Consider the following 111135-nt stretch of genomic DNA (forward strand, 5'->3'; position numbering starts at 1 on the left):
CGCCCGGCCCTCGTGATCACGCAGGGCGTCGGCGTACCGTCGGCGCGCCCGGTCCCGCTCGGCATCCAGCCTGGCGTACAGACCCGCCACGTACTCGCGCTCCGATGTCAGTTCGTTCTCGTACTCGGACATGCACCCACCTCGTCGAAATCGGATCCGGCCAGCGAGTATGCGCGCCCACCGGGGCCTTGCGGCAAGGCCCCGGGTGCGTTATAAGTTGAAGAGGGAAAGAGAAGCGGCGGTGCCGCCTGCCCGCATCCGGGGCCCTCCCCCTCCACGATTTGCGATCACTCTGGCGTGAACCGCGCGCGAAAGCCCTACTGTCTGTAGGTTCTGACGGGTGGACCTCCGAAGATTCCTCGACGGTCGTGGGGGTCAGCTCGGCTTCCTCACCTACCAACACGCCTCGTTGGTGATCCAGTGCGTGGTGATCGGGGTGGTGATCGCGCTGGCGATCGCGGCCCTCGTCTACCGTTCGCGCGCGGGTGCCGCGTTCGCCACCGCCGTCGCCTCCGTCGGTATGACGGTGCCGTCCCTCGCGCTGCTCGCCCTGCTGCTCATCGTCTTCGGACTGGGCGTCACCCCGTCGGTCACGATGCTCGCCTTCTACGCCACGCTCCCGATCCTGACCAGCGCGATCGTGGGGCTGCAGGCCGTGCCGCCGGCGCTGGTCGAAGCGGCCCGCGGGCTCGGCATGCCCCGCTGGCGGGTGCTGGCCACCGTCGAGCTGCCGAACGCCTGGCCCGTGATCCTCACCGGCATCCGGGTGAGCACGCAGCTCGTGGTCGGTGTCGCGACGGTGGTCGCCTACGTGCTCGGCCCCGGCCTGGGCTCTCTGATCTTCTCCGGTCTCGCCCGCCTGGGCGGCGCCGGAGCACTCGAATCCGCGCTGGTGGGCACCGTTCTCGTGGTGGCCGTCGCGCTCGTACTCGACGGACTGCTGGTGCTCCTGGGCCGCTTCACCGTCTTTAAGGGACTGCGATGAGTCGAACCACGGGCGTATCGATCGAGCTGGAGAAGGTGATCAAGCGCTATCGCGGGCAGGAGCAGCCGGCGGTCAAGGAGCTGACCATCGCCATCGATGCGGGCGAGACGGTCGCCATCGTCGGGCCCTCGGGCTGCGGCAAGACCACCACGCTGAAGATGATCAACCGACTGATCGAGCCCAGCGGGGGCCGGATACTCATCGGCGGGACCGACGTCACCAAGGCCGACCCCGACGACCTGCGGCAGGGCATCGGCTACGTGGTCCAGGCGGGTGGGCTCTTCCCGCACTGGACCGTGGAGAAGAACGTGGGCGCCGTGCCCGGCCTCCTGGGCTGGGACAAGGCGCGCACCCGGGCCCGCGTCACCGAGCTGCTCGAGCTCGTGGGGCTGGACCCGGACGTCTTCCGCACCAGGTTCCCCAAGGAGATGTCCGGCGGACAGCAGCAGCGCGTCGGCGTGGCCCGCGCCCTCGCGGCCGACCCGCCGATCCTGCTCATGGACGAGCCCTTCGGCGCCGTGGACCCCATCACCCGCGTGCGGTTGCAGGACCAGCTCCTCACCATCCAGGAGGAGCTGCACAAGACCATCGTGATCGTCACGCACGACGTCGACGAGGCGATCAAGCTCGGCGATCGCGTGCTGATCCTCTCCGAGGGCGGCCAGATCGAGCAGTTCGGCACGCCCGAGGAGATCCTGACCGCGCCCGCCAACGACTTCGTGGAGGAGTTCGTCGGCTCGGGCGCCACCCTCAAGCACCTCTCGCTCAGCTCCGTCGGCGAGATCCCCAGCGCCCCGGTGGTGCTCGCCCGCCCCGGCGACTCGTCGGAGGAGGTCGCCGCGCGGGCCAGGGAGGCGAAGCTCAGCTGGGTGGTGGTCGTCGACGAGAACGACCGGCCGCGCGCCTGGCCCTCGGTGTCCGAGGTGCTCAGCAAGCCCGTCATCTCGACCTACGTCGATCAGCGACTGCCCGTCGCGGAACGCACCGCGACGCTCGCCGACGCGCTCGATGTGATGCTGGCCGCCAGTCAGGGCGGCGTGCTGGTGACGCAGCGCGGCAAGGTGATCGGCGCGCTCACCATCGAACAGGTGGCGCAGCGGATCCGCGAGCGGCAGGCCATCGCCAACCCGGAACAGGCCGCCGACACCTACCGGGCGGCGCCGTCGTGACCGCCGCGGCCAAGGCGCCGAAGGAGGCGCGCATCGGGCCCACGCCGCGGTTCGCCGGCGGCGTGCCCATCGACCTCGTCCTCGAGCCGCTACTCGTGGTCGTCGGCTTCGTCGGATATCTGATCTGGCACGCCGCCCAGGACTTCTCGGAGACCGAGGCCGTGCAGCTGCAGTGGTCGGCTCTGGGCGAATCGGTGTGGCAGCACATCCAGCTCACCGTGGTCTCCGCGGTGCTCGTCGTGCTCATCGCCATCCCGCTGGGGATCCTGGTCACGCGCAAGCGATTCGCGCGCGTCGCGCCGGTGATCGTGGCCCTCGCCAACGTCGGGCAGGCCGCGCCCGTGCTGGGCATGGTCGTGCTGTTCGCCATGTGGTTCGGCACGGGCTTCCGCACCGCCGTCGCGGCGCTCGTGGTCTACGCGGTGCTGCCCATCCTGCAGAACACCGTCACCGGTCTGCGGCAGGTGGACGACCGCGTCATCGAAGCCGCGCGCGGGCAGGGCTTCTCCGCCTTCGCCACGCTCATCCGCGTCGAGCTGCCGCTCTCGGTGCCGGTGATCCTGCACGGCGTGCGCACCGCGCTCGTCATCCTGGTCGGCACCGCCACCCTCGGCACGTTCATCGGCGCCGGCGGACTGGGCGTGCTCATCACCACCGGCGTCACCCTGTACCTGCCGCCGCTGTTGTTCTCCGGCGCGCTGCTGGTGGCGCTGCTCGCCCTCGCCATCGACTGGGTGGCCCGGCTCGCCGAGTACCTCCTGGCGCCGCGCGGCCTGCGCGGGGTGACCGCGTGACGCGGGCGGCGGGCGGAACCGGGCGGGCGCGTGTGCGGCGCGCGCTGCTGCCCGTGGCGGCGGCCCTGGCGCTGGTGCTCGCAGGGTGCGGGCTGGAGAGCTCGTCGGGCCACTTCGTGCACGCCGCGTCCGCGGACGGGCAGACCCCGCTGGCGGGCGCGAAGATCTCGGTCACGTCGAAGTCCTTCTCCGAGGGCATCCTGCTCGGCAAGATCAGCACCACGATCCTGCAGGCGGCGGGCGCGGAGATCACCGACCTCACCAACGCGCCCGGGTCGATGTCGTCCCGGGGTGCGATGACCAGCGGCGCCGCCGACGTCTCCTGGGAGTACACCGGCACCATCTGGGTCAGTTACCTCAAGCAGACCGAGACGATCAGTGACTCCACCGCGCTGTGGACCCGCGTGCGCGATGCGGAGCGGGCGAACGGGATCGAAGTGCTCGAGCCCGCGCCCTTCAACAACACCTACGCCTTCGCGGTGACCCCCGCGCAGAAGGCGCAGCGGAACCTGAACACCCTCAGCGACCTGTTCCGGCTGCCGCCGGCGCAGCGCTCGCTGTGCGTGGACCCCGAGTTCCAGTCCCGGCCCGACGGCCTCGGGCGCTTGCTCGAGAAGTACGAGGTGCCGCTCGGCGGCGCGACCCCGGCGAACACCGTCACCACGATGGACGCGGGCGTCATCTACTCGGCGATCTCGAGCAGCACCTGCCTCGCCGGCGACGTGTACGCCACCGACGGCCGGATCCGGAAGCTCGGCCTGCAACTGCTCGAGGACGACCGGAAGTTCTTCCTGCCCTACGACGGCGTCCCCGAGGTGCGTTCCGACGCGCTCGCGAAGTACCCGGCGATCAAGGACGTCCTCGCGAAGGTCAGCCGCCTGCTGACGAACGAGACCATGCAGGAGCTGAACGGGCAGATCGACATCGAGGGTCGCGACCCCGCCGACGTGGCTGCCGCCTGGCTCAAGAAGGTCGGTCTGGTCCGCTGAGTCTCGGACCGCACCGCGGTTCGGCGCTTTCGGTCGCGGTGAGCGGAAGGGTTCACCGGGCGCTCGCACCGTCCGACACTGAATCGCATGACCGATACCGCTCCGGACCTGCTGGCGCTCACCGCGACCGAGGCTGCCAGGGTGTGTGCCGGCGACTACGACCGGGTGATCCCCACCGACTGGCCGGTGGGGGAGCGGTGGTCGACCCGGTTGTGGGGCGACGACGATGTGGACGTCTGGCTGATCAGCTGGGTGCCCGAGCGCTCGACGGAGCTGCACGACCACGCCGGCTCGCTGGGAGCCCTCACCGTGGTCTCGGGGTCGCTGGCCGAGCGCAGCTGGGACGGGGAGGCCCTGCGGGAGCGCCGGATCGACGCCGGCGGGCAGGCCTCCTTCGACCGCGGCTGGGTGCACGACGTGACCCGGCACTCGGACGCGCACGATGCGGCCACCGGCGAGGCGGCCACCCCCACCCTCTCGGTGCACGCCTACTCGCCGCCGCTGACCGCGATGTCGTACTACGAGGTGACGCCCGGCGGTAGGCTCCGCAGGGTGCGCAGCGAACTGACCGACGAACCCGAGGGCCCCACCGGCGGCCGCGGTATCGACGAGCTCCTGGCGGGCGCGCGGGACCGCATCGACCGCGTCGAGGCCGCGGACCTGCGCGCCGAGCTCGACGGCGGCGCGATCCTCGTCGACACCCGTCCCGCGGCCCNGCGGGCCGCGGAGGGCGAGATCGACGGTGCCCTGGTGATCGAGCGGAACGTGCTCGAGTGGCGGCTCGACCCGTCCTCCGACGCCCGCATCCCCGAGGCCACCGGCTGGGACGTGCGGTGGATCGTGATGTGCCAGGAGGGCTACTCCAGCTCCCTGGCCGCCGCCGCCCTGCGCGACATCGGGCTGCACCGCGCCGCGGACCTCGCGGGCGGCTACAAGGCGCTCGCCGGCACACCCATCCGCTGACCGGATTCGGCTAGATTGGCGGCATGCAGGTACAGCTCCGTCACAACCCGTCGTTCACCATGGCCCGGTGCCAGCTGGCGCCGAACGAGCCGATGACCGTCGAGTCGGGCGCGATGGTCGCCCACTCCGCCGGGATGAACCTGCAGTCGCAGGCGCAGGGCGGCATCATGCAGGGTCTCAAGCGCAGCCTGCTCTCGGGGGAGTCGTTCTTCGTCTCCACCTTCACCGCGCCCCAGCAGGGCGGCTGGGTGGACATCGCCGGCACCCTGCCCGGCGATGTCGCGGTGCTGCAGATCCAGCCCGACCGGCCCTACTACGTGACCCGCGGCGGCTGGCTCGCCAGCTCGCACGGCGTGCAGACCACCACCCAGTTCGGTGGTGCCAAGACCTTCTTCGGCGGCGAGGGCGCGTTCGGCCTGCAGGCCGCCGGCCAGGGCGAGGTGCTCGTCGCCTGCTACGGCGCGATCGACGTCATCGACCTGCGCCCCGGCGAGCAGGTGGTCATCGACACCGGGCACGTGGTGGCCTACGACTTGAACATGCAGTTCTCCATGCGTCGCGCCGTGCAGGGGAAGTGGATCCAGTCGATGAAGTCCGGCGAGGGCATGGTCTTCGAATTCACCGGCCCGGGCCGGGTGCTGCTGCAGACCCGCAATCCGCGCGGCCTGGAGAGCTGGATCCGTTCGGTGGCTCCCTCGGCCTGACCGTCGGGAGCGCGTCGCGCCGGAGGATCGTTTCCGCAGCGCACGAACGCGCAGGTCGTGCAGTGTAGTTCGCGGGGACAGGGCCCGGAGAAGTTCGCCGGAGATTTGACCAGTGCCATAGCCACTGTGATCTAGTGGGATCATGGCTACTGTAACTAATAAGACAGGAGACCATCGCCGGACGACCGACTGGGTCGTTTTCGGTGTGACGGCCGCCGTGGTCCTGGCGTTCGTCCTCTGGGGTTTCCTGGATTCGGACGGGTTGAAGCAAACGACCTCCGATGTCCTCAATTGGATCATCACTGATCTGGGTTGGCTGTTCCTCATTTCAGCCAGCTTCTTCGTCCTCTTCGCCGTCTTCCTGGCGTTCTCCCGTTTCGGTCGCATCCCGCTGGGGCGCGACGGGGAACGCCCCGAATTCAAGACCGTCTCGTGGATCGCGATGATGTTCAGCGCCGGCATGGGCATCGGCCTGATGTTCTACGGTGCCGCCGAGCCGATCTACCACTTCGTGGGCGCGCCCCCCGGCATGAACGCCCATGACGTGGCGGTCGCCATGGCGACCACCATGTTCCACTGGGGATTCCATCCCTGGGCCATCTACGCGGTGGTCGGCCTCGCGATCGCCTACAGCACCTACCGGTGCGGGCGCAGCCAGCTCATCAGCTCGGTGTTCGCGCCGATCTTCAACCGCACGGGCGGGCACGGCGTGGGCGGCCGGGTCATCGACATCCTCGCCATCTTCGCCACGCTCTTCGGCACCACCGCCTCGCTGGGCCTGGGTGCCGCGCAGGTCGGCGCGGGACTGGAGCGGCTCGGCTGGGCCGAGGACGGCTCCAGCAAGCTGCTGCTCGTCGCCATCATCGCGATCCTGACACTGGCCTTCGTGGCGTCCGCGGTCTCGGGTGTGGCCAAGGGCATCCAGTGGCTGTCGAACACCAACATGGTGCTCGCGCTGGTGCTCGCGGTCTTCGTCTTCGTCGTCGGACCCACCGTGTTCATCCTGAACCTGCTGCCCACATCGATGGGCGCGTACGCGGCGGACTTCATGGACATGTCGGCCCGGTCGGCCGCGAACGAGCCGGAGGCGGGCAAGTGGCTCGCCTCGTGGACGATCTTCTACTGGGCGTGGTGGGTCAGCTGGACCCCGTTCGTGGGCCTGTTCCTCGCGAAGATCTCCCGCGGCCGCACCATCCGCGAGTTCGTGATCGGCGTCATGGCCGTGCCCACCCTGGTCTCGCTGGTCTGGTTCGCGATCTTCGGCGGCACCGCGATCAACCAGGAGCAGGCGGGCCTCGGCATCAGCAAGGCCGAGAACGAGGAGGTCCTCCTCTTCGACGTCCTCGGCAACCTGCCGTGGCCCACGATCACCGCCTTCCTGGTGGTGCTGCTCGTCGGCATCTTCTTCGTCTCCGGCGCGGACTCCGCATCCATCGTGATGGGCACGCTGTCCCAGCGCGGCGCGGAGGAGCCGAACCGGCTGATCACCATCTTCTGGGGTGTGCTCACCGGTACGGTTGCGGCGCTGCTGCTCTGGGTGAGCGGCGACGACGCCCTGACCGGCATCAAACAGATGGCGATCATCGCGGCGGCCCCGTTCCTCGTGGTCATGATCGGCATGTGCGTCTCGCTGATGATGGACCTGTGGCACGACCCGCTCATCGTGGCGGAGCGCGCGCACCGCGAGGAGCTCGGCGAGCGCATGCGGTGGCACGCCAACACACTCGCGGTGACCGACGACAGCACCGACGTGCTCCCCTCGGAGGACCTGCCGGTCTATTCCGACGGCGAGGTCCCGGAGGACCTGTACCACCCGCAGCACACCGGTGAACTGGTCACGATCGAGGTCTACGACGCCGATCACTCCGGGCCGATCGAGGTCGATATCGAGACCAGGGTCGACGACTCCCGGTAGACAGGAGGGTATGACCTCCTCCGTCTCCGCCGAGACCCGTTCCGGCCGCGTCCGCGGCACCGTCGAGCAGGGTGTGTCCCGCTTCCTGGGACTGCCTTACGCCGCCCCGCTCGACGGTGCCGGCTGGTTCCTGCCCGCCGCCCCGCCCGCGCCGTGGCAGGGCGAGCGCGACGCCTCGGCCTTCGGTCCGACGGTGCCCAAGCCGGGCTACCAGGGGCCCGTCGCGGAGATCCTCACGGCGGAGCCTGACTTCCCCGGCGCGGAGTGCCTCAACCTCAACGTGTGGGCGCCCGTGGGCGCCGGGGACGTCGCGGCGCCCGAGGGCGCCGGCGGGCTGCCGGTGTTCGTGTGGATCCACGGCGGAGCCTTCCGCAACGGCAGCGGCCGCAGCGGCTACTACGACGGCGCCGCCTTCGCCCGCGACGGCGTCGTGTGCGTCACGATCAACTACCGGCTCGGCGCGCTGGGCTTCCTCGACACGGGCGACGAGCACACCAATCTCGGTCTGCGCGACCAGATCATGGCGCTCGAGTGGGTGCGCGACAACATCGCTGCCTTCGGTGGCGACCCGTCGCGCGTGACCGTCGCCGGGGAGTCCGCGGGCGGGATGAGCGTCGGATCGCTGCTCGGATCGCCGCGCGCGCAGGGCCTCTTCGCGCAGGCCGTGCTGCAGAGCGGTGCGGGGCATCACGCCATCACCCGCGACACCGCCCAGAAGGTCACCCGTGCGCTCGCCGAGCGCCTCGGCGTGGCCCCGACGCGCGAGGGCTTCGCGACGGTCGACCCCGCCGCGCTCGTGGACGCCACCACGGCTCTCGATGCGGAGATCCAGGCGAACCCGGACCCCGCGGCGTGGGGCGAGCTCTCGCGCAACGTGATGATCTTCGAGCCCGTGATCGACGGCGACGTCCTGCCGCAGCTGCCGATCGACGCGATCCGCGCCGGTGCCGGCGCCGACGTCCGAGTCCTCGTGGGCGCCAACGCCGACGAGGCCCGCTTCTTCATCGTCCCCGGCGGCCTGATCGACCTGCTGCCGGAGGCGGCGCTGGCCCCCACCGCCGCGAAGTACGGCCTGCCCGACCCGGCGGCCGCGGTCGCCGCCTACCGCGCGGCCGAGCCCGCCGCATCGCCCGGGGACGTGTTCTGCCGCATCATGGCCGATTGGTTCTTCGGCATCCCCGCGGTGCGGATCGCCGAGGCGCGCGCGGAGGCGCCCGCCGCGACCTTCTTCTACCGCTTCGACGAGCCGTCCACCGCGCTCAGCGGCCGCCTCGGCGCGTGCCACGCCGTCGAGCTGGCCTTCGCCTTCGACAACCTGCACGCCGACGGCGTCACTGACCTGACGGGGCCCGCGCCCTCGCAGGCCGTCGCCGACGAGACGCACGGCGCCTGGGTGCGTTTCACCCGCGGCGAGGACCCCGGCTGGGCGCCCTATCTTCCCGCCCGCACCGTGCGGGTGTTCGGCGGCGAGGGCGGCACCGTCGTCGATCCCGCGCCCGAACTGCGGGCGCTCTGGGACGGGGTGCGCTGAGCGACGGCTAGCGCGCGGGGCGCAGCATCGGGATGAGCTCGGGGCCGCCCGGCAGGCGGATCGGGGCCAGCGGCTCGAACCCGAACCGCTGGTAGAGGGGCACGTTCCGGGGGTTGCTCGACTCGAGGTAAGCCGTGCCCGTGACCCGCTCGAGGCCGTGCCGGAGCAGCTGCGAGCCGAAACCGCGGCCGGGGATCGCCGCCCCGAGGGTGGCGAGGTACCAGTGCGGCTCCGTCGGCCTGCGCTCCTCCAGGGCGGTCACCAGCGCGGCGCCGCGCCCGAACCCGGTGCTGATCCCCGCGGCCAACAGAGGCAGGGACGCGACCTGCCGCAGCGGGTGCGGCTCATGGCCGGGCGGGTCCCAGGACGCCGCGGCGGCGGGCCGGTCACCGTCGAACAGCAGGTGACTCGTCCCGGGCGCACCGTGCGAGGCCAGGTGGATGCCGGCGAAGGTGACCCGGTCCAGGCGCGCAGACGGCTGGATCCACCGGATCACCGGATCGTCGGCGAAGGCGCGGGCGAGCACCCCGAACGACGCCCACAGCGTGCGCGGGGTGACGTCCTCGATGCGGTGCCGGGTGAGCGGTTCCATGCTTCGACGGTACGCCCGCGACGGGCTCGGCGGGGCCGCCGAGCCCGCCGGGGTCAGTAGGGCGCGGAGCGCATCGGGCCCGGCGTGTACCAGCCCGTCCGGGTGGTCGTCCCGAGCTCGAGCTGCGCCGGCTCGGCGGCCGTCCACGGCGTGAACCGGATCAGGGTGCCCCAGTCGATCGCCCACTTGCCCTTGAGATACGTGGGCACGATCTGCTCGTGGTACAGCGCGTCGGTCACCCCCAGCGGACCGCCCGTCTTCCAGCCCTGCCAGGTGGCAGAGGTCGTCGACGTTGCGCCGAAGTCCGGCGTGATGCGGTACTGCGGCCGTTCGAAGACACCATTGACGGCCCGCACCTGGTGCTGGCACGGGAAGGCGAAGGCCACCATGAAGTCCAGCGCGACGGGGGTATCCCGGCCCAGGAACTCCTGCAGGGTCTTCATCTCCGTCATCCGCGGCGGGGTCAGCACCACGGGGTCGGACGAGGGGACCTTGTCGTCGATCACCACGCGGATCGCGTTCGTGCCGCGGGGCAGGTCCGCCGTCGGGAAACGCAGGTTCCGCCAGTTGTTGTTGGTCCACGCGTCGAGCGGGACCATGCGGCCCAGCGGCTGCACCGTGCCGTTCTCGGACCGGCGACCGGCCTCGAGGAACAACGTGCGGCCGTCGCGCGCCACGTCGTTGTTTCCCTTGGCGGCAATGGGGCCCGCGACCGAGAGGGTCACCAGGGGGGTCCGATCGGTGATCGCGCCGAGGGTGTACCAGTCGGTGGTGACGTTCGCCAGCCCGGTGGCGCCCGAGGAGCCCAGCACGGGGGTGGTGGCCGGATCGAGGCCGAACGGCAGTGGCACACCGTCCTTCTTCGGATCCGGATTGCGCTTGCCGCCCACGACCTCCGGCTGAGCGACGTTGGTGACGTCGTTGTTGTGGCCCGGATTGGACTTCGTCGGCGAGAGCCAACCGGGGATTCCGGTGGGGGAGAAGCCTGTCGACCTCCCGGCGAGGGCCTGCGCCGCGCTCGGCACGGAGCCGTCGGGACGCGGGGCCGGCTTCAGCTGTCCGGCGTTCGGGTCGGTCTCCATCATCGCGTAGTCCGCCATCGAGCAGGTATCGCCCTGGAGCGCACGAGTATTCGACGCGGTCCAGGAGAAGCTGCCGCGCTGGACGTACGCGCCCTTGGCCATGGTCGCGACGTCGAACAGCGATAGGATCACGGTGATGATCGCGAGCGTCGGAAGGGTCCGGGATCCGGGCTTCGTCGGTTCGGGAGCGTAGTCCCGGCGGTAGTGCAGCCACAGGCCGTAGAGCGTCGTGAGCACCGCGGCGCCGAAGAACACCCAGGACAGCTCCACGCCGAACAGCTGCGGCGGCATGGTGTTCCAGGGGATTCCGTAGGTGCCCACCCAGTAGTACCCGACTCGGGCCGCGAACGAGATCGCGACGACGAAGAGCGCCGCGGCGGCGAAGAACACCCGATTGCGTTTCGAGCGCATCATGGGCGCCATCGTCAACGTCGCTGCGACGGCGGCGATGCCGGCGGCGTAGCCGGCGAAGAGGCTGAGATGGTGGGTCCACTTGGTGGGCGTCCACGCCAGGAGAACGATGGTGGCGAAGAAGACCGCCATGAGCCGCCACACCGGGCCCGCCGAGATGCCCGCCGGGCGGCGCCGCCGCAGCATGATCATGAGCACCGTGAGAACGCAGAGGAACGAGGTGAGGATGCCGATGCGGCGCACGAAGGAGCCGTCCTCGGTCTCGAGCATGAGGTAGTAGTACCGAACGCTCTCCTCGTACCACTCCAGCGTCGGGCCGGTGACGGTCTTGACCGCGATCGCCTCGCGGAGCGACGCGAAGGTAGGCGTGTAGAAGGCGTAGAACAGGTACGCCATGCCCGAGGCCAGGATCGGGGCGATCATAGGCAGCAGCCCGTCGCGCTCGCGCCGCTTGACGATGCGCGTGATGATCTGGCGCGACGCGGCGAGCAGGGCGGCGACGGCGACGAGGCCGCCGGGTGCCGCGCCCACGCAGAGCGCGGCGCACGGCACGGCGATGGCCAGCGGCAACATCCGGCCCGTGGCGATGGTGCGCTCCACCGAGACCCAGGTGAGCAGCGAGAAGAACACCACCGCGGGCTCGGGGCGCAGGCCGTTGTTGAGCGGCAGCCAGAGCAGCAGGAAGCCGCCCGCCCCGGCCCACAGCGCGGCGGGGTTGTTGCGGACCGCGCGGCCCAGCCGCGGGATCATCTCGCGGGAGATCACGAGCCAGGTCAGCAGACCGAAGACGAGCGCCGGGAGGCGCATCGCCGGTGCCGCTGTGGTGACGTGCGAGATGGCGGTGAAAATGTAGTCGTTCCAGCCGACCGGGTTCTCCGGCACGCCGAAGCTGCGGAAGTAGTTGATCAGGTAGCCGCTGTACTTCGTCTGCGTGGCCATCGTGAGCTGGTAGCCGTCGTCGGACGTGTTCGGCCCGATCAGCCACCAGAGCCCCAGCACGCCGATCACGGTGAAGTCCACGGGGCGCGGGCGCAGCCAGCCCCGCGGCATGAAGCGGATGTGGCCGCGGCCGTCGCGCAGGTCCAGGAAGCCGAGCGCCACCAGCGAGAGGAGCATCGAGGCGATGCCCACGACGATCGCGATCAGCTTGATCGTCGACGGCGACGTGACGAACCGGGTGTCCACCTGCGTCGAGACGTCGATGCCGGCGACCGGCGTCGACGCGGGGAGATCGGTGTAGAAGCCGGCGATCTGCGGGCGCAGGTTGGGATCGTTGACCTTGACCGACAGCTGGTTCGCCCCCGGGTCGGACGCGGTGACGCCGGTGAACTCGGCCGTCGTCGACTCCGGGGTGGAGACGAAGCGGATGGCGCAGCCCGCGCCCGCCCGCGCCACATCGGCGCGGCTCGCGGTCGCCAGCGCCACGTCGCGGTCGGCGATGATGACGTTCTTCGCGTCGGCGCGGATCACCAGGCCCTGCAGGCCCGGCCGCGGCCCGTCCTCGGGCAGCGTGCGCAGCAGGGTGCCGCCGGCCGCGGGCAGCTCGTCGACCACCGAGCACGGCAGCGAGACGTCCAGCCGCACCGGGGTGTACGAGACGAGCGGCGCCTCCACGTTCGAGATCCGGCCGTTCTGCGGCCAGTGCAGCGCGGTGGTGGTCTCCTTGACGGGCAGGAAGGGCGTGAGGATCGCCAGGACGAAGCCCAGCAGGCCCGCCACGGCGGCGACGATCCGCCACTTCCCGTAGCGCTGCTCCGGCGGCACCGTCGCGGGTGCGGTCGAGTTCTCGCTGCTCATCATCGATTCCTACTTCTGCACGGTCTGGTTGGTCAGCGCGCGGATCGGGCCCTGTCGCCACCACCCCGACCGCGTCTGGGCACCGACCGTCAGGTCCGCCGCGGGGGCGTCGTCGGCGAGGGGTGTGTACTGCTGCAGCTCGCCCCAGTCGCGGGTGAGGTCCCCGGTCATGTACGTGGGCAGCGTCGTGGTCCGCAGCAGCGTGTCCGGCACCGTCAGTGGGCCGCCGGCCTCGCGGGCCTGCCAGGTCCCGGAGGTCGACAGCGCGTCCTTGCGGGTGGGCAGGATGCGCCACTTCGGGACCTCGTAGGTGCCGTTGCGGATGGCCAGCGGACGCTGGCACGGGAACTGCTGGCCCACGAGCAGGTCGAGCAGCACGGGGTCCGTCTCTCCCACCACGTCCTGCAGGGACCGCAGGCGCGGGACGCGGGGCGGCGTCACGCCGACCCACTGCTGATCGCCCAGGTTCGGGTCGCGGACGTGGATGCGGACGACGTTCGCCGCCGGCGGGATCGCCTCCATCGGCACCCGCAGGTTGCGCCACGGCTTGTTCGGACCCGGGTCGATCGGGTCGATGACGCCGCGGGCGCCGATCGAGCCGTCGGCGCGGCGCTCGGCCCACTCCAGCGTCACGGGCTGGCCGTACTCCTTCTTGCCGGTCGGGCCGACGGAGGAGATCGCGCCGGAGGCCGCGAACGCGACCAGCGGGCGGTCGGCGGACCGCTCCGGAAGGCCGTACCAGTCGCTGAACAGCTCCGCGGGCACGGTGTTCTGGCCGTACGAGCCGACCACCGGCGTGCGCGCCGGATCCAGCCCGAAGGGCAGGGCCGCGGTGCTGCCGTTGATCGTGCGCGGCCCGGTGCCGCCGCCGGTGCCGGCCGTCGCCGCGGTCGAGGTGAACGGCGAGGTGATCGGCGAGGCCATGTTGATCTGGCCGGGCGCCGAGCTGATCGCCAGGGGCTTGAGCTCGCCCGCGATGCCGTCGGGCGTGAAGCCGTGGGTGCCGGGCCCCGTCAGTGCCTGTGCGGCCGGGCGGCCCTCGGCCGAGGTCAGCATGTCGGCGTTCGGGTCGGTCTCCACGAGCACCGAGCGCGCCATGCCGCAGCTGTGGCCGCGCAGCGCATCCAGATTGCCCTTGGCGACCGTGTAGGAGGCGGGGTTGGAGACGTAGGCCTTGGCGAAGATCGCGCCCTCGCCGAGCACCAGCATGCCCAGGACCGCGACGAGCGGCAGCGAGGCGAGCTGCAGCCGGCGTCGGCTGCGCAGCGCCTGGTCCCGGGCCGCCCGCGTGTGGGTGGCCAGCTCGGTGTCCTCCAGCGCCGTGTCGTCGACAGTGCCGTCCTCGACCAGGCCGCCCTCCCCGCGCCCGCGGAAGTCGATCCGGAAGTGCTGCCACGCGGCCAGCGCGCCCGCCAGCCCGGCCAGGATCAGGAAGGCCTTGCTGAACGTGATGCCCGCGACCTCGGGCTGCCGGTCGAACCACGGCACGCCCCACAGGTAGGGCCACGACCACAGGTTGAAGCCCGCGAACGCCGCGGCGAGCGCGAAGAGCATCCCGCACAGGAAGAAGGTGAAGTTCCGGACGGAGGTGCGTGCGGCCTCCACCACCGCCACCGTCGTCACCGCGGCCAGGGCGGCGGCGAGGCCGGCGTACACCCCGAAGTGCACGGTCCACTTGGTGGGCGTGAGCGCCAGGAGGGCCGCCGCGATGAAGACGGCGCCCACCAGGCGCCACACCGGCCCGGGCGCGATGCGGGGGATGCGCCGGCTGCGGAGCATGACGAACAGCGCCACGAACAGGCACAGCATGAACAGGTAGACCGGCACCCGGCGGACCAGCGTGCCATCGGTCGTCTCGTTGGTGAGGAAGAAGAAGCGCAGGTACTCCTGCGTCCACGGCGCGGCCGGGCCCACCTCGAGCCGGATCCGGATGGCCTCCGCCACCGACGCCAGCGACTGGTCGCGGAAGGCGATCGGCACGATCACCGCGGCCGCCGCCAGCACGGGCAGCACGAGCGCGGCCAGCCCCGCCTCGCGCCGTCGCGCGACGAGCACGCGCAGCACCGCGGCCGACGAGGCCAGCAGCAGCGCCGCGGCGATGACGCCCTGCGGCGCAAGGCCCAGCGTCAGGCCCGCGGCCATCGCCGCGACCGCCGCGGGCAGCGCGCGGTGCGTCGCCACGGCGCGCTCGACGGCGGCCCACGTGACGATGGTGCCGAGCACGATGATCGGCTCCGAGCGCAGCCCCGAGGCGAGCGGGAACCAGAACGCCAGCAGCATCGCGCCCGCGGCCCACACCGCGAGGGGGTACCGGCGGACGCCGGGCCCGAGGCGGGGCAGCAGCACGCGGCTGAGCAGCAGCCAGACCCCCGCGCCCGCGGCCAGCATGGGCAGCCGCATCCAGATCGCGTTCGCGCTGATCGCGCCCCAGTGCGAGAGGAAGGTGTAGTACCAGTCGAAGGGCGCCTCGGGGGCGCCGAAGAAGCGGAAGTAGTTCGCCGTGTAGCCGGCCTCGGGCGCGACCTTGCCCATCGACAGGATGTAGCCGTCGTCGGAGCTGCCGGCGCCGAGCACGGTCCACAGGGCCAGTCCGCCGAGCACGGCCACGTCGACGGGGCGGGGACGCAGGAGCTGCCCGAGGCCGCGGTGCGGCGCGCGGCGGTGATGGCCGAAGTTCCGGTCCAGCAGCCACAGGGCGACGAGCGAGGCGAGCACACTGAGCAGGCCGATGCCGATCGCGAGGGCCTTGAGCGGCGACGGGGAGAGCTCGAAGCGGGTGTCGAGGTCGGCGTGCAGGCGCAGGCCCGGGCCGGCGGCCGCCACGTCGGCGGCCGTGAGCGAGGTGAACACGCCGCCCATCACGGGCCGGTTCTCCGTGGGGATCGAGCCCGCCACGTCGATGCCCTCGAACCGCGCGCCCACCTCGGCGGCGTTGGACCACAGCCGCAGCTGCGTGCAGCCGCGGAGCCGGTCCAGCGGCGCCGCGGCGATGACGGTGTTGCGGGAGGAGACGGTGACCGCCTGGCCGGGGCCCGGCGCCCCGACCGTGACGTTCAGGCCGAGTTCCCGGGCCGCGCCCGAGCCCACGGGCAGCGTCGAGAGGACCGTGCCGCCCGAGCTCGCGGCGCGGGTGATCGCCGAGCACGGCACCGTCGCCGTGAGGTCGGCGGGCGACTGCGTGACGAGGGAGGCCGTGACCTCCGCGCTCTCGGCCCCCGGCCGCAGCTGCGGCCAGTCGAGCGCGGCGGTGGCCTGCTGGACGGGCAGCAGGGGGGTCAGCAGGCAGAGCAGGAGGCCGACGGCGCCGGCGACCACCGCGGCGAGGCGGGCGACCCCGGCGGTGCGCGACGGAGCTGCAGCGGCTCGCCGCTGCGGGCCGGGATCCGACTCGGAGCGGGACGTAGGCACGGACACGGATGCTCATGGTATGCGAGAGAGCTGCGAGAACCGATTCGCCGTCCGGGGAAGGCCGGATCGCTTAAGCGATTCTCAGTCCGTGCGATGCCGCAGGTCAGGAAACCCGGTCAGGAATCGGTCCGGTCCTTGCGGATCGGCGCCTCGACGTGCGTGCCCCAGACGGTGCGCGTGCCGAGTGTGAGATCGGCCGCACGCGCCGGGGAGTACGGCACGAGCCGCATCACCTCGCCGAAGTCCTGCCCCAGATCGCCCTGGAGGTAGCCGGGGATCTTCTCCTGCTGGAGCAGCATCTGCGTCCAGCCCAGCGGGCCCCCGCCGAGGGTGCCCTCCCACTCCGTGGTCACCGGTGACAGGTTCTGGTCCGGCGTGATCCGCCACTGCGGGACCTCGGCGACGCCCTTGCTATGGCTGAACGGGCGCTGGCACGGGAAGGCCAGGCCCGAGGTCCAGTCGAGCAGCGCGGGCTCGGTGGAGCCGATCAGCTCCTGCGCCGTGACCAGCTTCGACACCCGCGGCGGGGTCACCGCCAGCCAGTGGTCGATCGCCAGGTCGTCGTCGATCGCGACCACCCGGACGGCCGTGGCGTCGGCGGGCAGGTCGGTGCGCGGCAGGCGCAGGTTCCGCCACGCCGGCTTGGGCCCGATGTCGATGAAGGACTTCTTGCCGGCGACCTTCGGCTCGGCGCCGGCGGCCGGGGCGTCCGTCGAGTACTCCAGGTACAGCTCGTCGTCGGTGAACTTGCCGGCGGCCGAGAGCGTGATGAGCGAACGGTCCGCCGCCCGCTCCGGCAGGGGGTACCACTTCGAGACCACCTGCGCCTTGATCTGCGCCTCCTGGGAGTACGAGCCGAGAACCGGGGTGCGGGTCGGGTCCAGGCCGTAGGGCAGGCGCATGTGCGAGCCGTTGATCCCGGCCGTCGACGTGCGGCCCGACGTCGTGTCCTGCGGCAGCCGCGCCATCGCGTCCAGCGAGGTGCTCGAATCGTCCGTGTTCGAGCTGGTGGTGGCGTTGATGATGGTCGGCACCCCGTCGGGCGAGACCCCGGTGGTCCCCGGGCCCGCGAGCCCGTCGCGGACGTTCCCGTCGAGCGGCAGCAGCAGGCCCGACGTGGGGTCCGGCTCGGTGAGCACGTAGTCCGCGAGGTTGCAGCCGTGGCCGCCGAGCGCGCGCAGGTTCGCCTTGCCGTTGGAGAAGGAGGAGAACTGGGTGATCCCGGTGGTCGCGAGCATCGAACCGATGCACAGCACCACGACGGTCCACGCGGCCCACGTGATCGACGACTGCCGGCCGAAGAAGTCGACGATTCGCTTCGCCCGGGGGGAGACGGGGGCGGGATCGGGCTCGTGGAAGTGCAGCCACCCCGCCACCAGCAGCGCGACGCCGGCCCCGGCGAAGAAGACCGTGCCCAGCGCCAGCACCGTCGACTCGCCCCAGGGCACGCCGTAGTTGCTCGCGTACCACCAGCCGTTGGGGCCGCTGAAGGACAGCCCGAGCACGAGCAGGACCACCGCGGCGCTCAGCGCGCGATTGCGGGCGCCGCGCAGCGCGGCGGGGGCCAGGGCGATCGCCGCGAGTGCGGCCAGGGCGCCGGCGAGGCCCGCGAAGGCGCCGAACTGGTGCGTCCACTTGGTGGGGGTGAACATGAGCAGCAGCAGACCGCCGAGGGTGACCACGACGAGGCGTCGGCCGGGGCCGAGGCTCGCGCCGGGGATCCGGCCCTTGCGCAGCAGCACGGCGCCCGTGAGCAGCAGGCAGGCGATCGTGATGATGACCGCGAACCGTCGGGCGACGCCGCCGTCGGCGGTGAACGTGAAGAGGGCGGAGTACCGGTCGATCTCGTTGTACCACTTCTTGGTGTCCACGACCGTGCCCACGTCGGACTGCATGAGCGTCTTCTGGACGAACGCCGACGCGGTGAGCTTGGAGAAGATGATCGGTACCAGCAGTACTCCGGCGGCCAGCACCGGAGCGACGTACGCCGTGACGGTGAGCCGGAAGCCCGCCGGACCGGTGCGGGCGCGCGCGAGGATCCGCCGGCCCACCGGGCGCACCCCGGCGAGGAGCGCGGCCACCGTCATGATGCCCGTCGGGCCGGCGGCCACCGTCCACCCCGCGAAGACCGCGGCGGCCGCGAAGGGCAGGACGCGGCCCGTCGCGATGGCGCGCTCCACCGAACACCAGGTGAGCAGCGCGCCCAGCGCGATCACGGGCTCGGGGCGCAGGCCGTTGTTGAAGGCGAACCAGTAGACCAGGAAGACCCCGGCCGCGGCCCAGAGCGCGAACCGCGACCGCGCGGCGCGGCCCAGGCGCGGGACCACCTCCCGGCTGATGATGAGCCAGGTGGCGATGCCGCAGATCAGGGCCGGCAGCCGCACCCACGGGCTGGCCGTGGAGAGGTGGGAGAGCCACGCGAAGGCCTGGTAGTACCAGCCGAACGGGGTCTCGGGCGCACCGTACCAGCGGTAGTAGTTCGCGGTGTAGCCCGCGGCCTCCGCGGTGCGGGCCATCGTGAGGATATAGCCGTCGTCGGAGGTGTTCGCCCCGATCACGTGCCAGGTCGCCAGCAGGGCGATGACGGTGCTGTCGAGCTTGGTCGGGCGCCACCAGCCCGCGGGCATGATCCGACGGTGCCGCCGGCCGTCGGCCGCGGCGTCGAGCCGGTGCAGCGCGGCGAGGCTCGCGAGGATCATGACGATCGCCAGGACGATGACCACCCACCGGGCGGCCGCCGGCACGGTCGAGTAGCGCGTGTCGATATCCGCACGGAACTGAATCCTCGTGCTGTCCGTGACTGTGCCATGCAGGTCTGTGAAGACCCCGACGATCTGCGGTCGATAGTCGAAGCCGTTGTCCTTGCCGCCGGCGATCGGCCGGCCGTCGGGTCCGGCGACTCCCGTGACCTCGGCCCGCACCGTCTTGCTGTCGCCCGAGAAGGTGATCGCGCCGCATCCGGGGCGGTTCAGGGCCGCGACGTCGACGCTGAGCAGCGGCGTGTTGCGGACGACCACCTCCAGCACGCGGCGCTGGTCGGGGAGGGTGGTGACGCCGATGGTCACGCCCCGTCGGACGGTGTCGGGCGAGTCCACGGGGCCCGTGGCGACCAGCGTCCCCGAGCCACCGGGGAGTGCGCCGACGGCGGAACAGGGGATGGTGACGTCGATCCGATCGGGCACGTAGGACAGCAGTGGCGCCGTGACGGCCTCGAGCGAGCCGCGCTGCGGCCAGTCCAGTGCCGCGGTCGACTGCTGGACCGGCATGAAGGGCGTGAGCAGCGCGAACAGTACCCCGAGCACGCCGGTCAGAGCGGCGGTCCGGGCCGTGGTGCGGAGGGTGCGGGCAGCGTCGGACGGTTCGGGCACCCCGCGAGTCTAGACGCCGCGACCTGGTGGAATCCGGGCGAACCGGTTCTATGGGCGGAGTGGTGTACAACGAACCGGCGAACCGACGTATCGTTTCGTGCATGAGGGGATCCGACCGGCCGACACGCGCAGTGCGCGCCGTCGTGCGTGCCGTGACCCCGAAGGACGGATCGGGTCCGGAGACCATCGCCGAAGTGGTCGCCGCGTACGCCGATCATCTGGGCCGCCGGATCGATGTGCAGCGCATGAACCTGCCCGTCGGCGTGTTCGGTATGTGGCTGCGCTCCGACGAGCGGGACCTCCTCGTGGTCTCCAACGGGGTCGCCACCTTCGAGCAGACGGTCGCGCACGAGCTGGGGCATCTGGTCCTCGGTCACGAACAGGGGTGCTCCTCCGACCCCGACAGCGGCCGGGCCGCGCGCTGCGAGGAGGAGGCGGAGTCCTTCGCCACGCTCCTGGTGCGCCGCGTCAAGGCCGGCCACACGATCACCCGCGTCGACTCGGTGGTCGACGAACTGCTCGGATGATCGCGTCGCTCGTCGCACCGATCCTCTGGCTCGGTGCCCTGGAGAGATTCAGCCGGTGGCAGACCAATCGGAACGCCCCGGCCGGCGGCGCCCTGCTCACCGCCGTCGCGCTGGCGGTGATGGTCACGATCGACACCCCGGTGTCCATCGAGGCGCTCGGACGGCTGGGCCTCACGGAGTACGAGGTCGTGACCGTCGAGCGGGTGCTGCTCCTGGTGGCCTGCTTCGGCGCCCTCGTCTTCGCCTTCGCGCTCGGCGGGCGGCTCACGCCGGCTCGGCTCATGGCGTGGGCGCTGCCGCTCGCCGCGGTCGGCGTGGTGATCGTGGCCGGGTCGGTCCTCGGTCGTTTCGGCGACCCGACGGGCCTGGGCTTCGGCGGCGACTTCGGGCTCGCGGTCGAGACGGCCCTGGTCTACACGTGCCTCGGCACCACCGCGCTCGTCGTGGCGGTGTCCACGTGGCGGGTCTCCAAACGCAGCCGGGTGCACCGCGCGCATCTGCGCCTCCTGTCGCTCGGCGGCGTCCTGCTCGCGATCGTCGCGGTCGCGAACGTCATCGCGGGCGGCGTCCTGATGCAGCAGCTGCAGGTGGGGGTGTGGGTGCTGCGGCTCAACCGGTTGATGCTGGACGCCGCGTTCGCCAGCTGGACGCTGGTGCTGATGGCCTCGTGGCTCACGTCGATCTTGATCTCCGCGCGCGAGTGGCTCCACTTCCGTCCCGCGTACGAGCAGGTCAGGGAGCTGTTCCCCGATCTCGAGGCCGTGGTGCGGCAGGGCGGCGGCTGGGTCGAGACGGCGGAGGCGCGCGCCGTCGTGGTGCTCGACGGCTGGGCGCTGCTCGCCAGCCCCGGCGATGGAAGGCTCGCCGACGCGTCGCCGATGGATCGCGCGGAGGCGGTGGCGCGCTGGCTCGACCGCGACGCGCCCTACGGATCCGTGCACGCCGGCGACCTGGAGCCCCCGTCGGGTTGGCGGACCTCGCGCTGGACGGCCGCAGTCACGAAAAGGGCCCAGCACACCCCGTCGCCCCTGTTGGAGCGGGTGCGCTGAGCCCCGGTGGGCCGCTGCCGGCCCGGCGGGCCGGAGGCCCGGAGAGGTGCACGACCTAGGCCGTGCCCTCCTTGCCGTCCTCCGCCTCGAGCTCGGCGAGCAGACCCGCGAGGGCCGCGCGTCGATCCGCCGAGAGCTTCGTGGAGCGGCGTGCCATCTCGAGCATGCCCGACTCGCGCAGCTCGCGGGTCAGTTCGAGGTCGCCCAGGACCTCACGCTCGTAGAGCGGGTCCGAGAAGTACTCGGCGCGGACGCCGAACGTCTGGGCGATGGATGCCACCATGTCGTACGCGGGGCGCGAGCTCCGGCCCGACCGCAGCTGCGACAGATAGGGAACGGACAGCTTGCCGCCGCTCTCTTCGACCATCCTGCAGAACTCCGACGAGGTGTAGGGCCCCCGGTCTGCGGGATGCACGACCTCGAAAAGTCGGTTCAACTTGGCCGCGAACGTAGTCATGAGGCCCTCCCTTCCAGATTGCGAATACTGGGAGATTACATGATCCGCGAGTCAGATGCGCACGGCGTGGGACAAGTATCCCAATTCCGCGGATCTCCGGACGGCTATTGTGACCGTATGGGAGCCCGCATTCTGGTGCTGAACGGACCGAATCTGAACATGCTGGGCGTGCGGCAACCGCAGGTCTACGGGGAGAATTCGTACGCCGACGTCGTCGACGTCTGCCGGCGCGCGGCCGCCGCCCGGGGCGCCGAGGTGGAGGTCCGCCAGACCAATGACGAGGCCGAGTTGCTGGGCTGGATCCACGATGTCGCACGCGCGCGGAATTTCTCCGCGATCGTCATCAATCCGGCAGCGTGGACCCATACTTCAGTGGCGGTAGCGGACGCCCTGGTGATTCCTGAGGTGCCCGTCGTCGAGGTTCACATCTCCAACGTGCACGCGCGCGAGCCGTTCCGGCACCACTCCTACGTCTCGCCCGTCGCCTCCGGCGTGATCGCCGGATTCGGAATCGCCGGGTACGGCTACGCCGTGGATCGGGCCGTCGAGCTGTCGGAGTAGCCGCCGCGCGCGAAGTGCGGTGGTGCCGTCGTCCCCCGCGCGGCGTCGATTCCCCCGCCGGACGCCGGCTACGCGGACGCGGCCGTGCGCGCCCGCAGCCCGTCGACGATGAGGTCGACGCCGCCGGCGAAGGCCCGGTCGGTCGCGGTCTGGTCGAGGTCGCCGGCGGCGGCGCCGGCGCGGGCCATCGCCTCGCGGGTCTGCTCCTCGAAGGTGAAGCCGACCACGAAGTGCGTCAGCGTGAGCGCGACGGCGTTCGCGTCGGCGGGCCCGGCGCCGGCGGCGGCCGCGATCTCGGCGATCTGCGATTGCAGGTTGCTGGTGCCGAGCTGCGAGGCGAGCGACGCGGAGACCACCTCCGCGCCGTCGCGGTGCTTGCGGAGCACCGCGCGGAGGGCGTGCGCGTAGCCCGTGAGCTGCCGGTCCCAGCGCATGCGCGACTTCGAGGCCGCCGCGGCGAGCGAGGGGTCGGCGAGGATGGTGTCGGCGATCGCGGCGAGCAGCGACTGCTTGTTGGGGATGTGCCAGTACAGGGCCCCCGGCGCGACGCCCAGATCGGCGGCGACGCGGCGCATCGTCAGGTCCGGGAGGCCCGACCGGTCGAGTACCCCGATCGCAGAGGTCAGCACGTCGGAGCGGTTGATGGCCACGGACTTGACTCTAGCCGAGCGCCCCGTTACTTCTTGAACCGTGTTCAACGCTGCCACGTATCGCGCCACACCGCGCGATCTCGCCCTCGTCGCCGTCTTCACCGCCCTCACGGCGGTGCTGGCGATGCCCACCATCACGATCAGCGGTATCGCGCCCATCACCCTGCAGACCCTGGGGTTCATGCTCGCGGCGTCGCTGCTCGGTTTCCCGTGGGGCGGGGCGTCGGTGGCGCTGTACGTGCTGCTCATCGTCGTGGGACTGCCGATCGGCGCGGGCGGTCGCGGGGGCCTCGCGGTGCTCACCGGCCCGACGGGCGGCTTCCTCCTCGGCGGCATCGTCGGCGCGCTGGTCACCGGCTGGCTCGTCGACAAGTGGGGTCGCACCAACCCGTTCACGGTGGGCCTGGCCAACATCATCGGGCTCGTGCTCATCGTCTACGCCATCGGCCTGCCGTGGCTGGGCTGGCGCACCGGCTCGGGTCTGTTCGCCAAGCTCACGCTGGGTTTCCAGTTCGTCCCGGGCGACCTGATCAAGGTGGTCATCACGTCGCTCGTGGTGGTGACGGTGGCGCGGGCGTACCCGGCCATCGCGAAGAAGCGAGCATGATCCGGCTCGACGACGTCCATCACGCCTACGACGAGCGCCCCGTCCTGCGCGGCATCACGGCGGAACTGACGGAGCGGCGGATCGGGATCATCGGCGCCAACGGGTCGGGTAAGTCGACGCTCGCGCGCACCTTCAACGGTCTCGTCGTGCCCGACTCCGGCAGCGTCGAGACCCTGGGCCTCGACGTGCGGAAGAAGGTGTCCGAGGTGCGCCGCCGGGTGGGCTTCATGTTCGCCGACGCCTCCGCGCAGATCGTCATGCCGACGCCGGCCGAGGACGTCGCGCTGTCGCTCCGCCCGCCGGGCCGGGGCCGTCGGGCGCCCGTCGACACGGAGCGGGTGGCCGCGGTGCTCGCGGAGTTCGGCCTGGCAGAGCACGCCGACGCCCCCGCGCAGCTGCTGAGCTCGGGGCAGAAGCAGATGCTCGCCTTCGCCTCGGTGCTGGTCACGGACCCGGAGATCCTGGTCTGCGACGAGCCCACGACGCTGCTCGACCTGCGCAACGTGCTCAAGGTGCGGGACCGGCTCGCCGCGCTCGAGCAGCAGGTCATCCTGCTCACCCACCACCTCGACATGCTCGACGACTTCGACCGGGTGCTGGTCATGGACGACGGTGCCCTCGTCCACGACGGCCCGCCGGCCGAGTCGATCGCGTTCTACCGCGAGCTGGCGGCCCGCTGATGCTGGGCCGCTACGTCCCGCGGGAGTCGCCGCTGCACCGTGCCCCCGCCGCGGCGAAGCTGCTGGCGATGCTGGCGCTGGTCACGTTCCTCGCGATCGTTCCCCGCCCGGTGCCGCTCGCGATCGCGGCGGTCGCCGTGGCCGCGCTCTTCCCGGTGGCGCGGTTGCGCCCGGTGCACCTGTGGCGGGCGTTGCGCCCGGCGCTGCTCTTCTCGGTGGTCCTCACCGCGTTCTACCTGCTCAGCCAGGGGCTGTCCGACGGTGCGCGCGCGGCCGTCGGGCCCGTCGGGCAGCTCGTCGTGGGCGTCCTCGCCGGCAACCTCCTGGTCTTCACCACCCGTGCGACCGACCTCGCGGCGCTCGCGGGGCGGGTCCTCGGCTGGCGCGTGGAGCTGCTCGTCGCGCTGACGATCCGCTCCATCCCGACGGTGATCGCCGTCGTCCGGCAGACCCGCGAGGCGGCGTGGGCGCGGGGGCAGCGCGCGTCCCTGATCCGCGTCCTCCCGACGGTGCTGGTCCGCCTGATCCGCGACGCGGACCTGCTCGGCGAGGCCCTCGCCGCCCGCGGCCTCTAGCCCGTCCCGCCGTCCCCGTCGTCCGGCGCACCCGCGTCAGCGCAGCGGGTGGGTGAGGAGCAGCTCGCAGTTGCGGTCGGCGGCGGCGCCGAGGAGCTCGTCGTCGCGGTGGATGTCGTTGTAGGCCAGCTCGCGGTACAGGCTGGCGAGGCCCGTCGCGCTGAGGTCCGACGGGTTCGCCGTCGCGGGACTCGCGGCCTCGATGAGCGGCGTGAACAGGCTCAGCGTGCCGTCGCGGTTGTCGGCGACCTCGATGATGCGGGCCAGCTGCGGGAAGTCGACGTGGCTGGCGGTGTTGATCTCCCAGAAGCTCTGCTTCGGGGTGGGGCCGGCGTGGGGGATCATCTCGTTCTTGTGGGTGTGTCCGTTCACCCAGGCGATCACGTTCGGGTGGTCGGTGAGCGTCGTCACGACGACCCCGCCGTCGAACTGCTTCTCGCCGGGCTCCTCGGGGTCGGGGAGCTTGGCGGTCATCGACTTCGACGTGTGGTGGCTGAAGACGATCACCAGCTGGTCCGGATGGGCCTTCAGCTGCGCGACGAGCCAGGCGAGCTGCTTCTCGCCGATGGTGCCCTCGGCGATGCCCAGGTTGTTGGTGGTGTCGAGGGCGATGCCGAGTACACCCGGGGCGATCTGGAAGGTGTACCAGGTGGGGCCGTCCGGGCTGGAGAAGCCGTGCCCGACGGGGCCGGGTCCCGTCACCGCCGGGTCGAAGTGGCGGCGCACGAAGTCGCGCGGGCTGAACGGGGCCCGCTTCGGGTCGACGGTGACCGGGATGACCGGCCCGGAGAGCTTGAGCTTGGTGAGCATCGGACCGACCTGCGACGGGTCCGTCGTGAGCGCGCGGGCGATGGCGAGCGCCGCGGGATCGGTGTGCGGGATGTCGAGCTTCACGGGCGAGAGGTAGAGCCAGTCGGCGATGCCGTTGGGCAGGGTGCCCAGCAGGCTGTCGTCGTGGTTGCCCACCACGGCGTACCAGGGCATCCGCAGGCCGGGGCTGGTGTGGGCGCCGATCGCGGCCCGGAGGAAGCCGGGGATCTGCTGGAAGCCCTTGTCCTTGTACATGTCCCAGTACGGGGACTCGGGCTGCCAGTAGAGGGCGGCGCCGTGTGCCTGCAGGCCCTCGAAGCGGTCGGGGGCGCCGGTGTTGGGCACCACGGTGCCGCCCGAGAGCACCGTCTGGAACCAGCCCAGCTCCGCGAACTCCCGGTTGTCGGTGTTGTCGCCGGTGGTGATGACGCAGTCGAAGGCGCGGCCGGTGAACGGGCCGGCCGCGATCGCGTTGATCCGCTCGACGAGGGAGACCGCGCCCTGCGTGGTCAGCGTCTCCTGGGGGCGGAAGGCCGGCGCCTGGAACGGGTGGACGAACTCGAACCGGGCGGGGCTCTGCGCGTCGACGATGTGCATGTCGGTGAGCTGCACGAACGAGGCGAGCGGTGCGCGGACGGCCTCGCGGGTGCCACCCGCGGTCGCGAGCTCCTGCCGCACGTACAGCGGCCAGCCGGCACCGTCGACCAGCGGGCGGTAGCCGCCGGCGCGGGCCTGTCCCGGCACGCTGACCCGCTCAAGGGTGGTGCCGGCGATGGTCCCGGAGACCGTGGCCCCGGGCAGCGCGTGGGCGATGCGGCCGGTGGCGGCCGCGCTGGCGGTGGCGAGCGCGGCGACGGCGCCCGCGCGCAGGAATCCCCGGCGTGTGGTCATGAGTAGAGACCCTAACCACAAGTCCCATGAGACACATGAACAACACGCGTAACATCGTTAACAGAAGGGTGACGCCCGGGTGGAGGCCACCCGGGCGCCCGTGGAGCGCGGCTATCGCGCCAGGTACTCGCCCAACTGCTTGACGATGAGGTTCGCGCCCGTGGGGCCGAGGCCCAGGTACCAGACGTCGTCGTCCACGCGGAAGGCCTTGCCCTTCTGCACGCCGCTGAGCTGCGACCATGCGGGGTTCGCCAGCGCCGCGGTCTCGCCCGTGTTCTCGGGCTTGCCGTAGCTGGAGTAGAAGATGTAGTCGCCGTCCGCCTGCGAGAGGTTCTCCAGCGAGATCTCGGTGGCCAGTTCGTCCACGCCCTGGTTGCCGGCGCGCGGGAGGCCCGCGTCCTGCAGGATCACGCCGATCAGCGACTTGTTGCCGTAGAGGCGCAGCCGGTTCGGCATGAACCGGACGAGCGAGATGGCCGGCTTCTGGCCCGTGAACTTCGCGCTGAGCGCCTTCGCGTTGTCCGCGTAGGAGTTCAGGGCGTCCTTCGCCTTCGTCTCCTCGCCGACGGCGGCGCCGATCAGGCGGAAGTTCTCCTTCCACGGGAAGCCGGGGCGGATGGAGAAGACGGTGGGCGCGATCGCGGAGAGCTGGTCGTACTGCTTGTCCACGCGCAGCTGGCTGCCGAGGATGAGGTCGGGCTTGAGCGCGGCGATCTTCTCGAGGTCCAGGCTCGTGTTCTTGCCGACGGTCTCGACGCCCTGCACCTTGTCGGCGAGGTACGTCGGGATCGGGCTGGCGCCGTCGGTGACCACCAGGCCGACGGGCTTGATGCCCAGCGTGAGCACGGAGTCCAGCTCGCCGCTGTCGAGCACGACGACGCGCTCGGGCTTCTTCGGGATCTCGGTCGCGCCGCGCGCGTGCTTGATCGTGCGCGGGAAGACGCCGGGCGCCGCGTCGGTGCCGAGCTTGGCCGTCTCGGCGTCGGCGGTGCCGAACCGCTCGCCGCCGGTGGCGACCTGGGTATTGCCCGGGGTCTTGGCGCCGTCGGTCGAGTCGGAGCAGGCGCTGAGGCCGACGGTGGCGGCCAGCAGGACGACCGCGGGCGCGAGCCGGCGGGCGAAGGATCGTTTCATCACGCGCCGAAGCGTACCGCGCACGTTAGGTGAGGCAAATCAAAGTTACGTCGGGTAAAGGGTGCGATCTCGACGCCCCGCCCCGGTGCGGCGGCTCAGGTCAGCGACGAGATCGTCCGGTCGGTGGTCCCCGGCGACAGCAGGTCCATCACCGGCAGCACCGCGCGCAGCGCCGCGGGCGAGACCTCGACGGGCTGGTGGGTGATCGCCCGGACGATCCACCGGCCGGCCTCGTCGGGCTCCAGCGCGGACGCGTCGGAGTACTCGGCCGTGGGCGCGATCATCTCGGTGCGGACCAGCGGGAAGTAGACGTTGGTCGCGTGCACGCCGGGGTGCGGGCGCTCGGCGTTCAGGCTGCGGCCGAAGATCGCGAGCGCGTTCTTCGACGCCGCGTACGCGGAGAACTTGGGAAAGGTGTTCGCGAGCAGGCCCCAGGTGCAGACGTTGACGATCTGCCCGCGCCCGCGCTCGATCATCCCCGGCAGGACGCCCAGCGAGAGCTGCACGGCCGAGAAGTAGTTGAGGTTCATCGTGCGCTGGTAGTCGTGGAAGCGCTCGGTGGAGTCGGCGATGGTCCGCCGGATGGAGTGGCCGGCGTTGTTGACCAGCACGTCGACCTCGCCCAGGCTCGTGATCAGCCCGTCGATGGCGTCGGTGTCGGTCAGGTCGCAGACCCGGTACTCGCCACCGGTGAGGGTGCACAGCTCCTCGAGCTCGTTCTCGCGCCGCGCCACGGCGATCACGTGCGCGCCGCGCTCTGCGAGCTGGAGCGCGGCCTCGCGGCCGATGCCCGCCGAGGCCCCGGTCACCACGATCCGCAGGCCGCGCAGCGTCCGCCCCTTGCCGGAGAGCGCGGCGTCGAGGGAGTCGGGCAGCAGGCTGCGGCGCTGCATCAGGTCGCGCACGGAACGGGACAGGGACATGGTCACTTCCTCACGATCACGACGAACGGGCCCGTCTCGGTGACGGCGAATCTCGGGTCCTCGAAGAGCTTCTCGGGGAAGACCACGGTGTACCGGCGCACGTTCGGGTCGTTGGGGTACACGTCCTCGGCGAGGCGCAGCGAGAGGCCGTCGGCGGACCGTCGGAAGACGAAGGCGTCCGGAGCGCGCCACGGCGCGTCGTCGAGGGCCGCGATCAGCTCGTCGGGCGTCTCCAGCTTCGCCCAGGATTCGATCGCAGCGGACCGAGCGGTGAAGTGCGCCAGGGGGTTCGCGTAGTTCGAGGTGAGGTTCTGGAAGCCCCAGTACGGGTAGATCGCGAGGAAGCCGTAGTCGGCGGTGAGCACGACGGTGTCGGTGCGCGGCTTGCCCGTGGCGGCGAGGATGGCGGCGTCCACGTCCTTGTACGACGATTCCGCACCCGCGGGCCGGCGGTCGCCGCGCTCGCCGTGGCCGTCGGTGTCGGAGTAGGCGACGGCGATCTCGCCGGCCAGCTGCGCGGGGATCGTCTGTGCCACACCGATCGCGGCGAGTACGCCGAGCACGACGCCGGCGTCGCGGTAGCGCGGATAGCCGTCGCCGAGCGCGCCGACCATGGTCACGGCGCCGAGCGCGCCGGCCGCGGCGAGCAGGATGTGCAGCACCGGTTCGGTGCGGAAGCCGAGCAGCGTGGTGCCCGCGGGCGAGGCGACCATCGACAGCAGCGCCCACAGGTACGAGCCCGCGATCGCGAGGCCGAGCGCCTGTGCGGGCAGGCAGGTGCGGGCCTTCACCAGGATCCACACGATGCCGATCATGCCGAGCGCGCCGAGCAGCGTGAAGTGCAGCATCGGTAGCGACAGCACGGAGCCCTGCTCGGGCAGGTAGTGCAGTGCCGACCCCTTGGAGTCCGTGCCGTCGCGGTAGGCCCGCCAGAGGTACGGGCCGTACGCGGGGAGGCCGATCGCGACGGCGACGACGCCCATCACCGCGACCCGGACGGGGTAGCGCCACTCGAGCCGATGTTCGCGGAACCAGGTGGCGCCCAGGGCGACCACGCCCATGAGCACGACCGCGAACGCCGCGACGCCGAGGTAGAGGGTGTAGAACCAGACCGCGACGCCGAGGTAGACGCCCACCAGCGCGAGCGCGCCGCGGTGGCCCCGGAGGATGGCGAACCAGGCGACGATGAGGACCGGCGGCATGAGGATCGCGACGGCGGCGCCGTAGGGCTCGGCGGAGCCGTAGAGCAGCATCGCCACGGTGGTGGCGAGCGTCGCGGCGAGGGCCCGGGCGGGGCTGACGACGACGAGCCACAGCGCCAGCGCGACCGCCGCCGCGACGGCGAGGGAGATGATCGACCAGGGCTGGAAGGCCTCCCATCCCTCGAGGCCGAAGATCTGCGCGAACCGCCCGCCCAACCAGAACCAGCCGGGGGAGTACAGCGGCGGCATGTCGATGTAGGTCATGTCCGCGAGGCGCGGCGAGGACGTGAACCGCGTGAGGAACTCGGTGCGGAACTGCTGGTCGACGGAGATGCCGCCCAGGTACAGCGTGGTGCCGCCGAGCGGCAGCGCCAGGGTGACGGTGACGAAGCCCGCCACCGTCGCGTAGGAGAGCAGCCGCCCGAGGCGTGCCGACCAGCCCCGGGCGCCCCGGGAGAGGAGGACGGCGCAGCCGGCGAGCACGGCGATCGCGATCACCTGGAAGACGGTCGCGAAGGCGCGGGTCACGTTGGAGCTGCTGTATGCGGGCCAGTCGACGGTGCTGATGGCGAACCACNCGACGACGCCGACCGCCNNCGCGNNGATCGCGGCGGCGGCGAGGTCGAGGGCCAGGTCCCGGGCCCGCGCCGGTGCTGGAGGGGCGACGGTGCCGGGGCCGGAGCGCGTATCAGTCACGCGGGCCAGACTAGATCGGGAGCTTCTTGAAGATCGGCTGGGGGATGTTCTTCAGGCCGAAGCTGACGAAGCCCCACGGCGCGGGTGCGTAGACCAACGACTTGCCCTTGATCGCGGCGTCGACGGCGAGCCTGCCGATGACGTCCTTGTCGATCGTCAGCGGCGCCTCCTTGACGTGCGCGGAGAACTTGGTGCGCACCATGCCCGGGCGGACCACGAGGACGGAGCCGCCGAAGGGTTCCAGCGCCTGGCCCAGGTTGAGGTAGAAGCCGTCGAATCCGGCCTTGGACGAGCCGTAGACGAAGTTGCTGCGGCGCGGGCGCAGGCCGGCGACCGAGCTCATCGCGATGATCTGGCCGTGGCCCTGTTCCTTGATCTTCTGGCCCAGCAGCACGCCGACGGACACGGCGCCGGTGTAGTTGACCTGCGCGAGGAGCACGGCCTTGCGCTGGTTCTGCCACAGCTCCTCGGCGTCGAAGTCGAGCGCGAAGGCGACGATGGCGACGTCGATGTCACCTCCGGAGAACGCGGCGTCGATGGTCTTCTGGTGACCGTCGAAATCGGTCGCGTCGAAGTCGATGACCTCGACCGACGTGGCGCCGGCGGCCTCGACCTGGGCGACGGCCTGCTCGCGCAGCGGATCGTTCGGCAGCGCGGCGAGCACGACGCGCATCGGGCCCTTGGCGAGGTACTCCTCGACGATCGACAGGCCGATCTCGGAGGTGCCGCCGAGCAGCAGCAGGGACTGGGGGACGCCTACGGCGTTCTTCATATGTCGTGGTTCCTTGCGGTCGTGAGGCTTAGGCGAGCTCGAGGCGGCGGCCCATGTCGGACATGAAGACGCCCGTCGGGTCGATCCGGCGACGGGTGGCGATCCACTCCTCGACCCGCGGGTACATGGCGTGGAACATCTCCGCGGTGGTGCGCGAGTCCTTCGCGGTGTAGAGGCGGCCGCCCATCGCGAAGACGCGGCGATCCAGCTCGGTCACGAACTCGTGCAGTCCCTTCTTGATGGGGAAGTCGACGCAGACGTTCCAGCCGCGCATCGGGAAGCTCAGCGGCGCGTCGTTGCCGTCGCCGAACAGCTTGATCACGTTGAGGAAGCTGACATGGCCCGAGGCCTGGATGTCGACGATGATCTGCTTGAACTCGTCCTCGTTCCCGGGCGGCACCACGAACTGGTACTGCAGGAAGCCCTTGGGGCCGTACGCGCGGTTCCAGTCGCCGAACAGGTCGAGCGGGTGGTAGAACTTCGTCAGGTTCTGGATCTTGCCCTGATAGGTGGCACCCGTGCGGTAGTACACCTCGCTGAGCAGGGAGAAATCGAACTTGTTCGCCAGTCCGTGCGGGAAGATGTCGGGCAGCGTCACGAGCGACGGTGCGTCGAACTTCAGCGGGTCCTTGGCCAAGTTGTCGGGCAGGTCCTCGAGCTTGGCGAGGTTTCCCTTGGAGAAGCTGCCGCGGCCCAGCTTCTTTTTGGAGATCGAGTCGAACCAGCCGGAGGCGTACTCGGCGCCTTCCTCCCAGCCGTTCAGGTGCAGCTCGATCGTCTCGTCGAGATTGGCGGTCGTGCAGCCGTCGGCCTTGAAGTAGGCGGTCTCGGTGCGCTGCATGTTCAGCTTGGCGCGCAGAACGATGCCGGTGAGGCCGATGCCACCGACGGTGGCCCAGAACAGCTCGCCCTTCGGGTCGTCCGGCGTGCCCTTCGGAGCCAGCGTCAGGACGCGGCCGTCGGCCACGAGCAGGGTGATCTCGGCGACCTGGTTGCCGAAGCTGCCGGTCGAGTGGTGGCTCTTGCCGTGGATGTCGTGCGCGATGGCGCCACCGATCGTCACCTGGCGCGTGCCGGGGAGGACGGGCACCCACAGGCCGTAGGGCAGGGCCGCCTTCATCAGGGTGTCGAGGTCGACACCGGCGTCGACATCGACGATGGCGTTCTCGGCGTCGATCGCGTGGATCGCGCTGAGCGGCGTCATGTCGATGGTGAGGCCGCCGGAGTTCTGCGCCGACTCGTTGTACGAGCGGCCCAGCCCGCGCGCGATCACGCCGCGTCGCAGGTAGGCGGGCTTGTCGGCCTCGGCGTCGGCCACAATGGCGACCGCCCGGGCGATCTGGTCCACGTCGGGGGTGGACAGCACGTGCCCCTCGATCGGGGTGGTGCGCGACCACCCCATCAGCTTGCGCGTCGAGATGGGCAGATAGGGAAGAGTTGTCTCGGACATCGCCCATCAGATTACCGCGCCCAACCTGAGTCGATGCTGAGGTTGAAGCCGCTGTGACCTCGTTCTGGTCACACCGGAGCGGCGTCCGGCCCGCCCGGCTCGGTGCTCACTGACAGCACCGGCTTGGTCTCCGACGGTGCGCCGGGCTCGCGCAGGTGCTCCCACATCGCGTCGACGAGGGGCTGCAGGAACAGCGTGCCCAGCTGCCGCACCATCAGGCCGATCACCTGGTCCGATTCGGGCCGATCAGTGGACGCGAGGTGCGCGGCGCGCAGCCGCACCACCTCGCTGCGGCCCAGTTCGGTGAGCCGGATCAGGAGCTGCGAGCCCGTCGGGTCGAGGAAGGAACGGCGCAGGTAGTCGACGACGGCGGGGTGCCGGGCGAGCATCGCGCGCACCGAGGCGTCGCGAGCCGCGGCGACGTCGGCGGGCGGCCCCTCGTCGGGCACGCGGGCGATGGCGCGGGCGTGGTACTCGACGATCTGTTCCTCGACGGCGCTGCGGAGGCCGTCCTTCGTCGTGAAGTGGTGCTGCACCAGGCCGACGGTGACTCCGGCCCGCGCGGCGACGGCGCGCAGCGAGACGGCGCTCGCGCCGTGCGCGGCGAAGAGCTCGAGCGCGGCGTTGCGGATCCTGGCCTTCGCGGTCAGGTCGTCGTTCGTCGCGGGAAGGCCGGTCTCGGGGGTCCCATCCACCTGCGTGATCCTAGCGGCGGAGCCTTGCGCTGTACATGTGCATCGTGGACTATACGAATGTATTGCCCGCTCGATCGCGCGAGAGAAGAGACCGCCCATGACCGCACTGTTCCCCGATTACCGACCCGCCTGGGAGACCCCCGAGCACACGGAGCTCCGCAAGCACGCCGCCGAGTTCTTCCGCCGCGAGGCCACCCCGAACCAGGAGCGGTGGGCCGAGCAGCACCAGGTGGACCGCGAGTTCTGGAACAAGGCGGGCGCCGCGGGACTGCTGTGCACGGAGCTCCCCGAGGCCCTCGGCGGCGCCGGCGGCGACTTCGGGCACGACACCGTCGTGCTGGAGGAGCTCGTCTTCTCCGGCGACGGTGCCTTCGGCTACGGCGTGCACTCCACCATCTGCGCGCACTACATCGACGACTGCGGCACCGAGGAGCAGAAGGCGCGGTGGCTGCCGGGGGCCGCGTCCGGTGAGGCCGTGCTGGCCATCGCGATGACGGAGCCCGGCACCGGGTCCGACCTGCAGGCCGTGCGCACCACCGCGGTCCGCGAGGGCGACGAGTACGTCATCAACGGCTCGAAGACCTTCATCTCCAACGGCAGCCACTGCGACCTGCTCATCATCGTGGCGAAGACCGATCCGTCCCAGGGCGCCAAGGGCATCTCCCTCATCGTCGCGGAGACGAAGGACCTCCCCGGCTTCGAGCGCGGGCGCGTGCTCCAGAAGATCGGGCAGCACGGCCAGGACACCCGCGAGCTCTCCTTCACCGACATGCGCGTCCCGGCGGAGAACCTGCTCGGCGGCGTCGAGGGCCAGGGCTTCTACCAGCTGATGCGCCAGCTCCCCCGCGAGCGGCTGAGCATCGCCGTCGGCGGTGTGGACGCGGCCGAGAAGGCGGTGCTGGAGGCCATCGCGTACACCAAGGAGCGCAAGGCCTTCGGCCGCCCGATCGCCGACTTCCAGAACACCAGGTTCGTGCTCGCCGAGGCGAAGACCGAGGTCTTCGCGGGCCGGACTCTGATCGACCACTGCATCGGGCGCGCCATCGACGGCACCCTCGACGCCGCGACCGCGTCGATGGCGAAGCTGTGGGCGACGGACATGCAGTGCCGGGTCGTGGACAGCGTGTTGCAGCTGTTCGGCGGCTACGGCTACATGATGGAGTACCCCATCGCGCAGCTGTACGCGGGCGCCCGGGTGCAGAAGATCTACGGCGGCACCAACGAGATCATGAAGGAGCTGATCGCCCGCAGCCTCTGAGCGGGTCCTTAACCGGCCTCCGCGCCGGAACGCGTAATGCCGCAGCGGATCCGCTCCAGCGCGTGGTGCTGCCGCAGCCGCACCGCCTGGGGCGTGATCCGCAGCGCGGCGGCCGTCTCGTCGACGGTCCGCCCCTGGACCACGCGCAGTTGCAGCACTGTGTAGAGCTCGGGCGGCAGCGCCGCGCGCAGCCGCGCGTCGGTCGTCCGTGTCCTTCGCCCCATGGGGATTCACGGTAGGGAGCTGTTCGCTCGTGCACATCCGCCGTTCGGGTGATGTCCGCGCGCCTTCCGGCGGATCGCGGTACGTTGAAAGGGACCGAAACGGACACCCATCCGAGGAGGTCCGATGAACGCTTCTTGGGTCGAGACCGTTGCCCGGGCCACTGAACTCCGACGCGAACTTCATCGCCGCCCCGAGCTCGCCTGGGCGGAGCACGCCACCGCCGCGGCCGTGCGCGCCGAACTCGACGCGATCGGCCTCGCGTGGCGGCCCTGCGCGGACACGGGCACCGTCGTCCGCCTCGCCCCGCACGCGCCCGGCCGGCACGTGGCGCTGCGCGCCGACCTCGACGCCATGCCGATCGAGGAGGCCACCGGCCTCCCGTACGCCTCCGCGACCGAGGGCGTCATGCACGCCTGCGGGCACGACGGCCACACCGCCGCCCTGCTCGCGGCCGCGCGCTGGCTCCGCGCCCACGAGGCCGACCTCCCGGGCCCGGTCACGCTGCTGTTCCAGCCCGCCGAGGAGGGCGGGCACGGTGCGCGCGGCATGATCGCCGACGGTGCGCTCGACGGTGTGGACGCCGTCTTCGGCTGGCACAACTGGCCCGGTCTGCCGTTCGGCCGAGCGCTCTGTCCGGATGGACCGGTGATGTCCGCGAACGGCACCTTCGAGGTCGAGCTGCTCGGCCGCGGCGGTCACGCGTCGCAGCCGGAGGCCACCCGCGACCCGGTGCTCGCCGCGGCCGCGGTGGTGGTCGCGCTGCAGCAGATCGTCGCGCGCCGCACGTCGCCGCAGCAGGCCGCCGTCGTGGCGGTGACCTCGCTGCGCGCCGAGAGCGCCGCCACCGTCACCCCGGAGTCGGCGCTGATCGCGGGAAGCGTGCGCGCCGCGGACGACGACGCCCGGACCCGGGTCTTCGCCCTCATCGACGAGATCGCCGGCGCCACCGCCGCCGCCCACGGGGTGCGCGCCGACGTCCGGACCACCGTGCGTTACGGCGCCACCGTCAACCATCCCGGCCCGGCGGCCGAGCTGCGCGAGCGCCTGTCGACGGTGCTCGGCCCGCGCTGGGCCGAGCCCTCCGCCGCGGCGCCCGTGCTCGCATCCGAGGACTTCAGCTACTACCTGCAACGGATTCCGGGGGCCTTCGCGCTCCTCGGCTCCGGCACCGCGGCGCCCCTGCACAGCGCCGATTACGACTTCGACGATGCCCTGCTCGATCCCGCCGCACGCCTGCTGGTGGGTCTCGCGGGGGCGCCGGAGCCGACCTGATCAGAAGAGAGTCGCACGCAACGAAAGGGATTCGCATGGATACTGCTGCCTTCGAGGACTGGGAATCGGAAGTCCGCGGGTACTGCCGGAACTTCCCCACCGTCTTCGCGTCCGCGTCCAACGCTCGGCAGGTGGACGAGGCCGGGAAGAGCTACATCGACTTCTTCGCGGGCGCCGGGGTCCTCAACTTCGGGCACAACAACCCGAACATGAAGCGCGCCATGATCGATTTCCTCGAGGCCGACGGCGTGGCCCACAGCCTCGACACCTACACCACCACCAAACGCGACTTCCTCACCCGCTTCCACGACGTGATCCTCGCGCCGCGCGGCATGGACCATCGCATGCAGTTCACCGGCCCGACCGGCACGAACGCGGTCGAGGCGGCGCTCAAGCTGGCCCGCCTCGCCACCGGTCGCCGAGAGGTCGTGGCCTTCAGTCACGGCTTCCACGGCATGACCCTCGGCGCGCTCGCCGCCACCGCCAATCATGCTTTCCGGCAGTGGGCCGGCGTGCCCCTGCGCGACGTGGTCCGGCTGCCCTTCGAGACGGCTCCCGGCGGCAAGACCGCGCTCTCGGACTACGCCGCCGCCCTGGCGGATCCGTCCAGCGGCCATACCGCGCCGGCGGCCTTCCTCGTGGAGGCGGTGCAGGCCGAGGGCGGCGTCAACGTCGCGAGCGCCGAGTGGCTGCACGCGGTGCAGGACCTCGCGCGGGAGACCGGGGCGCTGTTCATCGTCGACGACATCCAGGCCGGATGCGGACGCACCGGAAGCTATTTCAGCTTCGACGGCTACGGTCTCGACCCCGACGTCATCACCCTCGCCAAGGGTCTCGGTGGCTACGGCACCCCGATCGCCATGAACCTCAACAAGCCCGCCGTCGACGCGCACTGGTCGCCCGGCGCGCACACCGGCACGTTCCGTGGTCAGGGCCTGTCGATGGTGGCCGGCACCGTGGCCCTGGACTACTTCGCCGACGACGAGCTGATGACGGCCGTCGCCGCGAAGGGCGAGACCATGCGCGAGCGTCTCGCCACGCTGGCGGCCGCCCATCCCGATCGCGACTGGGAGGTGCGCGGCAAGGGCATGATGCAGGCCCTGGACACGGGCGACGGCGCCTTCGCCAAGGCCGTGCAGGCCGCCTGTTTCGATGCCGGGCTCCTCATCGGCCCCTGCGGCAGCGGCGGCCGCGTGCTGAAACTGATCCCCCCGCTGACCATTCCCGACGAGGACCTCGCCGCGGGCCTGGACATCCTGGAGCGGGCCGTGACGGAGGTGGCGCGATGAGGCGGCGCGACGACATGACCTTCCCGCCCGAGGAGTACGAGCGGCGGCTGGCGGAGCTGCGGGAGCGGATGGACAAGCGGGGACTCGACGCCGTGGTGATCACCGATCCCGAGAACCTGATGTACCTCACCGACTACCAGACCACCGGCTACTCCTTCTTCCAGGCGCTGGTGGTGCCGCTCGACGACGAGCCGGTGATGATCACCCGCGCGATGGAGGAGTCCAACGTGATCGCGCGGACGTGGGTGGAGCGCACGCGGCCCTATCCCGACACCGGTGACGCCATCCAGGAGCTGGTGCTCACCCTCAAGGAGGGCGGGCTCGGGACCAAACGCGTGGGCTACGAGCGCAACAGCTACTTCTTCCCGGCCTACCAGCAGGACCGCGTGCACACCTCCTTCCAGCAGGGCGTGCTGATGGACTGCTTCGGCATCGTCGAGGCGGGCCGGGCGACCAAGTCGGATGCGGAGATCGCCGTGATGCGCAAGGCCGCCCGCGCCGCGGAGGCGGGCATGGCCGCCGGGCTGGAGGCCGCGGTCCCCGGCAACACGGAGAACGACGTGGCGGCGGCGATCAGCTCGGCGATGTTCCGCGCCGGTGGCGAGTTCCCCTCCGTCATGCCCTACGTCGCCTCGGGACCGCGGTCGATGATCGGTCACGCGACGTGGGAGGGGCGCACGATCGAACCCGGCGAGCACGTCTTCCTCGAGGTCGGCGGCTGCTACCGCCGGTATCACGCAGCGCTCATGCGCACCGCGGTCAACGGCGAGCTCTCGCCCACGATGTACGAGGCGCAGGAGCGGATGAAACTGGCGCTCGCCGAGCTGAAGTCCCTGATGCGGCCGGGGATGACGGTCTCCGACGCGGACTCGTTGGTGCGTCGGATCATCTCCGACAACACCGTCGGCGCGCGCCTGGTCACCCGGTCGGGCTATTCGATCGGCATCGCCTTCCCGCCGTCGTGGGACGAGGGCTACATCCTGAGCCTCAACCCCGGTGACTTCACCGCGCTGGAGCCGGGCATGACCTTCCACGTGATCCCGTGGATGTGGGGCGTCGACGGCGACAAGACCGTCGGCATCTCGGACACCATCCGGATCACCGCGGACGGGTGCGAGTCCTTCTTCACCCTCGACGAGGACTTCACCGTGCACGACACGGAGAGCGCTGCGCCGCAGCAGGAGACGACCGATCTGGAGGTGTTGCCATGACCACGATGCTGACCGCGATCGACCCGTCGACCGGGCGACCGGTGCGGGAGGTGCCCGCCGCGGGCCCCGTCGAGATCGAGACGACGCTCGAGCACGCGGAGACGGCGTATCACGACTGGCGGCGGGCGGGCTTCGCCGAGCGCGCGCAGCTGCTGCGCGCGGTGGGCGCCGAACTGCGCCGCGGCGTCGAGGATTACGCCTACGTGATGACCGAGGAGATGGGCAAGCCCATCACCGAGGCGCGCGGCGAGGTCGTCAAGGCGGCGTGGGCCGCCGAACACTACGCCGACCACGGCGAGCAATACCTCGCGGCGGAGACCGTCGAGTCCGACGCCACCTCCAGCTACGTGCAGTACCTGCCGCTCGGCCCGGTGCTCGGCGTGCTGCCGTGGAACGCGCCCTTCTGGCTCGCCTTCCGGTTCTGCGCGCCCGCCCTCATGGCGGGCAACACCGCCGTCATGAAGCACGACCCGCACGTCCCCGGGTGCGCCGCCGCGATCGCCGGGGCGTTTCGCGCCGTGGGGGCGCCCGACGGGGTGTTCGCCTCCTTGCCGGTCGCGACGCCCGACGTGGCGGGGGTGATCCGCGACGGCCGGATCCGCGCCGTCTCCTTCACCGGCTCGGACCGCGCGGGGGCCGCGGTGGCGTCGGTCGCGGCCTCGGAGATCAAGCCCGCGGTGCTGGAGCTGGGCGGCTCGGACCCGTCGATCGTGTTGGCGGACGCCGACATCGAGGCCGCAGCGGAGGTGCTGGCCCTGTCCCGGATCATCAACGCCGGCCAGTCCTGCATCGCCGCGAAGCGGATCATCGTCGAGCGGTCGGTGCACGACGAGCTCGTCGAGGCGCTGCGCACCCGGCTGGGCGCGCTGCGGATGGGCGATCCCCGGGAGGACGACACGCAGGTCGGCCCGATCGCCCGCGCCGACCTGCGGGACAACCTGCATCGCCAGGTCACGGAGACCGTGACCGCCGGCGCCACCTGCCTGCTCGGCGGGACGGTGCCCGACGGACCGGGGTTCTTCTACCCGCCCACGCTGCTGACCGGGGTGCGGCCCGGCATGGCGGCGTGCGCCGAGGAGACCTTCGGCCCCGTCGCCGCGGTGATGACGGCCGTCGACGCCGACCACGCCGTCGATCTCGCGAACGCGACCCCGTACGGCCTCGCCGCGAGCGTGTGGACCGACGCCGCCCGCGGCGAGGCCATCGCGCGGGAGCTCGAGGCCGGGCAGGTGAGCGTCAACGGCATCGTCAAGACCGACCCGCGGCTGCCGAGCGGTGGCATCAAGCGGTCCGGCTACGGCCGCGAGCTGGGCCGGGCCGGCATCCACGAGTTCGTCAACGCCCAGCAGGTCTGGGTGGGGCCGAAGCGGGACTGACTACTCGACGGTGACCGACTTCGCCAGGTTGCGGGGGCGGTCGATGTTGAGGCCCAGGCTGAGCGCGGCGTAGTAGGCCAGCAGCTGCGTCGGGATCATCAGCAGGATCGGGTCCAGCTCGGGCTCGTTCTTCGGCACCGTGAGCGTCACCTTGGCCTCGGGCAGCTCGACGCCCGGGTTGGTGATCGCCACGATGTCGCCGCCGCGGGCCGCGATCTCGTGCAGCGCACCGATGTTGCGGTCGAGCAGCTCGTCGTCGGGCACGATGGCGACGGTCGGCATCTCCGGGCTGATCAGCGCGAGCGGGCCGTGCTTGAGCTCGGAGGCCTGGTAGGCCTCGGCGTGGCGGTAGCTGATCTCCTTGAACTTCTGCGCGCCCTCGCGCGCCGTCGGGTAGCCCCGCACGCGGCCGATGTAGAACAGGCTCGGCGCCTCGGCCAGCAGCTTGGCCGCGTCCTCGACGTCGCCGGGGGAGTCGATGATCTCGCCGATCTGGGCGGGCAGGGCCTTGAGGCCCTTGACGATCCGCGTCCCGTCGGTGATGGAGAGGTCGCGCACCCGGCCCAGGGCGAGCGCGAGCAGCGCGAACCCCACCGCCATGTGCGTGTTCGCCTTGGTGGAGGCGACGGAGACCTCGGGGCCCGCGTGCAGGTAGATGCCGCCGGAGACCTCGCGCGCGATGGTCGAGCCGACCACGTTCACCAGGCCGACGATGGTGCCGCCCTTGCGCTTGACCTCCTGCACGGCGAACGCGGTGTCGGCGGTCTCGCCCGACTGGCTCACCGCGACGTACAGCGTGTCGGGCTCCACGATCGGGTTGCGGTAACGGAACTCGCTGGCCGGCTCGGCGTCCGCGGGGATGCGGGCGAGCTCCTCGATGACGGAGGCGCCCAGCTGGCCCATGTAGTAGGCGCTGCCGCAGCCGAGGATCTTGACGCGCTTGAACCGGCGCATGGCCTGCGCGTCCAGGTTCAGCCCGTCGAGGCGGGCGGTGGCGAAGCGCTCGTCGAGCCGGCCGGAGAGCATGCGCTCGAGCGAGCTCGGCTGCTCCGCGATCTCCTTGAGCATGAAGTGGCTGTGGTTACCCAGCTCCAGGTCGTCCGGCGAGATGTCCACGGTGGTGGCGGACTTCGCGACGGCGCGATTGTCGTCGGCGCTGAACATGCGGAAACCCGAGGCGGTGACGGTGGCGCACTCGCCGTCGTCGAGGTGGACGACCTGGCTGGTGTGCCGCACGACGGCGGAGATGTCGGAGGCGACGAACATCTCCTTGTCGCCGACGCCGATGATGAGCGGGGAGCCGTTGCGGGCCACGACGATCCGATCAGGGTGCTCGGTGTCGATCACGGCCAGGGCGTAGGTGCCGCTGAGCCGGTGCAGGGTCTGGCGGACCGCGTCCTCGAGGGTCTCGGCGCCGCTGCGCGCGATGAGGTGCGCGACGGCCTCGGTGTCGGTGTCGGAGGTGAGCTCCACGCCGTCGGCCTCGAGCTCGAGCCGCAGGTCGCGCGCGTTGTCGATGATGCCGTTGTGCACCACGAAGATCCGCTCGTGGCCGTCGGCGTCGGGGGCGGAGGTGTGCGGGTGGGCGTTCGCCTCGGACGGGGCGCCGTGCGTGGCCCACCGGGTGTGGCCGATGCCGGTCTTCCCGGCGAGCCGCTTCGGCAGCGCGGCCTCCAGGTCGCGTACCCGGCCCACGCTGCGGACGCGCTTCGCGCCGGACGGGCCGAGCACGGCGATACCCGCGGAGTCGTATCCGCGGTACTCGAGCTGGGTGAGCCCGTCGACGAGGATGTCCACGGCCGTCTGGCCACCGATGTATCCGACGATTCCGCACATGCTGGGGCGTGCTCCTAGCTGTAGATGAGACGGCGCAGCTGCCGCTCGGTGAGGTCGGGGGCGGCGACGAGCCGGCTGCTCAACTCGTCGGCGAGGGTCGCGAAGATCTCCGCGTTCTTGGCGCCGCGACCCTGCAGATCGCGATGGCGGCGGCGGACGAACTCCTCGACCGGTTCCCGGTAATAGGCCGTCACGTCGTCGATGACACGCACGGCCTCGGTGGCGGAGAGCCCCGTGGTCCGCGCGATGTGATCCACGAGATCGCTGTCCGGCACGGCTTCGATCTTCCGGCCCCGACGGTGCCCTGTCAATTTTCTGCCCGCATTCGGGCAGGAATGAGACCGAATCGGACGTAGTGCGCGGCGGACGAACGTCGATGACAAGAATGCTTGACACAAAATGTCAAGGCTGCTTGACTCGAGTGCGTGGAGGGCGACGACAACCCGGTGCGGGCGCGGCGACGCGACCGGCGCATCACCCAGGCCGAACTGGCCGCCGCCGTCGGTGTGAGCCGGCAGACGGTGGTCTCGGTCGAGAAGGGCGATTACGCCCCGAGCGTGTACCTCGCGCTGAAGGTGGCGCGGGCCCTCGGTTCCACCGTCGAGGAGCTGTTTCCCCTGAAGGAGGACGATCATGTCGGCTGAGAGTCGCGTCGAGGACTTCATCCTCGCCCCGTCGGACCCCGCCTGGGGGGACGAGCGCAATCGCGAGGAGTACTACCGGGCGATGTCGGTGGGCTACTACTGGGCGGCGCCGGCCGCGCTCGTGGCCTCCCTGATCGCGGCGGCGGAGGGCGCCCGGATCACGTCGATGGCGGTGCTGCTCCTGCTGCTCGCGACGCAACTCGCCGCGTACCGGTACTGCAGCAGGCACGACGTGCCGCTGGCGTCCATCACCCGCGCCTTCCTCACTCCGGCGCGCAAGGCCGTGATGGCGGCGATCCTGATCCCCTACCTGGCGGTCTGGTGCGCCCTCCAACTCGACCGCGACCCGAGCACGCTCGCGGGCGCCGTGGTCGGCGGACTCGTGGGTGCCGGGATCGCCGTCGTCGCCGTCCTCCTCGCGGCGCGGGCGGAGCGTCGCCGAGAGGCCGAGGCCGCCTCCGGCGACGACGTATTCGAATGACGAGGGATCTCTGAAGTACGCTGTGACCTCGTGACAGCCTCTGAAGCCGCAGATCGGGAACACCTCGATCTCAAGACCCAGCTGATCCGGTTCGTGCTGACCGGCGCGTTCTCGGCGGTCGTCGACTTCGGCATCACGCTGATCCTGACCATGGGTTTCGGCACCAGCGACTTCACCGCGAAGACCGTCGGCTTCATCTGCGGCACCACCACGGCGTACCTGCTCAACCGCCGGTGGACGTTCAAGGCCGAGCCCAGCACGAAGCGCCTCATCGCGGTGTGGGCCCTGTACCTGACCATGTACGGCGTGCAGACGGGTCTCTACCTGGGGATCCTCGCGCTGTTCCCGGCTTCGGGGGACGGTGCCTCCGACTACGTCGTCCGCGCGATCGCCTTCGTGATCGCCCAGGGCACCGCGACCGTCGTCAACTTCATCGTCCAGCGCACGGTGATCTTCCGGCTGATGTGAGACGGCTCGTTCCCTGGGCGCTCGCGCTCGTCGGCATCCTGCTGTCGCTCTGGCACGGCGGGCGACCGTCCGTCTGGTTCGACGAGCTCGCCACCGGGTCCGCCATCGACCGATCGCCGGGCGAGTTGTGGCACCTGCTCACCACCATCGATGCCGTGCACGGCCTCTACTACTGGGGCGTGCGCACCTTCTCGCTCGTCTTCGGGCTCGACGAGGCGGCGTTGCGGGCGTTCTCCGCGCTGGGCGTCGGCGCGGCGGTCGCGGCCTGCTACTGCCTCGCCCGCCGATTCGGCGACGAGACCTTCGCGCTGGTCGCCGGGGTGATCGCGCTGGTGCTGCCGCGGATCACCTGGTCGGGCGTGGAGGCCCGTTCCTACTCGTGGGTGATCGCCTCCGCGGCGTTCGTCCTGATCGCGGCGCACCGGGCGGCATCGTCGACCCGCACGGCCGGCGCACCGAGGAGCGACCCGCGTCCCCGGGCCTGGTTCGCCTACGGCGCGGCGCTGCTGCTCGCGACGGTTCTCTTCCTCTACTCCGCGAGCCTGGTGCTCGCGGTCGCGGCGATCCTCGCCGCGGACGAACGCACCCGCACCCGCGCCGTGCTGCGACCCGCGGCGATCGCCTCGGCGGCGGCGATCGCGCTGGCGAGTCCCGTCGTGATCCTTGCGGCCACCCAGCGCGACCAGGTCTCCTGGCTGCGCTGGCCGGGCTGGCGGATCTTCCAGAACGTGCTGGTCGACCAGTGGTTCGACCACTCGACGGCGTTCGCCGTGGCGGCCTGGCTCCTGATCGCCGTCGCCGTGCTGCTGTGGTGGCGCCGCGGCGTCGACGGATCCGCGCGGGCGGGGGAGGATGGACCGGCGGATGCGGCACCGTCGGGCGCGTCCCCCGTGGACCTGACGTGCGTGCTCCGCTACGGCCTGGCCGGCGCCCTGGTGCCGCTCGCGGCGATCCTGCTGGTCTCGCCGGTGGTCCCGTCGTACGTGGGGCGGTACGTGAGCTTCACGGTGCCCGGCGTGGTGCTCGTGCTCGCCGCCGCGGTCACGACGGTGGCGCGGGCCCTGCCCCGCCCGCGCGTCGCCGGCGCGGCGCTGCTCGTGGTGCTGGCGGTGGCCGCGATCCCCGGGTACCTGTGGCAGCACAGCCCGCTCTCGAAGCCGGGCGGCAGCGATTTCAGCTACGCCGCGCGCTACATCCGCGACCACGCGCGCCCCGGCGACTGCGTCTTCTTCCACGTGCAGCCGAGCTGGGCCTGGCCCTCGCTGCGGATCGCGCACGACGGCCTCCCGGGGATGTTCGACGGCCTGCGCGACATGGGCAACGACGGTGACCGCCGCACGGAGGGCCGGCTCTGGGACAAGGAGAAGGGCGTCAACCAGTGGGCGTCGTGGGCGGCCGACGAGTGCACCGCCGCCTGGGTGCTCGCCGACGCCGACCGGTCCGAGGGCGACTTCCGGCAGGAGAACGGGAACCTGTGGTGGACCTTCCGCCCGTTCCGGTTCCTGGGCACCGACATGCAGGTCTCGCTCGACTACGGCGGGCTCGCGGTGGTGCACCAGGAGCAGTTCCACATCCTCCAGGTGGTGCACCTGGTGCAGCCGCCTCCCGCGGAGGGGCCGGACCCGCAGCCGCTGCCGATGACTCGGCACACCTGCTGGTGAGACCAGACGGACGATTCGTTAGGCGTATATACGACTTTGTCGGTCGTGTCCACCCTTGTCCGATGTGACATATCCGGGGTTGCTCCGCGGCGCGGACCTTCGCCACGATCATTACGCACAGGTAACGATCGAGGGGAGAGCGTCGTGGTGTCAGTCGGGATCGTCGGAGGGGGTGCCGCGGCCGTGAGCCTGCTGCGGCAGCTGCCCGTGAGCGACGATCTGTCCGTCTCCGTCTACGCCGACCGGGTCATCGGCCCGGGCCGCGCGTACGCCGAGGAGTCCGATTCCGCACTGCTCAATCGGCAGGCCTTCGCGATGTCCATCTCCGCGGAGGAGCCCGACGAGTTCGTCGACTGGTGCCGGGCGAACGAGCCGGAACTCCTCGCCGACGGCGGACACAGCTTCGTCCCGCGCTGGGCGTACGGGCGGTACCTCCGGCAGTGCACCCAGGCGCGGGCGGTGGACTTCGGCGACGCGCTGACCCGGATCACCGGCCGCGTCACCGACGCCGCGCGCGAGGGTGATCGCTGGCGGCTCGTGGTGCACCGCCCCGGCCTCGCGCCGGAGACCTACCGGCACGACGTCGTCGTGCTCGCGCTCGGATCGAGCCCGCCCGCCGATCCGTACCGCCTCGAGGGGACCGAGCACTACACGCAGGATCCGTACCCCGTCGACGAGTGGCTGCCGACGGTGCTCGCGGGCGAGTCCGCCGCCGTGATCGGCACCGGGCTCAGTGCCATCGACGTCGCGCTGGCCGTGCGCTCGCGCAACTGGGGCGGCCGCCTGCTCATGGCCTCGCGGCAGGGCATCCTGCCCGACGTGCGGAGCGACCTCGAGCCGCTCGACTTCGATCCCGATGTGGGCGCGCTCATCCGGCGCGTGCGCCAGCGGCACGGCGGCCTCGAATGGGAGGACGTCGTGAACATCGTCGACTACCTCGCCGTGGGCGAGGGCCTGCGCCGATCCGAGGTGCGCGCCGCTTTCCGTGCGATCGCCGAGCCGGCCGGGCCCCGGCTCGCGGGCTTCGCCGGCCGCCCCGTCTCGATCGCGCCCGAGGTGCAGCGGCTGGTGATCTGCGTGGCCCAGTACTACGCGAACGACCTGTGGTCCGCCATGACCCGCTCGGCGCGGTCCGCGATGGTCGCGACGGTGCACGCGCCCTTCCAGGCGCTCGCCAACCCCCTGCCCGCCCGGAGCGCGCAGGTGCTCGGGGACATGGTGGTCGACGGTGCGCTGACCGTGCGGCACGGCGTCCGCGACGTGGCCCCGTCGGCCTCGGGGCTGGTGGTGAGCAGTGCCGACGGCGACGAGGCGGTCCAGCACGTGGTCAACGCGACCCGGACGCCGGCGGGCGCGCCGTCGGGTGCGGCGGCGAGCCTGGTCTCCTCGCTGGTCTACGGCGGCACCGCCCGCCGCAATCCCTACGGAGGGTTGCGGGTGAACGTCGACGACAACGCGATCGTCGGCCGCGACGGCACATCGGTGCCGGGGCTGTACGCGCTCGGCGAGATCGCCTCGGGCGACCTCTACTACATCAGCAGCATCGCCAAGATCCGGCGTCGTGCCCGGGCGGTGGCGCGCTCCATCGCGGAGCGGGTGAATCCGGCTGTCCTGCAGGCGGAGCCGGTGCGCGCGGCGGTGACCGGTGGCTGAGGCGAGCGCGGTCGCCGAGCGGGGTGACACCGCGGTGGGCGCGCCCGGCCGGTGGACCACGATCATGCTCCTGGTCGCGGTCACGGCGCCGCAGCTGGGCCTGAGCCTGCTCAACCCGTCGACGCCGCAGATGGCGATCGACCTGCACACGTCGGTCTCGGCCGTCCAGCTCACCCTGTCCTGCTACATGGCGGGCTACGCGGTGTCGATGTTCGCCGCGGGCGTGCTCGCCGACCGTTTCGACGCCCGGGCTCTGCAGGCGCTGGGCCTCGTGCTGTTCGCGCTGGGCGGCGTGCTCGCCGCCGCCGCGCCGACGGTGGCCGTGCTCGGCGTCGCGCGGTTCGTGCAGGCCGTGGGCGGAACGTCGGCGACGGTGCTGTGCCGCTTGGTGATCCAGCGCCGGTACCCGACGGACGCCCGGATGCATCTGCTCACGTCGCTGTCGATCGTGATCGCCGCGACGCCCGCGCTCTCGCCCTTCTTCGGCTCGGCGCTCGTGCAGGTCGCGCCGTGGCGCGCGCTCTTCCTCGGCCTGGCCGCGGTCGGGCTCGTCCTCGCCCTCGCCTTCCTGCGCCTCGTGCCGACGGCCGCGCCCGCGACGCCGGTCGCGCCGACTCCCCGCGCCGTCGGGCGGGGCGTCGCGGAGGCGTTCGCGCGCAGGGGCTTCCATCGGCACGCCGTGGTGATCTCGCTCGCCTGGATGGGCTACTTCCTGTTCATCGAGCAGTCCGCGTTCATCCTGCAGGGTCTGCACGGCGCGACCGAGATCCAGTACGGCCTCCTGCTCATCGTGCCCGCGCTCGGCTACATCGCGGGCAGCGTGGTGATCCGGCGGGCGGCCGTCGCGCGGGCCGCGGTGCGGCTGTGCACGATCGGCTCTGCGCTCGGCGGCGCCGCCCTCGTCGCGCTGGCCGCGGCCGGGGTCCCGTCGGCCGCCGCCGTCGTCGTGCCGCTCGCGGTGGGCTTCCTCGGCGTGGGAGCGGCGATCCCGTTCGCGCAGGCCGGGTTGCTGGAACTGGACCTGAAGGCGCAGGGCGTCGGCGCCGGACTGTTCTTCTTCCTGCAGATGGGTGCCGGCGCCGTGTACTCCGTGGTGATCGAGGCGCTGCACCTGCGGTCGGGTGTGAGCACATCGGTGGCGATCGGCCTGCCCCTCCTCGCTCTCGCCGGCGTCGTCTGGGGGACCACCCGCGCGCGGGCGTGACGCGGAACACGGCCGCTCCGGAATCAATCGGACCGAGGTCCGGTTATGGTTCCCGTATCGCGGCGCACGGGGCGCCGCTTCGAACGAGGAGCTTCCACCATGGACGTCGTATTCCTGATCGGCCGCATCCTGCTCGCGGTCCTGTTCGTGATGTCGGCCGTCGGCCACTTCACCGCCGCCGACGGGATGGCGCAGTACGCCGCCGCGAAGAAGGTGCCCGCCGCGAAGCTCGCCGTGGTCGGCAGCGGCGTGATCGCGCTGCTCGGCGGCCTGTCGCTGATCCTGGGCGTGTGGATCGACCTGGGCGCGCTGCTGCTCGTGCTGTTCCTGCTGCCGGTCACCGTGATGATGCACGACTTCTGGAAGGCCGTGGATCCGCAGGTCAAGCAGACCGAGATGATCTCCTTCAACAAGAACCTGGCCCTCATCGGCGGCGCGCTGATCCTGTTCTACTTCGTGAACGTCACGCAGTCGGTGCCGCTGGGCCTCACCGGCCCGCTGTTCCCGGCCTGGTGACACCACGCTGAACCGCTCGGCCCGGGTCATCGACGATGGCCCGGGCCGAGTCGTCTGCGCCCCGCTGCTGCGGTGGGCCTAGCCGCGCCGGGTGGCCGAGGGCGCTACCCCGTACCGGCGGCGGTACGCGGCGGCGAAGCGGCCGGTGTGATGAAAGCCCCATCGCATCGCGACATCGGCCACCGTGTCCATCGGGGATGCGCGGACGAGGTCGTGATGGGCGCGGTCGAGCCGGACGTCGAGCAGGTACTCGCGCGGGCTCACGCCGACGTACAGCCGGAATCCCTCCTGCAACCTGCGCACGCTCACCCCCGCGGCCTCCGCCATGTCGGCCGCCGTCCAGGCCCGGCCGGGGTCGGCGTGGATCCGGTCGATCACGCGCTTGACGATGCGCGGCCTCGGCACCGGCGCACCCGATTCCTCCTCCGGAAGCGCGGCGACGAGGAACGCGGTCGTCAACGCACTCGCGAACTGGTGGGCGACGCGCTCGTTCTGCAGCACCCAGGCGTTCTCCCTGAGCTGCCCGGCCAGTGACTGGGCGAGCGAGACCCAGCCGGCACCGGCCTCGGTCGCGGTATCGAGGCTGGTCGGTAGGTGCGCCGTGGTCCCCGGGAGGATCCGGCTCCGCTCGTGGTGCAGGTAGTCGCGGTCGAAGCGGATGCCGAGGATGGTGCACGACTGCGACCACCGGGTGATCCGGGTGGGGGTGTCCGGCCGGTAGATCGCGGCCGACGCCGGTGTCGCCCGCACGTTCTCGCTGCCGGTGACGGATTCGAGATAGCCGTCGAGCGGGACGTTGACGGCGTAGCCGCCGGGGTGATCGGTCGAGACCGATACCTCGGCGCCCCACCCGATGTGCGCTATGCGGACCGGCCCGAGGGTCACGCAATCGACGCAGACGTTGTCGGCCGTCGCCCGCGTGAGCGGAACGAGGTCGTGCGCGAAGTACGCGTCCGAAACGACCTCGCGCGCCTCGTCCCAGTCGCACGGACCGGCGGCGCCCGTCTCCGGTGATCCGCGTTCCATCAATCCCACCTGCAGCTTCCGCCCGGCCGATCGGCCGGTCCACGCTCCATTCAAGTGTGATGTGCGCCGATGGAAAGTCAAATAGCGGCCTGGATCACAATCGGCCGCGCAAAACGGATGGGCACCGCGCTCGGCGGATCGACCACGATCGCTCCCGCGCCTAGCTTCGAAGCACCTCAGCAACTCTCGACGAGAAAGGAGGTGCCCACCATGGAGCAACGCGAACTCCGCAACATCTTCGGCCAGTTCGCCAGCGGCGTCACGGTGATCACCTGCACCAACTCGGACGGCACTGCGCACGGCGCCACCGTGACGGCCTTCACGGCCGTCTCCATGGAACCCCGGCTGTGCCAGGTGACGATGACGAAGAAGTCGAAGGCCTGCGCCTACCTCAGTGGTGCGCCCTTCGCCGTCAACGTTCTCGCCGCGGATCAGGTCGACATCGCGATGAACTTCGCGGGTCGTCCGTGCGAACCCGGACCGGTGTGGGCCGAGGGTCCGACCGCGCCGATCATCTGCGGCGCCGCCGCGACCTTCTCGTGCATCCCGTGGGCCGAGTACGACGGCGGCGATCACATCATCTTCATCGGCGAGATCGTCGCCGCCGAATCGTCGGGCAAGAAGCCGTTGCTGTTCTACCGCAGCACCTTCCACGACCTGGGAGCTCCTTCCTCGGCGACCGTCTGGAGCGGTTCCTGCGACGACCCGCACAGCGGCTGGTTCGACGCCGAGACCTCGTTCACGCCCCTGCACCTCCTCCCCGCAACCCCGATCGGAAGTAACTGACATGACCACGATGGAATCCGGCCCCCTCACCGGGATCGACACCAGCACCACCAATCCCGCCGAGAACGCCCCGGCCAACAGCGTCGCGAACTTCGCCTCGCGCCCCATGACGGGCGACGAGTACATCGAATCGCTCCGGGACGACCGCGAGATCTGGCTGCACGGGGAGCGGGTGAAGGACGTCACGACGCACCCCGCCTTCCGCAACCCGGTGCGGATGACCGCCCGGCTCTACGACTCGATGCACACCGGCGAGCACGTCGACGCGGTGACCACGCCCACCGATACCGGTAACGGCGGCGTCACCATGCCGTTCTTCAAGGCACCCACGTCCTCGGAGGACATGCTCAAGGAACGCGACGCCATCGCGACCTGGGCGCGGATGACGTACGGCTGGATGGGCCGCTCGCCCGACTACAAGGCCAGCTTCCTGGGCACCCTGCACGCCAACAAGGAGCTGTACTCGCCGTTCCAGGCGAATGCGGAGCGGTGGTACAAGGAGTCGCAGGAGAAGGTCCTGTACTGGAACCACGCGATCATCAATCCGCCCGTCGACCGGCAGCTCCCGCCCGACGAGGTCGGCGACGTGTTCATGAAGGTGGAGAAGGAGACCGACGCCGGCCTCATCGTCTCGGGCGCCAAGGTGGTTGCCACGGGATCGGCTATCACCAACTACAACTTCATCGCGCACTACGGTCTGCCGATCAAGAAGAAGGAGTTCGCGCTCATCTGCACCGTCCCGATGGACGCGCCCGGGGTGAAGCTGATCTGCCGGTCGTCCTTCACGCAGAACGCGGCCGTCATGGGCAGCCCGTTCGATTACCCGCTGTCGAGCCGGATGGACGAGAACGACACCATCTTCGTCTTCGACAAGGTTCTGGTGCCGTGGGAGAACGTCTTCATGTACGGCGACGTGGAGAAGATCAATGCGTTCTTCCCGCAGTCGGGCTTCCTGCCGCGCTTCACCTTTCAGGGGTGCACCCGGCTGGCCGTGAAGCTGGACTTCATCGCGGGCCTGCTGATGAAGGCGCTCGACGCGACGGGCGCCGGGGGCTTCCGCGGGGTCCAGACCCGCGTCGGCGAGGTCATCGGCTGGCGGAACCTGTTCTGGTCCTTGACCGAATCGATGGCGCGTGACCCCGAGCCGTGGGTGGGCGAGACGGTGCTGCCCAAGCTCGAGTACGGGCTCACCTACCGGATGTTCATGATCCAGGGGTACCCCCGGATCAAGGAGATCATCGAGCAGGACGTCGCGTCCGGGCTGATCTACCTCCCGTCCAGTTCGCTGGACTTCAAGAGCCCCGATGTGCGCCCGTACCTCGACAAGTACGTGCGCGGATCGGACGGCATGCCCGCGGTCGAGCGGGTGAAGATCATGAAGGCCCTGTGGGACTCGATCGGCACCGAGTTCGGCGGTCGACACGAGCTGTACGAGCGGAACTACTCGGGTAACCACGAGAACGTGAAGGCCGAGCTCCTGTTCGCCGCGCAGAACCGCGGCGGCGTCAGCTCCATGAAGGGGCTCGCCGAGCAGTGCCTCGCGGAGTACGACCTCGACGGCTGGACGGTACCGGACCTCATCGGCAACGACGACGTCTCGTACTTCGGGAACAGGTAGGCCGTGGGGGCTCCCCGCCGCGCTCAGTCGGTGGGGAGCTCCCGGCGGACGATCTTGCCCGTGGGATTGCGGGGCAGGGTGTCGAGGAAGACCACGTCGCGCGGGACTTTGAAGCGGGCCAGGTTGCCGCGGACGAACTCCTTGAGGTCCTTGGTCAGCTCCTCGACCGCGTCGTCACCGGGGGCGCCGCCGTCGATCACGACGAAGGCGCGCAGGCGCTGGCCGAACTCGGGATCGGGCACGCCGATCACGGCCGCCTCGACCACGTCGTCGCGGGTGACCAGCAGGTTCTCCACCTCGAGCGGGTACACGTTCTCGCCGCCGGAGACGATCATGTCGTCGTCGCGGCCGTCGATGTGCAGCAGGCCGTGCTCGTCCCAGTGGCCCATGTCGCCCGACGAGAGGTGGCCGTCGATGATCTGCTTGGTGCGGCCGTCGCTGTAGCCCTCGAAGGGCGCGCCGGCGCGCACGAAGACGCGGCCGCGTTTGCCGACGCCCTCGACCAGCCGGTCGTTCTCGTCGTACAGGCGCACCGTCGTCAGGACCGGCGGCTTGCCGACGGTGCCGGGCGCGGTGCGCAGGTCCTTCGGCTGGGCGACGGTGGCCACCGCGACCTCCGTCGAGCCGTAGACGTTGTGGAGCACGTCGCCGAAGACGTCCTGGAACTTCTCCGACAGCTCGGGGGAGACGGCGGAGCCGGCCACGACGACCGACTTCAGGCAGCTGGTGTCGTACTTCGCAAGCGTCTCCGCGGGGAGGCTCAGCATGCGGGTGAGCATGGTGGGCACCGCGACCAGCATGTCCGCGCGGTTGTCCGCGATGAGCTTGAGGGAGTTCTCGGGGTCGAACCGGCGCATGGTCACGGTGGTGCAGCCGACCGACATGCCGGCCGACCACATGGCGAAGCCGGTGGAGTGGAAGATCGGGGAGGCGATCACGATGGTGCCGCGCCGCCGGAACGGGATGCGGTCCACGAGCATCGCGGTCGCGAGCGAGGGGACCTTGCTGCGGGTCGCGCCCTTGGGCAGGCCGGTGGTGCCCGACGTCAGGATGATGAAGCCGCCCTGCTTCTCGGGCGGCGGGACGCGCTTGGCGTCGCGGCCGGCGATGAGCTGCTCGATCGTCTGCGAGCCCTCGGGCACGGCGTCGGCCTCGTCGACCCAGGTCAGGTACTGCGGCATGTCGTCGGGCAGCGCGTCCAGCAGCGAGGTGAACTCGCTGTCGTGGAACACGGCCTGCACCTTCTCGCGCTCGCAGACCTCGGCGAACTGGGGCTTGGCGAAGCCGGTGTTCATCATGGCCAGGCGCATCCCGGCGCGCGCCGCCGCGCTGATGATGAGGAGCAGGCCGCGGTGGTCGCGGGCGAGCACCGCGATCACGTCGCCGGACTTCAGGCCCGACGCCCGCAGGCCGCGGGCCAGCGCGTTCGACTGCGCCTCGTACTGCGCGTAGGTGAGCGTGCCCCGCTCGTCGACGATCGCGATGCGGTCGGGGTTCTCGGCGGCGCCCTTGATCACGAGCGCGGCCTGCGGGCCGTACTGCCGGTTGTAGCCGAGCGCGCGCAACGCCACATCGGGGCGTGCCGGGTCGACGACCCGGCGCTGGAGCATGCGCAGCAGGGCATGGCCCTGCGGCAGAAGATCGGAGACCAGGCTCGTTCCCATGACGACGATGATAGAGGCACGCGGAGCGCTCTGTTGAGGGCCCTTCAATAAGAGGCGTGCCCCGCGCGGGTCAGGGGCGCGTGAACCGCTCGTCGCGGCCCAGCTTGCGCAGGCGCAGCCACTCGCGGAAGCCCGCGACGTCGCGCCGCTGCACCAGGAAGAACCAGCCGAACCGCGCCCACTCCTGCGGGATCAGCTTGCGCATGCCCGGCTGGGACTGCAGGTAGCCGCGGTTGCGGTAGGTGAAGAAGCGCTTGGTCTCGTTGTCCGGGTACTGGGTGTGCATGCGCCCGCCGAGAATCGGCCGGAACTCGTCGGCGCCGTTCGGGTGCAGGTACGCGGTGGTCAGGCACGTGCCGAAGGGCAGCCCGGAGCGCACCAGCCGGCGGTGGATCTCCACCTCGTCGCCGCGGATGAACAGCCGCAGGTCGGGCACGCCGACGGCCGCGACGGTGTCCTTGCGGAACAGCGCGCCGTTGAACAGCGAGGCGATGCCCAGCAGCACGTCGTCCGACGGTGCCGCGGGATCGATGAGTTCCGAGCGCTTGCGCCGCCACACAAGGCCGCGCCGCAGCGGGAACGCGAGGGTCTCGGGGTCGTCGATGGTCGCGACGACGGGGGAGACCTCGGCCAGCCCGTGCCGCTCGGCGGCGTCGAGCAGCGTGGCGAGGACCTGCGGCCCCTCGGGGCGCCCGTCGTCGTCGGCGAGCCAGATCCAGTCGGCGCCCAGCGCGAGCGCGTGCAGCATGCCGAGTGCGAAGCCGCCGGCGCCGCCGAGGTTGAACCGCGAGGGCAGGTAGGTGGTGGCGACGGGCTGCGATTCGACCAGCGCGCGCACCTCGTCCTGGGCCGCGTTGTCGACGACGATCAGGTGGTCGACGGGCCGCTCCTGCGAGCTGAGCACCTCGAGGGACTTCGCGAGCAGGCCCGCCCGGTCGTGGGTGACGACGACGGCGACGACGGTGCCGGCACCGTCGGACGTCCGGTCGGGCCCCGCCTGCCCGGCCCCGTCAGTCATCCTCGGCCTCGAGCATGTCGAGGACCTTGCGGACCTGGGCGCCCGCGTCGAGGCCCTCGTACGCCGTCACGACCTCCTCGATGCCGCCCTCCTGCCGGATCTCGCCGTGGTCGATCCACATGGCCCGGTCGCAGAGCTGCGCGAGGAACTCGTTGGAGTGGGAGGCGAAGACGAGGATGCCGGAGCGCTCCACCAGCGCGGAGAGCCGCTTGCGGGCCTTGCGCATGAACTCGGCGTCGACGGCGCCGATGCCCTCGTCGAGCAGCAGGATCTCGGGGTCGATCGACGTGACCACGCCGAGGGCGATGCGCACGCGCATGCCCGTGGAGTAGGTGCGCAGCGGCATCGACAGGTAGTCGCCGAGCTCGGTGAACTCGGCGATCTCGTCGGCCTTGCGCAGCATCGACTTGCGGGTCTGTCCCAGGAACAGGCCGCGGATGATGATGTTCTCCATGCCGGAGATCTCGGGGTCCATGCCCACGCCGAGGTCGAAGACCGGGGCCACGCGCCCCTTCACCAGCGCCGAGCCGCGCGTGGGCTCGTAGATCCCGGCCAGCAGCCGCAGCAGCGTCGACTTGCCCGCTCCGTTGTGGCCCACCAGGCCCACGCGGTCGCCCTCGTTGAGGCTCATGGTGATGTTGCGCAGGGCCTCGACGACGACCACGTTGTCGTCGGCCATCACCTTGCCGCCGGCGGAGCCCATGACCGCGCGCTTGAGCGAGCGCGATTTCGCGTCGAACACCGGGAAGTCGACGCAGGCGCCCTGCGTCCGAATGGAAACGCTCATCTCACACCCAATACGCGACTCGGGAACGGAACTGCTTCATCAGCACCAGGGTCAGCCCCAGGCCGACGATCGTGCAGCCGATCACCACGTACCAGTGCTGGACGTCGAAGGGCTTGCCGGTGAGGGGGCCGCGGACGAGCTCCAGGTAGTGGTACAGCGGGTTCAGCTTCACCAGCTGGGCGCGCTCGCTGTTGCCGCCGGGCACGGTGTCGAGCGTCCACACCACGGGGGTGATGTAGAAGAGCAGCTGCGTCAGGGCGGTGAGCAGCGGCGCGATGTCGCGGAACCGGGTGGCGAGGATGCCGAAGAACATCGAGACCCAGACGCCGGTGACCGCGAGCATCGCGAACGCGGGGATCACGCTGAGCTGCGTCCACGACCACTGCTTCGGCGGGAAGATCGCCAGCACGATCACCACGATGATCATGTTGTGGGCGAGGAACAGCATGTGCCGCCACACCAGCCGGTAGACGTGCACCGACAACGGCGCCGGCAGCTGCTTGATCAGGCCCTCGTTGGCGATGAACACCTCGGCGCCGTCGATGATCGAGCTCTGGATGAAGGCCCACAGCACGAAGCCGACGGTGAGCTGCGGCAGCAGCGTCTTCACGTCGGCGCCGAGCAGCACCGACCACAGCAGCGCGAGCGCACTGGCCGTGACGCCGGTGGCGATCGTGATCCAGAACGGGCCGATCACCGACCGGCGGTAACGCTGCTTGATGTCCTGCCAGCCCAGTTCGAGCCAGAGCTCGCGATGCACGGTGGCGCCGTCGACCAGGTCGCGGATCGCGCGCGAGAAGGTGCGCGAGTCCGAGACGAGGGGCGCCGGTTGGGCGGCGTGGGGGCTATCGACGGGCACGGTAGGCCAGGGTACCCGTCCCGACGGTCCGCCCGGCGCACGTCGAGCGGGTGCGCGCCGGGGGCCTCCCGCCGGTGCGCCTCCCGCCCGCCGGCACCGTCACAGGTACTGGCCGTGCCCGGTCTGCGACTCCGGGCCGGGGTTCATCGCCGGCGGCAGGGCGCCCTGGCGCATCTGCTCGAGCTGGGCCCGCGCGGCCATCTGCTGCGCGAACAGGGCCGTCTGGATGCCGTGGAAGAGGCCCTCCAGCCAACCGACGAGCTGCGCCTGGGCGATCCGCAGCTCCGCGTCCGACGGGGTCGACTCGTCGGTGAAGGGCAGCGCGAGGCGCTCCAGCTCGGCCTGCAGGTCCGGTGAGAGCCCGTCCTCGAGCTCCTTGATCGACGTCCGATGGATGTCCTTGAGCCGGGCCCGGCTGGCCTCGTCGAGAGGTGCGGCGCGCACCTCCTCGAGGAGTTGCTTGATCATCGTGCCGATCCGCATCACCTTCGCGGGCTGCTCGACCATGTCGTGCAACTCCTCGGCGGCGTTGTCCGGTTCGTCGGCTCCTGCGGGCGCGCCGGTGTCCGCTCCCGCAGGGATGATCTCCACGTCGTTGCGATCGCTCATACCACCATTCTGGCAGCTCCCCGCGGGCGGACCACGGTGTCGTCGGTGCGGCGGTGTAATCTGCGTCCCAGTGAACACGTTCTCAGAAGGCCAGGGTGCACCCGGCCGGGCATCGACTGCGGTTGCGGTATCCGCATTCGACGTTGCCCGCGTCCGGGGGCTTTACCCTGCCCTGGGAGACGGGTGGATCCACTTCGATCCGCAGGCCGGCGCGCAGATCCCCGGCGCGGTCTCCTCGGCGGTCGCGAACGCCTTCCGCGGCTTCGTCAGCAACCCCTACGGCGTCTACGCCGCGGCGGCGCACACGCGATCGATCGTGCAGGCCGCCCGCGTCGCGGTGGCGGACCTGGTGGGCGGCAAGCCCGAGGGCGTGGTGCTCGGACCCAGCCGGGAGCAACTGCTCAACTCGCTCGCGGAATCGCTGAGCGCACGCCTGGGGCTGGGTTCGGAGATCGTGCTGTGCCGCCTGGACGACGACGCGAACCAGTCGCCGTGGCTGCGCGTCGCGGACCGCGGCGGCGGCCGCGTGCGCTGGGTCGAGGCCGACATCGAGACCGGCGAGGTCCCCGCGTGGCAGTTCGAGGAGCTCGCCGGGCAGACCACCTCCGTGATCGCGGTCCCCTACGCCTCGTCGACCATCGGCACCGTCATCGACGTGGCCGCGGCCGCGCAGGCCGCGCACCGGGTGGGCGCGCTACTGGTGGTCGACGCGACGAGCGCCGCGCCGTACGAGCTCCTGGACATCGAGCGGCTCGGTGCCGACGTGTTGCTCGTGAGCGCGAACCGTTGGGGCGGGCCCCAGGTGGCGGCGATGGCCTTCCGTGATCCGTCGCTGTTCGGCCGGCTGCGCGCCGTGAACCCCGATCGGAGCCTGACGGGGCCGGAGCGCTTCGAGGTGGGGGAGCACCAGTACGCGATGCTGGCCGGCCTCATCGCCTCGATCGACCATCTGGCGGGCCTCGACGAGTCGTCGGTCGGGACGCGGCGGGATCGGCTGGAGCAGTCGATGTTCGGCCTGCGCCAGTACCAGCAGCGGCTCCTGTTCTACTTGCTCAACTCCCTGGCCTCGGCGCCGCAGGTGGCGATCATCGGTCGCGCCGAGCGTCGCGTGCCCACCGTCTCGTTCACGATGCCGGGCGTGCCGGCCGCCAAGGCCGCCAAGCGCCTCGCCGACAACGGCGTCTGCGCCCTGTCGAACGTGCCCAGCCGGTACTTCGCCGGGCTCGGCGTGCCCGAGTACGGAGGCGCGGTCACCGTCGGCCTCGCGCCCTACTCGACCCCGTACGACGTGGACCAGCTGGTCCGCGCCCTCGCCTCCCTGGGTTAGCGGGTGGAACCGTCGGCGCTGGCGACGGCGTTCGGTGCCGGGATCCTCGCCGGCCTGGGGGCCGTGCTGCCGCTCGGCGCGATCGGCGTGATGCTGCTGCACGAGGGGGCGTCCCGCGGCTGGCGGCGTGCCGTTCCGGCCGCCGCGGGCGTCGGTACCGCCGATCTGATCTTCGCCGTGCTCGCGCTGGCGGCCGGATCGGTGCTCGCGCCCCTGGTCGCGCGGTGGGGCCGGTGGCCCGCTGCAGTGGGCGGCGTCCTGTTGCTCGTGGTGGCGGTCCTCATGGTGCGCAAGGCCTTCCGCCCCGGCCCGGCGGAAGTCGACGATGCCGAGCCTGTCGGAGGGTCCTCGGGCTGGGCCCGGTTCGCCCTGTTCTTCGGGCTGACCGCGGTGAATCCCTTTCCGCTGCTGTACTTCGGTGCGATCGCCGTCGGGCTCGGGGACGGACTGCACCGTCCCCCAGTGGCGACCGCGTTCGCCGTCGGCGTCGGGATCGCCTCGTTCGGATGGAATCTGGTGCTCATCGGGTTCGGCGCCGTGCTGCGGTCGCGGTCGACGGCGCGGATGCAGCGCATGGTCACCGCCGTCGGCGGTGCCATCGTCGCGGTGTTCGCCGTCGTGGTGCTGGTGACCGCGTTCGTCTGATCGCTCAGCCGATCGCGGCGCGGTACTCCTCGGATTCGAAGAACGGGGTGAGGCGGCGACGAAGGAGATCCTCGATCACGCCGCGTTCGTCCAACGTCGCGATGACCGGCGGGCCGAACCGCAGCGCCTCCTCGATCATGTCCTCGCGGCCCACGCCCAGCTCGGCGAGCAGTTCGTACAGCGATGCGTCGCCGTACTTGTCGAAGACGTGGTCGATGCCCTCGTCGAGCAGCGCGCGGAAGTAGTCGGTATCGCGGAAGGTGCGCCAGAACTCGAAGATCAGCACCACCACGTCCTCGACGTCGCCGTCGGTGAGCACACCGCGGTACTCGGCGACGGCGCTCTCGCGGTGCTGTCGCCAGAAGTCGCGGACGGCCTCCGCGAGGGTCTCGTCGCCCTCGGCGGCGACCCGCCGCAGGGCGAACCGCACGCCGTGCCGGGCGGCGGCGTCGGCGCGCTGGCCGAGCGCCGGCAGCGCCGGGCGCAGCGCCCGGGCGGCCGCCCCGGCCACGGTGCGCGTCACCGCGTTCCGGGCGAGCGCGCGGCTCGCATCGTCGGCCGCGGACGACGCCGCGGCGTGCAGGACCGAGGCCACCGCGTCCTCGGTCACCGGGCTCTCGGACAGCGCCTGCAACACCCGCCGGGTGAGGTCCATTTCGGTCACGGTGCTCACCAGCTGCTCGAAGCTGTGGCTGTCGATCACCTCGTCCAGCCGCGTGCTGTCGTTGACGGAGTGCCGGTACAGGCGGCCGGCGATCTCCCCGACGAGTTCGGGGATGGCGCCCTCGACCGGGACCTGGACGGCGTACTTCGCGGCGACGGCTTTGATCATGTCGGGCGTGACGGCCTCCGCGAGGGTCAGCTCCGAGGCCACGGCGAGCGCGTGGTCCACCTCGTCGATGACCAGCGAGTGGTACGCGGTGTCGTGGAGTTGCTTGCGCGCGAACGCGATCTGCGCCTCCAGGAGGCGGGAAGCGAGGTCGTCGATCATGGGGTCAGGAGCACCTTTCCGACGGACTCGGGAGAGTTCAGGAGGTCGTGGGCGGCGCCCGCGTCGGCGAGCGGGAGGCGGGCGGAGACGACGGGGCGCACGGCACCGTCGGCGATGAGGGGCCAGACCTGGGCGCGGACCGCGGCCACCACCTCGGCCTTGCCGTGCGGACCGACGGCGGGGCGATTCCGCAGATTGGTGGCGCTGACCCGGCCCCGCTTGCCCAGCAGCGCACCGATGTTCAGCTCGCCCGTGACGCCGCCCTGCAGGCCGATGATCACCAGCCTGCCCTGGGGCGCGAGCGCGCGGACGTTGCGGGGCAGGTACTTCGCGCCCATGATGTCGAGGATCACGTCGGCCCGGTCCCGCAGGATCTCCGCGAAATCCTCGTCGTGGTAGTCGATCACGATGTCGGCGCCCAGCTCGCGGCAGCGCTGCGCCTTGTACTCCGAGCCGACGGTGACCGCCACTGTCGCCCCGAGCGCCTTGCCGAGCTGGATGGCGTGGGTGCCGATACCGCTGCCGCCGCCGTGGATCAGGAGCGTCTCGCCCGCGCGGAGCCCGGCCTCGGTGACGAGGTTCGAGTGGACGGTGCACGCGACCTCGGGGAGTGCCGCGGCGTCGACGAGGGAGACGCCGGCGGGGACGGGCAGGCACTGGCCGGCCGGGGCGAGTGCGTACTCGGCGTAGCCGCCGCCGGACAGGAGCGCGCACACCTCGTCGCCGATCGCCGGGCCGTCGACTCCGGGCCCCAGGGCGTCGACGGTGCCGGAGACCTCGAGGCCGAGGATCGGGCTCGCGCCGGGCGGGGGTGGGTAGAGGCCGCGGCGCTGCATCAGGTCGGCGCGGTTGACCGCGGTCGCCGCCACCGCGATCCGGACCTCGCCGGGGCCGGGAGCGGGAATCGGGAGGTCGATGAGCCGCAGGTCCTGCGTGGTTTCGTCGACGTCGATCGCCCTCATGGTTCATGGGTAGCACACCGGGCGCCGTCTCCGCGCACGCCGTGGCGTGGGTCCCGGCTTCGCGAGAACGCGTCCCCGTGCGCCGACCTGTGCTAGAAGTGAATGAACATTCTGTCACTTCAGCCTGCGTCACCTCGGATCGAAGGAACCACAGCCATGACCGACGCCGTCATCGTCGACATCGTCCGCACACCGTCCGGCAAGGGCAAGCCGGGCGGCGCTCTCCACCCCGTGCACCCCGTCGACCTGTTCGCCGGCGTCATCTCCGCGCTGATCGAGCGCAACGACCTCGACCCGGCCCTCGTCGAGGACGTGATCGGCGGGTGCGTCCAGCAGGTGGGGGATCAGGCGCTCAACATCGCGCGGGTCGCCGCGCTCACCGCCGGGCTCCCGATCGAGGTGCCCGGCACCACGATCGACCGGCAGTGCGGATCCTCGCAGCAGGCGGCGCACTTCGCGGCGCAGGGCGTGATCGCCGGGGCGTACGACGTGGTGATCGCCGGCGGCGTCGAGTCCATGAGCCGGGTACCCATGGGCACCAGCCCCACCGGTGGCGCGCCCTTCGCGCCGCTGGCCGCCCGCTTCCCGAGCCTGCCGCACCAGGGCATCGGCGCCGAGTTGCTCGCGGCGCGCGGCAAGTTCGATCGCGAGGCGCTCGACGCCTTCGCCGCCGAGTCGCACCGCCGCGCCGCGGCGACCCAGGCCGCCGGCGGCTTCGACCGGGAGATCGTGCCCGTCGCGCTGCCCGACGGCGGTACGCACACCGTCGACGAGACCGTGCGCGGTTCGACCACCGCCGAGGGGCTGGGTGGGCTGCGGCCCGCCTTCGCCGATCCGCGGTTCGCCGAGCGGTACCCGGAGATCGACTGGTCGATCACGCCGGGCAACTCGTCGCCGCTCACCGACGGTGCCTCCGCCGCGCTGATCATGAGCGCCGAGAAGGCGGCGGCCCTGGGCTTGACCCCGCGGGCGCGGTTCCACGCCTTCTCCGTGGTGGGCTCGGACCCCGAGGTGATGCTCAGCGGCCCGATCCCCGCGACGCACAGGGTGCTCGCCCGCGCCGGCCTGCGCGCCGCCGACATCGACGCCTTCGAGGTCAACGAGGCTTTCGCGTCGGTGCCGATGGCCTGGGCCGCCGAGTTCGACGTCGACCCCGCGCGCCTGAACCCGCGCGGCGGCGCCATCGCCCTGGGGCACCCGCTGGGCGCGTCCGGCACCCGCCTGCTCGCGACGCTGGTCAACCACCTCGAGCAGACGGGCGGTCGCTACGGCCTGCAGACGATGTGCGAGGGCAACGGCATGGCGAACGGGACCATCATCGAGCGTCTGTGAGCGGTGCGCCCCTGGTGGGTCCGGTATCGTACGGCGCTAGGGAAGCGTGGCAGAGCGGCCGAATGCACTCGCCTTGAAAGCGAGCGTGGGTGAAACCACCGGGGGTTCAAATCCCTCCGCTTCCGCCAAAAGTTCGTTGTTCGAACCCGCCGTGCACAGTAGTGTGCGGCGGGTTCGTCTTTGCCCCGATACGTCTTTCGCCTGCTCGAACATCAGGCGCACGGCGTCGTGACGCTCCTGGTGGATCGTTCGGTGGTAGATGACGCCTCGTGGTGCGGGAGACGCGTCAGCGTCGTTCTGGGTGCCGCTGGGCGTGTCTGGGAGCGCTCGTGGTGTCAGGTCTGTCACGATCCGGGTGTCTGTCGCTCGTGCGAGCAGTTGGGCGAACGGTGTTTGTAGTTCGGCGTCCTCGATCTGCCCGTCCTCTCCGACGTAGAGCCGTCGGAAAAATCCTTGGTTGAACATGCGCCGCTCTCGTGGCTTCGCCCTCCGGTACAGCTGGTGGCAGTGCTGGATCAGGTCAAGTGATCGATCGAGCACCCGCTGTTGGTCGGTGGCGCTCGCCTGCGCCAGTGCGATCGTTTTCTCGGCTTCGTGTAGCTCGCGGGTGAAGCGCTCCATCTCCCGCTTGAGCATGTCGAGAGGGATGGCGCCCTCGTAGTGGGCCGCAAGCAGCTTCTCCCGTTCAGCTTCGATCCGGCGGGCGTCACGTTGGCCCTTCTCGGCCGCGAGGGCGGTTTGACGTTGGTCGTGTGCCATTTCGTCCAGGACTATCGCCTTGATCGTTGCGGCCACGTCAGCCGAAATATGTAACTGTTCGTAGAACAGTTCGATCCCCTCTTCGATCTTGGCTACCGATGTGTAGCCGCGGGGGCATCGGTTTTCGCGGTCGCGTCGTCCCATGCAGAAGAAGTATTCGTAGGTGCCGCCTTTTCCGGTGTTGCGGGAGAACACCATTCGGTTCCCGCAGTGTCCGCACCAGATGCTGCCGCGCAGGTAGTTGTTGTGCGTGCGATCTTTTTCACCGGCCGTGTTGTGGGCTCGAAGGACGTCCTGAACGCGAAGCCACGTCTCAACACTGATGAGTGGCTCGTGGGTACCTTCGTGATAGACGCCGCGATAGGCAACAACGCCGATGTAGTACGGGTTAACCAAGAGCTTGTGCAGTGTCCCTATCGACACTGGACGGCTGGGCACTTTCGGGGTGCGTCGAGTTCGGAGTCCTCGCCGTTCGAGCGCGTCGGCGAGCTGGGCGATACTCCATTCACCTGTCGCGTATTGCTCGAACGCCCAGACGATGTGTCCGGCTCGATCCAGATCCGGTTCGACCCACCGGATATCGCTGAGGTCCTCGTATCGCCGCTTGTTGAGATAGCCGAGCGGTGCTCGCCCGGGCGTTCCTCCTTGCTTCGCCTTGATGGTCAGCCCTTTGATGACTTCGGTGCCAAGGTTGTTGCTGTGGTAGCTGGCAACGCCGCGCTGAATTTGAAGATTGAGTTTGCCCTGAGGCGTGTCGTCGACATATTCGGACACTGAGACGAGACTGACGTGCGCTGCTTCGAGACCGCTATCCACGTAGTAGTCGACTTTTGGGCTGCGGCTCAGGCGATCGAGTTTGTGTACGATGAGATGAGTCACACCAAGGTCGGCCAGTTCCTCGAACATCTTCTTGAAGTTCGGTCGCTTTATCGTTGTCGCTGTGTATCCGGGATCTATGTACGTCCCGACAACGGTCAATCCGAGGTCATGAGCTTTGCGCGTACACGCCTCGCGCTGGAACGGAATCGAATAGCCCTCAGCGCCACCACCGACGCGAGCCTGCTCCTCGGTGGAAACCCGCAGGTAGATGACGGCCCTCCCCGTCGCCGTGCGTGCCTCGATTGAAGCGGGGGCCTCAACTGAACCGTTGAGACCCCCTATGGCGCGAAACCGATCGACCAGCATGGCGCGGCCGCCGCCGTAGCGTGCGGCGTTGTCATCGCGACTTCTCATGGTGCTGCTCCTGTGGTTGCGACGATGGGGTGGGACAGGGTACGAGGTAACGGTGCGCTTGGGAAGGCGCGCCGACAGCCCGTTCGCCCGCGATTGCCGCTGTTGATCGGCAGGCCGATCACGCTCAACCGAACTTTCATGGCGGCCAGCGACACTCGACACGCAGTCGCCAGTGCTTCAGGTGTGCGGAGGCCGTCACCCCACAGCCGGTAGATGGCGCGTTTGCTCATCAGGAGGCACCCGGCGAAATGGTCGCAGAGGCGCTCGATCTCTTGCTCGGTCAGCTGGCTGTACGTGCTGCTACAACCGGCGTCGATGATGTGCTTGAGTTCATGACAGGTGGTGAAGCGTTGGCGGGCAACCGATTCGCTGTCGTTCAGTGCGATCACCCATCGTCCGTTGGTCCACTGGCTTGATCCTGAATGCTGTGAGGCGGCGGTGAAAGTGCGGCGTTCGATGGCGATGCGGCTGAGACCGGTTATGTCGGATTCGCGGATTGAGCGATCAGCCGCGTGCCAAGCTGCTGCCAGGCGGTTGGCCTGCCGTTCGGCGACAACTTTGGCTTCGATGAAGTTCACCGGATAGACGGGAGCCATGCGCCGTAGCGTCGATAGTGTTAGTGGTGCGGGGGTGTTCATAGATGACCTCCTTTCGTGTGAGTGGTCTTCTGTTGATATTTTCGGGGGTGCTGTTGTCGGTACCGGTGTCTAGGGTGAGCGGTCGTTGTTCGGCTGATCCTGCAAGTCGGTGACAAATTTTTCGATCTGTTCGATTTGCGATGGACTGAGCGAGTCGAACTTGGTGCGGAAGTACGTCGGCATACTGGGCAGTGGCCGGTCGCTGGTTTGCCATTGGAGGTCATAGAACTCCTCGACATCGACATCGAGCACCCGGGCGAGCCGCTCGATCGTCTGGGGTGACGGAGCAGCGATCTGACCGTTTTCTATCCGTCGTAGATTGGTGCGATCGATCCCGGTGCGTGCGGCGAAATCACGCAGGCTGATCCCACGTTCTTTACGTGTGTTCCGGATAAATTGCGACAATGGTGTGTGCTGCGAGTCGTTCATGTCCGAATACCTTTCTATACCTATTTTCGCAGGACACGCGCTATGGGGCAATAGGTACCTCAGTGTAGAATTTGCAACGGCGCGGCGCATCGTTATTTCCGTGCTGCACGGCTCTGTCGAGCTGCCTCGATACGTTCGGTGGCGAGGTGCGCGTAGTCAGGATTCAGCTCGATCCCCGCCCAGTTGCGGCCAAGTGTTTCGGCCGCAAGTGCGGTCGTGCCGCTCCCCATGAACGGATCAAGCACGACACCTCGGCGAGAGCCCTGATTGCAGTCACACTCTGGTTGCAGAGGCCCAATTCGCAGCCACCGATCGTTCAGGTAGACGGGCTTTGGGAGCCACGCCCGCTGACACGCAGGACAGACCTTTTCAGGGCAACCGGCCGTTACCATCCGCTCGACCAGTGCCTGCGGGAACGTCGCAAAATGCGCACCTCGGAAGCTTGCGGTGGCGATCGGCCAAACATCACCCGGAGATTTTCCCAGCGGATGTGCAGTGCTGCCACGCTGCTTCATAGCATCAAGGCCGGTATTGTCGTCGGAACGTCGAAACGTTGCTGACACCGGCGGATAGGCCCGTGGCGGGCGGGAGCGGCTCGGAGCGGCTTTCGATGTGGCCGGAACTCGAATACCGTTGAGGTTGAAGTAGTAGCGGTCGTTGGGCGTAAGCAGCAGAACGGACTCATGCGTGTTCGACAACCGATCGGCGACGGCCGACGGCATCGGGTTGGTTTTCGCCCAGATGATCCAGTTGCGCACTCGCCAACCGCGCTCGACCAACTGAATCGCCAGTCGCTGCGGGGCGAGTAACAGACTTTTTGTCGGAGCACCGTCGTTTCGGTGACGAGCGTAGCGATCGCCGACGTTCAGCCACAATGACCCGGTCGGGGTCAGTATTCGCTTGCACTCCTCGATGACCTCAACCATTTCATCAAGCCACTGGTCAACGGACGAACTTGCACCGAGCTGCTGGGCATGGCCGTAATCGCGTAGCCCGACATACGGCGGGCTGGTGACGATGCAATCGATACTGTCGTCAGCAAGTGTCGGAAGGAAGTGGCGTACATCGCCGACAGTAATGGTACCGTGAATATTGTTGTGATGAGTCATGATTCACCTCCTCTGGTGTTGCTTGATGATGTGTCGATACCGCACAGTGCGGGCGGTGTGTCGGTAAATGTGGCGACCGTGAATAGCGGCCGGATAGGTGCTGGAAGTCGGCGGATAACTGTCTCGATTTGTCTGCACCGTTGATGATCAGGGACCGACCACAATACCCGCGGGTAGACGTTGGTGTTTCCTGTGCGCCGGGCATGTTCGTAGGCGGCGATATGGTGCTCGCACTTTCGCTTGATTGTGCTGCGTCCCTCGGTTGCCAGGTCGACCTCGATCAGCCAGTGGTACTCGAAGTCGGCGGTGGTGATGGTGGCCGCCACGTCGGGCCGCAAGATGTGCGTAGTGCCGTGCCGATCGTGATATCTCCGCCAACAGGTCGGTTCAGGTATGACGGTCGATTGCTCGACACCAGTGGTATGAGCGGCGTAGGCGGTGAGCTGCACCGCCATTTCGGTCACGGCCAGGGTGTGCCGGACGAAACGCTCCCCTGGGATACCTGGAGTACGCCATGGCTCTTCGCTCAGGTAGTGGGCGATGGTCCGGTGTCCCCGCCCAGTGAGGCGGTAGATGAATCCGGCCGATCCTGCCCGAACGCCGCCGATACGACGTGGCAGCCGCTCGACAACACCACGGCGATACAGCCGCGCAAGAGTCGAACGGGTGCGCCGTTGCTGAGTGACGATGCTGCCATCCGCGAAGTGCAACCGCCGCACCTGATCCCCTGTTGCCAGGCGGAACGTTCGGAGCGTCACCAGCACGTCGAGGTCGCGATCACTGAGCTGTTCGGCCAGGCGTTTCGGTCCGGAGGTCATAGCCGGACTCCTCGCCGGATGGCTCGGCACCATAAGGGGTGCAAGAGATTCGATGTCATTATTTCGGCATCAGCGCTGTTCACAGCCGTGGCGACAACGACGCGAGCGGCAGGCCGATCGGCTGCTCTGTGGGTGCTGCCGAAACTGTTCATGACCTGCCTCCGCGTGGCACCACACCGATACCAAGGTCAGTCGCTGCTGCATCGGCTCCCCATCGGCTGAGGAGGGCCTCATCGATATCCGTGCCGGATCGCCCATAGACACGTTGGCTGGCTGCGATCGCCGTCTCAGCCTCACGGAGATGAGCAGTTCGCTGCTTGGTGGCGACATGAAACGCACCGTCGTCGCCATACCAACGGGCGATCGCTGTGTACATCGGTAGCGACGCCAGGTCATCGGCCGTGACCTGCGGGCTGTCGAGCCACCGGGCAAGCGTCGCGGTGTCGTCCGGCGCGGGCTTGAACACCACCTTGCTCCGGGCGTTGGCGGCGACGGCGGCCCGGAGTGCTGGCGTCAACTGGCTCAAATCTTGGTGAGCGATGGTCATCGAGACGTTGGTGCTGCGAATGGTGCTGAGTACGTCGGCGAGGTCAAGGCCAGCCAGAAATTGTTGCGCTTCATCCACGATGATGGTGGCGGGTGGTCGTTCGCTTGCCGGCCGCGTATTGCGCCGCTGGATTGCTGCCCACAGAGAATGGAGCAACAGTGCTCCGGCGAGACGTGTTGCTTCGCCGCCGATCGCCCCGCGGTTGAGCGACACCAGCACTACACCGCGGTGATCCAAGATGCTTTCCCATGTCCAGGTACTCTCGGATTGGCCGAAGATGCGGCGTAGACCCGCACGAGCCACGAATGGCTGCAATTTATTCAGCAGCGGTCCGACAACTTGCGCTCGCTCGCCGTCACTCATCGCGTGAAAGCGATTGAGCCATGGCGTGATGACCAGCGGATCGCCCACTTCACGAGCAATGTGTTCGCGAAAATTCGGCCGAGTAAGCAGCGCCGGAATATCGACCAGCGTTCCACCGTCCCAGCGTGCGACCATCAAGGCAGCATGAAGCAGCACATCGGTCGATCGGGGACCAAGCGCAGTGCCGTGAAGACCGAGGAACAAGCTGACAAGTTCATCGGCGCGGCGTTCCGCCTCATGAGTGGGACCAGCCATGACACTGCTGCCGATCACCTGCCGCTGGTACGCCGGGTTGATATACACAACCGGCACTCCGGCTGGCAGTTGCTCCATGATTGCCTGCGACAGATCGACCTTCGGTTCGATGACAACCAGTGCCCGACCGAGTGCGACGTCATCGAGCGCCATCCCCAGCAGGAGCTCCGATTTTCCGCTTCCTGTCGGGCCGATGACGTATACGCCACGACTGAGTGCCGACTCGGGGAGCACCACCGGCTGGTTGACAACCGCCGGATGAGTCGCCGCACCAAGGTGACGGCCGCGAGAAGCGGGGTGCGGTGGAACGTCGCCAAGAATGGCTGTTCGTGCATGTTCAGTGCCGGTGATCGGCCAGGCAAGCACCGTGGCGACTTCGGCGGCGCTAAAAATGCCGCCGAAGCGTGACGTGCGTACGCGATTGAACTGGTTGGCAGCATGACGGGACGGCGCGCCGATCCTGATATGTCCTCGTTGGCTGTCGGCCAGGCGAATCCCAGCGGCGACATGCCGAGCAACGGCAGGTGAAGCCGTGGTGCCGACACGACCGAGTACAGCGAACAACGGCTCTCCGGCTTTGGTGCGCCAATCGCGTTCATCCTGCGCATTGACCACGGGGGGAGCTACGATCCCGAGCGTCACCGCTGGTGACTGTGCCGGTGGTCGTCCCACTCGCGACTGGGACGGTCCGATCACCCATTGCAGGTAGGTGACCGTACCGGTTGGCGTGGTGTTCATGGCTGATGCGACAGCCGTGCTGACCTCAGCCGCGACATCGGTGCGGATGACGCTGGATACACTCGACAGCCGAATATCCAGCGCAACATTGACGGGTGGACGCATTGATGCGTCGATCGACAGCGCTACCAGCCCGGGCATCGCCGCCTTGAGCTGGTTGATTTGCTGTTGGCCGAGCGGCGTTTCGAGTCCGATCAGGTAGCGGCACCGATCGTTGATCTGCCACTGTTCAAAGACCACCAGCGGCGTACGGTGACGCCACCCCAATCGCGGCCGTGACGCCAACGGACGAACCATCGCCGCCACCGTGGCGAGGTCGATACCACGTGGCGGTACCAGCTCGTACCATTCCATGGCCGTCGTCATGACGTCTCCTTATTTTCATCACGTGTCGATATGATCGCTTCATCAACGTCCTGTCGCGCCAGCGTTAGGATCGCCCGCGCAATCTTTCGAAGTGCCTGCGCTGCATCGATATCGCCTGCCTGACGGCGAAGTGCCGTGATTCGTGCCTCGCGCTCGTTCGGCTTGTCTTGTTGGTGCATAAGGTGTCCCTCCTTTCCCGGAACGTGCGTCTCCTCGCCGTTGGCGGGCCGCACTGGAGAACAGGCAGCCGGAAGTTCCGCTGTCCGCTTGCTGATAGTGATGGCGACCAATCCGCGTCGCGTTCATCTGCGAGAACGTCTGTGCGGGTGGGGGTTTGGTGTGCCCCCGCGTCTGCCGCCTACTATGGGGGCACGCGGAGCCCCCGTCAATGACGATTGTGCATTCCACATCACCGACCGGAACGAGGCCGACGGAGAACGAAATACATTGTTGCTCTGCGGGTTCGACCGTTGCATTCAGTACATCAGTGGCGACCGCGCCCGAACCACAGCCGGTAGACCACGAGCACGACGAGCAGCGGCACGATGGCCGGCAACACCGGTTCGATGACCTGCCACCCGACACGGATGGCAACAGCGACGGTCACCACCCCCAGAGCAAGCCCGAAGAGCTTGCCGGGGAGCGGCACCGGCTCACGATCCGCCATGACGATTCCGTGACTCGGTTGACCGATGCGACTGATCCTCTCGCGCCACACGGAGCATCTCGGCGAGAGCGAAGTGGGTCATCGCCCGCAACTTCTGTTCGGCACGATGTTGCTCGCGCCGGATCAGTACGCGTTGACGGCGGGCAGCCGCCTGCCGTCGACGCTCCTGCCGGATCGCGACGAGCGCGAGCCAGGTGATGATTGCCGCTACGACCAACGCGAGTACTGCGATGCACAGGATCAGCATCGTGCTCATCGGGTGACTCGCCTCAGTCGCTGCGCCGTCTCCACGACGACTTCAGCGCTCTGAAGTGCCGTCAGGTCGGCGATGGCCGCCAGACGGCCGGAGGCGTGAGGTGCCATCTGGGCAAGTGCCACCTCAGCCTGCGACAACTGCGCCGTCGCGATGAGTGCCGCAGTGCCGACGTGGTTGATCGCGCGGACACTCTCTTGCTGAATCTCCACCTCGGCGTCGATTCGAGCGAGCTTGTGGCCGGTGTCGGCGTCCAGAGTAGCCAGGCGGTTTCGCTCGTGACGTGAGAGTCTCGCAGGGTGGTAGGTGGCTCTGGCCGAGATGTGTGAGTGATTGAGTGACATAGACATGTCCTTCCGGGGTAGCGGCCAACGCTGGCCGTCGGCCGAGAAGCGACGTGTCCAGTGCTCAGATGGTGGTGGTGACCAGGCGACGTGCCTGGTCAGGGACGACCGATCCTGAAGGCGCCGGACTCGATATCGCGTTCGTACTGGATCGCCCGGTCGAAGCCGTGCCACCAGGCAATGAAGCCGAACATCGTCCGTTCCCGTAGAGGGCGTCCGAGGACTTCGATTGCCGTGTCTTCGTGTTGAGCTAGAGCCTTGAAGACATTGGAGTCGCTGTACATGACGATCCCTTCGTCCGGCCAGAACGTGTCGGTGAGTGTTGGTACGCTCGCGCTAGCGAAGACACGGAACGGAGCAAAGGTCAACCGAACGTAGAGGCTGTGACATGTATCAACGGGTCGTTGATACATGTCAATGCTAGGACGCCCACGCTGTGGGCGCAAGGAGGTGGTGACAGAGTGGCAGATGAGGTGCAAGAGGGTGTACGAGGTGTTCGGAAGCTCTTGGAGTCGCCCGACTACGCCAAGAGTGCGCGGGAGCGTCAAGGAGAGCTCCTCGAGCGCATTCGGCAGTTGGACGTTCTGCTGGCGACGACGCAACGGGACCTGCAGGCAGTGATTGACGAAGCCCAACGCCAGGGGGCGACGTGGCGTGCGATCGGCGAAGCTCAAGGAATCTCCGCGCAAGCCGCGCAGCAGCGAGCTGCACGCTATCGTCACAGGAGGGAGTGACAGTAGTCACATCCTTTCGTCTGCATGAAGAGAATTAGGGTGCAACGGAGATGGACAAGCCGCACTACGAGCGCGAACGGCGCTTCATCGTGGAAGACAAATCGATTATTCGACAGGCGCCTTGGGAGTATATTGAACAAGGATATGTCTGGGCTATAGACGGGTATGCCATCCGGGCGCGCGTGATCCAGGATCCAGTGCGAGACGCTGGTGAACATTCCCTCGTCGATAGACAGGGGGTGGTGACAGCGAAAGGGCCACGAATCGGCGATGAGCGCGAAGAGTACGAGGTCAACACAACTGTTGCTTTCGCACGAGAGATAGTCTCGCGCAGCGATTTTGTCATCCGCAAAAGGAGGTACCATGTTATCGATCCGGAAACGGAGCAGACATGGGACATTGACGAGTTCCTCGATGAAAACGAGGGATTGCTCATTGCAGAACTGGAAGCTGGTAAAGGTCCAGACGAGGACGATTTAAACGCGCTACGCGAGCTTCCAGTGCCAAAATGGGCTTACCGCGAGGTCACGTCAGATAAGAGATTCAACAATGAGAACCTGGCTGACACCCCTGTCTCAAGGTGGGAGAATCCTGAAGACTGGAAGCCTTCCTCGCCGTGGGACTGGTGAGCTGCACGGATCATTCTCAGCGGCACATATCGTGATAGTAGGATTCGACGTCGTTCTCAGTCATTGATGCGACGAAATCAATAACTGCGCGTCCCATTGACCCCCGTGGGTTGTCCGGATATAGCCCCCGGCCGTTGTTGGCCTTCGCGTAACTGACAACCAAGTCACCTAATTGCTGAGGTAGCCGTCGTCGCAGGATGTAGCTCTCACCGCTCTTAGTTTCCTTGGTGACTTCGGCAGTCCATGCCGCCAATTCCTCAGCCACGGCTGTAAGCCGCCGCTTCTGTCCCCGCTGAATTCGGACGAGATCAGGGTCGTCTATTACGTAGTACCAGGTTAAGAGCTTGAGTATTTCGATCGCACCTACCCATGTACGGTTGGGATCGAGATTGCCATCGGAGTCGATGGTGGTTTTGTCGGTTGCCTGAGTGATTATTCGCGATGTCATTCGCCCCAGTGATGCAGCCGTGTCAGCGCTTCCTGGGACTATGCGTGCGGGGAGGTGAAGAAGTAACTTGCGAAACAGTTTGAAGCTTTCGGGGAAATCGATATTCTTTTTGGAGAGCTTGATTTGAGCGTAATTCTTGAACTCCTCGACTTCTTCCCAACTCACGGGCTTAAGTGCACTGTCGTGCCTCAGCAGGCTGAGGGGGATGCGCCCATTTGCACCGAAGTCTTCGATGTCATGAGTGGCGTAGGTGATGTCGTCGGCCCAGTCCATAATCTGCGCTTCGAGCGTCGGCCTTGCCCCGTTGAGCAGAGGCTGAACCTTCGCTTGAAAGTACCGGGAATCCGGGGCGATATAGCCAAACTTTCCAGCTTCATTTTTGTCTTTTGGGCCCTGACCAATGGCGAAAGGATATTTCACGGTGGATGCGAGCGACTTGTCTGTCAGCTCAAGTGATATCATGGGGTCGAAATCTTCGTCATCGTCGGTCGCCTTCGGGCGTACGGGACGCCTCCGCGCCAGTGACGTGAGTACTCTAAATGTCTGAGCGTTCCCCTCGAAGCCGTCTTCGAGGCCATGCGTTTCAGCTAGCTTGCTAAGTACCTTCTCGCCAAGATGACCGAACGGTGGGTGCCCAATGTCATGAGCTCGGCCGGCAAACTCGGCGACATCGGGGTCAAGATTGAGTACTACGGACTCGTAGTCGAGTTCGGCCGCGAATTGATCTCGACTACGGGTGAGGAGGTACTGTGTCATCCGACGTGCGACCTGTCCGACTTTCAAAGAATGAGTCAGACGATTGTGCACTAGTCCGTACTCGCCGGACTCCGCGACGGATAGCGATGCAACCTGAGTAATTCCGGATAATCTGCGAAAATAGAGTGTGTACAAGAGGCGGTCTAAGTCGCGTTCGTAGACAGACCGTGTATCTTTGTCAGGCGAGGAGAGCGACCTGTTATTCGACGCTGCATCATCTGTCACTGGTCGCCCTCCCCGAGTCGCTTGACTTAGTTGTCGTCCAGCGACAGTACTACCGTGAGTGCGTGGTTGTACCCAATTCGCGGATCAGCGGTTGCGATGGCTTCCGCTAGCTGGGCCGGGTTCTCGATCGGGTCGTACCGGCTGTCGCGCATGAGGTTGTCGGCGGCGACGTACGCTCTGTTGTAGCGCTCCTCGTCGCTGAGTTCTTCAACGATCGGCGACTCTAGAGTTGGTGTTGGCATGGACTGCTCCCGTTGGGTGTGATGTCCTCTTTCCATGGTAGGCGATTCTCCATTAACTATATAACGGTATAATTATACACTATTCTGCATATAGCTACCGGAGTTCCACCTGGTACTAGAGGTTACGCGGCACCACTGACAGTCACGAAGGGACCGCGCCGAATACGACAGCGGTCGTCGCGTAGGTCGCCTAATTTGGCTGGTCACGGCCTCGTTCGTTCGCGAGCACCCACACCATCGCCACCCCAGAATCCGGCATCAACCACCCATCCAGCGCGACAGACACTGTGCGGTCGGGCACCGTCTCGGGCATACTCATGAACCGTGGCCGCTTGCTGCTCGGGAAGAACGGCAGCACCCTCACCTGCTCGATCGGAGCGTCCGTGTAGTCCAGCTCCACTGCCAGCCCACGGCTGGGCTGTTCGATGTCGATGTTCAGCAGGTGTCCGTGCTGCCGCGTAAGCGTGCGGTAGGTGTACGAGACGACCACGGGCGCTCGTCGTTCAACGGCTGCTTCGCCGAGTTCTACCGTGTACGTCTGGCTGCGGCCATGGGTGCTGCGACGGATCGACCGTTCCTCGCCGTCGACGGTGAAGCGCACCAGCTCGAACGCTTCACGATCCCCGCCGTCGATCTGCCCGTCCGGCCGGAAGTACCACGCTGACGTGTTGCCGCCGTCTTCGACCGCATCGCGGTAGGCGCTCTCGTCTGACACGCACGTGAAGTGACGGACGGCGTGTGCGGGTACGACTGTGTACTCCCATGTGGTGGTGACGACGAACATCGGCGTCGTCGGCGTGGGGCGGCCTTTGNCCCCCCCACTAGGTATACCTAGTGGCGATAGATGGAGTGACACCCGTGTTTCGAACCAACGTTCGGTGGATTGCACGGCTTGGTCACGGATGTCTTGGTACAGCTCACGAGCGAACTGTTCGTCCTCGAGCCGGATCGCCAAACTGTTCTCAATGATCGTGTCGAGGGTGGCCGGCGTTGCGACCCGTGCCAGTTCGGCAGGCTCGAAGGCGAACCCTTCGATGACCGCGCGGCGCATCTCGGGTGCCTCTTCGCGGAGTATCCGGCGGAACCGCTCGTCGTCGGCTGCGTCCTTGTCGCGGCTCATCTGCGCGTCGATCAGGATGGCGAGCGCCGCACCGAAGAGCCCTGCTGCCGTCTCTGCCCAGACGAATCCGCGGAGGGCCACAAGCGCGGGAGTGTGGTCGACCAAGGTGCTGAACCACGCTACGCTGATCGAGGCCACTATGAGCACTATCGCCAGAAGCAGGCGTTTGACGTGCACGATTCGGTTGAGCAGGTCTTGCATATTCAAATTTAGTGTAACAAATAGCTCATGGTTTGGATAGATAGAAGCGGCGGCACACCCACCTGGGTGCACCGCCGCCGTACGTGACGCCTACGGGTCAGTTCCCGCCGCCACCGAGTACTACGTTGCCGCCGCCTCCCATGGTCTTCACCTCCTGCCGATGGGTGCGCCCGCCGAACTGGGACGCGTAGAAATATCCTAAATTGGGATACTGACGGGCGCAAGGTGGGCTGACCTGTGTGGAGAAGTCGATCCATACCGCCGAGTACCAGCGTCTCTGTGCGCTGCTGAGGCAGCTGCGGATCGATGCTGGCCTCACCCAGGTGCAAGTGGCCGAGCGGCTCGGCGAGCCACAGTCGTTCGTATCGAAGTACGAGTCCGGTGAGCGACGGCTGGACGTGATCGAGCTGAAGCATGTGGTGGAGGCGCTGGGTACCTCGCTTGAGGATGTCGCGCAGAGCATCTCGGCGCGATGAACAGAAAGCTCGGATCGCTCGGCGTGGTGTGACAACCGGACGCTACTGGTGCGACATACTGCCACTGTGACGGCTGGGGGTGATGAGACGCAGGGTGGCGCTCGACGCTTCCTTATCGATACCAACGTCTTTATCGCGCTTGAGCCGTACGCGGGGTCAATCGAGCCGGGTCAAGCTCCCGCAGCGGAGTTCGTCCGTCTCGCTGCCAAGCAAGAGCATAAGGTCTACCTGCATCCAGCCAGTCGTGATGAGCTAAGCGAGGGGCTGAATAGAGACAGGGCGACCCAGCGTCTCGCTGAGTTTGCGAAGTATCTAACCCTGGACGAAGCACCAATCAGTGCGGCTCTGCGGGCCGCAGCCGGTGACAGTAAGGTAGGCACGAACGATCATCGTGACCTGCGGATTCTCGCGGCACTGGCCGCAGGCGCGGTACATCACCTCGTCACAGACGACAGGCTGCTCAGAAAACGAGCCGCCCGAGCAGGACTTGCTGACTATGTTCTGACGGTTGCAGACGCCGCGGCTTTGCTTGCCGATCTGGAGCCGGGGGTCGTACCCCCACCTCCGATGGTCGATGAGATTGTGGCCTATGCCTTAGACAAGGACCAGGAAATATTTGATAGCCTCCGTCTCGAATATGACGGTTTCGACACGTGGCTTTCGGAAAAGGTTCAGAAAGGTTTTGAAGATCGACGCTGTTTAGTCATCAAGGACGACGACGGCACATATGCGGCGATCGCCATTATTAAGAAACGGGAAGATGACTGCGAGTATGCGGCGCTCAAGGATCCTGTCTCGAAGATATCGACATTCAAGGTCATGTCCAAACATCGCGGTAGCCGTTACGGCGAGCTCTTGCTGAAGGCGGTGATGTTGTCTCAACGTCTAGATGGAGTAGCGAGCAGCTACGTTGAGATACTACCATCTCATCCTGACCTGGTCTCCTTTCTTAAAGAATTTGGATTTGAGGTTGTTGCGACTTCCTCCGGGAAGGGCGAGTTGGTCGCGGCGAAGTATTACGAACCGCTCCCGGGTGACGAAAACAGCCTCGATGCGTTCGAGTATCATCGACGGTTCGCCCCGTCTGCAATATCGCCGAAGTCGAAGTTCTTCATTGTGCCGATTCGGCCGACGTGGCACGAACAGCTGTTTCCTGAATCAATCTATCGTGAGAGGGTCGGTGAGCAACTTAAGCTCGGTCCTCCGCTTTCGACGCACCCATGGGGCAATGCGCTTCGGAAGGCGTATATCGCGAACTCGAACATCGAGAAGATTCGAAGAGGTGATGTCCTCCTCTTCTACCAGTCCGGCACCCTACAGACAGTGATGGCGGTAGGTGTCGTCGAGTCCACTCTCAGAAGCTGGAATCATGATGAAGTGCTGAGTCTCACAGGCGGCAGGACCGTGTATAGCCACGAAGATGTCAGAGCCCTATGCCAGCATCAGAACGGTGCACTGGTGATCCTGTTCCGCCAGGACAGGCTACTTGAAGATGAGATCGGACTCGGAGAGCTGAAGGCGGCGGGAGTTTTACGACAGCCCCCGCAAACTATTGCCGAGGTCAAGGGAGAGGGCTTGAATTGGATACGTCAATTTCTCAACGTGCCGCAGTGATGTCTATTCATCCGCAGTACGCAGCCGCGATCATGTCTGGGAAGAAGAGGATCGAGTTTCGGAAGCGGCGACTTGCGCCAGATATATTGACCGTGTGGGTTTATGCGACGTCACCGGTGCAAGCGGTCGTGGGAACTTTTCAGATTCGTGAAGTAGTCGAGTTGTCTCCACGTCTGATGTGGCGTCGGTACGGCGCTGATGGGTGTATAGATAAGCGGGCATATGATGCCTACTATAAACATCATAAAACCGCAGTAGGCCTGGTTATCGAGTCCTTCCTTCCTTTGGACACGCCTATCGCGTTGGGCGAACTGCTGCCAAGTGGTGTGCCACCCCAGAGCTTTGCGTATGTATCTGAGAGAATGCCTGCATCTGTCTAGCTCGACAGCAAATGAAGACCGCTACATTTAGGTAGATGCAGCTCGGTCGAGACGACGCCGTAGCAAGAGCTCGCGTGCGGAACGCGCTGAGTCTAGGAGCTCTCCCGCGAGCTCCGGAATATCGCTCGTTACAAGTTCGTCGGTGATCTCGACGAGCTCCTCGCTGTCTTGCCCGTGCAATTCGCGCACCAAGGTATCGAGACGCGAAAAAGTAGACTCGTCAACAGGAGCTAGAGGTAACAATAACGAAGCGACTTCGGACGGAACGAGCTCCAGCACTCCTCCGCCGAAGCTGCGTCCCGCAATTTCTGCGCTCAGTAACGTGAATGTGTTGTGAAATGAAGCCACTATGTCATGCTCGCGTCCAACGTAGGCAGGGAGGGGCGAACCTTGGTAAATGGTGTCTGTTGTTACCGCCAGTGCGTCGTTTGCGATGAGACGCGGATAGAGGTGGGAGCGTTTGGAGAGAAGAACTGTGCCAGGCTTAACGATCGGTACCCGGTACCAGGGAGAGCGGATCCTGCACTTGTATCGCTTGTGCAGCTCACGTTCCTCGCCTATCTCGATGTACGCGGAAGCGTGTGCGCTACCTTCCGGAGTCTGCCGTGCTTCGCTAAAGTCAAGAATTCTTGCAGGAAGCCCACGAAGACGATTTTCTTCGATGTCCTCATCGGTCAGACGAAGACCCTTCGCTTGTCTCGCCCGCGCCAGTAGTGGCAGTGTCCAGTTTTGGAGATGATACTGGATTACGATGTCGTCCGTAACAGAAAAGAAGTCATTGGCTCCGGTTACGGTAGCTACTCCGAGTTTTGCGACGTCGCCAAATCTCTTGAGTTTACTAAGCGTCTGTATGTGCGAAATCGCATCGACATGACTCGGGCGAAGCAGTAGATGGGTCCAGGTCGGCGGCGTTGCGTCGACTAGGTGTGTCCATGATTCGCGGATTATATGGTCGTAAACCTCCACCTTACACTCACCAGCGAGCTGTGATGAAACACGCCCACTGAGGATAACCACTTCTTGGAGAACGTTCGGAAATGAGCGCGCGCCGAAGAGGTCGATACGAAGCCGATCGGTGCGCTGAACAAGATAGGTACGAACGACTTTGGCAGAGACTCCTGTCAAGAACTCGGCCGGAACGACGAACGAGAAGGCACCCCCGTCAGTGAGCTCTGAGAGCGCCTTGAGAAATACCGGAATCCAAAGGTTGGACACTCTACCTATCGGCGTATCACCCACTGCGAGGTTGCGTGAAGCGGCGACGTCCGCATCAGCAACGAATTGAAACCGCAAGAATGGCGGATTGCCAATTGCGACGTCGTAATCACGTAGAGCACGATGTTGAAGATAGCTCCCCGATCGTACTGTTCCCTCGAGGCTGGCCTGTTCGAGGGCGCTGCGCGACTTGGAGGCTTCCTCTGGCACCAACTCGCTCGCGTACACGTGGGCTACGAGCCGACCTGCATGATGGCGTGCGAGCCCGCGAATGAACGCTCCGTCACCTGCGGATGGCTCCAGCACCGTCAGCTCAGACCGTCCGTCGGCCAGCTCCAGCGCTCGATCTAGGCACAGGTCTACGAGTGCATCAGGAGTGTAGAACCCGCCGCGCAGCTTGGAAGCGCTCACCTCGTCATAGGTCTTCACCAGGCCGATTGTGTCAGGTGTCGGTGTCAGAAGCGACTCCACGACAAAAGTGTCGGGCGGTTGCGTCAGAATGTCTAGGTGCACCTAACCTTCCATGGCCAGCCGTGGTCAACCGGCCGCAACCTAGACGACTACTTCGAAGAGATCACTGACTGGGCCGATGGGCCCGTTCACCTGGTCTGTGTCACTGCGTGGGCAAGGAAAGCCGGGCTGACGTTGGCGCGTCCCTGCTTCGAGCGCATCCGCGAGAGCGGCGGTTCAGTGGAGCTCGTCGTGGGCATCGATGAAGGGGGCGCTACACGACAGGGGCTTGAGCTGGCGATGGACGTGGCTGACCGCGTCGGTGTATTCCATGACCCGTCAAGCCGAACATTTCACCCTAAGGTATACATCGCGAGTTGCGGAGAAAGACGTCTCCTGTATCTGGGGTCCAACAACTTGACTGCCGGAGGGGTGCACTTCAACTATGAGGCAGGCGTTAAGGTAGCGCTCGATGCTGCCGACGTAGAGGTCGGAGCGGACTTAAATACGTGGCTGGACAAGATTCGTGAAGATCGAGACTGTTACAGAGAACTGACACCGCAGCTCTTGGAGAAATTGGTCGAAGACCCTCGCTATCAAATCGGTGAGGAGTCTTTCCATGAGTCTTCAGGATCAGCTGGCATAGAACCTGCGGAGCGACACCCGGTTTTCGCCAAGAGCTCTTCGCCGAAGAGGGGCGCGAGGAGCAGGGGGCGTAGCCTTGTTGGCGAGAAGGGGAAGGCTGCGGGACCCAAGTCGAACTTGGGTCCCGTGCAGATGAGGTGGTCAAAGAGGCTCGCTCGTACGGATGCCCAACAGACGCCCTCGAATACCTCGCCTACGGGCAACCTGCGACTGTCGAAAGCGCGACATAGCATTGATCACAAGTCTTTCTTCCGGGACGAATTTTTCGGCGATTGCGATTGGCACGACGATGATAAGGTTCCGGGCCAGGAGTTCGCTGAGATTTCGATTCGAGTGATGCTAGGCGACCAAGATTTGGGCGACATGACGTTTCGGATCGACCATAACACAGCTCGAATATCTGGTCAGAACAACGTGCCTACTGTCCTGAAGTGGGGGCCGATGAATGGAATTCTCAGGGCGACGAGCTACATCGACTACTGGGTACTCCTGGAGAAGCGCAGCGAGGGATTCCTTCTGTCTATTCAGGAAAGTGACCCTGAGACGACCTAGCAGAAGGTGTGAATCTGTACCGCTCCGTAGGCATCGGTTGTTACTCGATGTCTGACTGGTTTCAGGTGCATTTCGCCACTGCAATTGGGCACGCCTCGCTCAATCTGACGCAGGGTGTGAGGCAAGAAGTTGCTGCGTCTCACTACTGATGTTCGAATACCATAGCGTTCCCTCCGCAGGTCGGAGGGGGCTCGGGGCGAGTCGTAGGGCTCGCCCCGTGCCATTTCCCCACGTTTGCCCCACCGCGCCGTTCACCCGAGGGAGCGAAGCTCCTCGCCACCTGTCGATCCGCGGCATCCGAGACCTGACCTACTGCACTGGTCGAGGAATGCGGAACAGCCGACTGGTGCGGACGCTACCGTCCTTTCTGATCTTGTCGGGCTCAAGTAATGGGGAGCGCTCGACTGCTCCGGGGAGTTTGAGGATCGCTGCGGCGGAGCGTCCGTTGCGCTCATCCGTGCGGAACTGCACCCACTGCGCGCCCGCATCGAATGCTGCGCCGAGCATCGCCGCCTTGACCACCGTGTTGACGCCCGAGCCCCACTCAGAAGGGGTGTAGAGCGTGGCTCCGATCTCCACTCCCTGCGGGTCGGTCGGGTCGAGGAAGTAGGACGATGTACCGACCACTCCGCCGTGCGCTCGGACTACCAGTACCTGCCTGGTCGCCGCGTCGCCGGCGAAGATGGCGAGAAGTTCTGTGGGTGTCCTGGGCTGCGGTCCTGGGATGTGCGCCCACACCTGCTCATGTGCGAGGGCTGCACACAGCTCCTCGGCGTCTTCGACGGCGAAGGCGGTGACTTCGGCACCTGATGACGGAGCGGCGGACACGTCGATAGGCAACCTCATGGAGTCAGACGGTATGTGTGCTTAGCACCACGCGGAAGTATTTCGCTCAGCTACCTGTTGTCACCCGCTTGCGGCGGACTGAAGAGGGCAGCGCGCGCATCAGGTCCGCGCGGATCTCGGGCCGCAGGTCCGGTGCGCTCCGCGCACTGGGATGTGATCCGCGCGACCGACAGCTGTCCACCGCTGTTCAGCCGCGTGCCTGGATTCCGTTGCGACCGGGGCACAGGCAGTCCCGCGACATCTCGATCTTGGTGACGTTGCTTCCCACGAAGTAGACGCGATCCGACTGATCGGCGGCGGACCACACCATCTCCTCGCCCGCGAACATCCGGACGCTGAACGTGAGGTTTCCGGCCTCGCTCTCCGCCCAGAGCCGGACGTTGTGCGCGGGGTGCCCGGGGGTGAAGTAGACGGTGGTTCCCACTCCCGGGTCCCGGAACTCGAAGTTCGCGCCGCGACCGTAGGTGATCGTCTCCGCGGACGCCGTGGCGCCCAGAGTGGTGCCGGCCAGGACGGACAGGGCGAGCGCGGCGCCGATTCGAGTGGACTTGTTCATGGCTTCCCATCGTGTGGCGAGGTGGTGCCCGGTGTAAGGCATCGAGCTTCACGCCCTACCGGTCCTGCTGTGATCAGGTGCGGCACGGTCCCCGCGCCCTCGCCGATGAGGTTCCTGCACACCGCTTGCGGCGCAGTTGGGCGACGCTTGTACCCCTCGGGTGCGCCGCGCTCGCGTCCGCAGCGTCAGGACTGCGCCGCCGTCGCCGGGAGGAAGCCGCCCGTGCCCCAGGTGTCACCGAGCCCCTCGGCGAACTCGCCGTCGCGGTAGACCACCTTCCCGCTGATGACGGTGGCGGAGACTGCCCCGGCATCGCGGTTGATCATGCGGCGCAGGCCGCCGTACTCGGTGACGGGGGCCTCGTCGAGCTCGTGCACGGAATGGTCCAGCCTCGCGGGATCGATGATCGCGATGTCGGCGCGATCGCCCGGGCGGAGGTGTCCGGCGTCGAGGCCGTACCAGTCCGCGGGCTCGCCCGTGAGCCGATGGATCGCGCGCTCGATCGAGAGGAAGGGCTTGCGCGTGGCCTGCGCCGCTCGCACCCGCGCGAGGAGCTGCAGGTGGTAGTTGTAGAAGGCCATGTTGCGCAGGTGGGCGCCGGCATCCCCGAATCCCATGTGCACGCTCTTGTTCCGTGCCAGCTTGTCCAGGTACTTCGGCCGGTGATTGGCGATGGTCGTGCGCCAGCGGAGCGCCTTCCCGTGCTCGATGACGAGATCGAGGAAGGCGTCCACGGGATGGATGCCGCGCTCACGGCCGACCTGACCGAAGCTCTTGCCGTTCAGATCCGCTTCCGGGCAGGAGATGATCGTGGCGTCGAAGAGATTGCGGTGCCAGATCTTCGGGGAGAGCTTGTTCTCGTAGTCGCGGCGGAACCAGCGGCGGTACTCCTCGGACTGGAGGAGCTCGTTGCGTTCGATCTCGTCCTTGATGTCGAGGGCCGCCGCCCCGGAACCGAACTCCTCGAAGACCACGAGATCGATGCCGTCGGCGTAGACGGTGAACGGCACGGGTAGGTGCTGCCACTGGAAATCGCTGCGCAACAGTCGGTTCAGGATCGGTGCCCCGTACATCATGAAGTACACCAGGGGCGGGTAAGCTTTCGAGTCCGCCGCCGCGAGCAGCGAGACCTTGAGGCGCTTGCGGTGCAGCAGGCTGGACGCGGCCAGGAAGAACTTCGGCAGGTTCGGGGTCAGGGAGACCTCCGGCGTCGACTGCAGGATCCGGCCGCGACGCCGGAGAACCGAGTTCAGGCGGCGGAACTCCTTTCCCTTGACGAACGTCGTCGGCAGCGAGCGCGAGCGGTACAGGTCACCGTCGAGCTTGTCGATCCAGTTGGTCGTCGCGGACATCCCCAGGAATCCGGCGTCCAGCGCCTCCTCGAGCGCCCGGACCATCTCGTCGACCTCGTCCGCGGTGGGCACCGCCTTCTCGTCGACGGCGCGGTCCATGCCCATCGTCGCGATGCGCAGGTCCGAGCCGCCGAGGAACGCGGCGACGTGGGGGCCGAGTTTGAGGGTATCGACGGACTTCGCGTACTCGGCCGGCGAGGACCACGTCCGATGCTCGTCGAGGGCGCCGATCACGATGTCCCGAGGGACCGCCTCCACCCGACTGAAGATGTCCGCGCACTCGGTGTTCGAGGCCATGATCGTGGTGAGGGAGCAGTTGCCGATGATCACGGTGGTGACGCCGTGCCGCACCGATTCGGTCAGTGCCGGGGCCACCAGCATCTCGACGTCGTAGTGCGTGTGCGTGTCGACGAAGCCGGGCATGACCCACTTGCCGTGCGCGTCGATCACCTCATCGGCGTCGGCCGGCTCCAACGGGCTCGAACTGATGTCGACGACCCGTCCGTCGCGCACCGCGATGTCCGCGGTACGGGGACTGTTGCCGGCACCGTCGAACCAGATGCCGTCGCGGATGAGGAGGTCGTAGCGGGCCATGTCGTCTCCGATCGCCATGCTTGCATGCATGGAGTGCGGTGGTGCCGAGGGCAGGGTTTCAGGGTGGATCTAGCTGCAGATATCGGATGTCCACCTTGACTTCCCTTCGGCCTGTCGACTAAAACCATGCAACAGTGCATGGGAATATTCAAGTCCGAAGGAGGTGGTGGCGATGATCGTCGCGGATGTCGCTACGGTGCGTCGCGCATCGGCCGACCTGGGGCTGCTCACCTGGGGGACCCCCGGCGATCCGCTGGTGCTGCTGCTCCACGGCTTTCCGGACAGCGCCCATACGTGGGACCGGCTGGGGCCGGAGCTGGCCGCGCACGGCCGGTACGTGGTGGCGCCCTTCACGCGTGGTTACGCCCCGAGCGGCCTGGCGCGGGACGACGACTACTCGCTGCTGAGCCTGATCGATGACGTGGTCGCCGTGCACCGCTGGGCCGGCGGCGATGCGCGGGCGGTCCTCATCGGGCACGACTGGGGTGGCGCGATCGCCGATGCCACGGCCGCCGCCCATCCCGACCTGTTCGAACGGGTCGTCCTGATCGCGATCCCTCCGCTGCCGGCGATTCTCGCCCTGCGCCGCCCCGCGCACCTCCGCGCCGCGATCCGCCAGCTCCCGCGCAGCTGGTACATGCCCGTGCTGAACGTTCCGCTTCTCTCGGACCTCCTGGGACGCAGACTGATCGACCGCCTGTGGAGCTCGTGGCGGCACTCCCCGGATCGGGACGCGCGGGGTAACGCTCATGCGGCGCTGCCGGATCGGCGACGGCGGCGGGCCGCGTTCAGCTACTACCGCGCACTGTGGAACCCGTGCTTCCATCGTCGCCGGAGCGAACTGCCGCGGCAGTGGAACCTGCTGCGTTCCAGGAGATCCGTTCCCACGCTCCTCATCCAGGGCGCGGACGACTCCTGCGGCCTCGCCTCCACCAGCGCGCACGCGCTCGACCACCTGCCGCCGGGCAGCGAACGCGTGGTGGTCCCGGACTCCGGCCACTTCGCGCACCTCGACCAGCCCGACGCGATCTCGCGCTGCATTCTCGGCTATCTGAAAGGTACGTCCCGTGATCACACGTAAGCGACCGCGCTTCCCGATGGACGCGCTCGACATCGGCCCACTGCAGCTCAAGGCGCGGGAGGTCGAGTTCGACCTGAGCGAGACGCCGCTGCACTGGATTCCCGGAGAGCCGGCGGCGTCGCACTGCGTCAGTGCCTACCACCTCCTGTTCCCCGAGGTCGAGCGGTTCTTCATCGCCGCCTTCCGCGAGGCCCTCCCGGACATCGAGGACGCCCGCCTCCGCGAGGACGTCCTCGGCTTCATCGGCCAGGAGACGATGCACGCCAACGCGCACGAGGATTCCCTCGACGACTTCTTCCTCCGGAACGGCATCGACCCGGAACCGCTGCTCGAGCAGGCCAGGTTCGTCCTCGACCGCCTGCTCGGGCAGCGCGAGTTCCGCAACGCGAGCGCGGCGCGCCGGCACCTGGTCTTCCGGCTCGCCGTCACCGCGGCGCTGGAGAACTTCACCGCCTTCCTCGGCCATTTCGTCCTGAACTGCGCCTGGGACGAGCGCGGTGCCGACCCGAACATGGTGGCGCTGTTCCGCTGGCACGGAGCCGAGGAGATGGAGCACCGTAACGTCGCCTACGACGTGGCGATGTACTTCGACCCCCGCTACAGCCGCCGGGTGATCACGATGCTGATGACGTTCCCGCTGACCGTGTGGCTCTCATGCCGATTCATCTGGTACCTGGTGCGGCACGACCCCGCGGCACCGCAGTCGCGCCTGCGGGTCCTCTGGCACGCGATCCGGGCCGGACGCCGCGGGTTGCTGCCCTCGTTGACGACGATCCTGGGCTCGGCCCTGGACTACCTGCGCCCCGGGTTCCGCCCCGACGACACCGGGTCCATGGCCCAGGCGCTGTCGTACCTGGCCACCATCGAGCCCCGTCGGGCGAGCTGAGATGCCCGCGCTGCGCCGGGCCCGCCCGGCATCGATGGCGACGCAGGTCCCGCCCCATCTGCGTGGGCGCTACCGCCGGGATCCCTTCCTGCGCATCGTCACCACCGGATACCGGGCCGTCAACTGGATCGACTCCCGGCTCCGGTTGCCCGCCGTCGGCGCCGGTGCCGCAGGGGCCGGGCAGCGCGAGGTCCGGGTCGTGCAGAGGGAGGTCGTGGCGCCGGACGGGAGCGTGATCGCCCTCGCGCTCGAGCCGACCGACGGTGCCGCCGTGCGTTGGTCGGTCGGTGCCCACATCGACGTGACCCTGCCCTCGGGCCGGATCCGGCAGTACTCGCTCTGCGGTGATCCCGCCGACACCGAGGACTATCGGATCGCGGTGCGCAGGGTCAGCGCCGACGGTGGATCGGGCGAGATCCACGACGACGTCACGGTGGGCACGGTCCTCCGGGTATCCGTTCCGCGCAACGCCTTCCCGCTGGCGATCGGTGGCTTCCGCCAGCGGACGACGCACGTACGGCTGATCGCCGGGGGCATCGGCATCACGCCGATCCACCCGATGATCCCCGCACTCGAATCCCTCGGCGTTCCGTGGTCGATGGCGTACGCCGGACGTGACCGCGATTCTTTGGCGTTCCTCGACGCGGTGAGCCGGTTCGGCGACCGCGTCACGGTGCTCACCGACGACGGCGGCCCCGCGCCGGCGGCCGCCGCTCTCGTGGGCGAGCTGCCGCCGCGGAGCGCGGTGTACGTGTGCGGACCGCCCCCGATGATCGACGCCGTCCGGGCGCACCTGGCGGCGCGACCCGACGTCGAGCTCCACTACGAGCGGTTCTCCCCGGCTCCCGTGGTCGACGGCCGGCCGTTCGAGCTCCACTTCGCGCGCACGGATGAGCGGGTCCGGGTGGCCGCGGACGAGACCGCACTGACCGCGTTGCTGCGCGCGAGGCCGGACGCGACGTACTCGTGCCGACAGGGTTTCTGCCGCTCGTGCGTGGTCCGGGTCGTCGATGGGGCGCCGGACCACAGGTCGACCGGTTTGTCGCAGGCGGAGCGCGACGAGGGATACTTCCTACCGTGTGTCTCACGCGCGGACGGGCGTCTGAGCGTAGACATGTAGTGACATTCCCGTCGGACTGAGGAGAACCCATGCCCCGCGTCTCGAGTCCGCGCGGTGCGCACCGGAACGAGAACGGCGAGCACACCTACCGCGCGATCGTGGAGGCCGCCACTGAAGTCCTGGCGACGCAGGGGTGGCGGGCTGCCAGCGTGGCCGCGGTCGCGAGCCGAGCAGGCGTCACACGGGGTGCGATCCAGCACCACTTCAAGGACCGCCAGGGACTGTTCACGGCATCGGTCAAGCATGTCCTGGAGTCCCGGATCCAGGACATCGTCGAGTTGCAGGGCACGGCCGTGGAGGAGGCCGACCGCACACGAGCGATCGTGCGCGCCGTCGTGGACATGCACATCGGCACCAACTTCGCCGCGGGCCTGCAGCTCTGTATGGCCGCCGCCGACGATCCGGCCCTGCGGCCCCAGGTGGCGGCGATGGAGCTCGAGGTGGGTGCGCGGGGGTTCTGGGCGCTGGTGGAACGACTCGGTCTCAACGGCAACGACGCCACCGTCCGCGCCACGGTGCAGGCCTTCCTCGATTCCGCGCGGGGGCTCGGACTCGCGGCGATGCTCAACGATGACTCGCAGCGGCGCGCGACGGTGTGCGACCGGTGGGCCGTCATGCTCGACGATCTCCGCGCCGAGGATACGGCGGACGGGTAGCCGGCAGCGGCGCGGCCGAGACCGCGTGGTTCTCGACCGCCGGCATTCCGCGTGGACCGACGTGCCTCGCGCTCGCTCTCCGGGACGGTCTACGACGGTGCGCGGGCGCACAGTGCGGGGAACGCGCTCGCCCACGCGGCCAGCACCCGGCGTTCGGTGTCCTCGTCGCTGCGGAGCACGCTGGTGAGGGCCTGGCCGCGCAGGAGCTCCAGCAGCATCTCGAAGGCGACCGGAAAGCCCGGCAGTCGAGCGTATTCCGGTCCGAAGGCCTCGACGCCGAGTTCGCGGATCCCTCGTCCGACGGTGCGTTCGTACGGCACGAGCACCTCGCGCAGCTCAGGATCCGTGCGCGCCGCCATCCACAACTCGTAGCCGGCGACGTAGAGCGGCCCGGACATCGCGGTGCGCAGCACGTCGACGGCGAAGGTGATGCGATCGGTCCCCGGCGGCGGTGCGGTCAGCGCTTCGCGCACATCGAGGTCCTGCTGCTCGGCGACGCGCTGCACCGCGGCCACGAACAGGGCCGACTTGCTCGGGAAGTGGTGCAGCAGTGCGCCTCGCGAGACGCCGGCCATCTGTTGGACCCGCAGGGTGGTGGTGCCCGCGTAGCCGTGTTCGACCAGGGCCGTGACGGTGGCGTCGATCAGGCGCTTGCGCATCTCGACCGGGTTGATCGTGCGGGCCGCCGCCATGGTCGTCACCCCTGTCCGTGTGCTCGTCGGGCCGGGCGGCGGTGCGCCCGGGGCACCATCGTCGCACGCCTCCTCTCGTGATCGATCCGGGTCCGCGACCGCGACCGCCGGGTACCAGGACCTCAGCCGGCCAGGCCGCCGCTGCAGGCCAGCACCTCGCCGGTGATGTAGTCGGACTCGGGCAGACACAGGAGGTACACCGCGCCCGCGGCCTCCTCCGGCGTCCCGAGCCGACCGAGGGGCGCGATGTGCTGCGCCGCTTGGCGAATCATCGGATTGACACCGACCGTGATCTCGCGGCCGTCGATCTCGATGGTCTTCGCGTCCTCCGTGGAACTGGTCAGGCGGGTCTCGATCAGGCCGAACGCCACGGCGTTCACCGTCACCCGATAACGGCCCCACTCCTTGGCGATGGCCTTGGTCAGGCCGAGGATCCCCGCCTTGCCCGCCGAGTAGTTCGCCTGTCCCGCATTGCCGTAGAGGCCGGCCAGCGAGGAGATGTTGACCACCTTGCGCGTCACCGGGTTCCCCTCGGCGGCCTCGCGCTTCGCGGCCGCGCTGATCACCGGCTGAGCCGCCCGCAGGATCTGGAAGGGCGCCTTGAGGTGCACGTCGAGGATGGCGTCCCACTGCTCGTCGCCCATCTTCTGCACCACGCCGTCCCAGGTGTATCCGGCGTTGTTGACGACGATGTCCAGGCCGCCGAAGGAGTCGACGGCGGTACCGACGAAGCGTTGCGCGAACCCCTCCCCGGTGACGTCGCCCGGACACGCCACTGCCGCGCCTCCGGCGGCGACGATCTCGGCGGCGGTCGCCTGCGCGACCGCCTCGTCGAGGTCGTTGACCACGACGTTCGCGCCGTGGGCGGCGAGCTTGTGCGCGACCGCGGCGCCGATGCCGCGCCCGGACCCGCTGACGATCGCGGTCTTTCCCTGCAGCGTGCTCATAGGGTGTTCTCCTGCTCTGTGGTCGTGCCCAGGTCGGTGAAGCTGCCGTGCCTGCCCGCGCCGTCGGCGAAGCGGGTCGCACCGGCGAGAGTGTCGGACAGGAGAGACGTCCTGCCGTGCTCGTGCTCGTTGGCCATCGCGTCGGCCTCGGTGAGGCCCTCCTGCTCGAGCGTCGACAGCCGGTCCTCCCGTAGGCAGGTCTGGGGGAAGCGGGTCAGCTCATGGGCCAGCGCGAGCGCATGTTCCAGCGCCGTTCCGCTGGGTGCGATCCGATTGACCAGGCCCATGGCCCGGGCCTCCTCGGCGGGTACGGCCCGGCCGGTGAGGATCAGGTCCATGGCGTGTCCCATGCCGATGAGGCGGGGAAGCCGGACCGTGCCACCGTCGATGAGCGGTACGCCCCACCGACGGCAGAAGACCCCGAGGACGGCGTCGTCGTCGGCGACCCGGAGGTCCGCCCAGAGGGCGAGCTCGAGCCCGCCCGCCACGGCGTGCCCGGCGATCGCGGCGATCACCGGCTTGGACAGGCGCAGGCGGGAGACCCCCATCGGGGCGTCGCCGTCGGGCGCGAACCGGTTCGGATCGCCCGCCGCGACGGCCTTGAGATCGGCTCCGGCGCAGAACGTGCCGCCCTCGCCGGTCAGGATCGCCACTGCGGCATCGGGATCGGCGTCGAAGGCGCGGAAGGCATCGGCCAGCGCCTCGGCGGTGCGCCGGTCGACGGCGTTGCGCACCGCGGGACGGTTGATGGACACGATCGTCACCGGGCCGTCCTTGCGGACCAGCACGCGGTCGTCTGCCTGCGACGTGGTCATCAGGACCTCCCCCGGATCTCCGTCGGAGTTGCTGTGCATGACGAGAACCGTACAGTCAGTCTGGACTGACTGTAAAGACCTCGCCCTGAAACGTCCTCGGCATCGGTGGGATCCGCTCGAGGCATCGCACACGGAAAGAGGCCGATCGCGGGTCGCGATCGNCCTCTCCGTGGTCCACCGCCCGGCCCTCACCGTGGGACCGTGCGGCACGCCGTCAGCGTGTCAGTCGTCGCTCGAGTCGGTGCTGGCGTCGGCCCCGGTCTCGGTCTCGGTGTCGGCCCCGGTGGTGCCGGAGCTCACGGTGCTCGGCTCGGAGCCGGATGCCTGAGCGCCGGCAACCGATTCGCTGTCCGGCTTCGCAGTAGTGGCCGCGTCGGTGTCCTTGGTCGAGGTGTGGTCCACCGTGACGCTCGGCGGGGTGGAGGTGGGGCCACCGTCCTCGCCGCCGTTGGTGCTGGCGGATCCGCCGGCGACGGTCACCGACGTGGAGCCGGAGCCGTTGCTGACGTTGCCCGTCACGGAGCCACCGTTGACCGATGCGCCGGACTGGTCCGCGCTGGCGGTGACAGGGGTGGTGACGGCGACGGTCACCGCGCCCGCGGGGGTACTCGTGGTCGAGCTGCCCGAGGGGCTGACGATGGTGGAACCGGTCGGCGTGACGGCCACGAAGCCGCTGTTCACGACGGTGTTGTGGCCACCGAGCGGGGTGCCGACGTTGACCAGCCCCATCCCGCCACCCGCGGACAGCCCGCCGGTGCCGAGGTTGAAGAATCCGCCCTGCAGGACGGTATTGATCGTGCCGAGCGGGCCGCCGAGGCTGCCCGAGGCCACCGGTCCCTGGACGTTCAGGCCGTCCAGCCCCAGGTGCAGGTTGCCGAAATAGCCGCCCCCGCCGCCGCCGATGCCGAAGATCGAACCACCGCTGAGGCCCCAACCGCCGCCTCCGATGTTCAGCCCGTTGGCATCGAGTGTCAGGGTGATCGGCGAGAAGCTGCCGCTGAGGCCGCCGAGCAGGCCGCCCCCGCCGAAACTGAGCAGCGGGCTTTGGAGCATCAGGCCGGTGGGGGTGATCGAGACCAGGCCGGGCATGAAACTCAGGCTGCCGCCGCCCAGTAGCGGTAACGAGCCGCTCAGGGTGAGGGAGCCGGCGTGGGCGAAGAGGCCGCCGGGCCCGAGCTGCAGCACGCTGCCTCCGAACGCGCTCGCGAGGGTGCCGAGGGGGCCCCCGATGGAGTGGGCCCCGTTCGGGCCCGTGGCGACGAGGCCGACGGGGGTCAACTGGACATCGCCGAAGAAGGTGCTGCCGCCGCCGTTCACCACGCCCGGGATGTTGAAGCCGTAGCCGTTCGTTCCGAGGAAGGTGCCGATGCCGCTCGGGCCGAAGCGGAACATCGGGCCGGTGCCGGAGGAGTAGACGTTCGAACCCAGTGGCCCGTTCGCGGTGATGCTGCCGCTGGGGGCGTAGATGGCGGAGTTGCCGGTGGAGTCGGTGGACACGCCCGCGGGCCCGACGACGACGTTCTGTGAGCCGAGCCCGAACGGATAGACGGTGGTGACCGAGCCGCCCGGGAAGGCGACGCCCGGCCCGCCCGCGTTCGTGATGTACGTGATCGAGCTGCCGAACGGGCCGGGAACGGTGGTCGGGGCTGCGACGGTGTCCACCGCCGTGGTCGCCGCGGCCGCGGTTCCCGCGCCGCCCGTCGTGATCGCCGCCGTCGCGGCGAGGGCGCCAGCCGCGACGGTGGCACGCCGCGCCGAGCGTTGGAGCGCTGTCGGTGCGCTGTGTCGTCCCACGAAAGTACCTCCGTGTGTCAAAGGGTGAATGTATGCGAAGAAATTCTCTGCAACGGCAAAACTCTAGCGCCTATCAAAGCTGATAAGGAGCTGAACGGGTAATCCGTATTTGCGATTTAACTGAACGATCTGTCAGTCGCAATATGGCGCCTGTAGAACGTTTTCGTACGCTGCTCCCTTGTCAGACCTGCGGAGTTTGAGATGGGAAAGTGGCCGTGTGGATCGGGGGGCGGTCGGCAGGCGGAATCGGTGATTGCTGCAGCATTCGTCGATCGACAAGATTTGCAATCAAATAGGAAGAACTGTGATTCACGCGAGAAATGCTGTTGCTAAACAATCTATTGGACGCGGCCGACGGCCCGGCCGGAGGCGGCACCGTCGGGCGTCGAACCGGAGTAGGGTCAGCGAGCCGTCGGGGCGGGGGCCACGACGACGGCGTCGCCCGTGCCCTTCGCCCGGTACATCGCCGCGTCCGCGCGGGTGAGCAGGTGCTCGAGGAGCTCCCGGTCGGGGGTGGGGGAATCCGTGGCGGCGACGCCGATGCTCGTGGTGACGACGATTCCGTCGACGGCCGCCATCGTGCGCACGCGCTCGCGGATCCGCTCGGCGAGATCGATGTACGCCGGCGTGTCCTGTCCGACGACCAGGAGTGCGAACTCGTCGCCACCCAGGCGCGCGACGATCGCATCGACCGCGGCGCTCTCGGCGTGCAGGATCCGGGCGACGCGGACGAGGATCTCGTCGCCGGCGTTGTGCCCCCGCGAATCGTTGACGGCTTTGAAGCGGTCGAGATCGAGGACGATGATGCCGACGCGGGCTACGGAGGGCGTGCGACGCAGGGCCCACGTCGCCCACATGGTCGTGAGGCCCCGTCGGTTGCGGGCACCGGTGAGGGGATCCGTGCCGGCCTCGGCGGTGTCGAACCAGGAGAAGGTCATCCCGAACTGCATGACGGCGGGGACCCCGATCGTCGCGCCGGCAAGGATCACGGCGCCCATCAGTGCGATGGTCCAGCCCTGCACGGGGATCGCCGCGATCGTCGAGGCGGTGATGGCCGCGAGCACCAGAGCGGCGTTGACGAGGAAGGCGCGGGTCGCCAGGACCAGCGCTCCGAAGGTCGCGATCATCGCCAGGGCGGCGACGAACGCGATCGCGTCATCCTGCGTCGACGCCGCCGCGTAGATGGCGACGATCGAAGAGGCGAAGAAGATCGCCGCACCGCGAGCGCTCGGGACGTCGCCGATCTGCCAGCGGACCGCCCAGAACAGCGCCACCGCTCCCGCGCCGACGAGCCGGACGATCGCCCAGGGCGTCAGCGGGTCCACGACGGTCACGAGGGCGAGCAGGAGTGCGCCCAGCACCAGGGCGCAGATGCTGACCACCAGCCGCACCATCGGCAGGAGCGAGCGGTTGCCCAGGTAGGCGATCCGCTCCTCGTAGGTCGGGCCGCCCTCCCACCACTCGCCGGCGAGCCGACGCAGGTTCGCGCGGCGCCTCGCTGGGCTATCAGGTTTCACGCTCGCAATCTAGTCGACGGTGCCGTGCTGAGGAGGGCTTCGCATGGTCTCGACGGTCGGTGGCACAGGCCGGCGCGGGAAGTGAGAGCATCGAAGAATGTCGTCGCCCCTTGGAACGCCGGAGAATCCCGCGCTCGCGGCGGAGGCGCGCATCGCGCGGACGGCGGTCACCGTCTTCCCACTCCTGGTCCTGGTGGCGGGTGTCGTCGGCTACCTGACGCCCGGCACCTTCACGCCGCTCGCTCCGTCGGTGCCGTATCTGCTGGGCGTGATCATGTTCTGCATGGGGCTCACGCTGACCCCGCCGGATCTGGCGTCGGTGGCGAAGCGGCCCTGGGCTGTCGTGCTCGGCATCGTCGCGCACTACGTGATCATGCCGGGGGCGGGCTGGGTCATCGCGCACGCCCTGAACCTCGAGCCCGAGCTGGCGGTGGGCGTGATCCTGGTGGGCTGCGCCCCGTCGGGCACGGCGTCGAACGTGATGGCATTCCTGGCCAAGGGCGACGTCGCGTTGTCGGTGGCGGTGGCGAGCGTCTCCACGCTCATCGCCCCGATCGTGACCCCGCTGCTGGTGCTGTTGCTCGCCGGCTCCTACCTGCCCATCGATGCCGGCGGCATGGTCCTCGACATCGTCAAAACCGTTCTTCTGCCGGTGATCCTCGGCGTGGTGGCGCGACGGTTCGCGAGGAGTCTCGTGGCGCGAGCGCTCCCGGTGCTTCCCTGGGCGTCCGCGATCGTCATCGCGTTCATCGTCGCGATCGTCGTGGCGGGGAGCGCGAGCAAGCTCGCCGCCGCGGGCGGCGTCGTCTTCCTCGCGGTGGTGCTGCACAACGGCTTCGGCCTCGGGCTTGGCTACCTCGCGGGGAGGCTCGGCCGCCTCGACGACCGCGCCCGGCGCGCCCTGGCCTTCGAGGTGGGCATGCAGAACTCCGGGCTCGCGGCCACGCTGGCCACCGCCCACTTCTCGCCGCTCGCGGCCCTACCGTCGGCGGTCTTCTCGCTGTGGCACAACGTCTCCGGTGCGATCGTGGCTGCGTGGCTCGCCCGCCGTCCCATCCGGGAGGACTCCCGCCCGACTACCTCGTGAGCGGTTCCAGGCACAGCACGTACTTCTCGCTCCTGCGCGTTTCCGCGAAGGTCTTGGTGGTGCTCGGGTAGGCCTCGCACCCCGCCGGGTCGACGGTGCCGGGCAGCCTCCCCGCGACGCGGTAGTCGGCTCGCGGCTCGGTGCAGCCCACGACCACCGTGAGCCTCTCGCCGGAGGTGGCCACGCACTCTCCCGCGCTCGCGCCGGTGGCGTCGTACTCGTGAACGATGAACTTGTTGTAGAGGAGCCAGCCGAGGACGGCGAGCGGAATCAACAGGCCGAGCATCCCGAGCCTCCGGTACAGCGGCCTGCCCTCGTCCATCGATGCGACGGGGCCGGGCTGCTCGACGGCGGGCAGGCGCTGCAAGCGGATCCGGATCACCAGGTTCCACAGGAGCGTGAGTGGATTGATCACGACGGAGAAGAAGCTCGTCCATCCCTGCCACAGGCTCTTCGCGGACATGCTCCGGACGGTCGCGATGCCGCAGTCGCGGCAGTACGGTCCCGGCTGCTTGAGGAAGCGCATCAGGATGAGGAAGCCCTGGTGGCCGCGGACGGTCGCATCGATCGCGGGCGAGGCTCCGCAGAACCGGCAGCTCGGGCCGGTGGGTGGGAGGGTCATGTGGGCAGTATCAACAACCTGCATTAGTAATGCAACATCGTGTGATCGCTGGTGCAGGATCTGTTGTCAGGCCGCGCGATGGCGCCGCACGGCCTCGCGGCTGCCGCACCGGGGCGAGCAGTACCGCTGGCGACCATTGCGGGAGACGTCCGCGAACACCGCCGTACAGTCCGATGACGCGCACCGGCCGAGCCGATTCATCCCGCGCGTCGTCAGGTGCAGGGCGGTGCCGGTGAGGATCAGCACGGCGAGCTGGCCCGTGAGCGTCGCGCCGGACTCGCGGTAGTGGATGTGCCATCCGGTCCCGGCGTGGTCGGTGACGCGCGGGTGGGAGGCGTGCTCGGCGAGCAACGCGTTGAGGCGCTCGACCCGGGTCGGGACGTCCTCCGCGTCGACCACGGTGAGCCAGGCGTCGATCAGGTCGCGGCAGCCCGCGAAGTCCTCGGCGCCGACGGCCTCCACGAGCATGTCGTGCGCATCGCACCGTCGGACCAGGTCGGCCAGGTCGACCGCCGGATCGTTCGCCAGCTCGACCGCGAGCAACACCGGATCCTCGCCGTAAGGGTTGATATGCACAAGGCCATTACAGCACGATCGATCGGTGCCCGACATCACCACGACGACGCTGCTCCTGCTTCTCCTCGCGGCCCTCGCCGCCGGCTGGGTGGACTCCGTCGTGGGCGGGGGCGGCCTGATCCAGCTCCCCGCGCTGCTCATCGCGTTCCCCACGGCCGCGCCGATCCACCTGCTCGCGACCAACAAGATGGCCTCCATCGCCGGCACGACGACGAGCAGCATCACCTACTGGCGGCGCGTGCGACCCGACTGGCGGACCGCCGTCGCCCTGGCCGTCCCGGCCTTCGCCGGCGCGATCGCGGGCTCGATCATCGCCTCGCACATCCCGCGCTCGGCGTTCAACCCGATCATCCTGGCCGCACTCGTCGCGGTCTTCGTCTACACGCTGCGGCAGCCCGACCTCGGCGACGAGACGGAGCTGCGCTACCGCGGGCACCGGCACCTCGTGACGGCCGGGCTGGCCGGGTTCGCCATCGGGGTCTACGACGGTGCGCTCGGGCCGGGCACGGGCTCGTTCCTCGTCTTCGCGATGGTCGGCCTCATGGGGTACGCGTTCCTCGAGGCGTCGGCGAAGGCGAAGGTCGCCAACTTCGCGACCAACCTCGCGTCGCTCGTGGTCTTCCTGCCGCAGGGTGCGGGCTACTGGAAGCTCGGCGTGGCGATGGCCTGCGCCAACGTCGCGGGCGGCTACCTCGGGGCGCGGACCGCGGTCGCGAAGGGCAGCGGCTTCGTCAAGGTGGTCTTCCTCGTCGTGGTCTCGGCGTTCATCTGCAAGATCGGCTACGACGTGGTGGTGCAGTTCGCGCGGTGATCGCCCGGCGGCGTCTCGCGGTCAGGCGATGACGACGCCGTGCATCACCACGCTCTTCGCGGCCTCGCTGAAGTCCCCGGCCTCGTCGCCATCGGGCGAGCCGCCGATGAGCGTGGTGGAGAGCGTGACCAGATGCTCGTCGCTCTGCGAGTACATCTCGTTGCGGAGCGTCACCATGTCGTAGCCGCCGACGCGGCGGTGCTTGTCGACGAACACGTGGATGGTCAGCTCGTCACCCGCGACCACGGGCCGGTGGTAGGTCATCGCCTCGTCGGCCTGGATCAGCTGGCTCGCGCCGTAGCCGATCACCGAGTCGTCGAAGAGTGGTCGGTTGGCGACGATGCCCGCGACGCTGACGAGCATCGGCGGCGCGACCAGGTCGGCGTAGCCGGCGGCGCGCGCCGCCTCGACGTCGAAGTGCGCCGGGTCGGTGAACTGAGAGGCGGTCGCGTACTCGCGGATCTTCTCGCGGCCCACGACGTAGGTGTCGCGGTACACGTAGTGGTGGCCGACGGCGCTCGCGGTGCGCTCGCTGATCTCTTCGGGGGTCAGCGGTGCGGCAGGAGCGGATTCGTTCGGCATGCTGACCAACGTATCGGCGCCGGCGCGCCCATGACTTGTCCGAACCTCCAACAATCGCCGTTCCGCCTTGGTCGCGGGTGTCGTGCGGGTGTGGTCGAGTTCACGTCGAGGTCGACGGTTTGCGTTGCACCCCATGGATAGCCGAAACTGAGAGGGTGAGCGAAGCCGGTGCTGCTGCCCCCGAAGACCCGATCGACCTCGAAGCCTGGCGCACCGCCAACGAGCTGTCCGTGCCCTTCTCCGAGGCGCTCGATCTGTGGGCCGAGACCGCCCATTCCGCGCTCGTCGAGCTGGCCGGCCGGTACGGATCCTTCATCAGCTTCGCCGAACTCGCCGCCCGCGCGCAGGCCGACGCCGGGGTCGCGACCCGCGCGCCCGTGCGCCTCTGGGTCGCCGCGCTGCAACGGCGCGTGACGGATCGCTGCCAGGCGGCGGGCGAGCCGCCGCTCGTCTCGCTCATGGTCGCCCACGACCAGACCGTCGGCGAGGGCTACGCCTACGCCGTCGCGGCCGCGGGCCTCCCGATCCCGGAGAACCTCGATCAGCACGCCGCGGCCGCGCGCTTCGCCTGTTACCTGCACTTCGGTGCTGCCGTGCCCGCTGGTGCAGCCCCGCAGCTCACGCCCAAGCTGGAGGAGGCCCGTCGGGCCGCCGCGGCACGGATCGCCCGGGTCAAGCCCGCGAAGGCCGCGTCGAACGGGCGGGTCGTCAAGGCCCGCACCCCCGCCGCACCGCGCGCGGCGAAGGTGCCGTCGGCCCGGCCCGCCAAGGCCGCCGCCCCGGCCAAGCCCGAGCCCCGCCCGGCCAAGCTCTGCCCCAACTGCTTCACCCAGCTCGCCGCCAACGGCGAGTGCGGCTTCTGCTGAATCTTGTATCCCGCGTTCGGGCTTCGCTAGACTGAACGCGGGTACACCGGGTCCCGGGGCCTTCGCGCCGCGGTTCGTCCATCGCCCGGTGAAGTCTGTGAACAGTCCGTCGTCCGACGATTCCCTGCTGTACGTCCATATCGCGAACTGGGAGTACCAGTGCTGCGGCACGGTTCCCGCTCTCGGCGTCGAGCTCAGTGGCACCTTGACCGCGTACGCGAGCGAGGCCCGCGGGTATTCCGCGCCCACGGTCACCGGTTTCGATCGGCGATCCGGGCTGGTGCGATTCGGGTCGACGACCGCACAGCTCGGCTACGACCTCACCGAACCGTCGGGAGAACTGTTCCTCGGCCTGGGATGGCACGAGCGCGACGCCAGGCCGACGGTCACCGGTGTCGTCGAGCGGGTCATCGAGAAGACGGGGCGCTTCCTGCCTGTCGGCGCGGACCGGACACTGCTCATCGACCCGGACTCGCGGGAGTTCCACGAGGTCGACGAGGCGACGCGCTGGCCGGAGGAGCAGCTCGAGGGCGGGGGAGCGGCCACGATCGGCGTCGTCGTCGGGCTGCGAGTCACGGCCCGGCTGACTCCCACCGAGGCTGAGATCGACGAGCGCCTCGCCGACGAGGAGCGCGCCCGACGGACCATTCATCTCACCGGACCGACGGAACTGTTCGGATCCGCGCTCCCCGCGGAGGGCGGCGTGATCGAGGTGGACCTGGGGGACGAGCGGATCGACAAGACCGGACACTTGGCTTCGATGAGCCGCGTGGTTCGCGGAGAAGTGCTCCAGGCCAGCGCGATGGACGACATGGGTGGACAGCTCATCGCTGGTGTGATGTTCGTCCGACCCGATCCCGCGAACCCGCCCGCGGAACTGTTCGTCCGGCTGCTCGTCGATCCCGGGGACGCCGAGATGTGAGCCGGAGCGGCGCGACCCCGCCGATACGCCGGGCTCGTGCCGCCGGAGCGCATCTCTCGGCGGCACGGCGAGTGCAATCGCAACAGTTCGCGCGGGCCGTGGCTACGATAGCCGCGGAGGTACGCCGGGACCCCGCGGAACCACTCCTGCGGGTCGCTGAACACCCGGTACAGAGCCGTGAATTCTGTTTTGTCGCTGGACGTATCGCTGCTGTACGTGCACATCTCGAACTGGGAGTACCAGTGCTGCGGCGAGGTGCCCCGCGTGGGCGGGACTGTGCGCGGCGCGCTCACCCTGCATCCCAGCCGGCGGCCGGGTTACCCGGCGCCCGAGGTGCTCGACTGGGATCCCGACTCCGGTCTGGTGCGGGTCGGCGAACTGTACGCGCAACTCGGCTTCTCCGTGACGGACCCCTATCGCACCGACCTCATCGTGAGCCTGGGGTGGCACGACGCGGGGCCGGCGCCGACGGTCCTCGGCACCGTCGAACTACTGCTCGAGGAGACCGGCACCTACGTGCGCGAGCGCACGGGGGAACTCGACATCGACCCCGAGTCCGTCGAGTACCGGGAGGTGCGCGAGGCGACGGCATGGCCCGAGGACCGGCCCGAGGCCGGCGGTCCCGCCGCGGCGGGGGTGGTCGCCGGGCTGCGGCTCGCCGGGATGGTCGAGCCGCCGGAACGGGCCCAGGTGCGTGCCGAGGGTCTGCGCATCTTCACCGAGACCCCGGTCTGAGCCGGCGCCGTCAGGCGGCGATCGGCTCCGGCGCGACCGTGCGGGCGCGCGCCCGCGGGACCGCCCAGCACATCGCCGCGGCGGCGGCGCAGAGCGCGCCGGCGGCGTAGAAGGCCGGGTCGTAGCCGCCCGAGGCGTCGCGGATGTAGCCGGCGCCGAACGCCGCGACCGCGGCGCCCAACTGGTGCGAGGCGAAGATCCACCCGAAGACCACCGGCGTCGACTCGCCGAAGTGCTCGCGCGCCAGAGCCATCGTCGGCGGCACCGTCGCCACCCAGTCGAGGCCGTAGAACAGGATGAAGACCAGCAGGCCCGGCGCGATGCCGGGGGAGAGCAGCGCGGGCAGCAGCGCCAGCGCGAGCCCGCGGCCGAGGTAGTAGACCACCAGCAGGACCCGCGAGTCCACGCGGTCGGTGAGCCAGCCCGAGGCGATGGTGCCGACCACGTCGAAGACGCCGATGACCGCGAGGAGCGAGGCGGCCGTGGTCGCGGGCATCCCGTGATCGCCGGCGGCGGGGATGAAATGCGTCTGCAGCAAGCCGTTGGTCGTCGCGCCGCAGATGGCGAAGCTCGCGGCGAGCAGCCAGAAGGCCGGGCGGCGGGCGCCCGTCGCGAGGCCCGCGAAGGCCGCGCGCACCGCGCCGCGCGACGGCGCGGGCGGGGGTGCGATCTCGGCCGCGCCGAACGGCGGCAGGCCCAGCTGCGCCGGCCACGACCGCAGGAACAGGCCGGCGACGGGGATCACCGCGACGGCGACGGCGGTGACCACGAGGGTCGCGGTGCGCCAGCCGTGCGCCTCGGACAGGGCCGCCACGACCGGCAGGAAGATCAGCTGCCCGGTGGCGCTGGCGGCGGTGAGGACGCCCGTCACCAGGCCCCGTCGCGCGACGAACCAGCGCATCGCGATGGTGGCGACGAAGGCCGTCGACAGGGATCCGGTGCCCAGGCCGACCAGGACGCCCCACAGCAGGACCAGCTGCCAGGCGTCGGTCATGAACACCGCGAGCCCGGTGCCTGCGGCGACGAGCGTCAGCGCGGCGATGACCACGGGCCGCACGCCCAGCTTGTCCATGAGCGCCGCGGAGAAGGGCGCGGTGAGCCCGAACAGTGCCATGTTCACCGACATCGCCGCGCCGATCGTGGCGTGCGACCAGCCGAACTCCATGTGCAGCGGGTCCATCATCACGCCGGGCACGGACCGGAAGCCGGCCGCGCCCAACATCGTCACGAAGGCGACGCCGGCCACGATCCAGGCGTAGTGGGGTGCGCGCAGGCGCTTCAGCGGTGTGGTCACCGGACTAGATTCCCGGAATCCGCGGCACGGAAACAGTGGCATGAATGACAAGATATGAAAGAATCGTGCCATGCACACCGTCGCCGTCCTGCTGCTGGAACCCATCGTGGGCTTCGACGCCGCGATCCCGCCGCTGTGCTTCTCCGAGGCCACCGATGAGGCCGATCGGCCGCTCTACCGCGTCATCACCTGCGGGATCGACCGGAATCCCGTCCGGGCGACGGGTGGCTACGCCATCACGCCCGAGGCCGGCCCCGAGGCCCTCGCCCGCGCCGACACGGTGATCGTGCCGGGTACGAAGATCCCCGGCCCCCGGTTCGACGGCACCCTCCCCGACGACATCCGCGCCGCCCTCGCCACCATCCGCCCGGGCACCCGCATCGTCTCGATCTGCACCGGCGCCTTCGTGCTCGCCGCCGCGGGCCTGCTCGACGGGCGCAACGTCACCACGCACTGGAAGTACGGCGCACAGCTGCGCAAGCTCTACCCCGCCGTCGGCCTCGTCGATCACGTCCTGTTCACCGACGACGGCGACGTCTTCACCTCCGCCGGGCTCGCCGCCGGCCTGGACCTGTGCCTGCACCTGATCCGCAGCGATCACGGCGCCGCCGTCGCGAACAAGGTCGCGCGACACTGCGTGGTCCCGCCCGCCCGCGAGGGCACGCAGGCGCAGTTCGTCGACGTCCCCGTGCCCGTGAGCGGGGCCGGCAGCACCGTCGAACCGCGGGACTGGGCCGTCCGGAACCTGCACGAGAACCTGTCGGTCGACGTGCTCGCGCGGCGCGCGGGGATGTCGGTGCGCACCTTCAACCGGCGCTTCCGCGAGGAGACCGGGCAGACGCCCGGCGCGTGGATCCTGCGCCGCCGGCTCGACCGCGCCCGCGAGCTGCTCGAGACCACCGAGCTGTCCGTCGACGCCGTGGCCCGCGATGCCGGGCTCGGCACCGGTGCCGGCCTGCGGGCGCACCTGCGCCGGGACACCGGCATGACGCCGCTCGGGTACCGTCGCGCCTTCCGGGCGACCCCGGTCGCGTGAGCCGCGCATCGTCGGGCCGCCCGTCCGCCGCCCGGCTGCCGGACAGGCGCCGGACGGGTGTCGGACGGGTGTCGGACAGGCGCTGGACGGACGCCCGGGGACACCGGGCAAAATGAGGGGATGCAGAGTCGGGTAGCGCCGCTCACCGGGCTGCGTGCCGTCGCGGCGGCCACGGTGTGCCTGACGCACGCCGCCTTCTCGACGGGCCACTACACCGACGACTTCGCCGGGCACCTCTGGGCGCGGTTCGAGATCGGCGTCCCCATCTTCTTCGCGCTGTCGGGCTTCCTCCTCTTCCGGCCGTGGGTGCGGCTGCTGCAGGACGGCACCGGGCACCAGCCCGACCTGCGGCGCTACGCCTGGCACCGGTTCCGGCGGGTGGTGCCCGCGTACTGGGTGGTCGTCGTCGCCGTGTACGCGCTGGGCCTCGTGCGGCACGAGCCGAACCCGTCGGGCCGGGGCGCCGACGGGCTGCTGCGGAACCTCACCTTCACCCAGATCTACGGCTTCGGGCACCTGCGCGTCGGGCTGACCCAGGCCTGGAGCCTCGCGGTGGAGATGGCCTTCTACCTGGCGCTCCCGCTGATCGGCTGGGCGCTCACCGCGGCCCTGTGCCGGTACCGGTGGCGGCCCGCGCGGCTGGTGGCCGGCCTCGCCGCCGTCGCCGCGATCACCCCGGTGTGGATCCTGATCGCCCCCGACATCGAACGCACCGCGCGCATGTGGCCGCCCGCCTACCTGTGGTGGTTCGTCGGGGGCATGGCGCTGACGGTCGCGGTCCCGTCGGTCCGACGGTGGCCGCGGTGGGCCACGCCCGCGTGCCTCGCCGTCGCCGCGACGGCGTTCGTCGTCTCCGCCCTGCCGGTGATCGGCGGACCTCCCACGATGGTGCCGGCGAGCCAGGTGGAGGCGCTGGTGAAGTCCGCCCTCTACCTGCTGATCTCCGTCGCACTGATCGCCCCGCTCGGGCTCGCGCCGGCGGCGCGCTCGCCGTACCACCGGGTGCTGGGCAGCCGGCCGATGGTGTGGCTCGGCACGATCTCCTACGAGTACTTCCTGGTGCACCTCATCGTCATGGACGTCCTCCTCCTCGACGTCCTCGGCTGGCCGCCGTTCACCGGGAGCATCGCCGTCGCCTTCCTCGCGACCTCGGTCGTCACCGTCGTGCTCGCGTGGGCGCTGCGCGCCGCCCTGCCCTTCGGGGATGATGAGAAGCGCACGTCGACGGAGAAGGGGGTGACGGATGTCCGCGCAGGAGCCTGAAGTGCACATCGAGGCGCCGGTGCGCCGGTGGTGCGACGCCCGCGCGATCCCGATGCCCCGGCGCGAGCTCTCCGACGAGGCCGCCCTGCTCATCGCGGCCGGTCACCTCCAGCCCGCAGCCCGCGCGGTGGTGCTCAACCGGTTCGACACCGAGCGCGCCTTCCCGGACATCGGCGGCTACTCCAAGCTGCGCCGGCTCAGCCGGATCGCCGAGCACGAGGCTCCGGCGCCGTCGGCCGACGGCGTCCCTGCCAACCCGTTGCAGCAGGCCAAGGCCGCCGCCGACGCGGTGCGCGGTGCGGACGCGCGGCGCAAGCTCGCCGGCTTCCGGCACGCCTTCACCCTGAACCGCATCTCCTTCGCCGCGGGCGTCCGCGCCGTGCGTCGCGCCCGGAAGGACGCGGTGCACCTCGACCTCGACGAGCGCGACGCCCTCTTCGACGCGCTGTGCCTGACGCCGCTGCCGCTCACCCCGTCGGCCGCGGCGGTGGCCGCGCGGACCGTCGCGCGGGTGGCGGGCCCGGCCCTGCGGCTCGCCCCGCAGCTCGCGGGCTGGGTCGACGGGCACGGCGCGCCCGACGAGGGCCTGCTCGTCTTCGAGGACCGCTACGACGTGCTGCTGTTCGTCGCCGGCCTCGTCTACGACAAGGTGAGCTACTCCCGTTCGGTGAGCGCAGGCGAGTTCGACGAGCAGCTCGGCCAGCTGGACCTGCCGACCGACCTGGTGCAGATCTCCGCCGACGTCGTGCAGCTCAAGTCCGTGTGGGGCCAGCTGCGGTACGCGCCGGGCCTCGCCGACGGCACCCGCTCGGGCGAGCTCGACAAGGTCTGGGAGGAGCTCGTCGACCGGGTCACCGCGCTCACCCGCGTGGGCGACCTGGTGGACGTCGCCGATTCGAAGCGGCCGCGGCGCATGTCGATCGAATCGATCGACCAGCAGATCCACGAGCTGGTGCAGCGCGCCGGCGAGCGCGAGATCTCCACGCAGAGCGCGCGTCGCGTCGCCGGGCAGATCATGGGCGCGCGCGGCGATCTCCCGCCGGCCCTGCCCGACGGTGCGCGGCGCGCCCTGCCCGGCGTGGGGGCCGGCGGCGCGGGGACCGGCACCGGCGGGTCGGGTGTGCGACCCGGTGCGGCGCTACCGGACTCGGCGCTCCCCGGCGACGCGCCGAAGGCGTGGAAGCCCGCGCCGGCTCAGCCGCGCGACCAGGACGCGAGGTAGGACTTCTCCTCGTCGGTGAGGCGCCGCAGGCTGCGCTTCTCGATGTCGACGACCGCCATCTGCGTGGTCGCGAGGATCGCGGGCTTCGACTCGGGGGCGGCGCCGTTCGCGCGGACCTCGTAGCCGATCGTGAAGTCGACGCTGCGGTTGGACGCGATGTACATGCCCACCTGCACCGGCGAATCCTCGTGGTACAGCTGCGCCTTGTACTTGATCGCGACGTCGGCGATGAAGGCGCTCTTGATCAGCGGCGCGTACTTCTCGCCGGCGGAGAGCAGCCACTGGATGCGGGCCTCCTCCAGCAGCGTCACCATGCGCGCGTGGTTCACGTGGCCCAGGGCGTCCATGTCCGACCATCGCACGGGAACGTGTGCGGTGAAGGCGAACTCGTACTTGCCGAGGCTCACCGGCGCCACCCCGCGGCGAAGGCGAGGAAGGCGTCGTTCTCCTCCGGCACGGTGACGGTGACGCGGACGCCGGCACCGTCGAAGCCCCGGACCAGGAGGCCGGCCTCGGCCGCGTCGGCGGTGAACCGCAGGGCGTCGGTGTCCAGGGGGAGCCAGACGAAGTTGGCCTGGGTGTGCGGGACCTCGAATCCGGCCTCCAGCAGCGCTTCCCGGACGCGGGTGCGCTCGGCGACGACGGCCTCGGTGCGGGCCAGCAGCTCGTCGTTCGCGTGCAGGGAGGCGATCGCAGCCGCCTGCGCCGGCACACTCACCGAGAAGGGCAGATGCACCTTGGTGAGCGCGGCGATGAGCTCCGGATCGGCGATGGCGTAGCCCACCCGCAGGCCCGCGAGGCCGTAGGCCTTGGAGAAGGTGCGCAGCGCGATCACGTTGCGGTGCCGGGCGATCAGGGCGGCGCCGTCGATGCGTTCGCCGGTCTGCGCGTTGGCCCGGTGGTACTCGTAGTAGGCCTCGTCGAGGGCGACGATCACGTGCGGCGGCACCTGCTGCAGGAACGCCTCGAGGGCCCCCTCGGAGACCGTCGTGCCCGTGGGGTTGTTCGGGTTGCAGACGAAGATCAGGCGCGTGCGGTCGGTGATGGCGGCGGCCATCGCATCGAGGTCGTGGGCGTGATCGGCCGTGAGCGGGACCTGGACCGGCGTCGCGCCGACGACGCGGGTCACGATCGGATAGGCCTCGAAGCTGCGCCAGGCGAAGATCACCTCGTCGCCCGGGCGGCAGGTGACCTGGACCAGGTCCTGGCAGAGGGCGACGGACCCGCAGCCCGCGTGGACCTGGTCCTCGGTGGCGCCGGTGAGCTTCGCCAGCTCGGCCTTGAGCGCCACGGCGCCGTTGTCGGGGTAGCGGTTGGCGCTGCGCAGCACTTCATCGAGGGCCGCGGCGACCGACGGCAGCGGACCGTCGACGATCTCGTTGGAGGCGAGCTTGATCGCGCCGGGCGCGGACTTCCCCGGCACGTAGGCGGGGAGTGCGTCGAGATCGGAGCGGATGCTCAGCGGCGCGGGGTCGGACGGGTTCACAGTGGCCACTCGGCCAGGGTAGTCCGCCGGTCCGCTCCCGGGGGCCACCGAGGCCGGTCGCGTGGACCGGCCCCGGCGGCCGAGGGGCGTCAGTTGCCCGAGAGCTTGTCCTTGAGGGAGTCCGCGTCGCCCTTGACCTTGTCGGCGAGCTCGCCGGCCTTCTCCTTGGCGGCGGCGGTGGCCTGGTCGAGCTTCTCGCCGGCGGCCGTGGTGGCCTGATCGAACTTCTCACCGGCGGCTGCGGCGACCTCCTGGGCGCGGCCCTTGAGCTCCTCCGCCTTGCTCTTCGCGTCGTCTGCGATGCCCATGCGTGATCCTTCCGATACACCGGATGTGTTCCCCCGAGGCGGATCCTCGAGGTCTTGATTGTGCGCTGCTCGTTGCGATCGCGCTCGGTGATCGGTTGCGATCACGATGGACGTGCGGCGTCAGTGACCGGACAGCTTGTTCTTGACGGCGTCGACGCCCTCCTTGACCTTGTCCGCGGCGTCGGCGATCTTCTCCTTGGCGGCGGCGAGGCCCTGATCCGCCTGGCCCTCGGCCTTGAGGTCGTCGTTGCCGGTGGCCGCGCCTGCGGCCTCCTTCGCGCGGCCCTTGAGGTCCTCGGCCTTGTTCCTGGCGTCGTCTGCGATTCCCATGGTCATGTCCTCTCGATGGTGGATGGGTCTTCGTCTCGGGGGAGCTCCCCAAGTCTTCGGTCGCCGCGCCGGTCGTTCACCAGGACCTGGAACGCGACGTCGGGTCCGGCGGCGAGAGCCACGTCGCGGCGGGCGGCCGCCGCCAGGGCGGTGAGCTCGTCGACGGGGGCGCCGGGCGCGATCGCGACCGCCACGCGGATGATCTGCCGGCCCTTCTCGACCACGGTCGACGGGCGGGCGCGCCGGATCAGGGGACTGCGCCCCAGGTCGGCGGCGACGGCGTCGGCCACGCGCCCCAGGTCGACGGTGCCGTCGCCGGGCGTGTGCGCGGTGCGCGAGGTGGCGCCGCGCAGGTGCCGGACGAGCAACCACAGCGCCACGAGCACCAGGACCGCGCCGGCCGCCCCGGTGACGGCGGGCCACCACGGCTGGTCGGGCAGGCGCACGATCGTGGGGACCGACACGCGGTCGGCGGCGTCGGCCGCGGTTCGCTGTCCGAGCCGGTCGCCGAGCGCCCACAGGCCTCCGGCCAGCAGTACGAGCCCGACGAGGCCGGCGACGATCCGGTCGATGACGCGGGTCGAGCCCTTCATCGGGCCACCTCCTCGGCGGTGCGGCGGTCGGGATCGATCCGCCGGTGGAACCACAGTTCGTCGGAGACGGGGGTGTGGCTGCGGCGCCGCGGCTTCAGCGCGGCGGCGATCAACACCAGGCCCAGCACGATGGCGCCGATCGTCGCGGGCCACGCCCACCACTCCCACCGCACGTCGTCCGCGATGCGCGGCACGGCGTCGATCCAGCGGGTGCCGGCGATCCAGCCGAGCGAGACGAGGGCGTCGCGGACCGCGATCACGCCGAGCGCCACGACGCCCAGTAGCAGCGGTACCGTCGCGATGCTTGCGCCGGCGGTGCGACGCGGTGCGCGGCGCCGCAGGTCGCGGGCGGTGGGCGGGGCGTCCGTCGCGGTGACGGCGGTGCCGTGCGCCTGGGTGGCGCGGGGACCCGTGCGGTCCTCACTGATCCGGGTGATGTGCACGTGCACCTCCTTCGGGGCCGCGCCGAGGCTGCGGGCGAGCTCGTCGTCGACGGCGGAACGGACCGCGGGCACCAGCCGGGCGGTGTCGAGCGGCCACTGCGCGGCGATCTGCACGTCGATCTCGCTGCCGGCGCGGTCGGCGAAGCGCACCGACGGCAGCTGCCGCGTCGTGAGCCCGCGGACCCGCTCGGTGCCGGGCACCGACAGGGCCGCGTGCTCGACGAGCCGCCGCCGCACGCGGTCGTCGATGACGGTGCGACCCCGCTCCGCGGCGTCGGCCGCGGCGAGCGGGCCGTCGGGGGTCACCGATTCGGTGGTCATGGTCAGCTCCGGTCGCGGCGCCGCAGGGCGGTGAGGTCGATGAGCCCGTCGAGGTGCGCGCCCACGGCCGCGCCGGCGGCGCCGAGGACGATCGCGAGCAGGAGACCGACGAGGCCGCCGACCACGACGGCGATCGCCACGAGCAGGCCGATCACGCCTCCCCACACGGTGAAGTGTCCTGGCGTCATGCGGTGAACTCCTTCGGTGCTGCGGGGCCCGGGTCGGACACCGCGATATCGGATACGACGACGTCCACGGGGACCCCCGCGGCGTCGGAGGCGGCCACGCGGACGCGGTCCGCGAGGTCGACCAGATCGAGGTCGCGCCGGAACTCGAGCACGACGGACACCTGCCCGCCGTCGTCGTCGAGCCGGACGCCGCGCACCGTCCGGCCCGGGAGGTGGGTGGCGGGGGAGCCGGGCCCGCCGGCGTGGACGCCGACGACCCCGTCCACCGCGGTCACCGCGGCGACGACTCCGTCGACCCGGGCGGCGCGTGCAGCGCTCACTGGACCCGCGACTCCGCCGGCGCCTCGCCGGCGACGTCGTCATCGTCGGCGAAGTGCACGTCGTGGACCGTGACGTTGACCTCGGTCACCTCGAGGCCGGTCATGGACTCGACGGCGTCGATGACGTTGCTGCGGATGCCGGCGGCCAGGTCGTGGATCGCGACGCCGTACTCGGCGACGATCGTCACGTCGACGGCGGCCTGTCGCTCGCCGACCTCGACGGTGACGCCCTGCGTCAGGTCCGGAGCGCCCGGCAGCGTCTCGCGGATGCGGCCGACCACGCGCGCGGCCTGGCCGCCGAGGTCGTGGACGCCGTCGACCTCGCGGGCCGCGATACCGGCGATCTTGGACACGACCACGTCGGCGATGTTGGTGCTACCGCGTCCGACCTGCGTGGAGACCGCGGAGCCGGGCTTCGTCGCCGCCGTCGTCGACTCGTCGGCGGTCGCGGCGGGCTTGGTGGTGGTCGAGGTCATGTTCGGTCTCCCTTGTGTCGACTGATGCACCGGGATCCGTTCCGGCACACTGGGTGAGTCGCCGTCTCCCGGAGATCGGCACGCGATTGTGATCCATCTCACACTGGGAGGGTGGTTGTTCGACTCGGAGCTGCTGCCGTCGCTGTCCGACGAGACCCTGACGAGGCGCGCCCAGCGCGGTGACGCCGCGGCCTTCGACGTGCTCGTGCAGCGGCACGCGCCCGCCCTGCATCGGTTCGTCGCGCGGACGATGCCCGAACGCAGTGACTGCGACGACATCGTGCAGGAATCCCTCATCGCCGCGTGGAAGGCGCTACCCACCTTCGCCTTCCGCTCGAGCCTGCGGACCTGGCTGTTCTCGATCGCCGCCCGCAAGACCGCTGACGTGCTGCGTCGCCGGGCGCCCGTCGTCGACTCGGAGGCCGTCGACGAGGCGGTCGCGCAGGGGCCCGGCCCCGTCGAGAAGGCGACCGATCGGGACTTCCTCGACGCCCTCGCCCGGGAACTGGGCCGCCTGCCGTACCCCGCCCGCGCGGCGTGGTGGCTCCGCGAGGTCGACGGGCTCTCCATCGCCGAGATCGCGAGCGTTCTGCGGACCACGGAGGGGTCGGTGCGCGGCCATCTGCAGCGCACGCGGCAGCGCCTCGCGGAGACGCTCGGGGAGTACTGGCCATGAGCGATCCGACGCGGCCCGGGGAGGCCGGACCGTTGTGCAATTCGACACGACGTGGTCACACTGGGGGAGCGATGAGTTTCAGGCGAGTGGAGAGTGGTGACGCCGCACCGGCGCAGGCCACCGATTGGATAGCCGACGCGACGCGTCGGCTCGCCGGGCTGGCCGGACCCGATGCCGAGGCGCCCGAGGTCGACCCGCGCTGGGGCGCGGACGCGATCGATCGGCTGCGCGAGGCCGTGGCCCTGCAGGTCTCGGCGCTGCCGCGGCGCTCCCGCCCGATCGCCACCGCCCGGCCGGGAGTGGCCGTCACCGAGCTGGCCCTCTCGAAGGCCGTCACGGCGGCGCTCTCCGACACCGCGGCCTCCGAGTCCGCCGCCGTCGCCGACGTGGCGCTCGATCTGACCGCCGGCGACCTGGCAGGCGTGCACGTCCACCTCGTCGCGGTCGGCGCCGACGGGCGTGGACGCACGTTGATCGACGGTGGCGAACGCCTCCGGTCCCTGGCGTCCGACGTCGTGCGACGCATGGTGGGGACGGCAGACGTCCGGATCGACCTCACCTGGGAGGATCTGCTCACGCCCGAGCCGATCTAGGCACCGTCGCGCGGCCCGCGCGTGCCCGGTGCGTGAACGGGAGATGACCAGCGGTTTTGTGGGTTGCGGAGACGTTGTGTAATGTAGCTGCTCGGCGGTTGCGCGTGACCCGTAAGGATCGCTCGCGCATCGCGTCCGATTTGGAGGCGTGCCAGAGCGGCCGAATGGGACTCACTGCTAATGAGTTGTCCGGCCAACACCGGACCGGAGGTTCAAATCCTCTCGCCTCCGCCACGTCGGTCTTCGGACCGGCGAGAATTGAATATGGGTATGCGCCCGTAGCTCAGTGGATAGAGCATCTGACTACGGATCAGAAGGTCAGGGGTTCGAATCCCTTCGGGCGCACAGGCGGACGCCGGGTCAGTTCAACTGACCCGGCGTTTCCGCGTTCCGGCTGCGTTACCGTCGAAGCAGACGACGGGAGCGGGCATGGACGAGCGGGTCGAATCGACGCCGGCGGCACGACAGATGCTGGGCGAGCTGTGGGACGGCAACGGCCCGCTGCTGATCCACCAGAGCGGAGGCTGCTGCGACGGCTCGGCGCCCATGGTGTTCGCGGTCGACGAGTTCCGCATGGGCGATGCCAACGTGCGGCTCGGCACCGTCGAGCTCGGGAACGGGCGCGACGTGCCGGTCTGGGTGTCCGACGGCGAGGCGCGGGTCTGGGAGAACAGCGTGCTCGTCCTGGACCTCGAGCCCGGCCGCGCCGCGGGCTTCTCGCTCGAGGGCTCCACGGGCAAGCGTTTCGTCTCCCGGGTGCGGATCACGGGCGCCGACGGTGCCGCCTGCCCCGTCCCGCAATCCTGACTTGCGTTCGAGCGCGCTCGAAGTCCTAGCGTCGACCGCGCTACCCGCGAACGACGGGTCGCGGAAGGTGAGCGCCATGTCCGAGCAGTACGACATCGACAGCCCCGCATCGATCGCCCGCCGGGAAGCGGGACTCGCCGTCCTCGCGGCGATCGACGGCGACGCCGGCCAGGCCGTCATCGACTCCCTGGGCGAGATCAGCCCCGCCCTCGCCCACCACGTGGCGGCCTGGGGCTTCGGGGAGGTCTACGCCCGGCCCGGCCTGGACCCGCGCAGCCGTCAGCTGGTGACGCTCGGCGTCCTCACCGCGCTCGGCGGCGCGGAACCGCAGCTGCGCGTGCACATCAACGCCGCGCTCAACGTCGGGATCACCCGCGACGAGATCGTCGAGGCGTTCTTGCACACCGTGCC

At 69.1% G+C, this 111135-nt stretch carries 111 protein-coding genes, 3 tRNA genes and 4 pseudogenes (2 of these 118 running past the window's edge); 57 read left to right on the forward strand and 61 right to left on the reverse strand.

Annotation, left to right across the window (positions count from 1 at the left end):
- Positions 1 to 132, reverse strand: the beginning of a protein-coding gene (gene helR / locus ACNAYW_RS00570) for an RNA polymerase recycling motor ATPase HelR (RefSeq protein WP_415847823.1). The gene continues 2052 nt to the left of window position 1, outside the view; only the first 132 of its 2184 coding nucleotides appear in the window; the start codon lies at positions 130 to 132; the stop codon falls past the left edge of the window.
- A gap of 208 nt (positions 133 to 340) precedes the next feature.
- Between helR and ACNAYW_RS00575 the strand changes: the two genes are divergently transcribed.
- From ACNAYW_RS00575 to ACNAYW_RS00620, 10 genes and pseudogenes are all read left to right on the forward strand, one after another.
- Entirely contained in the window at positions 341 to 985 is a 645-nt protein-coding gene (locus ACNAYW_RS00575; protein WP_415847824.1) for an ABC transporter permease, read from the forward strand.
- Positions 982 to 2154 (forward strand): ATP-binding cassette domain-containing protein, encoded by a 1173-nt coding sequence (locus ACNAYW_RS00580; RefSeq protein WP_415847825.1) that lies wholly within the window; start codon positions 982 to 984, stop codon positions 2152 to 2154. The genes ACNAYW_RS00575 and ACNAYW_RS00580 overlap by 4 nt, the downstream gene beginning before the upstream one ends.
- Positions 2151 to 2948 carry an ABC transporter permease gene (locus ACNAYW_RS00585; RefSeq protein ID WP_415847826.1) on the forward strand — a complete coding sequence of 266 codons (798 nt, stop codon included), beginning with the start codon at positions 2151 to 2153 and terminating at the stop codon, positions 2946 to 2948. The genes ACNAYW_RS00580 and ACNAYW_RS00585 overlap by 4 nt, the downstream gene beginning before the upstream one ends.
- The gene (locus tag ACNAYW_RS00590; RefSeq protein WP_415847827.1) at positions 2945 to 3937 is read left to right on the forward strand and encodes a glycine betaine ABC transporter substrate-binding protein; all 993 of its coding nucleotides are present in this window, start codon (positions 2945 to 2947) and stop codon (positions 3935 to 3937) included. The genes ACNAYW_RS00585 and ACNAYW_RS00590 overlap by 4 nt, the downstream gene beginning before the upstream one ends.
- A gap of 87 nt (positions 3938 to 4024) precedes the next feature.
- Positions 4025 to 4522: pseudogene (locus ACNAYW_RS00595) on the forward strand (cupin domain-containing protein); the annotation flags it as partial.
- Positions 4523 to 4597: 75 nt separating this feature from the next.
- On the forward strand, positions 4598 to 4652 hold a 55-nt coding region (locus tag ACNAYW_RS00600), incomplete at its 3' end, for a hypothetical protein (protein ID WP_415848200.1).
- Position 4653: 1 nt separating this feature from the next.
- Positions 4654 to 4900: pseudogene (locus tag ACNAYW_RS00605) on the forward strand (rhodanese-like domain-containing protein); the annotation flags it as partial.
- Positions 4901 to 4923: 23 nt separating this feature from the next.
- Complete coding sequence (locus ACNAYW_RS00610; RefSeq protein ID WP_211132452.1) at positions 4924 to 5604, forward strand: TIGR00266 family protein; 681 nt, start codon at positions 4924 to 4926, stop codon at positions 5602 to 5604.
- A 142-nt stretch (positions 5605 to 5746) separates the two neighbouring features.
- Positions 5747 to 7519 carry a BCCT family transporter gene (locus ACNAYW_RS00615; RefSeq protein ID WP_415847828.1) on the forward strand — a complete coding sequence of 591 codons (1773 nt, stop codon included), beginning with the start codon at positions 5747 to 5749 and terminating at the stop codon, positions 7517 to 7519.
- Positions 7520 to 7529: 10 nt separating this feature from the next.
- Positions 7530 to 9050, forward strand: a complete 1521-nt coding sequence (locus ACNAYW_RS00620; protein ID WP_415847829.1) for a carboxylesterase/lipase family protein — start codon at positions 7530 to 7532, stop codon at positions 9048 to 9050.
- Positions 9051 to 9057: 7 nt separating this feature from the next.
- Here the strand turns inward: ACNAYW_RS00620 and ACNAYW_RS00625 are convergent, their stop codons facing one another.
- From ACNAYW_RS00625 to ACNAYW_RS00640, 4 genes are all read right to left on the reverse strand, one after another.
- Entirely contained in the window at positions 9058 to 9642 is a 585-nt protein-coding gene (locus tag ACNAYW_RS00625) for a GNAT family N-acetyltransferase (protein ID WP_415847830.1), read from the reverse strand.
- 53 nt (positions 9643 to 9695) lie between these two features.
- Positions 9696 to 12932, reverse strand: a complete 3237-nt coding sequence (locus ACNAYW_RS00630) for an arabinosyltransferase domain-containing protein (protein WP_415847831.1) — start codon at positions 12930 to 12932, stop codon at positions 9696 to 9698.
- 9 nt (positions 12933 to 12941) lie between these two features.
- Positions 12942 to 16346 (reverse strand): arabinosyltransferase domain-containing protein, encoded by a 3405-nt coding sequence (locus ACNAYW_RS00635; RefSeq protein ID WP_415847832.1) that lies wholly within the window; start codon positions 16344 to 16346, stop codon positions 12942 to 12944.
- 110 nt (positions 16347 to 16456) lie between these two features.
- Complete coding sequence (locus tag ACNAYW_RS00640) at positions 16457 to 19708, reverse strand: arabinosyltransferase domain-containing protein (protein ID WP_415847833.1); 3252 nt, start codon at positions 19706 to 19708, stop codon at positions 16457 to 16459.
- A 101-nt stretch (positions 19709 to 19809) separates the two neighbouring features.
- Between ACNAYW_RS00640 and ACNAYW_RS00645 the strand changes: the two genes are divergently transcribed.
- Positions 19810 to 20235: an ImmA/IrrE family metallo-endopeptidase gene (locus ACNAYW_RS00645; protein ID WP_415847834.1), complete on the forward strand. Its 426-nt coding sequence runs from the start codon at positions 19810 to 19812 to the stop codon at positions 20233 to 20235.
- Complete coding sequence (locus ACNAYW_RS00650) at positions 20232 to 21284, forward strand: hypothetical protein (protein WP_415847835.1); 1053 nt, start codon at positions 20232 to 20234, stop codon at positions 21282 to 21284. The genes ACNAYW_RS00645 and ACNAYW_RS00650 overlap by 4 nt, the downstream gene beginning before the upstream one ends.
- A gap of 55 nt (positions 21285 to 21339) precedes the next feature.
- Here ACNAYW_RS00650 and ACNAYW_RS00655 read toward each other — a convergent pair whose 3' ends face one another.
- Positions 21340 to 21651 (reverse strand): hypothetical protein, encoded by a 312-nt coding sequence (locus ACNAYW_RS00655; protein WP_415847836.1) that lies wholly within the window; start codon positions 21649 to 21651, stop codon positions 21340 to 21342.
- A gap of 207 nt (positions 21652 to 21858) precedes the next feature.
- Between ACNAYW_RS00655 and aroQ the strand changes: the two genes are divergently transcribed.
- Entirely contained in the window at positions 21859 to 22302 is a 444-nt protein-coding gene (aroQ, locus tag ACNAYW_RS00660; RefSeq protein ID WP_415848201.1) for a type II 3-dehydroquinate dehydratase, read from the forward strand.
- Positions 22303 to 22370: 68 nt separating this feature from the next.
- Here the strand turns inward: aroQ and ACNAYW_RS00665 are convergent, their stop codons facing one another.
- A complete protein-coding gene (locus ACNAYW_RS00665; protein ID WP_415847837.1) occupies positions 22371 to 22952 on the reverse strand; it encodes a TetR/AcrR family transcriptional regulator C-terminal domain-containing protein in 582 nt (193 codons plus the stop codon).
- A 40-nt stretch (positions 22953 to 22992) separates the two neighbouring features.
- On the opposite strand from ACNAYW_RS00665, the gene ACNAYW_RS00670 reads away from it, so the two are divergent.
- The 3 genes from ACNAYW_RS00670 to ACNAYW_RS00680 are packed head-to-tail and all read left to right on the forward strand — an operon-like array spanning position 22993 to position 24814.
- Positions 22993 to 23559: a biotin transporter BioY gene (locus tag ACNAYW_RS00670; RefSeq protein ID WP_415847838.1), complete on the forward strand. Its 567-nt coding sequence runs from the start codon at positions 22993 to 22995 to the stop codon at positions 23557 to 23559.
- The gene (locus ACNAYW_RS00675) at positions 23556 to 24239 is read left to right on the forward strand and encodes an energy-coupling factor ABC transporter ATP-binding protein (RefSeq protein ID WP_415847839.1); all 684 of its coding nucleotides are present in this window, start codon (positions 23556 to 23558) and stop codon (positions 24237 to 24239) included. Before ACNAYW_RS00670 ends, ACNAYW_RS00675 begins: the two co-directional genes overlap by 4 nt.
- Positions 24239 to 24814 carry a CbiQ family ECF transporter T component gene (locus tag ACNAYW_RS00680; RefSeq protein WP_415847840.1) on the forward strand — a complete coding sequence of 192 codons (576 nt, stop codon included), beginning with the start codon at positions 24239 to 24241 and terminating at the stop codon, positions 24812 to 24814. Before ACNAYW_RS00675 ends, ACNAYW_RS00680 begins: the two co-directional genes overlap by 1 nt.
- Positions 24815 to 24850: 36 nt before the next feature.
- Here the strand turns inward: ACNAYW_RS00680 and ACNAYW_RS00685 are convergent, their stop codons facing one another.
- The 8 genes and pseudogenes from ACNAYW_RS00685 to ACNAYW_RS00715 form a co-directional block, all read right to left on the reverse strand.
- Entirely contained in the window at positions 24851 to 26515 is a 1665-nt protein-coding gene (locus tag ACNAYW_RS00685; RefSeq protein WP_415847841.1) for a TIGR03767 family metallophosphoesterase, read from the reverse strand.
- 111 nt (positions 26516 to 26626) lie between these two features.
- Positions 26627 to 27649 carry an ABC transporter substrate-binding protein gene (locus ACNAYW_RS00690; protein WP_415848202.1) on the reverse strand — a complete coding sequence of 341 codons (1023 nt, stop codon included), beginning with the start codon at positions 27647 to 27649 and terminating at the stop codon, positions 26627 to 26629.
- Between the two features lie 95 nt (positions 27650 to 27744).
- Positions 27745 to 28572: an SDR family NAD(P)-dependent oxidoreductase gene (locus ACNAYW_RS00695; protein ID WP_415847842.1), complete on the reverse strand. Its 828-nt coding sequence runs from the start codon at positions 28570 to 28572 to the stop codon at positions 27745 to 27747.
- A gap of 2 nt (positions 28573 to 28574) precedes the next feature.
- Positions 28575 to 30351: arabinofuranosyltransferase (locus ACNAYW_RS00700; RefSeq protein WP_415847843.1), on the reverse strand; the 1777-nt coding region annotated here is incomplete at its 5' end.
- 26 nt (positions 30352 to 30377) lie between these two features.
- Positions 30378 to 30470 (reverse strand): annotated as a pseudogene (locus tag ACNAYW_RS24695) (hypothetical protein); the annotation flags it as partial.
- Positions 30471 to 30480: 10 nt separating this feature from the next.
- A complete protein-coding gene (locus ACNAYW_RS00705) occupies positions 30481 to 31242 on the reverse strand; it encodes a decaprenylphospho-beta-D-erythro-pentofuranosid-2-ulose 2-reductase (protein WP_415847844.1) in 762 nt (253 codons plus the stop codon).
- Between the two features lie 28 nt (positions 31243 to 31270).
- Positions 31271 to 32692, reverse strand: coding sequence for an FAD-binding oxidoreductase (locus tag ACNAYW_RS00710; RefSeq protein WP_415847845.1), 1422 nt, complete (start codon positions 32690 to 32692; stop codon positions 31271 to 31273).
- Between the two features lie 68 nt (positions 32693 to 32760).
- The gene (locus tag ACNAYW_RS00715; protein ID WP_415847846.1) at positions 32761 to 33387 is read right to left on the reverse strand and encodes a TetR/AcrR family transcriptional regulator; all 627 of its coding nucleotides are present in this window, start codon (positions 33385 to 33387) and stop codon (positions 32761 to 32763) included.
- Positions 33388 to 33484: 97 nt separating this feature from the next.
- Between ACNAYW_RS00715 and ACNAYW_RS00720 the strand changes: the two genes are divergently transcribed.
- Positions 33485 to 34645: an acyl-CoA dehydrogenase family protein gene (locus tag ACNAYW_RS00720; RefSeq protein WP_415847847.1), complete on the forward strand. Its 1161-nt coding sequence runs from the start codon at positions 33485 to 33487 to the stop codon at positions 34643 to 34645.
- An 8-nt stretch (positions 34646 to 34653) separates the two neighbouring features.
- Here the strand turns inward: ACNAYW_RS00720 and ACNAYW_RS00725 are convergent, their stop codons facing one another.
- Entirely contained in the window at positions 34654 to 34869 is a 216-nt protein-coding gene (locus ACNAYW_RS00725; RefSeq protein ID WP_415847848.1) for a sigma factor-like helix-turn-helix DNA-binding protein, read from the reverse strand.
- 124 nt (positions 34870 to 34993) lie between these two features.
- On the opposite strand from ACNAYW_RS00725, the gene doeB2 reads away from it, so the two are divergent.
- Genes doeB2 through ACNAYW_RS00745 form a run of 4 tightly spaced genes read left to right on the forward strand, consistent with a single transcriptional unit; the run spans position 34994 to position 40018 of the window.
- Positions 34994 to 36142 (forward strand): N(2)-acetyl-L-2,4-diaminobutanoate deacetylase DoeB2, encoded by a 1149-nt coding sequence (gene doeB2 / locus ACNAYW_RS00730; protein WP_415847849.1) that lies wholly within the window; start codon positions 34994 to 34996, stop codon positions 36140 to 36142.
- A gap of 35 nt (positions 36143 to 36177) precedes the next feature.
- Positions 36178 to 37431 (forward strand): aspartate aminotransferase family protein, encoded by a 1254-nt coding sequence (locus tag ACNAYW_RS00735; RefSeq protein WP_415847850.1) that lies wholly within the window; start codon positions 36178 to 36180, stop codon positions 37429 to 37431.
- Positions 37428 to 38642: an ectoine hydrolase gene (doeA, locus tag ACNAYW_RS00740; protein ID WP_415847851.1), complete on the forward strand. Its 1215-nt coding sequence runs from the start codon at positions 37428 to 37430 to the stop codon at positions 38640 to 38642. Before ACNAYW_RS00735 ends, doeA begins: the two co-directional genes overlap by 4 nt.
- A complete protein-coding gene (locus ACNAYW_RS00745; protein WP_415847852.1) occupies positions 38639 to 40018 on the forward strand; it encodes an NAD-dependent succinate-semialdehyde dehydrogenase in 1380 nt (459 codons plus the stop codon). The genes doeA and ACNAYW_RS00745 overlap by 4 nt, the downstream gene beginning before the upstream one ends.
- On the opposite strand, the gene glmS is transcribed toward ACNAYW_RS00745, so the two are convergent.
- Positions 40019 to 41854 (reverse strand): glutamine--fructose-6-phosphate transaminase (isomerizing), encoded by a 1836-nt coding sequence (glmS, locus tag ACNAYW_RS00750; RefSeq protein WP_224645624.1) that lies wholly within the window; start codon positions 41852 to 41854, stop codon positions 40019 to 40021.
- A gap of 14 nt (positions 41855 to 41868) precedes the next feature.
- Positions 41869 to 42129: a hypothetical protein gene (locus ACNAYW_RS00755; protein WP_224645625.1), complete on the reverse strand. Its 261-nt coding sequence runs from the start codon at positions 42127 to 42129 to the stop codon at positions 41869 to 41871.
- Between the two features lie 150 nt (positions 42130 to 42279).
- On the opposite strand from ACNAYW_RS00755, the gene ACNAYW_RS00760 reads away from it, so the two are divergent.
- From ACNAYW_RS00760 to ACNAYW_RS00790, 7 genes are all read left to right on the forward strand, one after another.
- The gene (locus ACNAYW_RS00760; protein WP_415847853.1) at positions 42280 to 42498 is read left to right on the forward strand and encodes a helix-turn-helix transcriptional regulator; all 219 of its coding nucleotides are present in this window, start codon (positions 42280 to 42282) and stop codon (positions 42496 to 42498) included.
- Entirely contained in the window at positions 42488 to 42979 is a 492-nt protein-coding gene (locus ACNAYW_RS00765; RefSeq protein ID WP_415847854.1) for a hypothetical protein, read from the forward strand. The genes ACNAYW_RS00760 and ACNAYW_RS00765 overlap by 11 nt, the downstream gene beginning before the upstream one ends.
- A gap of 30 nt (positions 42980 to 43009) precedes the next feature.
- Entirely contained in the window at positions 43010 to 43447 is a 438-nt protein-coding gene (locus ACNAYW_RS00770) for a GtrA family protein (RefSeq protein ID WP_415847855.1), read from the forward strand.
- Entirely contained in the window at positions 43444 to 45108 is a 1665-nt protein-coding gene (locus ACNAYW_RS00775; RefSeq protein WP_415847856.1) for a glycosyltransferase family 39 protein, read from the forward strand. The genes ACNAYW_RS00770 and ACNAYW_RS00775 overlap by 4 nt, the downstream gene beginning before the upstream one ends.
- A gap of 144 nt (positions 45109 to 45252) precedes the next feature.
- Positions 45253 to 46761, forward strand: a complete 1509-nt coding sequence (locus ACNAYW_RS00780) for an FAD/NAD(P)-binding protein (RefSeq protein WP_415847857.1) — start codon at positions 45253 to 45255, stop codon at positions 46759 to 46761.
- The gene (locus ACNAYW_RS00785; RefSeq protein WP_415847858.1) at positions 46754 to 47965 is read left to right on the forward strand and encodes an MFS transporter; all 1212 of its coding nucleotides are present in this window, start codon (positions 46754 to 46756) and stop codon (positions 47963 to 47965) included. The genes ACNAYW_RS00780 and ACNAYW_RS00785 overlap by 8 nt, the downstream gene beginning before the upstream one ends.
- Positions 47966 to 48064: 99 nt before the next feature.
- Positions 48065 to 48481 carry a DoxX family membrane protein gene (locus ACNAYW_RS00790; RefSeq protein WP_415676163.1) on the forward strand — a complete coding sequence of 139 codons (417 nt, stop codon included), beginning with the start codon at positions 48065 to 48067 and terminating at the stop codon, positions 48479 to 48481.
- A gap of 78 nt (positions 48482 to 48559) precedes the next feature.
- On the opposite strand, the gene ACNAYW_RS00795 is transcribed toward ACNAYW_RS00790, so the two are convergent.
- Positions 48560 to 49507, reverse strand: a complete 948-nt coding sequence (locus ACNAYW_RS00795) for an AraC family transcriptional regulator (protein ID WP_415847859.1) — start codon at positions 49505 to 49507, stop codon at positions 48560 to 48562.
- 210 nt (positions 49508 to 49717) lie between these two features.
- On the opposite strand from ACNAYW_RS00795, the gene ACNAYW_RS00800 reads away from it, so the two are divergent.
- Positions 49718 to 50293: a flavin reductase family protein gene (locus tag ACNAYW_RS00800; protein ID WP_415847860.1), complete on the forward strand. Its 576-nt coding sequence runs from the start codon at positions 49718 to 49720 to the stop codon at positions 50291 to 50293.
- Position 50294: 1 nt separating this feature from the next.
- The gene (locus ACNAYW_RS00805; RefSeq protein ID WP_415847861.1) at positions 50295 to 51911 is read left to right on the forward strand and encodes a 4-hydroxyphenylacetate 3-hydroxylase family protein; all 1617 of its coding nucleotides are present in this window, start codon (positions 50295 to 50297) and stop codon (positions 51909 to 51911) included.
- A 23-nt stretch (positions 51912 to 51934) separates the two neighbouring features.
- Here ACNAYW_RS00805 and ACNAYW_RS00810 read toward each other — a convergent pair whose 3' ends face one another.
- The 5 genes from ACNAYW_RS00810 to ACNAYW_RS00830 form a co-directional block, all read right to left on the reverse strand.
- Positions 51935 to 53575, reverse strand: a complete 1641-nt coding sequence (locus ACNAYW_RS00810) for an acyl-CoA synthetase (RefSeq protein WP_415847862.1) — start codon at positions 53573 to 53575, stop codon at positions 51935 to 51937.
- A gap of 70 nt (positions 53576 to 53645) precedes the next feature.
- A complete protein-coding gene (gene glfT1, locus ACNAYW_RS00815) occupies positions 53646 to 54593 on the reverse strand; it encodes a galactofuranosyltransferase GlfT1 (protein ID WP_415847863.1) in 948 nt (315 codons plus the stop codon).
- Positions 54586 to 55380: a galactan export ABC transporter ATP-binding subunit Wzt/RfbE gene (wzt, locus tag ACNAYW_RS00820; RefSeq protein WP_415847864.1), complete on the reverse strand. Its 795-nt coding sequence runs from the start codon at positions 55378 to 55380 to the stop codon at positions 54586 to 54588. The genes glfT1 and wzt overlap by 8 nt, the downstream gene beginning before the upstream one ends.
- A 1-nt stretch (position 55381) precedes the next feature.
- Positions 55382 to 56239, reverse strand: coding sequence for a galactan export ABC transporter permease subunit Wzm/RfbD (wzm, locus tag ACNAYW_RS00825; protein WP_415847865.1), 858 nt, complete (start codon positions 56237 to 56239; stop codon positions 55382 to 55384).
- A gap of 99 nt (positions 56240 to 56338) precedes the next feature.
- Positions 56339 to 56848 (reverse strand): bacterial proteasome activator family protein, encoded by a 510-nt coding sequence (locus tag ACNAYW_RS00830; protein ID WP_415847866.1) that lies wholly within the window; start codon positions 56846 to 56848, stop codon positions 56339 to 56341.
- Between the two features lie 70 nt (positions 56849 to 56918).
- Here ACNAYW_RS00830 and ACNAYW_RS00835 point away from each other — a divergent pair, with 70 nt between their 5' ends.
- Positions 56919 to 58175, forward strand: a complete 1257-nt coding sequence (locus tag ACNAYW_RS00835) for a cysteine desulfurase-like protein (protein ID WP_415847867.1) — start codon at positions 56919 to 56921, stop codon at positions 58173 to 58175.
- Between the two features lie 3 nt (positions 58176 to 58178).
- Positions 58179 to 58820 carry a LysE family transporter gene (locus tag ACNAYW_RS00840; protein ID WP_415847868.1) on the forward strand — a complete coding sequence of 214 codons (642 nt, stop codon included), beginning with the start codon at positions 58179 to 58181 and terminating at the stop codon, positions 58818 to 58820.
- A gap of 4 nt (positions 58821 to 58824) precedes the next feature.
- Here the strand turns inward: ACNAYW_RS00840 and ACNAYW_RS00845 are convergent, their stop codons facing one another.
- Positions 58825 to 59811: a hypothetical protein gene (locus ACNAYW_RS00845; RefSeq protein ID WP_415847869.1), complete on the reverse strand. Its 987-nt coding sequence runs from the start codon at positions 59809 to 59811 to the stop codon at positions 58825 to 58827.
- Positions 59808 to 60773 carry an NAD(P)H-quinone oxidoreductase gene (locus tag ACNAYW_RS00850; RefSeq protein ID WP_415847870.1) on the reverse strand — a complete coding sequence of 322 codons (966 nt, stop codon included), beginning with the start codon at positions 60771 to 60773 and terminating at the stop codon, positions 59808 to 59810. The genes ACNAYW_RS00845 and ACNAYW_RS00850 overlap by 4 nt, the downstream gene beginning before the upstream one ends.
- Positions 60774 to 60929: 156 nt before the next feature.
- On the opposite strand from ACNAYW_RS00850, the gene ACNAYW_RS00855 reads away from it, so the two are divergent.
- Together ACNAYW_RS00855 and ACNAYW_RS00860 are read left to right on the forward strand one after the other, a co-directional pair.
- Positions 60930 to 62105: a thiolase family protein gene (locus ACNAYW_RS00855; protein ID WP_415847871.1), complete on the forward strand. Its 1176-nt coding sequence runs from the start codon at positions 60930 to 60932 to the stop codon at positions 62103 to 62105.
- Between the two features lie 40 nt (positions 62106 to 62145).
- A tRNA-Ser gene (locus ACNAYW_RS00860) sits at positions 62146 to 62233 on the forward strand.
- 763 nt (positions 62234 to 62996) lie between these two features.
- On the opposite strand, the pseudogene ACNAYW_RS00865 reads toward ACNAYW_RS00860, so the two are convergent.
- The 11 genes and pseudogenes from ACNAYW_RS00865 to ACNAYW_RS00915 all read right to left on the reverse strand — a co-directional run.
- Positions 62997 to 64097 (reverse strand): annotated as a pseudogene (locus ACNAYW_RS00865) (recombinase family protein); the annotation flags it as partial.
- On the reverse strand, positions 64094 to 64735 hold the full coding sequence (locus tag ACNAYW_RS00870; RefSeq protein ID WP_415847872.1) for an ImmA/IrrE family metallo-endopeptidase: 642 nt from the start codon (positions 64733 to 64735) through the stop codon (positions 64094 to 64096). The pseudogene ACNAYW_RS00865 and the gene ACNAYW_RS00870, both read right to left, overlap by 4 nt.
- A gap of 69 nt (positions 64736 to 64804) precedes the next feature.
- Complete coding sequence (locus ACNAYW_RS00875) at positions 64805 to 65164, reverse strand: helix-turn-helix domain-containing protein (protein ID WP_415847873.1); 360 nt, start codon at positions 65162 to 65164, stop codon at positions 64805 to 64807.
- 92 nt (positions 65165 to 65256) lie between these two features.
- On the reverse strand, positions 65257 to 66273 hold the full coding sequence (locus ACNAYW_RS00880) for a DNA-methyltransferase (RefSeq protein ID WP_415847874.1): 1017 nt from the start codon (positions 66271 to 66273) through the stop codon (positions 65257 to 65259).
- Entirely contained in the window at positions 66270 to 67091 is an 822-nt protein-coding gene (locus ACNAYW_RS00885; RefSeq protein WP_415847875.1) for a replication-relaxation family protein, read from the reverse strand. The genes ACNAYW_RS00880 and ACNAYW_RS00885 overlap by 4 nt, the downstream gene beginning before the upstream one ends.
- 148 nt (positions 67092 to 67239) lie before the next feature.
- The gene (locus ACNAYW_RS00890) at positions 67240 to 69360 is read right to left on the reverse strand and encodes a type IV secretory system conjugative DNA transfer family protein (protein WP_415847876.1); all 2121 of its coding nucleotides are present in this window, start codon (positions 69358 to 69360) and stop codon (positions 67240 to 67242) included.
- Positions 69357 to 69539 carry a hypothetical protein gene (locus tag ACNAYW_RS00895; protein ID WP_415847877.1) on the reverse strand — a complete coding sequence of 61 codons (183 nt, stop codon included), beginning with the start codon at positions 69537 to 69539 and terminating at the stop codon, positions 69357 to 69359. Before ACNAYW_RS00895 ends, ACNAYW_RS00890 begins: the two co-directional genes overlap by 4 nt.
- Positions 69540 to 69844: 305 nt before the next feature.
- Complete coding sequence (locus ACNAYW_RS00900; RefSeq protein ID WP_415847878.1) at positions 69845 to 70027, reverse strand: hypothetical protein; 183 nt, start codon at positions 70025 to 70027, stop codon at positions 69845 to 69847.
- Positions 70014 to 70283, reverse strand: a complete 270-nt coding sequence (locus tag ACNAYW_RS00905; RefSeq protein WP_415847879.1) for a hypothetical protein — start codon at positions 70281 to 70283, stop codon at positions 70014 to 70016. Before ACNAYW_RS00905 ends, ACNAYW_RS00900 begins: the two co-directional genes overlap by 14 nt.
- Positions 70280 to 70624 (reverse strand): hypothetical protein, encoded by a 345-nt coding sequence (locus tag ACNAYW_RS00910; protein WP_415847880.1) that lies wholly within the window; start codon positions 70622 to 70624, stop codon positions 70280 to 70282. The genes ACNAYW_RS00905 and ACNAYW_RS00910 overlap by 4 nt, the downstream gene beginning before the upstream one ends.
- A gap of 98 nt (positions 70625 to 70722) precedes the next feature.
- Entirely contained in the window at positions 70723 to 71298 is a 576-nt protein-coding gene (locus ACNAYW_RS00915; protein WP_415847881.1) for a hypothetical protein, read from the reverse strand.
- Between the two features lie 110 nt (positions 71299 to 71408).
- On the opposite strand from ACNAYW_RS00915, the gene ACNAYW_RS00920 reads away from it, so the two are divergent.
- The gene (locus ACNAYW_RS00920; RefSeq protein ID WP_415847882.1) at positions 71409 to 71987 is read left to right on the forward strand and encodes a CYTH domain-containing protein; all 579 of its coding nucleotides are present in this window, start codon (positions 71409 to 71411) and stop codon (positions 71985 to 71987) included.
- A 16-nt stretch (positions 71988 to 72003) separates the two neighbouring features.
- On the opposite strand, the gene dgt is transcribed toward ACNAYW_RS00920, so the two are convergent.
- Both dgt and ACNAYW_RS00930 read right to left on the reverse strand, forming a co-directional pair.
- Positions 72004 to 73416, reverse strand: coding sequence for a dGTP triphosphohydrolase (gene dgt / locus ACNAYW_RS00925; RefSeq protein WP_415847883.1), 1413 nt, complete (start codon positions 73414 to 73416; stop codon positions 72004 to 72006).
- A gap of 26 nt (positions 73417 to 73442) precedes the next feature.
- Positions 73443 to 73658, reverse strand: a complete 216-nt coding sequence (locus ACNAYW_RS00930) for a hypothetical protein (RefSeq protein ID WP_415847884.1) — start codon at positions 73656 to 73658, stop codon at positions 73443 to 73445.
- Between the two features lie 1560 nt (positions 73659 to 75218).
- Between ACNAYW_RS00930 and ACNAYW_RS00935 the strand changes: the two genes are divergently transcribed.
- The 3 genes from ACNAYW_RS00935 (at position 75219) to ACNAYW_RS00945 (ending at position 77449) form a co-directional block, all read left to right on the forward strand.
- Positions 75219 to 75455 carry a helix-turn-helix domain-containing protein gene (locus tag ACNAYW_RS00935; RefSeq protein ID WP_415847885.1) on the forward strand — a complete coding sequence of 79 codons (237 nt, stop codon included), beginning with the start codon at positions 75219 to 75221 and terminating at the stop codon, positions 75453 to 75455.
- 66 nt (positions 75456 to 75521) lie between these two features.
- Positions 75522 to 77069, forward strand: a complete 1548-nt coding sequence (locus tag ACNAYW_RS00940; protein WP_415847886.1) for a GNAT family N-acetyltransferase — start codon at positions 75522 to 75524, stop codon at positions 77067 to 77069.
- Positions 77069 to 77449, forward strand: coding sequence for an ASCH domain-containing protein (locus ACNAYW_RS00945; protein WP_415847887.1), 381 nt, complete (start codon positions 77069 to 77071; stop codon positions 77447 to 77449). Before ACNAYW_RS00940 ends, ACNAYW_RS00945 begins: the two co-directional genes overlap by 1 nt.
- A 27-nt stretch (positions 77450 to 77476) precedes the next feature.
- Here the strand turns inward: ACNAYW_RS00945 and ACNAYW_RS00950 are convergent, their stop codons facing one another.
- On the reverse strand, positions 77477 to 79093 hold the full coding sequence (locus tag ACNAYW_RS00950; RefSeq protein ID WP_415847888.1) for an Eco57I restriction-modification methylase domain-containing protein: 1617 nt from the start codon (positions 79091 to 79093) through the stop codon (positions 77477 to 77479).
- A gap of 78 nt (positions 79094 to 79171) precedes the next feature.
- On the opposite strand from ACNAYW_RS00950, the gene ACNAYW_RS00955 reads away from it, so the two are divergent.
- On the forward strand, positions 79172 to 80311 hold the full coding sequence (locus ACNAYW_RS00955; protein ID WP_415847889.1) for a hypothetical protein: 1140 nt from the start codon (positions 79172 to 79174) through the stop codon (positions 80309 to 80311).
- 309 nt (positions 80312 to 80620) lie between these two features.
- Here ACNAYW_RS00955 and ACNAYW_RS00960 read toward each other — a convergent pair whose 3' ends face one another.
- From ACNAYW_RS00960 to ACNAYW_RS00970, 3 genes are all read right to left on the reverse strand, one after another.
- Complete coding sequence (locus ACNAYW_RS00960; RefSeq protein ID WP_415847890.1) at positions 80621 to 81157, reverse strand: GNAT family N-acetyltransferase; 537 nt, start codon at positions 81155 to 81157, stop codon at positions 80621 to 80623.
- A 187-nt stretch (positions 81158 to 81344) separates the two neighbouring features.
- Positions 81345 to 81713, reverse strand: coding sequence for a hypothetical protein (locus ACNAYW_RS00965; protein WP_415847891.1), 369 nt, complete (start codon positions 81711 to 81713; stop codon positions 81345 to 81347).
- 185 nt (positions 81714 to 81898) lie between these two features.
- Complete coding sequence (locus ACNAYW_RS00970; RefSeq protein ID WP_415848203.1) at positions 81899 to 83659, reverse strand: N-acyl-D-amino-acid deacylase family protein; 1761 nt, start codon at positions 83657 to 83659, stop codon at positions 81899 to 81901.
- A 172-nt stretch (positions 83660 to 83831) separates the two neighbouring features.
- Here ACNAYW_RS00970 and ACNAYW_RS00975 point away from each other — a divergent pair, with 172 nt between their 5' ends.
- The 4 genes from ACNAYW_RS00975 to ACNAYW_RS00990 are packed head-to-tail and all read left to right on the forward strand — an operon-like array spanning position 83832 to position 87402.
- Positions 83832 to 84740 carry an alpha/beta fold hydrolase gene (locus tag ACNAYW_RS00975; RefSeq protein ID WP_415847892.1) on the forward strand — a complete coding sequence of 303 codons (909 nt, stop codon included), beginning with the start codon at positions 83832 to 83834 and terminating at the stop codon, positions 84738 to 84740.
- Positions 84727 to 85626, forward strand: a complete 900-nt coding sequence (locus ACNAYW_RS00980) for a metal-dependent hydrolase (RefSeq protein WP_415847893.1) — start codon at positions 84727 to 84729, stop codon at positions 85624 to 85626. Before ACNAYW_RS00975 ends, ACNAYW_RS00980 begins: the two co-directional genes overlap by 14 nt.
- 1 nt (position 85627) lies before the next feature.
- The gene (locus tag ACNAYW_RS00985) at positions 85628 to 86746 is read left to right on the forward strand and encodes a PDR/VanB family oxidoreductase (protein ID WP_415847894.1); all 1119 of its coding nucleotides are present in this window, start codon (positions 85628 to 85630) and stop codon (positions 86744 to 86746) included.
- Positions 86747 to 86775: 29 nt separating this feature from the next.
- Positions 86776 to 87402 carry a TetR/AcrR family transcriptional regulator gene (locus tag ACNAYW_RS00990; protein WP_415847895.1) on the forward strand — a complete coding sequence of 209 codons (627 nt, stop codon included), beginning with the start codon at positions 86776 to 86778 and terminating at the stop codon, positions 87400 to 87402.
- An 89-nt stretch (positions 87403 to 87491) separates the two neighbouring features.
- Here ACNAYW_RS00990 and ACNAYW_RS00995 read toward each other — a convergent pair whose 3' ends face one another.
- The 5 genes from ACNAYW_RS00995 to ACNAYW_RS01015 form a co-directional block, all read right to left on the reverse strand.
- Complete coding sequence (locus tag ACNAYW_RS00995) at positions 87492 to 88094, reverse strand: TetR/AcrR family transcriptional regulator (RefSeq protein ID WP_415848204.1); 603 nt, start codon at positions 88092 to 88094, stop codon at positions 87492 to 87494.
- A gap of 122 nt (positions 88095 to 88216) precedes the next feature.
- Positions 88217 to 89041 (reverse strand): SDR family NAD(P)-dependent oxidoreductase, encoded by an 825-nt coding sequence (locus ACNAYW_RS01000; RefSeq protein ID WP_415847896.1) that lies wholly within the window; start codon positions 89039 to 89041, stop codon positions 88217 to 88219.
- Positions 89038 to 89856, reverse strand: coding sequence for a crotonase/enoyl-CoA hydratase family protein (locus ACNAYW_RS01005; RefSeq protein ID WP_415848205.1), 819 nt, complete (start codon positions 89854 to 89856; stop codon positions 89038 to 89040). Before ACNAYW_RS01005 ends, ACNAYW_RS01000 begins: the two co-directional genes overlap by 4 nt.
- Before the next feature lie 222 nt (positions 89857 to 90078).
- Complete coding sequence (locus ACNAYW_RS01010; protein ID WP_415847897.1) at positions 90079 to 91650, reverse strand: hypothetical protein; 1572 nt, start codon at positions 91648 to 91650, stop codon at positions 90079 to 90081.
- 401 nt (positions 91651 to 92051) lie between these two features.
- Positions 92052 to 93167 (reverse strand): GGDEF domain-containing protein, encoded by a 1116-nt coding sequence (locus ACNAYW_RS01015; RefSeq protein ID WP_415847898.1) that lies wholly within the window; start codon positions 93165 to 93167, stop codon positions 92052 to 92054.
- 97 nt (positions 93168 to 93264) lie between these two features.
- Between ACNAYW_RS01015 and ACNAYW_RS01020 the strand changes: the two genes are divergently transcribed.
- Entirely contained in the window at positions 93265 to 94254 is a 990-nt protein-coding gene (locus ACNAYW_RS01020; RefSeq protein ID WP_415847899.1) for a bile acid:sodium symporter family protein, read from the forward strand.
- Here ACNAYW_RS01020 and ACNAYW_RS01025 read toward each other — a convergent pair.
- Together ACNAYW_RS01025 and ACNAYW_RS01030 are read right to left on the reverse strand one after the other, a co-directional pair.
- Complete coding sequence (locus ACNAYW_RS01025; RefSeq protein WP_415847900.1) at positions 94244 to 94876, reverse strand: LppU/SCO3897 family protein; 633 nt, start codon at positions 94874 to 94876, stop codon at positions 94244 to 94246. The genes ACNAYW_RS01020 and ACNAYW_RS01025 overlap by 11 nt on opposite strands.
- 66 nt (positions 94877 to 94942) lie before the next feature.
- On the reverse strand, positions 94943 to 95452 hold the full coding sequence (locus ACNAYW_RS01030; protein ID WP_415847901.1) for a CGNR zinc finger domain-containing protein: 510 nt from the start codon (positions 95450 to 95452) through the stop codon (positions 94943 to 94945).
- A 25-nt stretch (positions 95453 to 95477) separates the two neighbouring features.
- On the opposite strand from ACNAYW_RS01030, the gene ACNAYW_RS01035 reads away from it, so the two are divergent.
- Positions 95478 to 96263 carry a sulfite exporter TauE/SafE family protein gene (locus ACNAYW_RS01035; RefSeq protein WP_415847902.1) on the forward strand — a complete coding sequence of 262 codons (786 nt, stop codon included), beginning with the start codon at positions 95478 to 95480 and terminating at the stop codon, positions 96261 to 96263.
- A 21-nt stretch (positions 96264 to 96284) separates the two neighbouring features.
- Here the strand turns inward: ACNAYW_RS01035 and ACNAYW_RS01040 are convergent, their stop codons facing one another.
- On the reverse strand, positions 96285 to 96845 hold the full coding sequence (locus tag ACNAYW_RS01040; RefSeq protein ID WP_415847903.1) for an FAS1-like dehydratase domain-containing protein: 561 nt from the start codon (positions 96843 to 96845) through the stop codon (positions 96285 to 96287).
- A 155-nt stretch (positions 96846 to 97000) separates the two neighbouring features.
- Here ACNAYW_RS01040 and ACNAYW_RS01045 point away from each other — a divergent pair, with 155 nt between their 5' ends.
- The 3 genes from ACNAYW_RS01045 to ACNAYW_RS01055 all read left to right on the forward strand — a co-directional run bounded on the left by ACNAYW_RS01045 (position 97001) and on the right by ACNAYW_RS01055 (position 99368).
- On the forward strand, positions 97001 to 97711 hold the full coding sequence (locus ACNAYW_RS01045) for a hypothetical protein (RefSeq protein WP_415847904.1): 711 nt from the start codon (positions 97001 to 97003) through the stop codon (positions 97709 to 97711).
- Between the two features lie 97 nt (positions 97712 to 97808).
- Positions 97809 to 98633, forward strand: a complete 825-nt coding sequence (locus tag ACNAYW_RS01050) for a DUF6578 domain-containing protein (RefSeq protein ID WP_415847905.1) — start codon at positions 97809 to 97811, stop codon at positions 98631 to 98633.
- A 189-nt stretch (positions 98634 to 98822) separates the two neighbouring features.
- On the forward strand, positions 98823 to 99368 hold the full coding sequence (locus ACNAYW_RS01055) for a DUF6578 domain-containing protein (protein ID WP_415847906.1): 546 nt from the start codon (positions 98823 to 98825) through the stop codon (positions 99366 to 99368).
- A gap of 10 nt (positions 99369 to 99378) precedes the next feature.
- Here the strand turns inward: ACNAYW_RS01055 and ACNAYW_RS01060 are convergent, their stop codons facing one another.
- Positions 99379 to 100704 (reverse strand): MFS transporter, encoded by a 1326-nt coding sequence (locus ACNAYW_RS01060; protein WP_415847907.1) that lies wholly within the window; start codon positions 100702 to 100704, stop codon positions 99379 to 99381.
- A gap of 28 nt (positions 100705 to 100732) precedes the next feature.
- Between ACNAYW_RS01060 and ACNAYW_RS01065 the strand changes: the two genes are divergently transcribed.
- The 3 genes from ACNAYW_RS01065 to ACNAYW_RS01075 all read left to right on the forward strand — a co-directional run bounded on the left by ACNAYW_RS01065 (position 100733) and on the right by ACNAYW_RS01075 (position 104183).
- On the forward strand, positions 100733 to 101698 hold the full coding sequence (locus tag ACNAYW_RS01065; RefSeq protein WP_415847908.1) for a GlxA family transcriptional regulator: 966 nt from the start codon (positions 100733 to 100735) through the stop codon (positions 101696 to 101698).
- A gap of 120 nt (positions 101699 to 101818) precedes the next feature.
- Positions 101819 to 102961, forward strand: a complete 1143-nt coding sequence (locus ACNAYW_RS01070; protein ID WP_415847909.1) for an acyltransferase family protein — start codon at positions 101819 to 101821, stop codon at positions 102959 to 102961.
- Positions 102942 to 104183 carry a hypothetical protein gene (locus ACNAYW_RS01075; protein ID WP_415847910.1) on the forward strand — a complete coding sequence of 414 codons (1242 nt, stop codon included), beginning with the start codon at positions 102942 to 102944 and terminating at the stop codon, positions 104181 to 104183. Before ACNAYW_RS01070 ends, ACNAYW_RS01075 begins: the two co-directional genes overlap by 20 nt.
- Here ACNAYW_RS01075 and ACNAYW_RS01080 read toward each other — a convergent pair.
- From ACNAYW_RS01080 to ACNAYW_RS01120, 9 genes are all read right to left on the reverse strand, one after another.
- Positions 104156 to 104590 (reverse strand): acyl-CoA thioesterase, encoded by a 435-nt coding sequence (locus ACNAYW_RS01080; RefSeq protein WP_415847911.1) that lies wholly within the window; start codon positions 104588 to 104590, stop codon positions 104156 to 104158. The genes ACNAYW_RS01075 and ACNAYW_RS01080 overlap by 28 nt on opposite strands.
- Positions 104587 to 105645 carry a histidinol-phosphate transaminase gene (gene hisC / locus ACNAYW_RS01085; RefSeq protein ID WP_415848206.1) on the reverse strand — a complete coding sequence of 353 codons (1059 nt, stop codon included), beginning with the start codon at positions 105643 to 105645 and terminating at the stop codon, positions 104587 to 104589. The genes ACNAYW_RS01080 and hisC overlap by 4 nt, the downstream gene beginning before the upstream one ends.
- Positions 105646 to 105758: 113 nt before the next feature.
- Positions 105759 to 105977 (reverse strand): CsbD family protein, encoded by a 219-nt coding sequence (locus ACNAYW_RS01090; protein ID WP_415847912.1) that lies wholly within the window; start codon positions 105975 to 105977, stop codon positions 105759 to 105761.
- A 120-nt stretch (positions 105978 to 106097) separates the two neighbouring features.
- Positions 106098 to 106307, reverse strand: a complete 210-nt coding sequence (locus ACNAYW_RS01095) for a CsbD family protein (protein ID WP_415847913.1) — start codon at positions 106305 to 106307, stop codon at positions 106098 to 106100.
- 2 nt (positions 106308 to 106309) lie between these two features.
- Positions 106310 to 106900, reverse strand: a complete 591-nt coding sequence (locus ACNAYW_RS01100; RefSeq protein WP_415847914.1) for an alkaline shock response membrane anchor protein AmaP — start codon at positions 106898 to 106900, stop codon at positions 106310 to 106312.
- The gene (locus ACNAYW_RS01105) at positions 106897 to 107664 is read right to left on the reverse strand and encodes an Asp23/Gls24 family envelope stress response protein (RefSeq protein WP_415847915.1); all 768 of its coding nucleotides are present in this window, start codon (positions 107662 to 107664) and stop codon (positions 106897 to 106899) included. The genes ACNAYW_RS01100 and ACNAYW_RS01105 overlap by 4 nt, the downstream gene beginning before the upstream one ends.
- 2 nt (positions 107665 to 107666) lie before the next feature.
- Complete coding sequence (locus tag ACNAYW_RS01110) at positions 107667 to 107852, reverse strand: DUF2273 domain-containing protein (protein WP_415847916.1); 186 nt, start codon at positions 107850 to 107852, stop codon at positions 107667 to 107669.
- Complete coding sequence (locus ACNAYW_RS01115) at positions 107849 to 108172, reverse strand: hypothetical protein (protein WP_415847917.1); 324 nt, start codon at positions 108170 to 108172, stop codon at positions 107849 to 107851. The genes ACNAYW_RS01110 and ACNAYW_RS01115 overlap by 4 nt, the downstream gene beginning before the upstream one ends.
- Positions 108169 to 108648 (reverse strand): Asp23/Gls24 family envelope stress response protein, encoded by a 480-nt coding sequence (locus ACNAYW_RS01120; protein WP_415847918.1) that lies wholly within the window; start codon positions 108646 to 108648, stop codon positions 108169 to 108171. The genes ACNAYW_RS01115 and ACNAYW_RS01120 overlap by 4 nt, the downstream gene beginning before the upstream one ends.
- A 115-nt stretch (positions 108649 to 108763) precedes the next feature.
- Here ACNAYW_RS01120 and ACNAYW_RS01125 point away from each other — a divergent pair, with 115 nt between their 5' ends.
- From ACNAYW_RS01125 to ACNAYW_RS01150, 6 genes are all read left to right on the forward strand, one after another.
- Positions 108764 to 109324 (forward strand): RNA polymerase sigma factor, encoded by a 561-nt coding sequence (locus tag ACNAYW_RS01125; RefSeq protein WP_415847919.1) that lies wholly within the window; start codon positions 108764 to 108766, stop codon positions 109322 to 109324.
- Between the two features lie 71 nt (positions 109325 to 109395).
- A complete protein-coding gene (locus tag ACNAYW_RS01130) occupies positions 109396 to 109917 on the forward strand; it encodes a hypothetical protein (protein ID WP_415847920.1) in 522 nt (173 codons plus the stop codon).
- Between the two features lie 142 nt (positions 109918 to 110059).
- Positions 110060 to 110151 (forward strand) — tRNA-Ser (locus tag ACNAYW_RS01135).
- Between the two features lie 38 nt (positions 110152 to 110189).
- Positions 110190 to 110262: transfer RNA gene (locus ACNAYW_RS01140), tRNA-Arg, on the forward strand.
- Between the two features lie 84 nt (positions 110263 to 110346).
- Positions 110347 to 110724: a DUF779 domain-containing protein gene (locus ACNAYW_RS01145; RefSeq protein WP_415847921.1), complete on the forward strand. Its 378-nt coding sequence runs from the start codon at positions 110347 to 110349 to the stop codon at positions 110722 to 110724.
- 76 nt (positions 110725 to 110800) lie between these two features.
- A protein-coding gene (locus ACNAYW_RS01150) for a carboxymuconolactone decarboxylase family protein (RefSeq protein ID WP_415847922.1) crosses the window boundary here: on the forward strand, positions 110801 to 111135 show its 5' portion. Its footprint extends 76 nt past the window's final position; only the first 335 of its 411 coding nucleotides appear in the window; it begins with the start codon at positions 110801 to 110803; the stop codon falls past the right edge of the window.

This window comes from Tsukamurella ocularis (genome assembly GCF_965138335.1).
Classification (GTDB): Bacteria; Actinomycetota; Actinomycetes; order Mycobacteriales; family Mycobacteriaceae; genus Tsukamurella; species Tsukamurella ocularis_A.

What these genes read in the sequence shown, in the direction of transcription:
- ACNAYW_RS00875 (WP_415847873.1), bottom strand. Translation starts at nt 65,164, where the DNA reads ATGAACGACTCGCAGCACACACCATTGTCGCAATTTATCCGGAACACA.
- ACNAYW_RS00695 (WP_415847842.1), bottom strand. Translation starts at nt 28,572, where the DNA reads ATGTCCCTGTCCCGTTCCGTGCGCGACCTGATGCAGCGCCGCAGCCTG.
- ACNAYW_RS00975 (WP_415847892.1), top strand. Translation starts at nt 83,832, where the DNA reads ATGATCGTCGCGGATGTCGCTACGGTGCGTCGCGCATCGGCCGACCTG.
- ACNAYW_RS01105 (WP_415847915.1), bottom strand. Translation starts at nt 107,664, where the DNA reads ATGACCACCGAATCGGTGACCCCCGACGGCCCGCTCGCCGCGGCCGAC.
- glfT1 (WP_415847863.1), bottom strand. Translation starts at nt 54,593, where the DNA reads ATGACTGACGGGGCCGGGCAGGCGGGGCCCGACCGGACGTCCGACGGT.
- aroQ (WP_415848201.1), top strand. Translation starts at nt 21,859, where the DNA reads ATGGGAGCCCGCATTCTGGTGCTGAACGGACCGAATCTGAACATGCTG.
- ACNAYW_RS00800 (WP_415847860.1), top strand. Translation starts at nt 49,718, where the DNA reads ATGGAGCAACGCGAACTCCGCAACATCTTCGGCCAGTTCGCCAGCGGC.
- ACNAYW_RS00725 (WP_415847848.1), bottom strand. Translation starts at nt 34,869, where the DNA reads ATGGGGCGAAGGACACGGACGACCGACGCGCGGCTGCGCGCGGCGCTG.
- ACNAYW_RS00930 (WP_415847884.1), bottom strand. Translation starts at nt 73,658, where the DNA reads ATGCCAACACCAACTCTAGAGTCGCCGATCGTTGAAGAACTCAGCGAC.
- ACNAYW_RS00895 (WP_415847877.1), bottom strand. Translation starts at nt 69,539, where the DNA reads ATGCACCAACAAGACAAGCCGAACGAGCGCGAGGCACGAATCACGGCA.
- ACNAYW_RS00810 (WP_415847862.1), bottom strand. Translation starts at nt 53,575, where the DNA reads ATGGGAACGAGCCTGGTCTCCGATCTTCTGCCGCAGGGCCATGCCCTG.
- ACNAYW_RS01145 (WP_415847921.1), top strand. Translation starts at nt 110,347, where the DNA reads ATGGACGAGCGGGTCGAATCGACGCCGGCGGCACGACAGATGCTGGGC.
- ACNAYW_RS01090 (WP_415847912.1), bottom strand. Translation starts at nt 105,977, where the DNA reads ATGGGCATCGCAGACGACGCGAAGAGCAAGGCGGAGGAGCTCAAGGGC.
- ACNAYW_RS00720 (WP_415847847.1), top strand. Translation starts at nt 33,485, where the DNA reads ATGACCGCACTGTTCCCCGATTACCGACCCGCCTGGGAGACCCCCGAG.
- ACNAYW_RS01110 (WP_415847916.1), bottom strand. Translation starts at nt 107,852, where the DNA reads ATGACGCCAGGACACTTCACCGTGTGGGGAGGCGTGATCGGCCTGCTC.
- ACNAYW_RS01040 (WP_415847903.1), bottom strand. Translation starts at nt 96,845, where the DNA reads ATGCCGAACGAATCCGCTCCTGCCGCACCGCTGACCCCCGAAGAGATC.
- ACNAYW_RS00905 (WP_415847879.1), bottom strand. Translation starts at nt 70,283, where the DNA reads ATGAGCACGATGCTGATCCTGTGCATCGCAGTACTCGCGTTGGTCGTA.
- ACNAYW_RS00945 (WP_415847887.1), top strand. Translation starts at nt 77,069, where the DNA reads ATGTCTATTCATCCGCAGTACGCAGCCGCGATCATGTCTGGGAAGAAG.
- ACNAYW_RS00960 (WP_415847890.1), bottom strand. Translation starts at nt 81,157, where the DNA reads ATGAGGTTGCCTATCGACGTGTCCGCCGCTCCGTCATCAGGTGCCGAA.
- doeA (WP_415847851.1), top strand. Translation starts at nt 37,428, where the DNA reads ATGAGGCGGCGCGACGACATGACCTTCCCGCCCGAGGAGTACGAGCGG.
- ACNAYW_RS00850 (WP_415847870.1), bottom strand. Translation starts at nt 60,773, where the DNA reads ATGAGGGCGATCGACGTCGACGAAACCACGCAGGACCTGCGGCTCATC.
- ACNAYW_RS00625 (WP_415847830.1), bottom strand. Translation starts at nt 9,642, where the DNA reads ATGGAACCGCTCACCCGGCACCGCATCGAGGACGTCACCCCGCGCACG.
- ACNAYW_RS00620 (WP_415847829.1), top strand. Translation starts at nt 7,530, where the DNA reads ATGACCTCCTCCGTCTCCGCCGAGACCCGTTCCGGCCGCGTCCGCGGC.
- ACNAYW_RS01120 (WP_415847918.1), bottom strand. Translation starts at nt 108,648, where the DNA reads ATGACCTCGACCACCACCAAGCCCGCCGCGACCGCCGACGAGTCGACG.
- ACNAYW_RS00890 (WP_415847876.1), bottom strand. Translation starts at nt 69,360, where the DNA reads ATGACGACGGCCATGGAATGGTACGAGCTGGTACCGCCACGTGGTATC.
- ACNAYW_RS00765 (WP_415847854.1), top strand. Translation starts at nt 42,488, where the DNA reads ATGTCGGCTGAGAGTCGCGTCGAGGACTTCATCCTCGCCCCGTCGGAC.
- ACNAYW_RS01005 (WP_415848205.1), bottom strand. Translation starts at nt 89,856, where the DNA reads ATGACCACGTCGCAGGCAGACGACCGCGTGCTGGTCCGCAAGGACGGC.
- ACNAYW_RS00855 (WP_415847871.1), top strand. Translation starts at nt 60,930, where the DNA reads ATGACCGACGCCGTCATCGTCGACATCGTCCGCACACCGTCCGGCAAG.
- ACNAYW_RS01070 (WP_415847909.1), top strand. Translation starts at nt 101,819, where the DNA reads ATGCAGAGTCGGGTAGCGCCGCTCACCGGGCTGCGTGCCGTCGCGGCG.
- ACNAYW_RS00805 (WP_415847861.1), top strand. Translation starts at nt 50,295, where the DNA reads ATGACCACGATGGAATCCGGCCCCCTCACCGGGATCGACACCAGCACC.
- ACNAYW_RS00745 (WP_415847852.1), top strand. Translation starts at nt 38,639, where the DNA reads ATGACCACGATGCTGACCGCGATCGACCCGTCGACCGGGCGACCGGTG.
- ACNAYW_RS00710 (WP_415847845.1), bottom strand. Translation starts at nt 32,692, where the DNA reads ATGTCCGAGACAACTCTTCCCTATCTGCCCATCTCGACGCGCAAGCTG.
- doeB2 (WP_415847849.1), top strand. Translation starts at nt 34,994, where the DNA reads ATGAACGCTTCTTGGGTCGAGACCGTTGCCCGGGCCACTGAACTCCGA.
- ACNAYW_RS01000 (WP_415847896.1), bottom strand. Translation starts at nt 89,041, where the DNA reads ATGAGCACGCTGCAGGGAAAGACCGCGATCGTCAGCGGGTCCGGGCGC.
- ACNAYW_RS00995 (WP_415848204.1), bottom strand. Translation starts at nt 88,094, where the DNA reads ATGGCGGCGGCCCGCACGATCAACCCGGTCGAGATGCGCAAGCGCCTG.
- ACNAYW_RS00795 (WP_415847859.1), bottom strand. Translation starts at nt 49,507, where the DNA reads ATGGAACGCGGATCACCGGAGACGGGCGCCGCCGGTCCGTGCGACTGG.
- ACNAYW_RS00685 (WP_415847841.1), bottom strand. Translation starts at nt 26,515, where the DNA reads ATGACCACACGCCGGGGATTCCTGCGCGCGGGCGCCGTCGCCGCGCTC.
- ACNAYW_RS00675 (WP_415847839.1), top strand. Translation starts at nt 23,556, where the DNA reads ATGATCCGGCTCGACGACGTCCATCACGCCTACGACGAGCGCCCCGTC.
- ACNAYW_RS00970 (WP_415848203.1), bottom strand. Translation starts at nt 83,659, where the DNA reads ATGGCCCGCTACGACCTCCTCATCCGCGACGGCATCTGGTTCGACGGT.
- ACNAYW_RS00630 (WP_415847831.1), bottom strand. Translation starts at nt 12,932, where the DNA reads ATGAGCAGCGAGAACTCGACCGCACCCGCGACGGTGCCGCCGGAGCAG.
- ACNAYW_RS00645 (WP_415847834.1), top strand. Translation starts at nt 19,810, where the DNA reads ATGAGGGGATCCGACCGGCCGACACGCGCAGTGCGCGCCGTCGTGCGT.
- ACNAYW_RS00690 (WP_415848202.1), bottom strand. Translation starts at nt 27,649, where the DNA reads ATGAAACGATCCTTCGCCCGCCGGCTCGCGCCCGCGGTCGTCCTGCTG.
- ACNAYW_RS00735 (WP_415847850.1), top strand. Translation starts at nt 36,178, where the DNA reads ATGGATACTGCTGCCTTCGAGGACTGGGAATCGGAAGTCCGCGGGTAC.
- ACNAYW_RS00985 (WP_415847894.1), top strand. Translation starts at nt 85,628, where the DNA reads ATGCCCGCGCTGCGCCGGGCCCGCCCGGCATCGATGGCGACGCAGGTC.
- ACNAYW_RS00790 (WP_415676163.1), top strand. Translation starts at nt 48,065, where the DNA reads ATGGACGTCGTATTCCTGATCGGCCGCATCCTGCTCGCGGTCCTGTTC.
- ACNAYW_RS00830 (WP_415847866.1), bottom strand. Translation starts at nt 56,848, where the DNA reads ATGAGCGATCGCAACGACGTGGAGATCATCCCTGCGGGAGCGGACACC.
- ACNAYW_RS00910 (WP_415847880.1), bottom strand. Translation starts at nt 70,624, where the DNA reads ATGTCACTCAATCACTCACACATCTCGGCCAGAGCCACCTACCACCCT.
- ACNAYW_RS00615 (WP_415847828.1), top strand. Translation starts at nt 5,747, where the DNA reads ATGGCTACTGTAACTAATAAGACAGGAGACCATCGCCGGACGACCGAC.
- ACNAYW_RS01100 (WP_415847914.1), bottom strand. Translation starts at nt 106,900, where the DNA reads ATGAAGGGCTCGACCCGCGTCATCGACCGGATCGTCGCCGGCCTCGTC.
- ACNAYW_RS00650 (WP_415847835.1), top strand. Translation starts at nt 20,232, where the DNA reads ATGATCGCGTCGCTCGTCGCACCGATCCTCTGGCTCGGTGCCCTGGAG.
- ACNAYW_RS01025 (WP_415847900.1), bottom strand. Translation starts at nt 94,876, where the DNA reads ATGACCCTCCCACCCACCGGCCCGAGCTGCCGGTTCTGCGGAGCCTCG.
- ACNAYW_RS01065 (WP_415847908.1), top strand. Translation starts at nt 100,733, where the DNA reads ATGCACACCGTCGCCGTCCTGCTGCTGGAACCCATCGTGGGCTTCGAC.
- ACNAYW_RS00845 (WP_415847869.1), bottom strand. Translation starts at nt 59,811, where the DNA reads ATGATCGACGACCTCGCTTCCCGCCTCCTGGAGGCGCAGATCGCGTTC.
- ACNAYW_RS00680 (WP_415847840.1), top strand. Translation starts at nt 24,239, where the DNA reads ATGCTGGGCCGCTACGTCCCGCGGGAGTCGCCGCTGCACCGTGCCCCC.
- ACNAYW_RS00990 (WP_415847895.1), top strand. Translation starts at nt 86,776, where the DNA reads ATGCCCCGCGTCTCGAGTCCGCGCGGTGCGCACCGGAACGAGAACGGC.
- ACNAYW_RS01130 (WP_415847920.1), top strand. Translation starts at nt 109,396, where the DNA reads ATGAGTTTCAGGCGAGTGGAGAGTGGTGACGCCGCACCGGCGCAGGCC.
- ACNAYW_RS00580 (WP_415847825.1), top strand. Translation starts at nt 982, where the DNA reads ATGAGTCGAACCACGGGCGTATCGATCGAGCTGGAGAAGGTGATCAAG.
- wzt (WP_415847864.1), bottom strand. Translation starts at nt 55,380, where the DNA reads ATGAGCGTTTCCATTCGGACGCAGGGCGCCTGCGTCGACTTCCCGGTG.
- ACNAYW_RS00655 (WP_415847836.1), bottom strand. Translation starts at nt 21,651, where the DNA reads ATGGTCGAAGAGAGCGGCGGCAAGCTGTCCGTTCCCTATCTGTCGCAG.
- ACNAYW_RS01075 (WP_415847910.1), top strand. Translation starts at nt 102,942, where the DNA reads ATGTCCGCGCAGGAGCCTGAAGTGCACATCGAGGCGCCGGTGCGCCGG.
- glmS (WP_224645624.1), bottom strand. Translation starts at nt 41,854, where the DNA reads ATGTGCGGAATCGTCGGATACATCGGTGGCCAGACGGCCGTGGACATC.
- ACNAYW_RS01095 (WP_415847913.1), bottom strand. Translation starts at nt 106,307, where the DNA reads ATGGGAATCGCAGACGACGCCAGGAACAAGGCCGAGGACCTCAAGGGC.
- ACNAYW_RS00900 (WP_415847878.1), bottom strand. Translation starts at nt 70,027, where the DNA reads ATGGCGGATCGTGAGCCGGTGCCGCTCCCCGGCAAGCTCTTCGGGCTT.
- ACNAYW_RS00705 (WP_415847844.1), bottom strand. Translation starts at nt 31,242, where the DNA reads ATGAAGAACGCCGTAGGCGTCCCCCAGTCCCTGCTGCTGCTCGGCGGC.
- ACNAYW_RS00880 (WP_415847874.1), bottom strand. Translation starts at nt 66,273, where the DNA reads ATGACTCATCACAACAATATTCACGGTACCATTACTGTCGGCGATGTA.
- ACNAYW_RS01060 (WP_415847907.1), bottom strand. Translation starts at nt 100,704, where the DNA reads ATGCCACTGTTTCCGTGCCGCGGATTCCGGGAATCTAGTCCGGTGACC.
- ACNAYW_RS01020 (WP_415847899.1), top strand. Translation starts at nt 93,265, where the DNA reads ATGTCGTCGCCCCTTGGAACGCCGGAGAATCCCGCGCTCGCGGCGGAG.
- ACNAYW_RS00885 (WP_415847875.1), bottom strand. Translation starts at nt 67,091, where the DNA reads ATGACCTCCGGACCGAAACGCCTGGCCGAACAGCTCAGTGATCGCGAC.
- ACNAYW_RS00610 (WP_211132452.1), top strand. Translation starts at nt 4,924, where the DNA reads ATGCAGGTACAGCTCCGTCACAACCCGTCGTTCACCATGGCCCGGTGC.
- ACNAYW_RS00965 (WP_415847891.1), bottom strand. Translation starts at nt 81,713, where the DNA reads ATGAACAAGTCCACTCGAATCGGCGCCGCGCTCGCCCTGTCCGTCCTG.
- ACNAYW_RS00920 (WP_415847882.1), top strand. Translation starts at nt 71,409, where the DNA reads ATGGACAAGCCGCACTACGAGCGCGAACGGCGCTTCATCGTGGAAGAC.
- ACNAYW_RS00870 (WP_415847872.1), bottom strand. Translation starts at nt 64,735, where the DNA reads ATGAACACCCCCGCACCACTAACACTATCGACGCTACGGCGCATGGCT.